Here is a 114,058-nt window from a genome sequence, read left to right on the forward strand (position 1 = left end):
CCGGCCGTTCTGACGGGAGCATTCTCGTGTCCCAGCCCCGCCTCCGCACCGTCGTCGTCCTCGCCGCCGGTGAGGGCAAGCGGATGAAGTCGGCGCTACCCAAGGTGCTCCATCCGATCCTCGGTCGTACCCTGCTCGGCCACGTCCTGGCGGCGGCCGCCCCGGTGTCGGCGGACCGCACGCTGGTGGTGGTCGGTCACGGCGCCGACCAGGTCACCGCGCACCTGGGCGAGGTCGCCCCGCACGCCGAGCCGGTGCTCCAGGCCGAGCAGCACGGCACCGGGCACGCCGTCCGGATCGCCCTGGAGAGCGCGCCGGACGCGGGCGGCACCGTGGTGGTGCTCAACGGAGACGTGCCGCTGCTGCGCCCGGAAACCGTCACCGAGCTGGTCGCCGCACACGAGGCCGCCTCGGCGGCGGCGACCGTACTCGCCGCCGAGGTGTCCGACCCGACCGGCCTCGGCCGGATCGTCCGGGGCGCCGACGGCGGGCTGGAGCGGATCGTCGAGGAGCGGGACGCCAGCCCCGCCCAGCGGGCGATCCGTGAGATCAATGCCGGGATCTACGCCTTCGACGCCGCGCTGCTGCGGGACGCGCTGGGCAAGCTCTCCACCGACAACGACCAGGGCGAGGAGTACCTGACCGACGTGTTCGGCCAGTTCGCCACCACCGGCGAGACGGTGGCGGTGCACGTGGCGGCGGACGCCACCGAGACGCTGGGCTGCAACGACCGGGTCGAGCTGGCGGCGCTGCGCCGGCTGCTGCGGGACCGGGTCAACGAGGGCTGGATGCGTACCGGGGTGACCCTGCTGGACCCGGCGACCACCTGGATCGACGTCACCGTCACGCTGGGCCGGGACGCGGTGGTCGACCAGAACACCCAGCTCTGCGGGGCCACCACGGTCGGCCCCGAGGCCGCCGTCGGCCCGGACACGACGCTGATCGACACCACCGTCGGCGCCGGGGCGACGGTGGTCCGCGCGCACGCGGTCGGCGCGGCGGTCGGCCCGGGCGCGAGCGTGGGGCCGTACGCGTACCTGCGGCCGGAGGCGACGCTGCGGGAGAAGGCGAAGGTGGGCACCTTCGTCGAGGTGAAGAAGTCGGAGATCGGCGAGGGGGCGAAGGTGCCCCACCTCAGCTACGTCGGCGACGCCACCATCGGGGCGCGGGCCAACATCGGCGCCGGGACGCTCTTCGTCAACTACGACGGGGTCGCCAAGCACCACACCGTGGTCGGTGAGGCGGCCTTCGTCGGCTGCGACACCAGCCTGGTCGCGCCGGTCGAGGTGGGCGCCGGGGCCTACGTGGCGGCGGGCAGCGCGGTGACCAGCGACGTACCGCCGGGAGCGCTCGCGGTCACCCGGGCCCAGCAGCGCAACATCGACGGCTGGGTGCTGCGCCGTCGGGCCGGCACCAGGTCGGCGGCGGCGGCGGAGCGTGCCGGACAGGGGCCCTCCGGCGCAAGCGAAGGTGAGCCACTCCACGAGGGGTCGGTAGCGGATGAAGGTCGTCCGGCCTCGGGAGATACTGCAACCGAATAGTCTCTGGCCCAACGCCGGGTGACCCACAGACAAACGGGAGCAGACGAGCCGATGGGCAGCATCGTCGCCGAAAATCGCAAGAGTCTGATGCTCTTCTCCGGGCGGGGATTTCCGGAGCTGGCAACGGAGATCGGTGAGGTGCTCGGGGTGGCGCCGACACCGTCCGACGCGTACGAGTTCGCCAACGGTGAGATCTTCGTCAGGTTCAGGGAGTCGGTGCGTGGTTCGGACGCCTTCGTGGTGCAGTCCATCACGCACGGTGTGAACAAGTGGGTCATGGAGACCCTGATCATGATCGACGCGTTGAAGCGCGGCTCGGCCAAGCGGATCACCGTCGTGCTGCCGTTCTACCCGTACTCCCGGCAGGACAAGAAGCACCGCGGCCGGGAGCCGATCTCGGCCCGGCTGGTGGCGGACCTGCTCAAGACGGCCGGTGCCAACCGGATACTCACGGTGGACCTGCACACCGCGCAGATCCAGGGGTTCTTCGACGGGCCGGTCGACCACCTCTTCGCAATGGACATCCTGGCCGAGTACGTCCAGCGCAAGTACGCCGGCCGCCCGATGACGGTGGTGGCCCCGGACTCGGGCCGGGTACGGGTGGCCGAGCGCTGGACCGACCGGCTCGGCGGCTGCCCGCTGGCGTTCATCCACAAGACCCGGGATCCCTCGAAGCCGAACCAGGTGGTGGCGAACCGGGTGGTCGGGGACGTCGAGGACCGGGTCTGCCTGATCGTCGACGACATGATCGACACGGGTGGCACCATCTGCAAGGCGGCCGAGATACTGCACGAGGCGAAGGCCGCCGACGTGGTGGTGGCGTCGACCCACGCCCTGCTCTCCGACCCGGCGACGGAGCGGCTCAAGAACGGCCGGATCAGCGAGGTGGTGGTGACCAACACCCTGCCGCTGCCGCCGGAGAAGCAGCTCGACAAGCTCACCGTGCTCTCCATCGCGCCGCTGCTGGCCCGGGCGATCCGCGAGGTCTTCGACGACGGCTCGGTGACCACCCTCTTCGGTGGACTGAGCTGACGGCACCCTGCCGCAGCGGTCGGTCCAGAGGTGGAATTGGCGGATCGCGAACGATGCCGGGCCGGCTGAGCGGGGACCGCCGCGAACCCGCATCGGGCCTCGGGTAGACTGGTGCGGTTGCCACGGCGAGGGTGCCCTGCGGGCCGCTGAAGCAAGCGCCGCACGGACGCACCGTCATCGACGCGGTGCTCCGGGCAGTGGCCACACGCAAAGCCCCCAGCGCGCCCCATCGCCCTAGCACCGCAAACCGCCAGCCGACGTAGCGCCGAAGTGACCGTATCAGGAGTCTTCCCGTGTCCGAGGTAAAGATCAGCGCCGAGCCCCGCACCGAGTTCGGCAAGGGTGGTGCCCGTCGTACCCGCCGGGCCGGCAAGGTGCCCGCCGTGCTGTACGGCCACGGCGAAAAGCCCAAGCACATTGCGCTACCCGCGCTTGAGTTCGCCGCCGCCATCCGGCGCGGCGGCGCCAACCAGTTGTTCACGATCGAGATCAGCGACGGCACCCAGGCGCTCGCGCTGCCGAAGGCCATCCAGCGGGACCCGATCAAGGACACTCTCGAACACATCGACATGCTGCTCGTGCGGCGGGGCGAGAAGGTCACCGTCGACGTGCCGGTGCACCTGACCGGCGAGCCGGCCCGGGACACCCTGGTCGTGAACGAGCAGAACACCCTGGCGGTGAGCGCGGACGCGACCCGGCTGCCGGACAGCTTCGAGGTGTCGATCGAGGGGCTCGATGTCGGTTCGCAGGTGACCGCGGCGGACGTACCGCTGCCGCAGGGTGTGGAGCTGGCCGTCGACCCGGAGCAGATCCTCGCGCTCATCACCCAGTCGCCGACCGCCGAGCAGATGGCGGCCGAGGCCGGCGAGGAGCCGACCGAGGAGGCCCAGGAGGAGGCCGGAGCCGAGGGCCCGGGTGCCGAGGCGGCCGAGGCCGAGGGCGGCAACGAGGGCGCGCCCGCGCAGGCCGCCGCCGAGGCCTGAGCGAGAGGCTGTCGGACAGGCGCTCCCGGACGTTCGGGGGCGCCTGTTTCCGTACAGTGACGCTCACGGGGCGGGAAGCAGAACTGGGGGAAGAGCGGCGTGGCGGAGGAGCTTCGTCCGTGGTTGCTGGTCGGGCTCGGCAACCCCGGCAGAGAGTACGCGCGGCACCGGCACAGCGTCGGCTTCATGGTGGCCGACCTGATCGCCGAGCGGATCGGCGCCAGGTTCGGGCGGCACCGCCGAGCGGTCGCCGAGGTGGCCGAGGGGCGGCTCGGGTTCGGCGGCCCGAAGCTGGTGCTGGCGAAGCCGATGACGTACATGAACCTCTCCGGCGGCCCGGTGTCGGCGCTGGCCCAGTTCTACAAGGTGCCGGTCGACCAGGTGATCGCCGTGCACGACGAGCTGGACATCCCGTACGGGCAGATCCGGTTGAAGCAGGGCGGTGGCGAGGGCGGACACAACGGGCTGCGGTCGATGTCCAAGTCGCTGGGGACGAAGGACTACCTGCGGGTGCGCTTCGGGATCGGGCGGCCGCCGGGCCGGCAGGACCCGGCCGACTTCGTACTCTCCGACTTCTCCTCCGTCGAACGCAAGGAGCTGGAGTTCCTGGTGGACCGGGCGGCGGACGCGGCGGAGGCGACCGTGACCCGTGGCCTGGAGTGGGCGCAGAACGCGTACCACAGCACCTGAGCCCGTGCCGGACTGAAGCGCCCGAGCCCGCGCCGGACGGACCGCGCCGGTGTGCCGGGGCCCGGCGCGGCTCCTCGCGCACACCCGACCGGTAGTCTTTCGCGGCGGGTGAGGAGGCAGACAATGATGATCTCTTGTCAGGTGGCCGGTGACGTGGCTTTCCGGGAGGTGCGCTGATGGCGGCGCCGCCGGTGATCGACGGGGAGTTCGCCCGGTGGCTGGCCGGTCGGGCCGGCCAGGCGTTGCTGGAACTCCGGACCGAAGTCGGCTTCTCCGACCCGGGCGCGCTGAAGGCGGCCGGCGACAAGGTCTCGCACGAACTCCTCCGCACCGAGCTGGCCCGGTGGCGGCCCGCCGACGCGGTGCTGTCGGAGGAGGACGAGGGCGCCCGGCTGGCCTGGGCGGCCGACGCCGAGCCGGAGATGGCGCCCCGGCTGAGCGCCGACCGGGTCTGGATCATCGACCCGTTGGACGGTACCCGGGAGTTCTCCGAGGAGGGCCGGGCCGACTGGGCGGTGCACGTGGCGCTCTGGGCCCGCCGGGCCGGCACCGCGCACGGGCTGGTCGCCGGCGCGATCGGGCTGCCCGCCCAGCACCGGGTGCTCGGCACCGACCAGCCGCCGGCATACCCGTCGACGGTGTCGGCGGCGGCGACCGGGAGTACCGCAGCGAACGGTCCGGACGGGATCGGCCGGCGGGTCAGGCTGGCGGCGAGCCGGAGCCGGCCGCCGGTCTTCCTCACCGACCTGGCCGCCGAACTCGGCGCCGAGCTGGTGCCGATGGGTTCGGCCGGCGCGAAGATCGCCGCCGTGATCAGCGGCGAGGTCGACGGCTACGTGCACGCGGGCGGCCAGTACGAGTGGGACTCGGCGGCTCCGGTCGCTGTGGCGATGGCCACCGGGCTTTTCGCTTCCCGAATCGACGGATCCGCGCTGAAATACAACCAGGCCGATCCCCGCCTGCCGGATCTCGTGGTATGCCGCGAGGATCTCGCCCCTCGGCTGCTCGCAGCGTTGCAGCGGCACATCCGGGTACCCTAGGCGGGGCCTGGCGACTCAACCGATCGGAAGGGTCTGGAATCCCATGCGAGCAGCAGGTGTGCGGGCTGGCACGAGTGGGCGCGGCGGGCACGGCGAGGTGACGCCATGACCTCGCCGGCGGCCTACCGGGTGTCCCACCTCGACGCGCTGGAAGCCGAGAGCATCTTCGTCATCCGCGAGGTGGTGGCCGAGCTGGAGCGGCCGGTGATGCTCTTCTCCGGTGGCAAGGACTCGATCGTGATGCTCCGGCTGGCCGAGAAGGCGTTCGCGCCGGCCCGGATTCCCTTCCCGGTGATGCACGTCGACACCGGGCACAACTTCCCCGAGGTGCTGGAGTACCGCGACCGGCGGGTGGCCCAGATGGGGCTGCAACTGGTGGTGGCCAGCGTGCCGGAGGCGCTGGAGTCCGGGCTGGTGCACGAGCCGGCCAACGGGGTACGCAACCGGATCCAGACCCCGGTGCTGCTCGACGCGGTGGAGAAGTACCGCTTCGACGCGCTCTTCGGCGGCGCCCGGCGCGACGAGGAGAAGGCGCGGGCCAAGGAGCGGGTGTTCAGCTTCCGCGACGACTTCGGCCAGTGGGATCCGAAGAACCAGCGCCCCGAGCTGTGGTCGCTCTACAATGGCCGGCACCATCAGGGGGAGTCGATCCGGGTCTTCCCGCTCTCCAACTGGACCGAGCTGGACGTCTGGCACTACATCGCCCAGGAGAAGATCTCACTGCCGTCGATCTACTTCGCCCACCAGCGGGAGGTCGTCGAGCGGGACGGCATGCTCTACGCGGTCAACGAGTTCATCACGCCCCGGGCCGGCGAGACACCCTTCGTCGAGCGGGTCCGCTACCGCACCGTCGGCGACGCCTCGTGCACCGCCGCCGTCCGGTCGGCGGCGGACACCGTCGAGCTGGTGATCGAGGAGGTGGCCGCGACCCGGATCACCGAACGCGGCGCCACCCGGGGCGACGACCGGGTCAGCGAGGCGGCGATGGAAGACCGCAAGCGGGAGGGGTACTTCTGATGACGGCGACCGCGGTGCCGAGCGAGACCCGTGCGATGGACCTGCTCCGGTTCGCCACCGCCGGCAGCGTCGACGACGGCAAGTCCACCCTGATCGGCCGGCTGCTCTACGACACCAAGTCGCTCTTCACCGACCAGCTCGAGGCGGTCGAGGCGGTCAGCGCGGCCCGGGGCGACGAGTACACCAACCTGGCGTTGCTCACCGACGGGCTGCGGGCCGAGCGCGAGCAGGGCATCACCATCGACGTGGCGTACCGGTACTTCGCCACCCCCCGGCGGAAGTTCATCATCGCCGACACCCCCGGGCACATCCAGTACACCCGGAACATGGTGACCGGGGCGTCAACGGCCGACCTGGCGCTGATCCTGGTCGACGCCCGCAAGGGGCTGGTCGAGCAGTCCCGCCGGCACGCGTTCCTCTGCTCGCTGCTGCGGGTGCCGCACCTGGTGCTCTGCGTCAACAAGATGGACCTGGTCGACTGGTCACAGGAGGTGTTCGAGCGGATCGCGGACGAGTTCACCGCGTTCGCGGCGAAGCTGGAGGTGCCGGACCTGTCGGTCATCCCGATCTCGGCGCTGCACGGCGACAACATCGTCACCCGCTCCGAGAACACGCCCTGGTACGAGGGCCCGTCCCTGCTGCACCACCTCGAACACGTGCACATCGCCAGCGACCGCAACATGGTCGACGTACGGTTCCCGGTGCAGTGCGTGATCCGTCCCCAGTCGACCACCGTCACCGACTACCGGGGCTACGCCGGTCAGGTCGCCTCCGGGGTGCTCAAGCCGGGCGACGAGGTGATGGTGCTGCCCTCCGGCTTCACCAGCCGGATCGCGGCGATCGAGACCGCCGACGGCCCGGTCGAGCAGGCGTTCCCGCCGATGTCGGTGACCGTCCGGCTCACCGACGAGCTCGACATCTCCCGGGGTGACCTGATCTGCCGGCCGAACAACGCCCCGGCGGTCGCCCAGGACATCGAGGCGATGATCTGCTGGATGGACGAGACCAGGCCGCTGCGGGTCGGCGGCAAGTACGCCGTCAAGCACACCACCCGGTCGGCCCGGGCCGTGGTGCGGAACCTGCACTACCGGCTGGACGTCAACTCGCTGCACCGGGACGAGTCCGTGACCGAACTGCGGCTCAACGAGATCGGCCGGGTACGGCTGCGGACCACCGTGCCGCTGCTCGCCGACGAGTACCGGCGCAACCGTACGACGGGTGGCTTCATCGTCATCGACGAGGCCACCAACCGCACCGTCGCGGCCGGCATGATCGTAGAGACTGGCTGACCCCCGTCGCACCACGGGGCGGCGGTCAGTGACGATCGTTGATCACTAGGATACCTTGGTGATCCAACGTTCCTTATCTGTCCTTATCGGACTGACCACTGTGCTCTGTCCACTCGCGGCAGTGCCGGCGCTCGCCGACGAGACCGAACCCGTCGCCGAGCCGTCCCGGGTCGAGCTGGTGCTCGACGTCAGCGGCTCCATGCGGGCCGCCGACATCGGCGGCCGGAGCCGGATCTCGGTCGCCCAGCAGGCGTTCAACGAGGTGGTCGACGCACTACCGGACGACACACAGCTCGGCATCCGGGTCCTCGGCGCGACATACAAGGGCAAGGACAAGGCAATCGCCTGCCGGGACACCCAGCAGCTCGTGCCCGTGGGCCCGGTGGACCGGGCGGCCGCCAAGGACGCGATCGCCACGCTGCGGCCCACCGGGCACACGCCGATCGGCCTCGCGCTGCGCGGTGCCGCCCAGGACCTCGGCACCGAGGGCGGCAACCGGCGGATCGTGCTGATCACCGATGGTGAGGACACCTGTGCCCCGCCGGACCCCTGTGACGTGGCCCGCGAGTTGGCCGCCCAGGGGACCAGACTGGTGGTAGACACCCTCGGCCTCGCCCCCGACGAAAAGGTACGCCGGCAGTTGCTCTGCATCGCCGCAGCGACCGGCGGGACGTACGCCGCCGCCCAGTCACCCGAGCAGCTCACCAACCGGATCAGGCAACTGGTGCGGCGGGCCGAGGCCAACACGCCCGCCCCGGCGCCGGTTGCCGGCGGTCGGGAGTGCGCCGGTGCGCCGCTGCTCGGACCCGGTGTCTACACCGACCGGGAGAAGCCCGCCGAGCACCGGTGGTACCGGGTGCCGGTGGCCGACGGGCAGGAGCTGCGGGCGGCGGTCAGCGTGGCGCCGGACCGACCGATCCACCGCGACTACGGGGTGCTGCTGCGGGCCACCGCCGCCGACGGGCGGGAACTGGTCCGGGGTACCGACGCCGGCAGCGGGCGGACCGACGTGCTCTCCACCGGGTTGCGCTGGTCGGCGGGTGAACCGGAGTCGTCGGACGGCGACGCGGAGCCGTCCCGGGGCGCGGCACGGGGCGACGAGTCCCGGCTCACCGAGGTCTGCCTGGTGGTGAGCAACTCGTTCGCACCGGTGGATCGGCAGGACGGGCAGCCCGGCATCCCGTTCGAGCTGGTCGTGGACGTGGTGGCCGGCTCGGAGCCGCCGGCCGCGCCGGGACTCGGCCGGGGCTGGCTGCTGCTGCTCGTGCTGGGCGGAGCCGGTCTGCTCACCGGCGTGTTGGCGGGCTGGCTGACCCGTTGGTGGATCGCGACCTGGAGGACGAACTGATGCGTACCCGGATTCGACCCGCCGCCGCTGCGGTGGCCGCCTTCCGGCTGGCGTGGCCGGTCTGCCGGGCCCTCGCGGTGCCGGCCATCCTGCTCGGAGTGCTGTACCCGGCCGCCGCGCTTGCCGCGCCCACCCCGTCACCCGGGGCGGCCGCGCTGGATCGGGCCGGCACGTCGTTTCTCACCGCCGTGCCGGTTACCGCCGGCCAGCCGGTACGCCTCGACGCCTCGACCGGCGACTACCTCTACTGGTCGTTCCCGGGCGCGGCCGGCGACGTGACGGAGATCGCCGCCACCCTGCGCTTCCCGGCCGGTGCCAAGCGGTCCGGTGCGTCGACGTGGAGCATCGAGGTGTTCGACGGGCTGCGACGCAGGCAGGCCTGCACGGCCGGCGCGCAGACGCCGACAGCCGCCCGGGACGCCACCGAGGTACGCCTCGGCTGCGTACTGCGCCGGGTACGGTCCTGGGCCGAGCCGTGGTCCGGAGACCCGCTCCCCGGGACGTACTACGCCAAGCTGTCGGTTGTCGAGCTGCCCGAGGCGGACCTCGGGCTGCCGGTCGAGGTCGACCTGCTGATCGGCACCACGGACGGTGGATCCAACGCCGACGACGGCGAGCTGCGGGCACCCCTGGCCCCGCCGGCCCGACCCGGCGCGGTGCTGGCCGCGACCGACGGATCCGGCGCGTCGCCGAGCCCGGCCGCTGCCGACGCTGACGCCGACGGTGGCATCTTCGACTGGGTGCCGGCGTTCTCCACGCGGTGGATCTGGACCACGGTTGGTGGGGTGCTGGCGGCGGTGGCCGGAGTCTTCGGGTTCTCGCTGACCTGGCGTCGCCGCTGACCCTCGCCGGGGCCCTTCCCAACCGGGAAGGGCCCCGGCAAGACCGTTCGCCGAGACCGGTTGACGGCCGTACCGGCTCACCAACAGCGGTTAGCGGCGGTGGCCTCGGCCCGGGCGACGGCCTCGCCCCGGCTGGAGATCACCCTCGTGACCTCGATCCGAGCGGACGCTGCGGCTGACCCAGGCCGGTCTGGTACCGCCGTCGGGCGGCGACCGGTGTGCCGAGCTGCGCGAGAAGGACATCCAGGAGCGCGGGTCCGGGCACGGTTCCCCGAGATGCCGCCGATGCCGAGCCATCCCCGGTTGGGCACCTGCTCGCCGAGGCCGGATTGCCGCTGAACTACCGGAACGGCCTACCACGCCCGCGCCGCTGGCCCGGTACGGCGCGATGGAGCTGCTAGGGGAGTTGGCGGACCTGGCTCGGGGCGGGTGCGGGGTGGCTGCCCTGTCCGATGAAAAGCCGGGGCAGCTTCCCCGGCTCGACGCCACGGTGGTGCCGGTGGCCCAACGAGTTGGTCACACTGCCGGACGCCTGGGTGGCAACCAACACCGGCATGGCCCGCCCCCAGGTGACCGCTGTACTCAGTGGGCGGCTGTACTCAGTGGGCGGCCAAGGCGTCCACCTGCACGCGGAAGCTGGGGCCGGCGAGTCCGGCGACGAAGAGGATGGTCAGGGTCGGTTCATGACGCCCGAGCCAGCGGGCGAGTTCAGCTCGCAGCCGATCCATGTCGACGTCACCGACGAGGTAGATGGTCAACTTCATCACGTCGTTGATCCGCATGTCGGCGGCGAACAGGTTCCAACGGACATTTTCGAGCACGATCGTCAGTTGTTCGATCGCGTCGTCCGGCACATGTCCGTCAGGTCGGATCCCGAGTTGGCCGGAGAGCACCACCCACCGGTGATTTTGGCCAATCTCCACCTGGTGGTGGAAGCCGGCGATCGGTGGATGGACCCGTGTTGGCGCGGGGTTTCGGAATATTCTCACCAGGACTCAGTTCGGGCCGGTCCGGGAGAGGTGGGACACCGCCTCCTTGGTGAACGCTTCGGCGAAGTCACGGAGGAAGGCGAGGACCTGATCGATCTCCCGAGTTGCGGCCCGGTTATCGATGCGGGTGGTGACGCGCAGGTTGCCATGGCGTAGCTCGTAAAGAACCTCCACTCCGGCGGCGTCGAGGTTCTCGGCGCTGGGATGCTGCTTGGGCTCGGCCGGGACTACCGTCTGGAAATAAACCCCTTCGTCCCACCAGCCGCTGACATCCTGTGTCGATATCTGTGGCTTGGATTCCGCGAACTTCCGCAGGGAGATCACCTCTGCCTCGTGGGCTTTCTCGGCATCCTCGTGGTTCGGGTACGTCCGCAGCCTGACGGTGCCGGCCGGATCAAACTCTCCGACCTCGGTACGGAACCGTTCACCGTCGTCGAAGGCCCTGATGGCGCAGCTCAGGTAGACGTCCGTACCCCGGGTGTCGAACTGCACCGTCGGATCGTACGAGGGTTTCAGCTTAAGGCCGAACCGTGCAGCGACCTCCGTCATCTTCATGCGTTCGCACATGTCCGGGCTCGCCTGCCCGTATGTCACACGTGGCTCGGGGGTCTCGGTCGGCTTCGGGCTGGAATCGCATCCGCCGACGAGAAGGCCGGCAGCGGCGACCACCACTGTCGAACCGCGAACGATCTGACAGTGGACTCGGTGCTGCGACTGCCTGCCGACAATCCCGTTCATCGAGCCCTCGGCAAGTGGAAGCTACTGCTGTCCGTGTCGCCGAGTAGCCGGGGCTGCCGGGGCACCAGTCGCCCATCCTTGCCATCCGGCGTGTCCCGGATGAATTCCATCCGCGAGAGGGCATCACTCACCAGTACATGGAGATCCTGATACTGCTCATTTGAGTTCTGGTCGATGAGCGTGATGGCATCGGTCAGGGCGTGCAGCAACTCTTCGGCGGTGCCGCCGGTCAAGGCATGCTGGTCCATCGGGTTTGGCGCTGCGGCGCCTGCTAATGCGGAGGCGCCGGCGCTGGCCATGTCGAGGCTGTTGGCCCATAGGTCCCGGCCTTTTGCCATGGGTACGAACGCGCTGACGATGATCATGGCGTGCTTGGTGGACTGCTCCTGCTGCTTCGCTGCCGCCTGCTGGGGGCGTCGGTGCAACTGTTCCAGGAGCGCTTCGCGGGTGGCGTGCAGCACGTTCATCAGGCTCTGTTGGGTGAGGTCGACGGTGGCGTGCGCGGCCTCTAGGCCGGCGACGAGTGAGGCGAGCATCCGGTGGTGGCTTGCCAGGGTCTGCTCGAAGGGGTTGTAGAAGTTCGTGGCGAAATCCTCGGCCGCGTCACCGGACCAGTTGCCGAGGGTGTGCCGCAGCTTGCCGAAGTCGTGCGGCACGAAGTCTTCCAACCGCGCCAGCGCGTCCCGCACCGGTTGGATGATGTCGTTGAGATAGACAGATCCGGTGGGGTGGGCCAGCGGCTTGACCATCGATCTGATCGATTCGATGTTGTCCGATGCCCACCCTGAGGCCTTCGCCTTGTATTCCTCGACCTGCTTCTGAATTTCTTCGTCGATCGAATCCTGCCAGATCAGACGGGGCGGGAACGGCGGCGGCACGGACCACATACGGCTGAACGAGACCGTCCCGGCGAACTCCACCTTGACCCAGGAACCGGGGGCGCTCCCGAGAGCGGCTATCTCGAGGAATATCTCCAAGGAGCTGGACTCGATGCCGTCCATGTATGCGAACACCTGGTCGATGTAGTGCAGCTCGGCCAGGTAGGTGCCGATCTCGTTGAGGTACTGGTGCATCTGGCGATAGTCGAAGGGGATCGAGGCGTCGACCATGGCGTCTCCCGTCTGGCCAGGTCAGTCAACGATGTTGCGGGGAATGTGACGTACCAGCGGCGGATCGCCGGGGGCCGGGGGATTGGGCGGAGCAAGGGCGGGTTGCTGGTAGTCCGACGCGTGGTAACCGAGAAGCCGGGTGAACTCCTTCGCCGCTGCCTCGTCCGTGGCTGCGTACCGGTCGGCGATGGTGACCAGCGCGGCGCCGACCTCCGACATCCGCAGCGAGGTCAGCCGTAACACGTCCTGTACCTCGGCGCGCAACTCCAGCAGACGCTGCTGCGCCGGGCCGATGCCTCGGTCGGGCAGGTCGAACTGTCCTTCCATCGCCCCGGCCGTCTGGTGCACGAGCACCGTCACGTCGGCATAGGTTCTGGCGATCCGGGGCAGCTCGTTACGGCCGGCCCGGTATAGGTAGTAGAGGTGCGCGCCGAGTTCCCTACCCGAGCCGACGTTGCCGACGTTGCCGTCAGCGCCGCGATACTCCGGCCGCCACCCCGGCTCGGTTGCCTCCATGATCCCGTTAACCCCCGGTTACAGGTGGAATTGCCTTGGAGGTTATAGCACGAAGCGCAACGACTCCGTCACCCTGCAGTCGGGAACCTGTGGATAACCTCATTGCTCGTATCGGCGCTCGATGCTCCGAGCAGGATCCGTCTTCCTGGACGGTGTCCCAGGCTAATTCCTCGCTGCCGATCCGGAAGGTACTAAGTAGGCTTCGAGACCCGCGGGCTGGCCATGGGGCGGTAGCGTGGACAGGCATGGGGGAAGAGGTTCGCGCCGATCCGGTGGAGATCGCCAGGGTAGCGCAGTCCTACCTGGACAATTCGACCGAACTCGCCTCGGCGCTGCGTGCGCTGCGCGCGGACGCCGTGATCTCGCCGGCCGACTTCGGGCAGGTCGGCCCAGCCGGCCAACTCAACGACGCCTACCAGACGGTGGCGGGCAGCGCCGGTACGGCCGTCGAGCGCGTCATCGGTGTGCTGGAGGTCGACAACGAGAGCCTGCTCCAGGTCGCGTTCGCCTATCGGCAGGCCGACGAGCGAGCGGCCGAGCGGCATCGCCGGGAACATCCCAACATCCCGATCTAGGAAGGACTCCTGATGGGCTTTCCACCGGAGGATCGGGAGATCCGGGTCGACGCGGCGCTCTGGGACCTCCAGGCCAACCCGGGCCGGATCGAGAGCGCCGCCTCGGCGTGGCGGCGCTTCGGCAAGGAGAGCGTCGCGGTCGGCGACGACCTGGATGCGGACAGTCGAAAGTTGCTGGGCTCGGAGTGGGCGGGAGCGGCGCGCGACTCCTTCGGTCAGCACCAGTCCAAGGTGTTCGGCAGCCTCGACACGATGGGCAGCCAGGCTGGCCGGCTCGCCTCGGCGCTGGAGGGTGCGGCTGAGCTGCTGCGGTGGTACCAGAACGCGCTCGACGGCGAGCGCGAGCAGATCATGGGCGCCGTGCCGAGCTGGCGCTCGGGCGGCGAGATCGTCTTCCGGTGGAATCAGCCCGCACAGGCTACCGAGGTCAGCAACGCGACCAACCGGGCCCGCACGCTGCGCAAGGAGCTCGACGACGCCCTGAAGGGGAAGCTGAGCGGCTTCTCCGCTGCGGTGTGGGACAGCATCTCGACGCAGTGGGACAGTGTCTCCTCCGGCGCGGCCGACCCGTTCACGCTGCCGGCGGAGGCGACCGGCGTTTCGGTGCTGATGGTCGACGGCCGGGCCGTGGTCAACACGGGTCCGGGCGACGACATCGTCAAGGTGACCCGCGACCCGGAGACCGGTCAGGTGATCGTCGAGGTCAACGGGGTCAAGTACCACTATCCGGAGGGCACGCCGGTGACGATCCGCGCCGGGGACGGCGACGACCGGGTCGAGGTGCCCAAGGGCGCCAACCTGAGCCTCACCCTGCTCGGCGGCGAGGGTGACGACAAGATTTCTGGCGGGGACGGCAACGAGCGGATCATCGGCCTGCACGGCGACGACGAGATCTACGGCGGCGCCGGCAACGACTACGCCTCGGCCGGCTCCGGCCGTGACTACACCGACGGTCAGGGCGGCGACGACCTGCTGTCCGGCGGCCGAGGCAACGACGTCGTCTACGGACTCTCCGGGAACGACAACATCTCCGGAGGCGAGGGCGAGGACTACCTCGAAGGCGCGACCGGCGACGACACCGTGCACGGCGGCGCGGGTCGGGACATCGTCTCCGGCGGCCGGGACAACGACCGGCTCGACGGTGGTTCCGGCGACGACGTGCTCTACGCCGGGCACGGCCGCGACACGATCTCGGGTGGCGGCGGAGCCGACACCGCCTACCGGCAGGACGAGGACCAGGCGTCCGGCGTACGCCAGGACGTGCGGGTCGAGGTGAGCGACGCGGCGCAGTACATCCAGATCGAGGGGTCGCCCGAGTTCCAGGAGCGGGTCCGCGCCGACCTGGACATGATGCGCGCATCCCCGATCGGGCAGCAGATGCTCGCCGAGCTCGACGACATCCACAACGACTCGGCCGCGATCGCCGCCGACTGGCCCGGGCTCGGCGGAATCTCGTACCAGGGAAACCCGCTCGTGATCGTCGAGGCCGACTCCAACACCGCCTCGTACAGAACGAACTGGCATCTGGGTGAGAACTACGAGGTCACCTACAACCCGAGCCGGCTCTCGTCGTCGGACGAGCGGCCGCCGATCGCGGGCCTGTTCCACGAGTTCGCGCACGTCTACGACTACGGGAACAACACGTCCGCTCCGGGCGAGCATGAAGGGCCGGACGATGTCGGGGTGGAGAACGACGAGCGGGAGGCTGTCGGCCTGCCGATCGACGAGGATGACGACCCGAACACGCCCGGCCGGATCGACCCGGACCACCCCTACAGTTACACCGAGAATGCTTTCCGGGACGAGATGGGCTGGCCGAGAAGGACGTCGTACTCTTGATCAAGAAGTTGCTCTTCGCCTGTGGCGCGGCGGTGCTCGCCGTCGTCACGCTGGCCGGCTGTGGCGCGGAGGCCTATGTGGATTTCGAGCCGGAGTGGAAGCCGACCGGCGTAAAGCCGACGGCGAGCTTCGACGCCGAGGTCACACCTCGGGCGGAGGCCCTAGGCGTGCGTTACACGCTGCGCAACCAGGGCGCGGAGCCGATCGTCGCCTATGTCGGGGTTGAGGGGAACGTCGCCTCGCATGCCTACGACGTCTACGTGACCGCCCGAGAGGATGGCACGGTCGAGTTGGCCAAGCGCACCTTCGCCATCCCGCCCGGGGTGGACGCCGACGCGATCGGCACCATCGAGGGCGTGGTTGTCCCACCCGGCGAGGAATTCACCGAGGAGTTCTCGGTTCCGTTGCCACTCGAAGGCCGTCGCCCCTACGTCGCCACGGTCAAGCTCCCGGAACCGGTGCGCGAAGTGGTCTTCTGTCTCGGCGCCGTACTCCAGAGCGAGGCCGCCGCGCCAAAACCCGCCGACGACGGTCGCGGGAAGTATCCGCTGAACGGGCCGCAGCATCTCCTCTGTTCGCCGCCCGCGACGCTGTGATCGGCGCCCGCCCGGCGGACGGGTGGTGTATCGGTGCGGCCGAACAGCCCGCGACAGCGAAGGCGCTCGCCGACGCGCAACGGGACCCTACGGATGACGGGCAGCTTGCGGAACTACGCGCCGCGTTGGCCGCCGCCGCGCTCAACGACAAGGTGTTTGCTACCGAGTTGCACCGCCTTTGGGAGGAGGTCAGGGGGGCGGTGGACGACCGTAACCGAGCCAGCAACACCATCTCCGGCCCCGTGCAGGGGCCGGTGGTACAGGCACCTGACATCCACGGTGGCGTCCGCTTCGGCTCCGACCGCTTGCGCAGCTGACCGCAAAGGATCCTTACGCTGCAATGTGACTTTGCCACGTCAAGCGCTGACCACCAGTGCTGTCGGGTCCGCTATATGCGGTCACTCCGGTGACCCTCCATGAGGACGCCCTGAGTGCGTCTATCGATTGGCTTCCTCTCTTGCCGATGTTCAGTGCGTCCACCCGGCCGCCAATTGCTCCGCCCGCATGGACGGGCACCGCCCGGGAACCTACCGCCCGAGGCGTCGTCTGCTGTGCGTCCGCACGCGCAACTGCCAGGCTGTCGGCGGCCGTCACTGTTAGGCCGGGTACGAACCCTCGCGAGGAAATCTCGAGGCCGTGCCCGATTCTGCTGCCTACACTCGGCCGGGTGATGCAGGGGCGCTTCGTTGACGACGGACGGTGGCTGGCCGGGTTCGCCGGTGAGTTCGTAGTGCGATGCCCGCGGTGCGGCGCGGCGGCGAAGGTCCTGCGGGAATGGTGGACAACTGCTTCGGTCTACCACTGTGGTTGCGGACCCCGTGCGCCGGTCACACGTTGTGGGCCTTCAACCCGCACCACCTCGCTTACCTCAAGGAGTTCCTGCGGGCCGGGCTTCGAGAACGGCACGGCACGGCGAACGCCTCAGTGGTGTCCCGACTGCCCGGCTGGTTCAAACAGGCCAAGCACCGAGGCGAGGCACTGCGCGCGGTGGAGCGTCTTGAACGACTGCTCCTGCCCTGACGTCCGGCGGCCGGCGGTCGCCGGCTGGTTCACCTGGAGGCACGGATCTGCCGCCGAGCGAGCGCGCCGGAAGGCGGGAACTCCTGTCACTCTCCGTGGATGTCCGGCGCAGGCGTCGGCTAGATCCCCGTGCACGCACGTGGCACCCCTCTCTGTCAAGCGCTGGTCGGGAGCGGTGTTCTAGGCTGACTGGTGGCGGGTCCGGGAAGTGACTTCTCCGAAGAGCTGGCCTGGGGATGTGAGCTGGTCACGCTGGAGTCAGTAGTCGTTCCCCGTTGTCCTCCCGGGCCCGTCACCGTGGTCGTGGCGTCGTCGATCATGGGTCGGTAGACGATGTCGGACAGGCGTCGCTTCAGCGCTCGCATCGCTTCCATCGACGTCTTGCCGGCGACTTTCTTCCGGTCGAAGTAGGCGCGACCCTCGGTCGGGTTACGCAGCTGGACGGTGGCCATGATGTGCAGTACCCGGTTGATCTGTCGGTTCCCGGCGCGGGAGAGCCGGTGGTGTACCTGCTCGCCGGAGGACGCGTCGATGGGGGCGGTGCCGTTCCAGGAGGCGAAGTGGGCCCGGTTCGGGAACCGGGTGATGCCGCCGACCTCGACCAGCAGCCGGGCAGCGCCGGACGGTCCGATGCCATGCAGGTCCATCAACGTGGTTCCAGTAGAAGCGACAAGCTCCTTCAGTTCCTTGTCGGCGTCCTTCGTGCGTCGGTAGATCCGTTCGAGGTCGCCGATTAGCTCCGCGGCGACCCGCCGTCGGGCCTTGCCGACCGTGTCTCGGGGCCGGACCGTGGCCAGCAACGCTTTGGCTTGGGCGGCGGACAGGCTCTTCTTCGCCCCACCCGGGATGAGTTCGAGGAGCAGTTGGTGCAGCTGGGACACCATCCGGGTGTGGTCCTCGCCCAAGGAGCGGCGCCGGTCGACCAGGATCCGCAGCAGGGCGAGCTGTTCGTCGTTGACGACCGGGCGAAGCCCGGCCATGCGGGTGCCGACCAGGGCGATGGAGTGGGCGTCGGTGGCGTCGGTCTTGCGGCCCTGACCGGTGGCGAACACCCGCGCCCTGGCCGACAGCTTCGGCGGAACGTCGACGACCCGCTCACCGTCGGCCAACAACCGGTTGGCGATGTGCCGTCCGATGCCCTGACAGCCCTCGATCGCCCAGACCCGGTTCGGCCATTGGTTGGCGTACTTTCTCATCGCCGTGTAGCCGTCGCGGTCGGTGTCGAACCGGCCGCCGCCGACGATGGTCTCGTCGCCGGCCATGACCTCGATCGTTGCCGAGCGCTTGTGCGGGTCCATCCCGATGAGTCCTCACGAACCGTCTCGAGGTCACGCCTGAGCTGACCGGCAATGCGCTCGCGCGGCTGCGGTCCACCGAGCTCCGACATCATGACCGGATCACAACGCAAACGGACATACGCATCGAGGTCGGCCGGCTCCACGTCACGCAGAAGCATCTCGGGAGCCTACCCAGTCCCGCAGCAACCGACCGTGTTACAGAAGCAGTCGCATATTTGCCGCGGACATTGCGCTGCATCGAGCGTGTGACGTGAGGTCGCGGCCGGAGACTTGGGCAGGCGGTGCATCATCGTTACCGCACGAAGGTGAAGATCCGGCCGCTCGCAGGTGGGCTCTCGGGTTGCCCGTGGAACAGGTGCACGCCGACCGAGAACAGCGCGCCCGGTGGCGCGTCGAAGGCCAGCTCGGTGAAGCCCACCCCGGCGAACCAGCGCCGGACCGCCGGGGTCAGGTCGGGATCCCGACGTGTCCGGGTCCAGACCACCGTGGCTCCCGGCGCGCACAGCCTCGGCAGCGAGGCGATCGTTGCTTGGACGTCCTGGTCGCTGATGTTGCCCAGTACACCGACGAGAAGAACCAGGTCGGCCGGGACAACGGTGCGATACGCGGCGAAGTCACCGGCATCGGCACACATGACGGTGATTCCGTCGAGGCCGGCTGTGGCGGTGCGCTCCCGTGCGGCTGCGACGTTGCGCGGATCCTTCTCGATCAACGTCGCATGCACCCGGTAGGCATCCAGACGTCGGGCCACGACACCGACAAGGTCATCGCCCTGGCCCGCGCAAACGCTGACGACCCGCAACCAGGACTCCGGCCGTCCGTCCAGCCAGTCTCCGATGTGGCGCTGCACGAGGCGCAGTCTCCGTGACAACGCTGAGGTGTCGTCGGCGTACGACGAATGCCACTCGTGCCAGTCCGTCATTTCGGCCACCCGACGATGCTGCCATGCTGGATCAGAACCAGGCCGGTCCCGTCCGCTTCACCGCACAGAAGCACGCCACAAAGAAGCGCTACCCTCGGCGAGCCTCGTGAACGCATCGGTACACGGACGTGCCGATGTGAGCGAGTCGGCTATGGCGCATGTCTGTGCGCGGCGAGGCATGCCGATCCGTGCTTCGAGCGAGTGAATCGCCGATTCGGGCGCGTCGAGGCAAGGGCCAAGTGCGGTCGACGTGCAATGCGAACCTCGCCCGACAGGAAGGGGCAAGCCTCGATATGCTCGGTCGCCTCCGGCGACCCCTGCTGCCAGGAGTACCACAGTCCGGCCACCGACCGCCCGACCGAGAAGATCTCCACAGCACACCAACACTTCATCACGCCACCCGGCCCACGGACTCGCCCGGCGGGCCCAATTGTTGCGGTGACCAGTCAGCCCGATTCGCCGCAGTCAGTGACGTCGGCCCGCTTCCGGATCAGGGACGAGTGAACGAGCGGGGATCCGGTGAGCGTGCTACCGGACTTGGCACCCTCCCAGATGAAGTCCGGCGTATAGCTCCCGTAGCCGTCCAACGGGAACAGGCCGTCGTTGGTCATGTGCCACAGCCGGGTGGGATCTCGGAACGCCAGCGACAGCACGAACCTGTTGCCGGGATCCTTCAGACGCCCGGCGGGGGTCGCACGGGCCAGAAGCGCTACGTCCCCTTTCTCGCATGGTCTGAGGTCCTGCTGTTGTCAGAAGAACGCTTCCCCGGATTGCGCGATGGCGAAGATCGCAGCATCTCGGAGCGGGACGGGTGACCTGTTCAGCACCGAAACCGTCGCGACGATGAAGAAGCTGGACGACTGTGGCCTCGCGGACGCGGCGGTGTCGTCGTCGGCGATCCAGAAGGCCACGCGGGAGGCGTAGCGCCGTTCGTACCGCTCGCGGACGGTCTGGTTCAACGTGATCTGGTCACGGTTGACCTGCTGCTGCGCTCGTACACGTCGATTTTGTACGCGATCAGGTCCAGGCACGCCGTGAGCCCGTCAACCTTGGCGGCCACCTGCGCCTGTTGGGCGCGGAGCACGTCGAGGCGGGCGGTTTCGTTGCCGTTGCCCTGCCGGAGCAGGCCGACATAGCGGCGGATCGTCTCCAGTGGCATGCCGGAGGCCCGCAGGTGGGTGCAGACCCGCAACCATTCGAGGTCCGAGGGGCCGTACATCCGGTACCCGGTGGCAGAGCGCCGGATCTGGCCGGGCAGCAGTCCTTCCGCTCGTAGAAGCGGAGCGTGTGCACGCTCAGGCCGGTCCGTTCGGCGACCTGGCCGATGCTCAGTTCCTGGGCGCCGTCGGGCACCCGTTCACGGTACCCGGACTTGACCTAGAGTCCGCTCCAATCTCTACGGTTCCGGGTCATAACTGATTCTCCTGTTGCCCTGATCACGGGCGGCTCCAGCGGTATCGGCGCCGCGACCGCCCGCCGGTTGCTCCGCGAGGGTTACCGGGTCACCGTGACCGGACGCGACCGGGACCGCCTGGCGCGGTTCGCCGTCGCGCTCGACGAACCGGCGGAGCTGCTGACCGTCGTCGCGGATGCCGCCGAGTACGACGCGGTCGTGGCGGCCGTCGACACCACGGTCGGCGCGTTCGGGCGGTTGGACGTCGCGATCGCCAACGCCGGTTTCGGCACGCACGACACGGTCGCCGACGGGAACCCCGCCGGCTGGCGCGACATGGTACTGACCAACGTCCTCGGCCCCGCGCTGCTGATCCGGGCCACCGTCGCCCACCCACCTCGGGCCAGCCGTGGCCGGATCATCCTGGTGGGGAGTGTCGCCGGTGTGGTGCACACCCCCGGCAACATCTACGGGGCGACGAAGTGGGCGGTGACCGGCCTGGCCGAAAACACCAGGCGGATGGTGACCGCAGACGGCGTGGGGTTGACCCTGATCGCTCCCGGTGTCGTGCACACCGACTTCTGGCAGCCGGCGAGCGGTGTCCCTGGCCGGCCGTCGCTGACGGCCGACCAGATCGCCGAGGCGATCGCCTGGACGGTCAGCCAGCCGGCCGGCGTCGACGTGAACACCGTGACCCTGCGACCGGTCGGCCAGGCCGTCCGAACCGCCCCCGCCTCGCTCGCCGTCAGGTGAGCCGGCCGGCTCCCGGTCCGGTAGTCGAGGTGAAGAGGCGAACCGTTGTTGTCGGTGCCCCTGGCTAAGCTGACGCGGTGATCGGCACGACATCCGCTAAGGTGAATCTCTGGCGCCCGCCGGCGCTTGACGACGGGGTCGCCGCCGCCTACCTGCGCCGGCTGGGTCTCGACCCAACCACCGAGCGAGCGGAGCGGCCGTCGGTGGCGCAACTGCACCGGCTGCATGCCGCGCACGTCGAGCGGGTGCCGTACGAGACCGTCTGGATCGCCCTCGGCGAGCGTCGGGAGATCGATCCGGTCGCGGCAGCGGATCACCTGGTGGCCGGGCGTGGCGGCTACTGCTTCCAGCTCAACGGGGCCTTCTCGGCGCTGCTGACCACCCTCGGCTATCCGGTGACCTGGCACCGGGCCGGCGTGCAGGGCCAGCCCGGCGACCCGGCCGGGGACAGCGGCAACCATCTCGCGTTGACCACGGTCCTCGACGGTCGGGGCTGGTGGCTGGACACCGGACTGGGCGACGGGCCGCTCGACCCGGTGCCGCTGCTGGCCGGGGCCTTCGGCCCGGACGACCGGTTCCGGCTGCGGCCGTCGGACTCGGTGCCGGGCGGCTGGCGGTTCGACCACGAGCCCGGCGGCGCGTTCGTCGGGATGGATTTTTCGGTGACCGCGACCGGGCCGACCGACCTGCTGGACAAGCACATCGAGGTCTCCACCTCGCCGACGTCCGGAATGGTGCGGGTGGTGACGGTGCAGCACCGGACCCAGGCCGGTGTCCGGATCATCCGTGGCCGGATGTTCTCCGAGCGGCCGGTGGCCGGCTCCGCGACGGTCCGGCAGCTTTCCGGGTACGCCGAATGGCGCGCCCTGCTGCGGGAGGTGTTCCGACTGCCGCTCGACGACGTACCGGAGGAGCGGTTGCGGGCGGTGTGGCAGCGGATCGAGGCGGACCATGCCGCATGGGAACGCGACCGCCAAGCCTGAAGTCGCCGTGCTGACCCCACCGCCGGGGGCGTCGCCGGGGCAGGGTTTCACACGTCAGCCGATCCGTTCGGCTCCGCCCCCCGGGGTGACGGTGAAGCTGGACGGGGCACGGAAGCCGCGCCGGGCGTACGACTCGGCCACCGTCGACGCCACCGTCTCGGCGGCAGCCGCGTCGACCAGCGCGAGTACGCAGCCACCGAACCCGCCCCCGGTCATCCGGGCCCCGTACGCCCCGGCGGTCAGGGCCGTCTCGACCGCGGTGTCCACCTCCGGGACGGTGATCTCGAAGTCGTCCCGCATCGAGGCGTGTGAGGCGGTCAGCAGTGGCCCGATCTCGGCGAGCCGGCCGGCGTGCAGCAGTTCGACCGTCTCCAGTACCCGCTGGTTCTCGGTGACGACGTGTCGCACCCGGCGGCGTACCGTCTCGTCGTCGAGCTGGGCCAGCGCGGCGTCGAGCCGGTCGACGGTGACGTCCCGCAGCGCCGGCACGCCGAGAGCGGCGGCGGCTGACTCGCAGGCGGCGCGGCGGGCCGCGTACTCGCCACCGGCGTGCCGGTGCGGCGCGTTGCTGTCGATGACCAGGATGGCGAGCCCGGCGGCGTCGAGGTCGAACGGCACCTGCTCGACGGCGAGGGTCCGGCAGTCCAGGAAGAGCGCGTGCCCCGGGCGGCAGCGCAGCGAAGCGGACTGGTCCATGATGCCGCACGGCACCCCGGCGTAGTCGTTCTCGGCCCGCTGCGCCAGCGCCGGCCGGTCGGCCAGCGGCAGGTCGAGTTCGCCGAGGTCGGCCAGGGCGGTGAGTACGGCGGACTCCAGCGCCGCCGAGGAGGAGAGTCCGGCCCCGAGCGGTACGTCGGAGGCGATCGCCAGCCGGGCCACCGGTACGTCGTGTCCGGCCTCGCGCAGCGCCCAGACGACCCCGGCGACGTACGCCCCCCAGCCGGTGACCCGGCCCGGTTCGGCGGCGTCGGCCCGGCCGAACGAGATCCGTGCACCGGCCTGCTCGGACCAGACCGTCCAGCGTCGCCCCCGCTCGGGGGCGGCGGCGACGACGGTGCGCTGCGGCAGCGCGAACGGCAGCACGAAGCCGTCGTTGTAGTCGGTGTGCTCGCCGATCAGGTTGACCCGACCGGGTGCGGCCCAGACTCCGGCGGGGCGCTCGCCGCCGTACTCGGTGGAAAAGCCGGCGGTGGCGCGTTCGGTGACCGGCCCGACCGGCCGGTCCGGGTGACTGGTCGTGGTCTGTCGATGGGTGGTGTCGGGAGTGCCGGTCACGACGCCGCTCCGCCGAGGATCTGCTCCCGGTAGAACGTCCAGGCGTCGGCGACGATCTCCGGCAGGGCCGGCTTGGCCGGGATCCAGCCGAGGTCGGCCCGGGCCCGCTCGGCGGAGGCGACCAGCGCGGCCGGGTCGCCGGGGCGGCGCGGAGCGGTCTCCACGGGTACCGGATGCCCGGTCACCTCGCGGACCGCCTCCACCACCTGGCGGTTGGAGAAGCCGCAGCCGTTGCCGAGGTTGAAGACCTGGTGCGCGCCGGGCTTGGCGGCATCGAGGGCGAGCAGATGTGCCCGGGCCAGGTCCTCGACGTGGATGTAGTCCCGGACGCAGGTGCCGTCCTCGGTCGGGTAGTCGTCGCCGAAGAGTTGCAGCTTCTCCCGACGGCCGGCGGCCACCTGGAGGGCGATCGGGATCAGGTGGGTTTCCGGCTCGTGCCGCTCGCCGAGCGCCACCCCGTCCCGCAGGTAGGCCCCGGCGACGTTGAAGTAGCGCAGCGACACCGCAGCCAGCCCGTGCGCGGTGGCCATCGAGGTGAGCGCCAGGTCGACGGCGAGCTTGGTGGCGCCGTACGTGCTGGTCGGCAGCGGGGTGCTGGTCTCCCTGATCGGCGTCTCGGTCGGGTTGCCGTAGACGGCTGCGGTGGAGGAGAAGACGAACCGGGGTACGCCGGCGATCCGGGCGGCGTCGAGCAGCGCCAGTGAGCCGACCGTGTTGACCCGCCAGTAGAGCTCCGGCCTGGCCATCGACTCCCCGGCCGCGATCAGCGCGGCGAAGTGCAGCACGCCGTCGAAGCCGGCGTCGGGGGTGAGCACTCCGGCGACGTCGGCGACGTCCGCCCGGACGAAGGCGGCCTCCGGGGCCAGCGCCTCGGCGTGCCCGGTACGCAGGTCGTCCAGGACCACCACCTGGTGCCCGGCGTCGAGCAGCAGCCGGGTGACGACGCTGCCGACGTAACCGGCACCCCCGGTGACGAGCAGTTTCACGGCTGTGCCCTTTCTGCTTCGGTACGACTTCGACGCCGAGCCCTCAGCATTCCACCATGTTCTGTCAATTCTGCACAGAGTCGAACATGACCGGTGGGATGACGCGGGCCCGAGGTGCCCACACCGGGCACCTGAAGGTGTCTACCATCCTTGGCATGCGGGACGGCGGCAGTACCGGGCCCCGGCGGCGATCGTCGGGGCGCCCAAGACGGCAACCGGGCCCACTCGCGCGGGCCCTGGCCCGGGTCATCGTACGCGCGGCGGACGGCTCGACCCGGCTGGTCACCGCGCTGCTCGGGGCCAGCCCGACGGCGGGACGGGAACAGATCAGCGAGGCCGAACTCCGGGACCTGGTCGCTGCGAACACCCGACTCGACCCGGTCGAGCGGCGGATCATCGACGAGGTACTCGTGGCCGGCGCCAGCCTGGTCCGAGAGGTGATGATGCCCCGGACCGAGGTGGTCTTCCTGGCCGCCGGGCTGCCCCTCGGGGAGGCGGCCCAACTCGTCCGGGCCGAGACCCACACCCGGTATCCGGTGGTCGACGGCACCTCCGACGACGTGGTCGGCTTCGTGCACCTGCGTGACGTGCTGCTCCGCCCGGACGACGACGCCTGCACCACGATCGGGGACCTGACCCGGGAGGTGAAGAAGATCCCCGGCAGCAAGCGGGTGCTGGCGGCGCTGACCGAGATGCGCCGCGAGCGGCACCACCTGGCGGTGGTGATCGACGAGTACGGCGGCACGGCCGGGATCGTCACCCTGGAGGACCTGATCGAGGAGCTGGTCGGCGAGATCCACGACGAGTACGACAGCGCCCCCGACCCGGTGCCGACCGGCGGCCCGACCGAGGTGGACGGCCGGCTCAACCTCGCCGACTTCGCCGAACGGGTCGGCTTCGCCCTGCCACCCGGCCCGTACGAGACGGTCGGCGGGTTCGTGATGGCCGCCCTGGGCCGGTTGCCGGTCTGCGGTGACGAGGTGCCGGTACCCGGCGCGGAGCAGCCCGGCGGGGGCGGCAACGGCGGCGGTGCGGGCCGTTCGGCGGGCGGGTTCGGCAACGGGGCCGAGCCGGAGGGCGACCCGGACGGGGACGGCTGGCTGCTCCGGGTGCTGGCGGTGGAGGGCCGCCGGGTGGCCCGGGTCGGCATCTCGGTGGTCCGGGCCCCGGAGCAGCAGCGGGCGGCGGAGCAGCAGGCCGCCGCGGAGCCGCAGCGGGCCCCGGAGCAGCAGCGGGCGGCGGAGCAGCAGGCCGCCCCGGAGCAGCAGGGAGCCCCGGAGCAGCTGCGGGCCAGCGTGCCGGCCGCGCGCACCGACGGGGAGCCCGACGAGGCACCGGTGGCCACGCCCGACTGACCCGCACCGCTGATCGATCAGATGATCTGGAGCTTGCGCCAGGTGGCGCCGTCGGCGGAGTAGGCCGCCCAGCCGGAACCGAACAGGTCGTAGGCGACATAGCCGGCGACGGTCCGCTCCAGCCGGGCGAGCGGCGGCAGGCTTCCGCCGGCCCGCTGGAAGGTGACCCCGTCGTCGGCGCTCAGGTAGAGCTGCCGATCGGTGCCGGTCACCAGCAACCGCCCGTCCAGCAGCGGCACCAGCGCACCGGAGATCCCCGCCGGCACCCCCGACGCGTCGGAGCGGCTCCGGGTGAAGGTCCGGCCACCGTCGGCGGAGTGGTAGAGGGCGAGCAGGCTCCGGTCGGTGCCGAGCACCGCCGCGTAGGCCTGACTGCCCAGGCTGGCCACCTCGACGGTACGGGCCGAGGTGCCGGTGTCGGGCAGTTCCACGGTCCGCCAGTGTGCCCCCCGGTCCCGGGTCAGCGCCACCGCGGCGTGGCCGTTGCGGAAGCCGCCGACCCACCAGGCGCCGTCGGCACCGGCAGCCGGTGCCACCCAGCAGACGTCGAGGTCGGGTGAGGTCGCCGGAGCACCGGCCCGGGGCCGGTCCGGCCGCCACACCTCCACGTCCAGGCCGCACCGCCCGCCGCCCGGCCCGGCCCGGAGCAGGTCGCCCCGGACCGCCGCGACCCGGCCGGTACCGTCGCCGGTGTCGACCTCCCGCCAGCTCCGTCCGGCGTCGGCGGAGGCGTACGCCCCACCGGGGTGGCTGACCAGCAGCCGGCCGTCGGGAAAGGCCGCCAGTTCCAGGCGGTGCTGCCCGGCGCTGCCGGCGGGCAGTTCGGTGTGTTCCCAGCTCGCGCCGCCGTCCGAGGTCCGGGCCAGGCTGGCCGGGCAGGGCTTGGCGACACCGCATCGGGCCAGCAGGTAGCCGTGGTCGGGGTCGACGAACTCGACGTCGCCGATCGTCCCCGGCACGTGCGCGACGGCGGACGCGGTGAGCCCGTTGATCGTGATGCCGGCCCCGGTGTAGACCGGTCCACCCGGCGGCGCGTCGGCCACCGGCGGGGGCGCCGGATCGGTGCCGTCGGCCGTCCACGGCTGGAGGGCCACGGTCGTCGCCACCACCAGGCTGAGCAGGGCGGCACCCCCGGCCGTGCCGGCCGCGTGCCGGCGCCGCCGGGTCGCCGCGCGGTCCCGGATCCGGGCCAGCGGCGGCTGCTCGATGTCGTCCAGCAGCGCCGCCCGGCCGCGGGCCAGCCGTACGTCGAGGTCCGGGCCGGGCCTGTCCTGGTCAAGCATCTCTCACCCCCCGTCGCACCGCCGGCCGCACCCGGGCCGGTTCTTCCACAGCCCCACCCGAACCAGCGCCGCGTGCCGTCCTGGCGACCATCGGATCCGGGTCGCCGGCCGGTGGGTCCGGCCGGCCCGGCTGTCCCGGCGCCGAGGTGGCCTCGCCGGCGCCCCGGTAGTCGCCGAGGCGGGCGGCGAGCGCCGAACGCCCCCGGGACAGCCGCGACTTCACCGTGCCGGTCGGTACCCCGAGCACGGTGCCGACCTCCTCGACCGGCAGGTCGGCGAAGTAGTGCAGCACGATCACCTCCCGGTAGCTGACCGGCAGCCCGGCCAGGGCGTCGCGCAGGTCGGTCCGCTCCGGTCCGGGAGCGGCCTCGACCAGCCGCGTCACCGGACGGTCCCGCAGCAGGATGGTGTCCAGCAGTTGGCGTCGCCGCCAGCGCCGCCGTACGACGTTGACCGCGACCGTACGCAGCCACGCCTCGGGGTTGTCGATGTCGGCAAGCCCCTGCGGCCGGGCGATCGCCCGGGCGAACGCCTCCTGCACCACGTCCTGCGCCTCAATCAGGTCCGTGGTGAACGCGTAGACCTGCGCGACCAGTCGCCGGTAGCAGGCGTGGTACAGCTCACCCATCGCCTCGTCCACCGCGTCCCGTTCGCCGCCCGCGGAGCGTCCGCCGTGCCGTACCAAACGCTGTCCCTCCCGGCCGGGCGGTGCGCCGCACTCCCGGGGTTGCGGCGGAGCCGCCCAACTCCCGGGGTTGCGGCGGAGCCGCCGACCGACTCCGGTTTCCGGGTACGAGTCTGCACCGTTGCGCAGGGTTCCCCGGTTTCCGTAGGTGAAAGGGTCGGAATGGCACGGGGGCGTGCGGGCGCGTTCCCACGGTTGCTGTCAGAATTGCCGGCATGTCCGACGCTCCTGCCCGGCCCCGGGTACTCTCCGGGATCCAGCCGACGGCCGACTCCTTCCACGTGGGCAACTACCTGGGCGCGGTGCGCAACTGGGTGGCGATGCAGGAGACGCACGACACCTTCTACAGCGTGGTCGACCTGCACGCGATCACCGCCGGGCACGACCCGGTCGCGCTGCGGCACTCCAGCCGGGTCGCGGCGGCGCAGCTCTTCGCGGTCGGGCTGGACCCGGAGCGGACCACTCTCTTCGTCCAGTCCCAGGTGCCGGAACACGCCCAGCTCGCCTGGGTGCTGAGCTGCATCACCGGGTTCGGCGAGGCGAGCCGGATGACCCAGTTCAAGGACAAGTCGATCAAGCAGGGCGCCGACCGGTCCAGCGTCGGGCTCTTCACCTATCCGATTCTGCAGGCCGCCGACATCCTGCTCTACCAGGCCGACGCGGTACCGGTCGGCGAGGACCAGCGGCAGCACCTGGAGCTGACCCGCGACCTGGCACAGCGGTTCAACACCCGGTTCGGCCAGACGTTCACGGTGCCGGCGCCGTACATCGTCCGGGACACCGCGAAGATCACCGACCTGCAGGATCCGACGGCCAAGATGTCGAAGTCGTCCTCGTCGCCGGCCGGGATCATCATGCTGCTGGACGACCCGGCGAAGTCGGCCAAGAAGATCAGGTCGGCGGTGACGGACACCGGCCGGGACATCCTCTTCGACCCGGAGCGGAAGCCGGGGGTCTCCAACCTGCTGGTCATCTACTCCGCGCTGACCGGGCGGAGCATCGACGACCTGGTCGAGGCGTACGCGGGCAAGGGCTACGGGGACCTGAAGAAGGACCTGGCCGAGGTGGTGGCGGAGTTCGTCCGGCCGATCCAGCAGCGCACCCAGGGCTACCTCGACGATCCGGCGCAGCTCGACAAGCTGCTGGCGATCGGCGCCGAGAAGGCCCGCGCGGTCGCCTCGGTCACGCTGCGCACGGCGTACGACCGGGTGGGGTTCCTGCCCGGCACCCGGAACGGCTGAGCCCGCCGGACGTCCCGGACGAGGGCTCGGACCCCGGCCGTCGGGAATGGTCGCCGGGCGGCGCGCTGCCGGTCGGCGGGTGAGTGAGTGGAGCGGAGGGTGGTTGTCACGGACGGATCACAGGATCCGGGGACTCCGATGACCCGGGTCGGGGTCGCCGTCGACGTCCCCGAGCCGTGGTGCGAGTTCCTCACCCGGCGGCGGGCGGAGGCCGGTGACCCGCAGGCCGAGTACGTGCCGGCGCATCTGACGCTGCTCGGGCCGACCGACGTACCCCTGGCGAGCCTGCCGGCGGTGGAGCGGCACCTCGCCGAAGTGGCCGCGGCGCACCGGCCGTACCTGCTGCACCTGCGGGGTACCGGCACCTTCCGGCCGATCACCCAGGTGGTCTTCGTGGTGGTGGCGGCCGGGATCAGCGAGTGCGAGCTGCTCGCGGCGGCGATCGGCCGGGCGCCGGAGCTGCGCCGGGAGAGTCGTTTTCCGTACCATCCGCACGTCACGGTCGCCCAGGACGTCGCACCGGAGGCGCTGGACCAGGTGTACGAGGACCTGGCCGACTTCTCCGCGCTCTTCAAGGTCGAGAAGTTCACCCTCTTCTCGCACAGCGGCGAGGCCCGCTGGCAGCCCCGCCGGGAGTTCCGGCTCGGCGGCTGACCTCGCCCGCCTCCACGCCGAGCGCTGAAACTCCCTGTTCGCCGCTAATTCAGAACGATGTCGACACCTTCCTGTGAAACCGGCAGGACGGCTTACCCGGCATCGGCGGGTGGGCTATGCGATGGCCGCGATGTCGCCGTCGTCGAAGTAGATGGCTTGATGCAGGCGTCCACCGAGGGCAGCGGCGTAGCGGGCGACGATGTCCTGGCCGGAGATCTTGCCTTGTTCGATCTGGGAGACGCGGCCTTTGGTGACGCCCATGCGGTCGGCGACCTCCTGTTGGGTCAGGCCGCGGGCGCGGCGTACCTCGGCGAGGCGGTGTCCGACCACGGTGGTGAGTAGTTCCTGCTTGCCCGCTTCGACGGCCTGCTCTCCGCCGGCGCGATCGACGTGCGCGTTGCGGATGTCACGCCAGCGTACGTAGTTGTTCATGACTGTCTGCCCTCCTCCTCAGCGCGTTCCTTCAGGTAGATCTCGTAGCGTTGCTCGGCCAGGGGAATCGCTTCGATGTACCACTGCTGCCAGCGTCCGGCCTTGTCTCCGGCGACGAGCAGGATGCTGGAGCGCCACGGGTCGAAGGCGAAGAGGATGCGCACGGTGCCGGGGCGTAGCTCTTTGAGGTTGGCGATCGACGAGCCGTGGATTGTGTCGACCAGCGGCCGGCCGAGCCCTGGGCCGGCTTGAGCGAGTAGGTCGATGGCTTGCACGACGCGGGCGTGGGTGGGTGGATCGAGGTTGTTGATCCACTCCTGCACCTCGTTGACGAGGTAGATCTCCCACTCCTCGGTCGCCACGAGGCGAGTATAGCGATAGGTAAACCGCGAGTGTCGAACGCGGGTCGGGGCGCCGATCGGGCGGACGGTGATGAACCTGGATCGTCGGCGTAGGGCTCTCCCGTTCCCGGCGGTCGGGCAGCGACAGCCGAGCGTGAGCAGCCGGGGGCAAAGCGACCAGAGATGTGCTCCACTCGCCCGCTCTTCCAAACCGGCATCACTGGTTTGACCTTGCTGGATACCATCGCGGTCCTGGTAAACCACGGAAGGGGAACTGTGGCACGGGTCCAGCAAGGCATACGGAGAGTTGCACAGGCGGTGGCTGAGGGCGCCGACCCGCAGGCGCTGGCACGGGCGGAACTACAGCGCCGCGGCGGTGCGGTGGCCAGCGCGATCGCCGGTGGCGGCGGCGAGCAGCGGTCGCAGTCGCAGGAGGGCGGGATGGATCCCGTCGACTTCCCGGCGGCCCGGGACCTCGGCGGCAGCGTCGACACCCTGATGGAACAGCGGACGGTGCCGCTGGACGACGCCGGAGAGGTGCTCAACCGCAGCGAGCAGCGCCGGGAGGACGGCGAGCAGATGCACGTCATCTGCCCGATGGTGATCCCCCGGGGCCGTTCCCTGGCCACCATGCTCCCGGTGTCGTTGCTGCTGGTGCTCGGCGCGATCGCCGCGGTGGTGATCTCGGCCGCCGGCGGCAGCGTGCTCACCAACCCCTTCTTCGGCCTCCACTACTGGGTGCTGGCGGTCTTCGCCGTCGGCTTCGTCTGGTGGCGGCAGGGCATGGTGATGGTGCCGGACGGCTGCGCCGCCCTGATCACCCGGTTCGGCAAGCTGGAGCAGGTCGTCGGCCCCGGCCGGGTGATCCTGCTGAACCCGTGGAAGCGGGTGTCGTACATCGTCAACACCACCCGGGAGTACCCGTTCAACGCTCCGGTCCGGGAGGCGCCCACCAAGGGCGGGGTGAAGGCGTCGATCGACCTGTTCATCCAGTTCCGGATCAGCGACCCGGTGGAGTTCGTCTACACCCTGGGTGCGGTACGCGGCTTCGAGGAGAAGCTCAGCAACGCCGTCAGCGAGACGATCCGCAGCCTGATCTACGAGCAGGAGGCCGCGGAGATCTACAACATGGTCGGCGAGGACACCGGTCGGCTGCTGGAACAGCTCAACCAGCAGTTCCGTCCGGCGGTGGAGCTGACCAACGCGAACATCACCCACGCCGAGCCCTCCGACCGCAAGTACCGGATGGACCTGGCCGCGCCGGAGATGGTGCGGGTGGCCAAGGACGCCTACACCCACGAGTACGCGTTGCAGCTGCGCAAGGAGCAGGACGAGGGTGACCTGACCAAGGAACTCGCCAGTCTCCAGGAGACCCTCTCGGCGATCCAGGCCGACATCGCGCAGTACCAGGCGCAGATGGACACCGCGGTGGAGCGGGAGACCAACCGCGCCGAGGCGCTGGCCCGCCAGCGGTACGTGCTGGCCGAGTCCGAGGCGCGGGCCAACGCCGCGCTGCTGGACGCCCAGGCCCTGGACATCCGGGCGGTCAGCGCCGCCGAGGCGCCGGAGATCCTCGAATACCGCTACCAGCGGGAGGTGCTCGACACCCTGGAGGCGGTCGCCGACCACCTGCCGCGGTTGGTCCGGATCGGCGGATCCACCGACCCGAACGCCGCCGCCGGGGTCGACCTGCTCCAGCTGGCCCGGGAGTTCGTCGGCGAGCGCGGCGCGGAACTCTTCACCGAGGCGGACATGGCGGGCATGCGTACCCGGCTGGCCGAGGTCGCGGCCCGGATCGCCGAACGGGAACCGGAGATCAACGCGTTGCGTGAGGCCAACGAGCCGACCGTGCCGGCCGTCGCGGGCGGCGCCGAAACAGCGGCCGTCGCGGGCGGCGCGGGCACGGCCGAGACAGTTCCGGGCACCGGTGCCACCGGACCGGTCGACGGGGCGGAGGGGCAGCGATGAGTACGGCACGGACGGGTCGCAGTTCGGTCATCGCGGAGGCCGTCGCCTCCTGGGGCGAGATCGCCCAACTGCTGCGTGGCGGCGAGGCCGGCACCCTGGTACCGGTCGTCATCCCCAGGCATCGCCGCCGGCTCGGCTGGATGGTCCCGCTCTGGCTGGGCCTGCTCGCCGTGCTGACCGGCGTGATGCTCGCGGTGCGGGGCGACGACGGGCTGCTCGGGTCCGCGTACGACGCGCTGGGCACGCTCGCCTACGTGGCCGGGGCGGTGCTCCTGCTGATCGGTGTGCTCTGGTGGTGGCGTTCGTCGATCGTGGAGATCGAGCAGGGCACCAACGGGGTACTTACCCGCTACGGCGCGGTGACCCGCACCCTCGAAGCGGGGCGGCATTACCTGTGGCACCCGTGGTCCCGGGTCGACTTCGTGGTCGACGTGGCCACCGAGATCCCGTACTCGGCGCCGGTGATGGCCTGCCCGACCAGGGAGAACGTGCCGCTGCGCTCGATCGAGTTCTTCATGAAGCTGCGGATCACCGATGCCGTGCTCTTCGTCCGGACCATCGGGGCCGGCAACTTCGACCTGGTGCTCTCCAGCGCGGTGCAGGACGCGATCCGGCAGCGGGCCCGGCTGGTGCAGACCGAGCGGGCGTACGACCTGCGGGGCTCGGACGTGGCCGACATGCAGGAACTGCTCAACCGCCAGCTGACCCGCTACGGGGTACGGATCACCGGCTGCAACATCCCCGACGTGCAGCTGCCCACCCAGTACCAGCAGCACCTGGCCACCCGGGAGCGGGTCGCCAAGGAGCACGCCGCGTACGAGCAGGAGTGGGGCCTGATCCGCAAGCGCCGGATCGACAGCCTGCAGATGGACATCGAGCGGGCCAAGAAGATGCGGGACGCCCGGATCGTCGAGGTGAAGGCGGCGCTGAACAAGGCCCGGGAACAGGTCGCGCAGCTGCTGGAGGAGCAGGAGACCAACGCGCAGCGGGTCCGCTTCGAGATCGAGACCAGGGGGCGCAGCGGGCTGATCGCGGCCGAGAACGAGGCGAAGGCGCAGCGCCGGTTGGCGCAGGCGTACCGGGACAACCGGGCGGTGCTGCAGTACGAGCTGGCGCTGCGCCGGCTCGAGGTCGGCGCGGAACTGGCCGAGAAGGCCCCGCAGCCGGTGGTGGTGCGTACCGACGGTGCCGGCGGCGGCGACACGTCGGCGCTCTCCACGCTGCTCACCGCCCAGTTGTTGCCGCGCAGTGTCGCGCTGCCGGCCCTGGACGGCACGAGCCGGGCTTCCGGCACCGGCCACCCGGAGTAGGATCCCGGCCCGCGAGACGGCCCGGCGACCCCGTTCGGCGCGCTGCCGAGGGACGCCGGGCCGCCGCCGCGTTCGCACGATCTGCGGATCCACCCACCACAGGTGGCCGTCGGGACGGTACCGGCGGTCACCTTCCGTTCCTACGATGATGGGCATGGCTCCCGTCGCCGCGGCCGATCTCTGGGACCTGGGTGCGTCTCCGGGCACCCTCCAGGAATACGCCGCGGCCTGGCGGCAGGCCGGGCAGGCCGCCGAGAACGCGGCCACCACCGTGGGTACCGCCGCTCGGCAGACACTGCACGAAGAGGGTTGGGCGGGTGACAGCGCGGACTCGTACGCCGCGCACCAGTCCCGGGTCACCGCCGACCTCGACGCGGTCGCCGGGGCCGCGACGTCGGTGGCCGACGCGCTGGATTATCTGGCCGGGGTGCTGGCCTTCAACCAGGAGCTGCTGCTGACCGAACGGGGCCGACTCTCCGGGATCCGCAGCACCGGTCAGGGCGCGGACCTGGCCTTCCACCCGGCGGACGAGACGCAGGCCGCGCTGGTGCGGGACTCGATCGCCAGTGCGCGGGAGATCCGGGCCCGGGTGGACGACGAGATCGCGCTCAAGAAGGCCACCTTCAGCACGGCGTACGGCACGCTGGCCGCGATCGAGCAGACCTGGCGGCCGCGCACGATCGGCATGCTCAACCTGAACATCGGCCAGGGCTACAAGAACGAGCCGTTCAACTCCGAGGGGACCGACCGCGGCGACATGGACCTGATCGCGCAGATCATCGCGGGCTCCAACGTCGAGGTGGCCACCCTGCAGGAGGTCTTCGGCAGCGACGTCGAGCGGCTCGAACGCGAGCTGCGCGAGCGTACCGGTGACGACTGGACCATCTACTTCGGCGAGGCCAGCGAGAAGCCGTACTGGAGCGACGGGATCCGCCCGGTCGGCCTGCACGAACCCTTCGGCAACGCGATCGCGGTCCGGCACGGCGACGCCATCGCCGGCTCCGCGCACACCGACACCATCAAGCTGGACGTTCCCGGCTCGGTCGTGTCGGGAGGCGGCCCGCCCACCGACACCACCACGCCGGCGCACCCGCCTCCGGGTACGATCCCCGACCCTTCCCCGCACGACCCGGTGATCACCGACGGCGAGGGACGCTCGGCCACCGAGGTGCGGATCGACTTCCGCCCCACCGGCGGGGGATAGGTCCCGGCCTACCAGCGGGGGATAGGTCCCGGCCTACCAGCGGGGGATGGTCACGTCGACCCGCTGGCCGTCGTGGTCGGACGGGCCGCCGTCGACCCGGGTGGGGTTCTCCACCGACACCCCGTCGGTCGGCATCACGTAGTCGATGCTGCGCCCCGAGTGCGAGGTGCCGCCGACCTCGCCGGCCTCCACCTCGAACCCGTGGTCGCCGTACGCCGCGACGGCCGCGGCCGACTGGTTGTCGTTGTCCAGTTCGGTGTTGAGATCGGCGCCCAGGATCGCCGGTCCGTCGATCGACTCGCGTAACCGCTCGATCTGGCCGGCCCGGACAAGGTCGTCGTCATTGCTGCCGTCGCTGTGCACGTGCGCGCTGTAGAGGCTCATGCTCTGGCCCGAGGCGGCGAACATCCGGTCGGCGGCCGCGTGATCCATCTGCCGGAACGTGGCGACCGCCTCGCCCAGCCGGACCACGTCCTCGTCCAGGACCTGGGTCAGCCCCGAGAGCGTGCTGCCGGCCAGGGCGTGCAACCGGTGAAATTCCGAAAGGCAGTCGCCGGCGGAATCGGTGTTGCCGAAGGCGGGCGCCGTGGCGAACACCGGACCGTGCCCGAACGGCAGCGGCATGGCGACGCCGATCTCCGGGGTCGCGCCGAGGCCGGCACCTCCGCCGGACAGCTCCTCGGCCGCCGCGCCCACCTGGAGCGCCAGCGCCTCGACCTGTCCATAATCCATCCAGGTCACCCTGACAAGGCTAGGTCAGGATTCGACTTATTTCCATCTTTGCTCGTCCGCCGGATCGCTGCCGGGCCCGCCCGTGCCGGGTGCCAGGAGCGGCGATGCTGGCCGCCAGGTGTCCGAGTACCGTGTCGACGGCGACCAGACCGGGCGGTGATGGGCAAGGATGGCGGCGTGAACGCCTTCGAGCGGGTGGTGCTGCGCGCCAACGCACGGCTGACGGCGTACCGCCGGCAGGCGCCGTGGTTCGACCACCTCGCCCGGGCGGTGGGTCGGTACACGGACGTGCTCGGCGCCCGGCTGGCGGCGGCGATCGCCTACTACGGCTTCTTCGCCGTCTTCGCGCTCGGCCTGGTGGCGTATGCGGTGCTGGGCGCGCTGCTCGGGAACAGCGCCGAGAGCGGTGAGGTGGTCGTCGACTTCCTCACCCGGAACCTGCCGTTCGTCGACGCCGAGCAGATCCGGGAGAGCAGTGGCCGCCCCGGGGTCATCGGGCTGATCCTGCTGGCGATCACCGGCATCGGCTGGGTCGAGTCGATCCGCTCCTCGCAGCGGTTGATCCACGGCCTGGACCAGCATCCGGGCTACGTCGTGCTGCGCCAACTCGTCGACCTGGCGGTACTACTGGTGATCTTCGTGCTGCTCGGGCTCTCGATCGGTGCCGTGGACGCGCTGGAGTCGCTGTTGAGCTGGCTGCTGGGTGCGCGTTCGATCGTGCTCACGATCTGTAGCTGGCTGCTGGGCTTCCTGGTCAACATGCTGCTGGCCTCGGCGCTGCTGCTCGCCGTACCCCGGCTGCGGATGAGTTTCCGGCGGTGGCTGCCGGCGGTGCTGCTGGTGGCGGTGGGTGTGACGCTGCTGAACTCGGTCGGCCGGTTCTATGTGGTGCGCTGGGAGCGGAATCCGGCGTACACGGTGGTGGCCGGCGCCGTCGGCCTGCTGATCTATCTCTATCTGCTCAACCAGTTGCTGCTGTTCGGTGCGGCGCTCGCGGCGACCAGCCATCAGGGGCGGGTCCGGGACCTGGCCGGGGCGCCGGAGGTGCCCGATCCGGCCCGGCCGTACCCGCCGTCGACGGAGTGAGGGCGGGTACGCCGGGTCGTTGCCGACCGGCACCGGGCGCCTGGGCCGCCGGTGTTGGCCGAGCGTGATCGGATCCGCGGAAAGGGACGGACCGATGATTCCGGCAAAAGCCACAAATAGCGCCGAGATCGCCGCGATGATGAGTCGCGTGGGCGCACTAGTGACGTTGGACCTGCCGGACGACTCTCCGATCCTCGCGCTGCCCTGGATCATCACCTTCGGGCCGCTCGACGACGACGAGGAGTGGGAACCGGTCGTCTGCGGCCCGTACGAGCGGCCCCACGCGCTGGCCCTGGCCGAGTCGGTGGTCGCCGACGAGGAGCTGATGGCGGTGGTCGAGCCGCTGCTGCCCCGGGTCTCCGCCGAGGAGATCCGGGCCGAGATCGCCGCCGCGCAGATCGCCGTCGAGGCCGAGGACGAGGCGGCGGACCTCGACGACACCAGTATCTACGGCGACTACGAGGAACTCGGCGAGGAGGAGGTGATCGGCGAGAGCACCCGGGCACCGGCGCAGCCCCGGCAACCCCCGGATCCGACCGAGGTACGCGCCGGCATCGCCCGGATCGCCGCGATGCTCGGCCGCCCCTCCTGAAGGCCTACAGCGCGGCCTGGGACATTCGTTCGGCCAGGAAGATCTCCCAGGTCCGGGTTCCGAATGTGGCGCCCTGCCGGGCAAGGTTGTCTCCGGCCCGGTAGGCGCGGCCGGCCTTGCCCGGCATCGGCACCGGCACGAACGGCCGGCGCCTGCCGTGCGCCCGGAGGTATCCGCGGATCAGCTCCGCCATCGAGTACACCTTCGGCCCGGCCAGGTCGGGCACCAGGCCGGCCGGCGCGCCGAGCGCGAGGTCGACCAGCCGGGCCGCCACCTCGCGGGAGTCCACCGGCTGGAATCGCACCGCGCCGGGGGCGGGGATCACCGGCAGCTTCGCCATCTTCTCCGCCACGGTCAGCAGCAGGTCGTGGAACTGCGCCGCGCGCAGGATCGTCCACCGCAGGCCGGATTCGGCGATCGCCCGCTCGGCACCGAGCTTGGCCCGGAAGTATCCCAGCGGCACCCGGTCGGCGCCGGTGACCGAGATGTACACCAGGTGCCGGACCCCGGCCCGCTGCGCCGCCCGGACCAGGTTGCCGGTCGCGCGGTCGTCGCCCTTGGGCCCGCCGGCCAGATGCACGACCGTCTCGACACCCTCCAGCACGCCGCCGAGGTCCCGGTCGGCGAGCAGGTCGGCGGTGACCTGCTCGACGCCGTCGCCGGCAGGTCCGCCGCGGCGGCTGAGGACGCGCACCGGGTAGTCGGCCTCGCGCAGCAGCGGGGTGACCAGTCGGCCGAGGGTGCCGGTGCCGCCGGTGACCAGGATGGGTGAGTTCATGGCGTCCTCCACAGGGGTACGGAGCGCGGGCCGGGCTGCGGTCGCCTCCGCTAGGTTCTTTCGATCGGGTGTCACCGCCTCGACCCCACGACGACCGGGAACGTGACGGCAGTGACGCAGGCCACATCGCCGTGCTGGTCGGGGCCGCGCTGTCACGTCCGCCGGGCCGGGCGGGTCGAGGGGGTGGATCCCGCGGGAAAGGACGCGACATGGGCGAGGACACCTGGCTGGCCGACCGGTTCGAGCAGAACCGGCCGCACCTACGTGCGGTCGCCTACCGGATGCTCGGGTCACTCACCGAGGCCGACGACGCCCTGCAGGAGGCGTGGTTGCGGCTGGCCCGCACCGACACCAGCGAGGTGGACAACCTCGCCGCCTGGCTGACCACGGTGGTCGCCAGGGTCTGCCTGAACACGCTGCGCGACCGCCGGCACCGCCGCGAGGAATCCCTCGACGTGCGAGTGCCCGACCCGATCGTCACACCGGCCGGTCCGGACGACCCCGAACATGCCGCGGTGCTGGCCGACTCGGTCGGGCTGGCCCTGCTGGTGGTGCTCGACACCCTGACCCCGACCGAGCGACTGGCGTTCGTGCTCCACGACATGTTCGCGGTGCCGTTCGACGAGATCGGTGCGATGGTCGACCGCACTCCGGAGGCGGCCCGGCAACTTGCCAGCCGTGCCCGTCGCCGCGTGCAGGGCCGCGCACCGGCCCCCGACCCGGACCTCGCCCGCCAGCGCCGGGTGGTCGACGCGTTCCTGGCCGCCGCCCGCGACGGCGACTTCGACGCGCTCGTCGCCGTGCTCCACCCGGACGTCGTGCTCCGCTCCGACGGCGGCACCGCGCGCCGCCGCCAGACCACGGTGATCAACGGCGCCCGCGAGGTGGCCGCCCAGGCCGCCACGTTCGGTCGGCTCTCCCCGCTCGCGCGCCCCGTCCTGGTCAACGGAGCCGCCGGAGTCGTCACCACCGCCGCCGGACGGCCGTTGTCGGTCATGGCCTTCACGGTCACCGACGGAAGGATCGCCGCCATCGACGTCATCGCCGACCCGGATCGCCTGCGCCGGCTCGACCTCGCACTGGACGACGACTGACGCAGCCGGACGACTGGCGCAGCCGGACGACTGGCGCAGCCGGACGACTGGCGCAGCCGGACGACTGGCGCCGCCGGCGCCCGGGCGGGCGGGAGACCGCCGGCAACTGCCGAACCGGAACGCCGCCAGGGCCCGGGAACAGCGCCGGGGAACGCACCGGTGCCCCGGGAGCGCGCGCTCCCGGGGCACCGGTACCACCATCCCCTCCACCACAAAGGGGTCGCCGCCCTGGCCGCCCGTCGGCGCGAAGCGCGGCGGACGACCAGGTCGATAGCGGGTTACCCGGTTACCGGCCGGATGAACCACCCCGCCGTGTCGGTCGGCAGTCCCGCCGGCTCGGCGGCCGGCTGGCTGCGCAGGATCGGCGTCCCGTAACGATCGACGTCGACCGGCTCGTCGCCGAAGTTGACCACGCAGACCAGCTCCGTCGTGCCCGCCGCAGGCCGGCTGAAGGCGAGCACGTCCGGCTCACCGTCCAGCCAGGTCACCGCGCCCGGGCCGGCCGGGGCGGCGTGCTCGCGCCGCAGCCGGAGCGCCGCCCGGTACAGCTCCAGGGTCGAGTCCGGGTCACCGGTCTGGGCAGCGACCGAGCGGGCCCGCCAGGTGGGCGGGGCCGGCAGCCAGGCCGGGGCGCCACCGGCCGGGCCGAAGCCGTACGGCGGGACGTCGCCGCTCCACGGCAGCGGTACCCGGCAGCCGTCCCGGCTCTCGCCGGTGCGCCGGAACGCGGGATCCTGGCGCAGCTCGTCCGGCAGGTCGAGCACCTCCGGCAGGCCGAGTTCCTCGCCCTGGTAGAGGTAGGCGCTGCCGGGCAGCGCGAGCATCAGCAGGGCGGCCGCCCGGGCCCGACGCAGTCCCAGCGCGCCGTCGCCGTACCGGGTGACGTGTCGCTGCTTGTCGTGGTTGGAGAGCACCCAGGTGGTCGGCGCGCCGACGATCGCCGACTCGGCCAGCGCGGTGTCGACGACCTTGCGGAACGAGTCGGCCGACCAGGTGGCGTCGAGGAAGTCGAAGTTGAACGCCTGGTGCAGCTCGTCCGGGCCGACGTAACGGGCCAACCGCTGCGGGGTCTCGGCCCACGCCTCGGCGACCGCCATCCGGCCGCCCGGGTAGCTGTCCAGGATGGGCCGCCAGGCCCGGTAGATGTCGTGCACCTCGTCCTGGTCGAAGTAGGGCAGCCGGGCCCGGCCCAGGAGTTCGACCTGGCGCTGGCCGGCCGGTACGCCGTCGCCGACGTCCGGCAGCCCGTCCGCCTTGATCATCCCGTGTGCCACGTCGATCCGGAACCCGTCCACGCCACGGTCGAGCCAGAACCGGAGTACGTCGGAGAACTCGCTGCGTACCTCGGGGTGCCGCCAGTTCAGGTCGGGCTGGGCCGGGTCGAAGAGGTGCAGGTACCACTGGCCGTCCGGGACCCGGGTCCAGGCCGGACCGCCGAAGATCGACTCCCAGTCGTTCGGCGGGAGTTCGCCGCCGGCGCCCCGGCCGTCCCGGAACAGGTAGCGGTCCCGCTCGGCCGAGCCGGGCGGACCGGCCAGGGCGGCGACGAACCACGGATGCGCGTCGGAGGTGTGGTTCGGCACGATGTCGACGATGATCCGCAGCCCGAGCGCGTGGGCGTCGGTGATCATCTGGTCGAAGTCGGCCAGCTCGCCGAAGATCGGGTCCACGTCCCGGTAGTCGGCGACGTCGTAGCCGCCGTCCACCATCGGTGAGCGATAGAACGGGGTCAGCCAGAGCGCGTCGACGCCGAGGTCGCGCAGGTACGGCAGGCGGCTGCGTACCCCGGCCAGGTCGCCGATGCCGTCGCCGTCGTGGTCGGCGAAGCTGCGGACGTAGACCTGGTAGACGACCGCGGACTTCCACCAGTCCTCGGGCCGGCTCGGTGTGAAGGAGAGAGTCATGCGGTTGTCCGTTCGTCGGGCATGGGAATGCCGGGCGGGTCAAGGCAGGATGCCCGGTCGGCTCTGCAAGAGTCAAGCAATCCTTGCGCAAGAACCTGCCGGAGCTGCTCTGCGAGCCGGCCGGATCAGACCGGCAGCGGCAGGTCGGCCGGCGGCCCGGGCCGGCCCACCGGCTTGTCCAGCACCCCCGGCACGACCGCGGTCGAGCCCCGCACCACCAGCTCCGGCCGGAAGATGTACTCCGAGTGCGGCGCGGCGTGCCCGTGGATCTCGTCGACCAGCGCGCGTACCGCCGCGACCGCCATCGCGGTGACCGGCTGCCGCATCGTGGTCAGCGGCGGATCGGTGAACGCCATCAGCGGCGAGTCGTCGTAGCCGACCACCGAGAGGTCGGCCGGCACCGACAGGCCGCGCTGCCGGGCCGCCCGGATCGCGCCCAGCGCCATCAGGTCGGAGCCGCAGACCAGCCCGGTCACGCCCCGGTCGAGCAACCGGGCGGCGGCCACCTCGCCACCCTCCACACCGAACAGTGACAGTTCGGCCAGCTCGTCCAGCTCGGCGTCGGCCAGCCCGACCAGCCGCTTCATCGCGGCCTTGAAACCGGCCACCTTCCGCTGTACCGGCACGAACCGGCCCGGCCCGGTGATCAGGCCGATCCGGCGATGTCCGAGCGCGACCAGGTGGGCCACGGCCAGCTCGCCCGCCTCCCGGTCGTCGCAGGAGACGAAGGGCGCCGGCAGGCCGGGCTGATAGCCGTTGACCAGCACGATCGGCAGCGGCCGGGCGATCAGCGTGCGGTAGCGCGCCGGATCGGCGGCGGTGTCGGCGTGCAGGCCGGAGACGAAGACGATCCCGGAGACCTGCCGGTCCAGCAGCATCTCGACGTACTCGTCCTCGGTGACCCCGCCGGGGGTCTGGGTGCAGAGCACCGAGGTGTAGCCGGCCTGGGCCAGCCCGGACTCGACGACCTGGGCGAAGGCCGGGAAGATCGGGTTCTCCAGCTCCGGCACGACCAGCCCGACCAGCCCGGCACTGCGCTTGCGGAGCCGGGCCGGGCGTTCGTAGCCGAGTACGTCGAGCGCGGTGAGTACGGCCTGTCGGGTCTCCGGCGCCACCCCGGGGCGGTCGTTGAGCACCCGCGACACCGTGGCCTCGCTCACCTCGGCCTGCTGGGCGATGTCGGCCAGTCGTGCACGCATGGCGGAACTGTAGCCCACGAGTCGATTCTTGCGAAGCCCACCGCAAGTACTTGCAGAGCCGGTCCGTGTCGCACCGGCCCCGCCTGCCGGCGCGCTGACGATGCCGGTACGGCGGGCTCTACACGGGCCGGGCGGGCACCTGCGAAAGGGATCAATTACCCCGCCAGGTGACGACTGGGCGACGGTTGTTGCAAGGAGGTTTGCAAGGGGTTTCGTAACCGGCAACTCCTTGCTACTGTCCCGCCGATACCCGGACGGCAGAACGAGGAGCGCTAGATGCGTCGCACAGCCAGAGGGATCGTCGTACTCGCCTGCACGACCCTTGCTCTGACGCTCGCCGCCTGCGGCGGCGAGGACGACAAGTCGGGGGAGTCGGGCGCCAAGACCGATCCCGCCGCCCTTAAAGCAGACCTGACCTGGTGGGACACCTCGGATCCGAAGAACGAGGGACCGGCCTTCCAGGAACTCGTCGCGAAGTTCAACCAGACGTACCCGAACGTCAAGATCAACTATCAGTCGGTGCCGTTCGGTGAGGCGCAGAACAAGTTCAAGACCGCCGCACAGGCCAAGACCGGTGCTCCGGACATCCTGCGCGCCGAGGTCGCCTGGGTGCCGGAGTTCGCCTCGCTCGGCTACCTCTACGCCCTCGACGGCTCGGAGCTGACCGCCGACGAGTCCGACTTCCTGCCCACCCCGCTCTCGGCGGACAAGTACGACGGCAAGACGTACGGCGTACCGCAGGTCACCGACTCGCTCGCCCTGCTCTACAACAAGGAACTGCTGGCCAAGGCCGGCATCAGCTCGCCACCGGCGACCTGGGCGGACCTGAAGACCGCCGCACTGGCGGTCAAGGAGAAGACCGGCGTGGACGGCGTTTACGTCAACCCGGCCGGCTACTTCATGCTGCCCTTCATGTACGGCGAGGGCGGCGACCTGGTCGACGCCGACGCCAAGAAGATCGTCGTCAACTCCGCGCAGAACGTCGCCGGCCTGAACGTCGCCAAGGACCTGATCGCCAGTGGCGCCGCGCCGAAGCCGGCCGCCAACGACGCGTACGGCACCATGATGACCCTCTTCAAGGAGAAGAAGGTCGCGATGATCATCAATGGGCCGTGGGAGGTCAACAACGTCAAGAGCGCCCCGACCTTCGGCGGGCTGGAGAACCTCGGCATCGCCCCGGTCCCGGCCGGCTCGGCCAAGGCCGGTGCGCCGGTCGGCGGGCACAACTACGTAATCTGGTCCGGCATGCCACAGGAGAAGGTCGAGGCGGCGATCGCGTTCGTCAAGTTCATGAGCTCGGCGGAGTCGCAGGGCTTCCTCGCCGACAAGCTCGGCCTGCTGCCGACCCGCAAGTCGGCGTACGAGCTGGACACGGTGAAGAACAACCCGGTCATCTCGGCGTTCCGGCCGGTCGTCGAGTCGGCGGTGCCGCGGCCGTGGATCCCGGAGGGTGGCCAGTTCTTCGGCCCGCTGGACCAGATGGCCACCCAGGTCCTGGTGCAGAACAAGGACCCGAAGGCGGCCCTGGACGAGGTCGCCGAGAAGTACAAGTCCGAGGTCGTGCCCGCGTACGGCATGTGATCCCACCATCGGCGCCGGCTCCGGCCGGCCGAACCTCCGCGCCGGCTCGGGCCGGCCGAACCTCCGCGCCGGCTCGGGCCGGCCGAATCCCTCCGGCACCCGGCGGGGCCGACGGCGCTGGCCGGCGGCCCTGCCGGGCTCCCTTCCTGGAGCGCTGCTGATGACCACCGTGACCGCCGGCCCGGCGCCGGCGCCCGCGCCGCCCGGCCGCCGCCCCGCCGGCCCGTCCCGGCTGCGCCGAAGCTGGGACCGGCACTGGTACGCCTGGGCGATGGTGCTCCCCGTCGTGCTGGTACTCGCGGTACTGATCTTCTATCCGCTGGCCCGCGGCATCTGGCTCTCGCTGACCAACCTGACCGAGGCCAACCAGGTGGCCGAGGTCTGCACCAGATCGATCACCGGGGGCGAGGTCTGCAAGGAGAACCCCAACCGGTGGGAGTTCGTCGGGCTGGACAACTACGCCCGGGTGCTCACCGGCGAGGTGGGTGAGTTCTGGCAGTGGACCGGGGTCACGCTGATCTGGACCTCCGTCTGCGTGGCGTTCCACTACGGGCTCGGGCTCGGCCTGGCCACCATGCTGAACCGGCCGATGCGGCTGCGCGGGTTCTACCGGGTCCTGCTGGTGCTGCCGTGGGCGGTGCCGGCCTTCGTCAGCGCCTTCGCCTGGAAGTTCATCTTCAACGAGCGGTTCGGGCTGGCCAACTCGCTGCTCACCGCCGTCGGCGTCGACCCGGTCGACTGGTTCGCCAACCGGTGGACCTCGCTGTTCACCGCGATCGTCACCAACATCTGGCTCGGGGTGCCGTTCATGATGGTGGCGCTGCTCGGTGGCATGCAGACCATCCCCGGCGAGCTGTACGAGGCGGCCGAGATCGACGGCGCCAGCCCGTGGCAGCGCTTCGTCAACGTCACCCTGCCCGGCCTGCGCCCGGTCAGCATGACGGTGCTGCTGCTCGGCACCATCTGGACCTTCAACATGTTCCCGATCATCTTCCTGGTCACCGAGGGCCAGCCGGCCGGGCAGACCGACATCCTGGTGACCGGGGCCTACCGGGCCGCCTTCGAGGGGATCCGGAACTACTCGCTCGCCTCGACCTACGGGGTGTTGATCCTGTCCATCCTGCTCGTCTTCTCGGTCTTCTACCGGCGGGCACTGCGCAAGCAGGGGGAGGTGTGGTGAGCATGCGCCGATCCGGTACCGGCCGGAGCCCGCTGCGGTCGGTGGGGCTGCACGGCACGCTGATCGTCGCCTCGCTGATCGCGGTCGGCCCGATCCTCTGGGTGCTGCTCTCCTCCTTCAAGCCCGGCCACGCGGTGCAGAGCAGCGAGTTGAGCCTGGTCAAGGACCCGACGCTGGCCAACTACGCGTACGTGCTGGGCGAGACGAGCTTCCTGCGCTGGTTCGGCAACTCGGTGCTGGTCGCCGCGTTCACCATGCTCTTCGGGATCTTCCTCGCCGCCACCACCGGCTACGCGGTCTCCCGGTTCAACTTCCCGGGCCGGCGGCCACTGATGACCGTCTTCCTGGTCACCCAGATGTTCCCGGTCGCCATCCTGATCGTGCCGATCTACATGATCATGGCCCGGCTGGGGTTGATCAACACGCCGACCTCGCTGATCATCGCGAACCTGACCATCGCGGTGCCGTTCTGCGCCTGGATGCTCAAGGGCTACTTCGACTCCATCCCCACCGCCCTCGACGAGGCGGCGGCGCTCGACGGCTGCGGACCGTACGGGATCTTCTGGCGGATCGTGCTGCCGCTGGCCCGGCCGGCGCTGGCGGTCACCGGCTTCTACGCCTTCCTCACCGCCTGGGGCGAGGTGGCGTACGCCTCCGCCTTCATCCAGGAGGACCGGAACTTCACCCTGGCGTACGGGCTCCAGCAGTTCGTACCGCAGTTCAACCCGCAGTGGGAGTACCTCACCTCGGCGGCGGTGCTGGTCACCATCCCGGCCGGGCTGGTCTTCCTCTACGCCCAGCGGCACCTGGTCTCCGGGCTGACCGGCGGCGGCACCAAGGGATGACCGGGCCGATGGCGACACCGGACGGACGGCCGCGGCCACACCACGACGGCTCGGTGCTGCACGTGCCGGAGCAGGCCCCGGCGCTCGGCGACACCGTCGAGGTCGGCCCTTGGGGACCAATGGCAGTGGATCCGGCGCTAAGCCGTAATCGACTGGTCGGGGGGTTGTAGTGCCCGGTACAGGGTGGAGCGGCCGACGCTGAGGTGTCTGGCGATGGTGGTGACGGATTCGCCGCGGGCCTGGCGGGCGCGGGCGATGGCGAGAATGTCGTCGGTGACGGTGGCGGGGCGTCCGCCGTGTCGGCCGGCGGCGGCTGCGGCGCGTAGTCCGTCGAGGGTGCGGTCGCGGATCAGTTCGCGTTCCATCTCGGCGGCGAGGGCGGCGACGGCGAACAGGAGCCGGTCGGCGAGGGTGGCGCCGCCGGGGCGGTGCACGCCGGCGCAGATGCCGGTGAGGATTTCCAGGGTGATGTCGCGGGCGTGGAGTTCGTCTTCGAGGAAGACGAGCAGTTCCTTCATAGAGCGGGCGACCCGGTCGGGGCGGTGGAGGACGAGGGTGTCGCCGGGGCGCAGGGCGTCCAGGGCTGCGCGCAGTTTGGGGCGGTCGCCGCGGGTGCTCGCGGTCTCGATGATGATCTCGCGGCAGTGTGCGGCGTGGAGGTCGTCGAGTTGAGAGTCGTGGTCTTGCTCGCGGGTGCTGACCCGGGCGTAGCCGACGCGGATCCGGTTGTGCGGGCGTGGCGGCGCCGCGGCGGCACGGGCGGGGACTTCGGTCATGTCGCCGATCGTCCCGGAAACGTCCCGTAATCCCGGCTTGGACACGCCGGTTCTGGGACGGGTTTCGGGACTCGCCGTCCTGGGCGAACGCCTCACAGAGTTGATCTTGATGGGTCGTCCCGGAAAGGAGCGTTTACGGGACGCGGTGTCTCCATCGTCATCAGCCGCTCGGGCTGCCGCTGGAACGCCGGATCGAGACAGCTCCCAAGAGCTTCCCGGTGTTACTCGCGCCGGAGGTCTTCGCTGCTGGTTCTGAGCAGGGTGCCGACGTAGGCGACCGCGGTGAGCAGCACGACGGCGGCTGCGGTGAGGCCAACCTGTGTGAGCAGGATCTGCCCGAACCGGCGTGTGCTGACCCCGGTGATCTCGATGGCGACGTGGACGGCACCTGCGGTCGCCGCCATTGCCAATGTCGCCGAGATGACCAGAGGGAGGGCGACTTCTGTCATGTCGGCTGCGGCTTCTGTTCGGCGGGGCACTCCGACGATCCGTAGGGCCGCAGTGAGCCGGCGGCGTTCGATCAGCCGGTCGACGGCGATGACGACGAGTGCGGCGAGGCACAGCAGGAGGGTGATGGCCATTAGCGCGCCGATGATTACCGTGACGGTGGCGCCTCCGAGACCCTGGGTGGTGCCGAGGAAGCCCTGAATGTTGGATGCGGGAGCTTGTGTGGCGAGGATCTGGCGGGCCCGTTCCAGGACGGGTGGTTCGTTGCGCAGGAGAACGGTGGTGGTCTGCGCTGCGGTGCAGTTCGCAGCGGTGGTGATGAGCAGTTGGTACGGCCGGTCGGCGTACAGCTTCGGGGTCAGCTCGAGCTTGTCGGCGGGGGCCACGACGGTCCGCGCCGCGGGACAGTTGGTTTCCGCAGCCGGCGTCAGGCGCAGGGTGGCGCCCGCCGGGAGTTGCGGCTCGCCGGCGAAGTCGGGCGAGTTGATGTGCAGCCGGTAGATGCGCTCAGGACTGCATGCTTCCGCCCCGTCGAACAGTCCGCGGACGTCGGCGCAGGAGGCGATCATGACGTCGGCCCGCTTCTCGGCGCCCAGTTCCGCCGAGGCGTATTCGTACTGGGAGGCGCCGCGTATGCCTGGGGTGGCGCGCAGAGCGTCGAGCGCGGTGGGGTTCACGGCGCCGTCGAGGGTGAGCTTGAGCTGGGTTGGCGCGGACGGTGTGGCCAACGACTCGGCGAGGCGGACGTGCTCCGCGGCGCCGAGGCCGATTCCCGCGGCGAAGAGAGTGACACCTACCGTAGCGACGAGACGGGCCGCAGCGCCGTCTGAGGCCAGGGCACGCCGCCCGGCGATACGCAGCGCGGGCGGGAGACTGGGACGCCGGTTGAGGCGCCGCCACATGGTCTGCACCAGTAGCGGCGTGACCAGCGGCAGTCCCACGGCTGTCAGGACGAGGCCGGTGGCGAAGGCCAACAGCGCCCAGAAGGCCCTCGTGGCGGGCAGTGCCGCTGCGCCGGCCAGGAGGGCGACTCCGCAGGTGATGGGCGCAGTCCGCAGCAGCGCCGGCTGTCGGCTGGTCGCGTTGCGGAAGGCGTGCAGTGGGTTGCCGCGCAGCCGGGCGAACGCGCCGGTGGCCACGGCGACGGCAAACAGTGGCAGCCCCACTGCGGTCAGCGCGACAGTGAACGGCGACAGTACGAGGTCTTCGGCGAACCAGTGCAGGTGGCCAAGACGCAGCTGTTCGGTTCCGCCGCGGGCGGACAGCCAACCGGCGGTGCCGATCGCGGCGCCGACGGCCGCCACCGCCCCGGTCTCGACGGCGTTGACAACCTGCGTCTGGCGGGTGTCAGCCCCGAGTAGGCGAAGAGCGGCCAGCCGTCGTTCCCGGGTGGCCGCCGACAACCGTGCCGATGCCGCCAGGAAGATGCCCAGAGGGATGAGAACGAACACGGCCATGCCGACCGGCACGAGCACGGCCGGTCGCAGTACCTCCTCGAAGGTCCCAGTCCAGGAGGCGCCTCGATGGCTGACCTGCGTACCGATCCGTTCGACGCACTGCGCGCCGCCCGCCCGGTCGGCTTCGGCAGCGGGCACGCCGACGTAGACCAACAGTTCGTCCGGCGCAACCAAGCCCGCAGGGTCAACGACGCCGACGACACGCTGCGGGAATCTCGCGGCAGCGCGCGCGTCGCCGCCGCCGATGAGTTCTGCGAGGGCGGGTGACACCACGATCTCACCGGCGGCTGGCCAAGCCAGCACGCCGGGCGGTCGAGGCGACTGCGCGGTGGTGTTCCACACGGCGATCCGGCGTAGCGGGCGGGAGCCGATGTTGTCCTCGACAGTCCGTAGCTTGAGACAGTCAGCCGTGCCAGCTGACGTCGCCAGGACGGGCTCTCGATCACCGATGCGGCCGTCCTGCCGCTCGGCGACACCTGGAGCGGCGAGGGTGGCCAGGAGCACGAACGCGCCGAAGGCTACCGCTGCTGCCTGCAGCACCAGGCGGACCAGTCCAGCGGCGCCGCCGCCGCGGCACAGCCGCAACCCCAACCGCACGAACGGCAGGTAACTCATGCTTGCAGTACGCCGTCTCGCATGGTCAGGACCCGGTCGGCGGTGGCGGCGACCTCGGCGGCGTGGGTGACCAGGATGAGCGCGCTGCCGCCAGCGCGAGCCAGGTCGAGCAGCGCTGACAGCGACTGTGCAGCTGAGCGGGAGTCCAGCGCGCCGGTCGGCTCGTCAGCGAAGACAACACTCGGCTGGTGCACGAGCGCCCGCGCGATGGCGGCCCGCTGGGCCTGCCCACCGGACACCCGCGACGGCGTGCGATTCCGCTCGCCGTCGAGGCCGAGGCGAGCCAGCAGTCCGTCCGCGGTCGCGCGGGCCTTGCGGGCGGATACGCCGGTCAGGCGCAACGGCAGCTCCACGTTCTCGGCCAGCGTCAGCTCCGGTATCAGGTCGCCGAACTGCATCACGAAGCCGCACTGGCGCAGCCGCAAACCGGCTCGTACGCGGTCACTGACCGCGCCGAGGTCGACGCCGTTGAGATGCACCGACCCCTTGTCCGGGCTCAACACTCCCGCGAGCAGGAACAGCAGAGTGGATTTGCCCGAGCCGGACGGGCCCGTGATCGCGATGACCTCGCCCCTTGCCACACGCACGCTGGCCTCGCGCACGGCGACCGTCTGGCCGACCGTGTAGGTCAGGCCGTCGCTCGAGATGACGTCAGCGCCCACACCGATGCCCATCCTGCAGCCCACCCCCGAAGTTGCTCACGACGCTGAGGATGCCAGCCATACGAATCTATGGCCAGCACCCTCGCCGCGCGTCGCTGTGATCGATCAGAGACAGTTGTTGGCGAGCTTGTAGCTCTCCGCCTCGTTGTCGAAGCTGCGCTCCGGTCCCATTTCCGCGACGTACTCACCGGCGTTCAGGCAGATTCGCGTGCCGGTGTAGTTGTCGTTGTCGAAAATCGTCAGCTTCTGATTGGTGCGGTTCCAGGCCGAACTGATCTCGTTGTCGCCGTCCCATCCGGGGATGTCGAACGTCGTCTGCGTGGAGTGCACGTACCGGTTACCGCCCTTGAACGGGTCCTCCCACATGCACACACGGCCATTGTCGCAGGCGGTGGTCTCGGTGAACGGCTGCACCGGAGCCGCTGCGGCGGGAGTGGCCAACGCCAGCGACATCACCACACCAGTACCAACAGAATAGAGTGATCGTCTCACTCAACTCTCCCTCGTCTTGGCATTCACTTCAGTGATTGTCAGCCGACCTCGACGACGCTACCCAGGCGGCAACGCAGCGTCAATGCCTATTCACGTCACGTGAATTCGCGGTCGGCGGCGTCGCTCAATTGATCAATGAAGCGCGGGAAATATTTGCACCTATCAGCGGACACTCCTGCATGTTCCAGGCACACAAGGCCGCAACCGAAATCAGATCCTGCAACTTCTGCCAGCCGTCATCGGTCGCCACCGAGCGATCTGCGCGCAGGTTCACCCCTGCGCGGCCTTGCGGTGGGCTTCCGCCTTAGCGCCGATCTTCGTTCCGTTTTTCCTCGCTCGCCGGGGCCGGGGCGGCTGCGTCTTCAGGCCATCTCGGCTTCGGCGAGGTCCATACCGACCCGCTTACGCAGCTCGCCGGCGGCCGGCGGCGCGGTCAAACGCGGCGCGACGGTCAGGCGCTACTCCTCGAAGGCGTCGGGGTCGCGCAGCGGCCGGCGGGCGCCGTCCAGGTCGGGCAGGGCGAACGAGTAGTGCCCGTGCACGTTGATGTGTTTGTACTGGTACGCCGAGAGGCGGGCGGCGTCGGCCTCCAGCACCGGGTACTCCTGGCTACGCAGCGCGTCCAGGGCGTGGTTCAAGTAGAGGGTGTTCCACAGCGTGATGCAGTTCAGGACCAGGCCGAGCGGACGAACTCGGGCTGACCGGGCGCAACGGCGAGGGCTCGCGTACCCCGATGCCGTGGCGGCGGCCGGAGAGCTGGGACGGAGCCACCTTCGCGCGGTACCGGGGACTGGTCGCGCTCCGCCGGTCACTGCCGGCGCTGCGGCACGGTGGCCTGCGCTGGGCGTACGCCGACGCGGACAGCCTGGTCTTCCTGCGCGAGTCGCCGGCGGAGTCGGTGCTGGTGCTGGCCCGGCGCGCCGCCGCCGAACCGGTGCGGCTGGCCGGGCCGGTCCGGCCCGGGGCGGAGGCGGTCAACCTGTACGGCGGGGCGGAGTCGCTGCGCGCGGGTCCGGACGGCGCGCTGACGCTGCCCGGAGACGGCCCGACCTTCCAGGTGTGGCGGCTGTCCTCGGCCCGCTGAGCCTCACTTCGACGCCGGGTCGAGCACCTCGCGCATCCGGTTGACCTCGACGGCCTGCGCGAAGGCGATGTTCCGGGCCAGCTCCCGGAGCTGCCGGTCGACACCGTGCACGAGTACCTCCTGGGCCATCGCGATGGCGCCCTGGTGGTGCGCGCTCATCATCTCGACGAACATCCGGTCGAAGTCCGTCCCGGTCGTGGCGGTGAGCGTGGCGATCGCCCGCGGGCTCTGCATGCCGTGCATGGTGGGGTGCTCGTGCCCGGTCCCGCCGAGCAGCGAGTCGAGGCCACGGTCGCGCAGCCAGCCCCGCAGCACCTCGACCTCGGGCCGCTGGGCGGCCCGGATCCGGTCGGCGACCGCGATCACGCCGGTGCTGCCGGCCCGGTCCGGGACCAGGGCGGCCATCCGCAGAGCCTGTTCGTGGTGCGGCACCATCATCGTGGCGAAGCGGATGTCGGCCGCGTTGTGCCCCGACCCGGGCGGCGGGGTGAGCTGGTCCGGCCGCAGCACCGGGGCCGACTCGCCCGGCCGGCCGGGCCGGATCACCGGCGCGGTGCCGATGGCCGAGGGGGGCAGGACCGACGGGGCGGGTGCCGGGGTCGTGGCGTCCGGGGCGGCGACGGGAGCGGCCGGTCGATCCTGCCCGCTGGTCGCGATCCCGGCGATGCCGAGGGCGAGCAGCACGGTCACCGTTTCGACAAGCGCGAGAAACACGATCGCCGGTCGGCGCGTGCCGCCGGTCGCGTTCCTGGCCAACACCACAGCGTGACTCCCGTCCGCCCTGCCGGCCGGTCGCGGCGTAGCCGGGGCTCTGCACCGGGGACCGGGTCGTCAGCCCGGGTCGGCCGATGGTAGCCCCACCGCCCGGACCGTGGAAGATCCAGTACGCCCTGGCCCCGGGCTGGCGCCCGGGACGGGCCCGTCCTGTTCGGACGGCTTCCGCCACCTACTCTCGCACGCCCTCGCCGGCGAGGAGGGCGCGTACGCCGTCGAGATAGGTCTTCGGATCCGGGCCCCCGGCGAGGATCCGTTGCAGCGCGAAGCCGGGGATCAGGCCGAACAGCGCGGCACCCACCGCCTCGACGTCGGCGTCGGCCGGCAGCTCGCCCGCCTGCTGGGCCCGCCTGGCCACGACGACGAAGCGGGCCCGGAAGCCGCCGTAGAGCCGGGCGACGAACTCGGCCAGCGCGGGATCGCGCAGTGACTCGGACCAGACCTGGATGGCGAGCGCCAGGACGCCGTCCGGGCCGGTCTGGGACTCGACGAAGGTCAGCGCCCGGTCCAGCGCCTCGATCAGCGGCAGGGGCGGTTCGGCCGAGGCCAGCGTCTCGAAGAGCTGGTCGGCGCCGTCGAGTACCGACTCGGCGATCGAGGTGACTAGCTCCTGCTTGCTGCCGAAGTAGCGATAGACGGCGCCCACCGAGAGGCCGGCCTCGGAGATCACGTCCTGCATCGAGGTGGCGTGGAAGCCGTTGCGCAGGAAGCAGCGCCGGGCGGCGTCGAGAATCTGCCGTCGCCGGGCCGCCAGGTGCTCGTCGGATACGCGTGGCACGGCACACAGTATAAAACGAGCGTTCGTTCGTTGACCGACGAAGGTGGGGAGAGGAGGCTGAGAAAGAGAACGAGTATTCGTTTTAGAAGGGTTCCGAGATGAGTTCTAGAAGGGTTCCGAGATGACTCGTCCACCCGCCCTCTCCGGGCCGCTCACCTCGACGCACCCGCGCCGGCCACTGGCGGTCGCCGTACTGCTGGCCGTGGCGGTGGTGCTGTTGCAGTCGCTGCTCGTACCGCTCTTCGCCGGGCCGGCGGCGAACCTGGAGCCGCGCGACCTGCCGGTGGTCGTCGCCGGTCCGGCCCCGGCCACCGACCGACTCGTCGGGCAACTCGACGCCGCCGCGCCGGGCGCCTTCGACGTGATCCGGCTGCCGGACGGTGCGGCCGCCGACCGGGCGCTGCGCGACCGCGAGGCGTACGCCGCCTTCGTGCTCGGCCCGGACGGCATGACCCTGCACACCGCGAGCGCGGCCAGTCCGGCGGTGGCGGCCCTGCTCAGCCAGGCCGCCGGGCAGTTCTCCGGAGGCCGGCCCGTCCCGGTGGTCGACGTGGTGCCGGCCGACCCGGACGACCCCCGGGGCGCCGGCTTCGCCGCCGGTTTCCTGCCGCTCGGGCTGACCGGCATGGTGATCGGGGCGCTGCTGGTGCTGCTGCTCGGCAGCCGGCTCGCCCGGCTGGCCGGGCTGGTCAGCTTCGGGCTGCTGGTCGGGGTCGCCGGGCCGCTGGTGCTGCAGGGCTGGCTCGGCCTGCTGCCCGGCGACACGCTGGCTGTCGGCGCCGCCCTCGGGCTGGTCGGGCTGGCCGTCGCGGCCACCGTCGCCGGGCTCGGCGCGCTGCTCGGCCGGGCCGGGCTCGGGCTCGGCGCGGTGCTGGTCTTCCTGGTCGGCAACCCGCTCTCGGCGGTCGGTGCGGCGCCCGAACTGCTGCCCCAGCCCTGGGGCGAGATCGGCCAGTGGCTGCCCGTCGGTGCCGGCGGGACCCTGCTCCGGTCGACGGCGTTCTTCGACGGCGCCGGAGTCGGCACCCCGCTGCTGGTCCTCGCCGGGTATGCCGCCGCCGGCCTGCTCCTGACCGCCCTGTCCCGCCCGACCCTGGCCCACCCCACCCCGACGGCCCCCGCCGCCGTCGAGGTGGATGATCGGGCTACTTCGGTGATGTAGCGGCCTCCACCTCTCGCCTCTCGGCGCGGCCACTACATCCCGGAAGGAGCGGCACGCCCCACCGTGGTCGTCCCCGGGTCCGTGTGCAGCGGGCCGGGGGCGACGTACGGTACGCGATGAGGGAGGATGGCGGCCGTGGAACCTCTCCGGCTGATACTCCTCTACGCCCACCTAATCGGTTTCGCCCTGCTGCTGGGCGGCGCCGCCGCCCAGTACGTCACCGGACGAATCCGGATTAACCCGATGATGCTCTGGGGCGCCGTCATCCAGCTGGTGACCGGGATCGGACTCTCAGCGCCCCTACGGGACGGCGACGAGCCCGCACCGGCGAAACTCGGCACCAAGCTGGTCATCGCCTTGGCGATCTTCGTGATGGTGTTCTTCTCCCGCAAGCGGGAAGAGGTCAACCGCGGCCACTTCCTGGCGATCGTCGGGCTGACCCTGGTCAACGCCGCCGTCGCGGTCTTCTGGCGCTGAGCTGGCCGGGCCCTGGTCTGGCACTGAGCCGGCCCCGCCGGCCCGCCTCGTTGGCCGGCCTGCGGAAACGGGCGGAAACGTGACGGCCACAGATCCAGGTCACGCATCGGGCTGGCCGGGAAGTGATGTCGCGCACCCTGAAGTTACGTAAGGGTAACGGGCGTTCAACAGTCAGGCACGATTGTCGGCCGGTGGACAGGCGCGGGCGTACGCTCCCGTCCGTAACGTGGGACAGCCGGCGGCAACGCGCAGGCCGGCTTAGGGCTGCCACCGCGGTGGGCGGTGTGCAATGGGAAGGAGACCGTCTTGCGCTCTGTGCGTGGGATGCGGATCGTCTCGGTATTCGCGGTGGGCGGGCTCGCGCTGGGCGCCGCCGCGTGTGGTGAGGCTCCGAGCGATAGCAACGATGGCGGCGCCGCGGCCGACAAGTACACCGCGTGCATGGTGACGGACGTCGGAGGCATCGACGACAAGTCGTTCAACACCTCCGCCTGGGCGGGCCTGGAGGCGGCCAAGGCCGCCGACAGCAAGATCGACATCAAGTACGTGGCGTCCAAGGCCGAGGCCGACTACGAGCCGAACCTGACCCAGTACGTCAACCAGGACTGCGACTTCATCCTCGCCGTCGGCGGCCTGATGGCCGAGGCGACATCGAAGATCGCCAAGGCGAACCCGGACCAGCAGTTCGGCATCGTCGACGCGAAGCTGCCGGAGAGCAACGTCTTCCCGATGCAGTTCGACACCGCGCAGGCCGCCTTCCTCGCCGGTTACCTGGCGGCCGGGATGACCAAGACCGGCAAGGTCGGCACCTACGGCGGCATGAAGATCGGTCCGGTGACCATCTTCATGGACGGCTACGTCGACGGGGTGGCCCACTACAACAAGACCAAGGGCAAGAACGTCCAGGTCCTGGGCTGGAACAAGGAGACCCAGAACGGGTCGTTCACCAACGACTTCGTCAAGCAGGACGAGGGCAAGAAGGTCTCCGACACCCTGGTCGCCCAGGGCGCGGACATCGTCATGCCGGTGGCCGGCGGCGCCGGCCTGGGCACCACGGCGGCCGCGCAGGCCTCCAACGGCAAGTACTCGGTGATCTGGGTCGACGTCGACGGCTGCGAGAGCACCCCGAACTGCCCGGCCCTGCTGACCACGGTCGTCAAGAACATCTCCGACGCCGTCCGGGACGCCGTGGTGAGCGCGGCCAAGGGCGACAAGCTGGCCCACGACCCCGGCTACCTCGGCACCCTGGCCGACAACGGTGTCTCGCTGGCGCCGTACCACGAGTTCGACAGCAAGGTGCCGGCGGAGCTGAAGGCCGAGATCGACAAGCTCAAGGCCGACATCAGCTCCGGCGCGATCACCGTCACCTCGGCCAGCCAGCCGAAGTGACCTCCGGGTCGACCGCCCGACCCGCTCGGGCGGTCGACCGGTACGGCTTGCGAAGGCCGACGATCCGGTCGCTCCGATCGGCGTGCAGACAGATCCCCACGCCGATCGGGGCGACCGCTTTTCACGCCGAGCAGCAGCTAGGCTGCACCACCATCGCCCGCACTCGCCAGGAGGTTGCGCTGAGACTCGAACTGCGCGGCATCACCAAGCGGTTCGGTGAACTGGTCGCCAACGACCACATCGACCTGACGGTGGAGCCCGGAGAGATCCACGCCCTGCTCGGTGAGAACGGCGCGGGCAAGTCCACCCTGATGAACGTGCTGTACGGCCTGCTCCAGCCCGACGAGGGCGAGATCCTGGTCGACGGCAGGCCGCTGAGGGTCAAGGATCCCGGCGACGCCATCGCGGCCGGCATCGGCATGGTGCACCAGCACTTCATGCTGGTCCCGGTCTTCACCGTGGCCGAGAACGTGATGCTCGGCGCCGAGCAGGTCCGCGGCGGCATCGTCGGCTTCCTCGACCGGCGGCGGGCCCGGCGCCAGGTGACCGAGGTCTCCACCCGGTACAACCTGCGGGTCGATCCGGACGCGGTGGTCGAGAACCTGCCGGTCGGCGTGCAGCAGCGGGTCGAGATCCTCAAGGCGCTGACCCGGGACGTCGACCTGCTCATCCTGGACGAGCCGACCGCCGTGCTGACCCCGCAGGAGACCGAGGAACTGCTCGGGATCATGCGGTCGCTCAAGGAGTCGGGCAAGTCGATCGTCTTCATCACGCACAAGCTCAAAGAGGTCAGGGCGATCGCCGACCGGATCACCGTGATCCGCCGGGGCCGGACCGTCGGCACCGCCAGCCCGAGCGCCAGCGAGGACGAACTGGCCGCGCTGATGGTCGGGCGTACGGTCAACCTGACCGTGCAGAAGTCCGTCGCCGCACCGGGTGAGCCGGTGCTGGAGGTCGAGGGGCTGGTCGTCGACGACGAGCGGTCGGTCCGGGCCGTCGACGGCGTCGACCTGACCGTACGGGCCGGTGAGGTGCTCGGCATCGCCGGTGTGCAGGGCAACGGCCAGACCGAGCTGATCGAGGCGCTGATGGGGCTGCGCCCGGTGCTGCACGGCACGGTGAGCCTGTCCGGCCAGCGCATCGACGGGTGGTCGACCAAGCGGGTGCTGCGGGCCGGCGTCGGCTACGTACCCGAGGACCGCAGCGTCGACGGGCTGGTCAAGGAGTTCAGCGTCGCCGAGAACCTGGTGCTGGACATCTACGACCGGCCGCCGTTCGGCTCCGGGCTGGCGCTCCGGCCGGACGCGATCGCCGCCTCGGCCCGGGAGCGGATCCCCGAGTTCGACGTACGCACCTCGTCGCCGGAGGCGGCCGTCGGCACGCTCTCCGGCGGCAACCAGCAGAAGGTGATCATCGCTCGGGAGATGTCCCGGCCGCTCAAGCTCTTCGTGGCCGCCCAGCCGACCCGGGGGGTGGACGTCGGCTCGATCGAGTTCATCCACCGCCGGATCATCCACGAACGGGACATCGGCGTCGCCGTACTCCTGGTCTCCAGCGAGCTGGACGAGGTGATCGGGCTGGCCGACCGGATCGCGGTGATGTACCGGGGCCGGATCATCGGCATGGTAGGGCCGGACACCCCGCGTGAGGAGATCGGCCTGCTGATGGCCGGAATCACCGATGCCGCCCCGGCCGGGACCGGTGGCGGTGCCGGGGCGGCCGGGACCGGTGGCGGTGCCGGGGCGGCCGGGACCGGTGGCGGTGCCGAGGCGGCCGCAAGCCCCGACGGGCCGGTGACTCCGGCTCCCGACGTCGCTGGTAGCGAGGAAACCCGATGACCGACGTGAACGAGCCCGGGTCGCCGTCGCCGGAGCAGACCCCGGGCGGGGCCGGCAAGGGGCCGACCGACCGGGACGGCGGTGGACGGCAGCTGCTCCAGGCGTTCGTGCACAACCTCTGGGCGGCCAACACCGCCACGGTCACCGTGCTGGCGATCGTGCTGGCCACGCTGATCGGCGCCGTGCTGATCGTCATCTCCGACCCGGACGTGCTGGCCACCTGGGGCTACTTCACCGCCCAGCCCTCCGACGCGATCAACTCCAGCTGGGCGGTTGTCAGCGATGCGTACGCAAACCTGTTCAAGGGCGCGGTCTTCGACCCGGCGGCGGTGCGGGCCTGGGCCGACGGCACCGGCGGCTGGCAGCCGGTCTTCGCGCCGATCTCGGAGACGTTGACCTACACCGCCCCGCTGGTCTTCACCGGGCTGGCGGTCTCGCTCGCCTTCCGGGGCGGGCTGTTCAACATCGGCGCCCAGGGACAGGCCACCCTCGGGGTGATCCTGGCCGCGCTGGCCGGGTTCCTGCTGCCGCTGCCCCCGGTGGTGCACCTGATCGTGGCGGTACTCGCCGGGGCCGTGGGCGGGGCGATCTGGGGATTCGTCCCCGGTTTCCTGAAGGCGCGTACCGGTGCGCACGAGGTGATCACCACGATCATGCTCAACTACGTCTCCTTCTCCTTCCTGGCCTGGATCATCGTGCAGGACGGGGTGCACGCGCCGAACCGGACGGACGCGATCAGCCGGCCGGTGGACGGCTCCGCCCAACTGCCCCGGCTGCTCGGCGGCGACCTGCGGGTGCACCTCGGCATCGCGCTCGCGATCGCCGCCACCTGGGCGGTCGGCTGGCTGCTCAACCGCTCCACCTTCGGCTTCGAACTGCGGGCGGTCGGCGCCAACCCCGACGCGGCGCGGACCGCGGGGATCAGCGTCGGCCGGACGTACGTGCTGGTCATGGTCATCGCCGGGGCGCTGTCCGGGCTGGGCGGCGCGAACATGGTCCTCGGCACCACCGCCACCGCGCTCACCCCGCTGGTGGTCGCCCAGATCGGCTTCGACGGCATCCTGGTGGCGCTGCTCGGCCGGGTGAAGCCGTGGGGGGTCGCGCTCGCCGCACTGCTCTTCGGCGCGCTCCAGGCCGGCGGCAACCGGATGCAGTCGTACGCCAGCATCTCGCTGGAGCTGGTCACCGTGCTCCAGGCGCTGATCGTCATCTTCATCGCCGCGCCCGCACTGGTGAAGGCGATCTTCGGGCTCCGGGCCGCCCGGGCCGCCAGGTTGTCCACGAGCATGGCGAAGGGCTGGTAGTCGGTGAGCGCGAGGAGTGAGCTTGCGAGCCCCGCAGTCGCGAACGGAAGGCGGCACAGGTGAGCGCGAGGAGTGAGCTTGCGAGCCCCGCAGTCGCGAACGGAAGGCGGCGCTGATGTCGACCATGACTGCCGAGGAGCTGGCCGTCACCGTACGGCCGGGCTTCTGGATCCGGGACCGCAAGGTCGGCGCCGGTGCCGTACTGCTCGGGCTGGTCGCGGCGGTGCTCTTCGGCGCGCTGGCCACCGGTGAGAAGGCGCGGTTCACCCTCAGCGAGGATGCCGCCGGCGCGGCGTTGTCCATCGACGGCACGGTCGGGGCGGTCCTGTTCGGGCTGGTCGCGGCGGCGGCCGGCGCGGCGCTGCTGGCCGGGCTGCCGAAGCGCTGGTTCGTGCCGCTGCTCGGCGTGGCGGTGGTCGGAGTGGTGCTCTCCTTTCTCTGCTGGCAGGTGTCGGCGGCGCCGACCGGGCAGAACTTCATGCCGCTGGTCAACATCGTCCGGGGTACCTTCATCCTTGCCCTGCCGCTGATCTTCGGCGCCCTGGCCGGGGTGCTCTGCGAGCGGTCCGGCGTGGTGAACGTGGCGATCGAGGGCCAGTTGCTGATGGGCGCCTTCGCCGGGGCCCTGGTCGGCACGCTCGCGGCGAGCGCCTGGATCGGGCTGGTCGCGGCGGCGCTCGGTGGCGCGCTGATCTCGCTCCTGCTGGCGATCTTCACCATCCGCTACCTGGTCGACCAGGTGGTGATGGGGATCGTGCTCAACCTCCTCGCGGTCGGGCTGACCGGGTTCCTCTACGAACGGTTGATGCAGCCGGACGCGAAGAAGTACAACCAGCCGCCGAGGTTCGAGGCGTGGCCGATCCCGGTGCTGTCGGACATTCCGGTGCTCGGGCCGGCACTGTTCCGGGGCAACATCTTCCTCTACCTGGCATTGATCCTGGTGGTGGTGATCCACGTCGGGCTGTTCCGTACCCGGTGGGGGCTGCGGACCCGCTCGGTGGGTGAGCACCCGACCGCCGCCGACACCCTCGGGGTGAAGGTGCTGGCGCTGCGCTACCGCAACGTGCTGCTGGCCGGCATGGTCGCCGGGCTGGGTGGCGCCTCCTACACGCTGGCGCTCTACACCTTCAGCAAGAACATGATCGGTGGCAAGGGCTTCATCGCGCTGGCGGCACTGATCTTCGGGCGGTGGAGCCCGACCGGTGCCCTGCTGGCGGCGCTCTTCTTCGGCTTCGCCGACCAGCTCGGGACGTACCTCGGCGCGATCGACAGCAGCATCCCGAGCGAGTTCCTGGCGATGCTGCCGTACCTCGCCACCCTGCTGGCCGTGGCCGGCCTGGTCGGCAAGGTGCGGGCGCCGGCCGCCGACGGCAAGCCCTACATCAAGGGCTGACCAGCGGCGGGGCAGGATGGGAGCGTGACGATGGAGATTGACTGGGCGCAGCTGCGGGCCGCCGCGACCGACGTGATGCGGCACGCGTACGCGCCGTACTCGAACTTCCCGGTCGGGGCGGCGGCGCTGGTCGACGACGGCCGGGTGGTGGTCGGCTGCAACGTCGAGAACGCCGGGTACGGGGTGACGCTCTGCGCCGAGTGCGGCGTGGTGTCGGCGCTGCACGCCTCGGGAGGCGGGAAACTCGTCGCGCTGTCCTGCGTCGGTGCCACCGGTGAGCCGTTGATGCCGTGCGGGCGGTGCCGGCAGCTGCTCTGGGAGAACGGCGGGCCGGACTGCCTGATCGAGGCGGAGCCGGTGCCGCTGCGGATGGCGGAGTTGCTGCCGCACGCGTTCGGGGTGGAGGACCTGGAGGCGATCGCGACGTCGGCCAAGGTCCCGACGGTGCCGGAGGAGTTGGCCGCGTGGCGTGGCCGGGGCACCGTCTTCGTGCATCCGGACGTCTCGGCCGGGCGGCAGGTCTGGACCGGATACTGGGAGCGGGCCGCCGGGGACGTCGAGGGGGTGCGGACCGGGGTACTCGAGGAGGCGCCGACCTGGGACGACCCGGCCGAGGCGGTGAGCTGGGGACAGGCCCGTACGCCCCGGGTGGTGGTGGTCGGCGCGGACGGGGCGATGTTCTGGGCGGGTGAGGGGGAGCCGCCGGCCGAGATCCCTGCCCGCTGGGGTGCCTGACAAGAAACCCGCTGGCGTGCCTGACAAGAAACCCGCTGGGGTGCCTGACGAGGAACTGGGCGCCTGACGAGGAAGAGGAAACTGTGCGTGGGTTCGCCGCGGTCGACGTGATCCGGGCCAAGAGGGACGGCGGGGCGCTGTCCGACGAGCAGATCGACTGGGTGGTCGACGCGTACACCCGGGGGCGGGTCGCCGACGAGCAGATGGCGGCGCTGGCCATGGCGATCCTGCTCCGGGGCATGACGCCGGGCGAGATCGCCCGTTGGACGGCGGCGATGATCGCCAGCGGGGACCGGCTGGACCTCTCCGGGGTGCCCCGACCGACCGTCGACAAGCACTCCACGGGCGGGGTCGGCGACAAGATCACCCTTCCGCTCACGCCGCTGGTGGCGGCGTGCGGTGCCGCCGTACCGCAGCTCTCCGGGCGGGGGCTGGGCCACACCGGCGGGACCCTGGACAAGCTGGAGTCGATTCCGGGCTGGCGGGCCGCGCTGGACAACGACGAGTTCATCGCCCAACTGGGTGAGGTCGGCGCGGTGATCTGCGCGGCGGGTGAGCGGCTGGCGCCGGCCGACCGCAAGCTCTACGCGTTGCGTGACGTGACCGGCACGGTGGAGGCGATTCCGCTGATCGCCAGCTCGATCATGAGCAAGAAGATCGCCGAGGGTACCGGCGCGCTCGTCCTGGACGTGAAGGTCGGCTCGGGCGCGTTCATGAAGTCGGAGGCGGAGGCCCGGGAACTGGCCAGGACCATGGTGGAGCTGGGCGGGGCGCACGGGGTCCGGACGGTCGCCCTGCTGACCGACATGTCGACGCCGTTGGGGCTGGCCGTGGGGAACGCGGTCGAGGTGGCCGAGTCGGTCGAGGTGCTGGCCGGCGGTGGGCCGACCGACGTGGTGGAGCTGACCGTGCGGTTGGCCCGGGAGATGCTGGGCGCCGCCGGACTGCCGGACGCCGACCCGGAGCGGGCGCTGCGGGACGGCCGGGCGATGGACACCTGGCGGGCGATGATCCGGGCCCAGGACGGCGATCCGGACGCCCCGTTGCCGGTCGCCCCGGAGGTGGAGGTAGTCCGGGCCGACCGGGACGGTTACGTCGCCGCCGTTGACGCGTACGGGATCGGCATCGCGGCGTGGCGACTCGGCGCGGGACGTGCCCGCAAGGAGGACCCGGTCAGCGCCGGGGCCGGGGTGGTGCTGCACCGCAGGCCGGGAGATCCGGTCCGCGCCGGCGAACCCCTCTACGAGCTGCGGGCCGACGATCCGGGGCGGATCCCGGCGGCCCGCGCGGTCGCCGCCGGGGCGGTGTCGGTCTCGGCCGAACCGCCGATCCTGCCGGACCTCGTCATCGACCGGATCGGCTGATTCCCGGATCTGCCGGCCCTGGTCACGGGCCGGGTGGTCGGGGCCGCGAGCCGCCGGCGGGCCGGGCGCGCCGCTCGATTTCCGGTTGTCCGGCCGCCGCGCGAGGCGCCCATGGTGTACCCGCTGTGGACCGGCTATCCTCCGTCGCCGAGGGGTGGCACGGGGTATTGAGTCGACGTGACGACCGGTCCACCCGGATCCGGTGCCGTGGGTGCCGTGTACCCCCGAGGCGACTCCGACGTGACAGGAAACCAGGCTGTGACCGTAACCGCTCCTGACCCGCAGGCGGTCCGGGCCGCCAACGTGGCCGAGGTGCAGCGGCTGGGGCTGCCCGTGCCGCCGGCACAGTTCCCGCTGGTCTGGGAGCTGGGCGACGCGGTCGAGCTGCGGCCCACCGCCGAGATCGAGGCCCGTACGGCCGTACTGCACCTGGTGCTGGCGCGCTGCTTCGGGATGTCGCCGGAGGCGGGGATGAGCTGGCTTCTCGGCTCGCACCTGGTGGAGCACGTGACACCGCCGGAGTGGCAGTTCGTGATGGGCAGCCGGGGCGACCACCGGTCGTTCGTACTGCACCACGACGCGATCTTCGCCCTCGCCTGGGTACTCGGGCTGAGCCGGCACCTCGACCCGACGGAACCCAGCGACGAGCGGCTGATGGAGCAGTTGCCCAACCTGGTGGCGGGGGAGAGCTTCGGCCAGTGGCGCTCCCGTACCCTGGCGGCGCCCCGGGACGCGGCGGAGGTGGCCGCCGTGCTCGACTTCTACTACTGCCTGGACTGGGGTTATCTGGAGGCCGAGCAGGAGGGGCTGCGACTGCCCGGGATGATCGACAGCAACGCCATCGGTCAGCGGCGGTGGGCGCTGGAGTGGGCGGTGGTGTTCCGGGGGCCGTTCCACGACCCGCCCGCCGGCTGGGAGGAGGTCGACCTCTCCACCTGACCGGGCGGTGGTCAGCGGGGGCGGTGGGCGGTGACCTGGACGGCGACGGTCACCGTAATCGGTTCCGGGAGTTCGGCGAGCCGCCGGTCGAGCCGGGCGGGATCGGCGTGCCAGGCGCTCGGACCCATCCCGACCAGGGTGCGGATCCCGGCCCGGTCGAGCCGGAGCGCGGCCCGGTGCACCGCGGACATGCCGGGGGTGAAGTGCTCGGCCAGGCTACCGGCGAGCCGGGCCTCCTTGGCCGGGTCGACCCGGAGCAGGCCGAGCCGGTCGACCAGCTCGCCGAGGTGCTCGGCGGTCGGCGTGACCACCAGCAGCGCGCCGTCGGCCCGGAGCACCCGGCGGAACTCCGGGCCGTTGCGCGGGGCGAAGACGTTCAGTAGCAGCCCGGCGGCGGCGTCGGCCAGCGGCAGCCCGCGCCAGGTGTCGCAGAGCGCGGCGCCGGCCCTGGGGTGGGCCCGGGCGGCGCGGCGCAGCGCCGGCTTGGAGACGTCCAGGGCCAGCCCCACGGCGGCGGGCAGCGCGTCGAGCACCGCGCCGAGGTGCCGGCCGGTGCCGGCGCCGGCATCCACCACCAGTTCCGGGTACGTCCGCGCCGCCGGCCCGGCGACCGCCCCGGCGAGGTCGGCGAGCGCGTTCGAGATCAGGTCGTAGTGGCCGGCGCCGAGGAACTCCTCCCGGGCGGCCACCATCGCCGGGCTGTCCCCGGAGTGCGTGGTCCGGCCGGCGGTCAGGTTGACGTACCCCTGGCGGGCCAGGTCGAAGCTGTGTCCCGCCGGGCAGCGCAGCGCGGCCACGGCGGCGGCCGGTACGGCGGCGAGCGGCCGGGCGCAGACCGGGCAGCGGAGCCGCCGCAGGACCTCGGGTGGCACCCCGTCACGATAGTGCGGGACCACCGTGGGGTGCCGGCGGTGGTCGGTCCCAGGGCCGTCCGTGGTGCCGACGCTGGGCGGCGTCCGGCGTCCGTGGTGCCGCCGCTGGGCGGCGTCCCCGGGCTACTAGGGTCGGGGCATGGCGGCAATCGGCTACGAAGACATCGTCCGGGTTCCCAAGGCGCTGCTGCACGACCACCTGGACGGTGGGCTGCGTCCGGCGACGGTGGTGGAGTTGGCCGAGGCGGTGGACCATCCGTTGCCCACCACCGACCCGGAGGAACTCGGCCGGTGGTTCGTGGAGGCGGCCGACTCGGGGTCGCTGGAGCGCTACCTGGAGACCTTCGCCCACACCGTCGCGGTGATGCAGACGGCCGAGGGGCTGCGCCGGGTGGCCGCCGAGTGCGCCCTCGACCTGGCCGCGGACGGCGTGGTCTACGCGGAGGTCCGGTTCGCCCCGGAGCAGCACCTGGAGCGGGGGCTCGACCTCGACGGCGTGGTGGAGGCGGTGCTGGCCGGCTTCGTCGAGGGCGCCGCCGAGGCGGCGGCGAATGGACACCCGATCCGAGTCGGCACCCTGCTGACCGCGATGCGGCACGCCGCCCGGTCGCAGGAGATCGCCGAGCTGGCCGTCCGGTACCGGGACACCGGGGTGGTGGGCTTCGACATCGCCGGTGCCGAGGCGGGCTTCCCGCCCACCCGGCACCTGGACGCCTTCGAATACCTGCAACGGGAGAACTTCCACTTCACCATCCACGCGGGTGAGGCGTTCGGGCTGCCCTCGATCTGGCAGGCGATCCAGTGGTGCGGCGCCGACCGGCTGGGGCACGGGGTGCGGATCGTCGACGACATCACCCCGGGGGACACCCGGCCGGTGCTGGGCCGACTGGCCGCGTACGTCCGGGACAAGCGGATCCCGCTGGAGCTCTGCCCGTCGTCGAACGTGCAGACCGGTGCCGCGCCGTCGATCGCCGAGCATCCGATCGGGTTGCTGCGCGACCTGCGGTTCCGGGCCACGGTCAACACCGACAACCGGCTGATGAGCGGCACCTCGATGTCCCGGGAGATGGCGCTGCTGGTCGAGGCGTTCGGCTACGGCTACCCGGAGTTGCAGTGGTTCACCATCAACGCGATGAAGAGCGCCTTCATCCCGTTCGACGAGCGGCTCGCCATCATCAACGACGTGATCAAGCCAGCCTACGCCAAACTGCTGTCCTGACCGTGGCGCCGGTGCGGCCGGGGTCGGGTCGGCCGCCGAGTCGAGGCGTTGTCGCACGATTTCCGGTCTGCTATCTCTTTTGGCCGGGAAAACTGCCGGGCCGGTCAGCCGGCCCGTCCGGGCGGCCATTCGACGGTCCGCACGGAGCGCGTAATCCGGCACTTCGACCTTGCCGTACCGGACCGGTCGGGCAATGGTTCTCTGCGCTGTGCGAGTGCCAGGCTCCCGGTGACACCGGAGCCGAACGCGACCACCCCACGCGGGGCGTAGGGTTTCCCGTGCCGGTAACGTTCGATACGTTGCGATACGGTTTCCCGCTGCGGGGCGAGCAGCGGCCATCCGGTTGCGGACGGTCGATGGCAATAGAGCATAGACAGGATGCGTGACTACCCTGGGTGACGCCAGAAGGACAGACTGCTGTCAAAGCGCGGGGACATTCCGATGCGCTTCCAGCCGGTGACAACCTGGGCTTTCTTCTTGAGTTGCGGCGTGATGGAATCTCGGAGGTCCGACCCGCCCGGGTCGGTCGATCAGCGGTGCCCTGGGCCATTGGCCGGGTGCTGGATGGGAAGGCGGTGACGTGAGCAAGCGGCCGAAGACAGCAAGCCCGTTCCTGTCGCGTCTCCGCTGGCCGGTCGCCGGCCGGCTGCGCGACATGCCGATCTGGTCGAAGCTGGGTCTGATCATGATCGCGCCGACCATCGCGGTCGTCGTGGTCGGTACGACCAGCATCGTCGACCACATGGAGACGCTGGACGACGCGAACCGGGCGCACACCCTCGCCACGCTCTCCCAGGCCTCCGGCGAACTGGTGCACGACCTGCAGGACGAGCGGGCCGCCGCCGTACTGCTGCTCGGCTCCCGCAACGACACCGCCCGGAAGGCCGCCCGCGACGTCTACAACAAGGTGCACCCCGAGGTCGACAAGGCCAAGGGGCCCTACTCGGAGCGCCGGGCGCAGCTCGACGAGCTGCCGGGTAACTTCGACGCGCTGCTGACCCAGATCGACCAGGGCCTGGGTGACCTGCCGGGCATCCGCAGCCAGGTCATCAACTCGAAGCTCAAGCTGACCGACGCGGCGCAGTCGTACGAGGGTCTGATCAACGACCTGCTGAACATCCGGGACCTGGCCTCGCAGCTCGCCGGCGACTCCTCGCTGAGCGACCGGATGCGGGCCGCCGCCGCCAACGCGCGCGGCAAGGAGTTCCTGTCGATGCGGCGGGTCGTGGTGCACCGCGCCCTGATCGACGGCCGGCTGACCTCGGCGTTGCAGACCGACTACATCGCCACCGAGACCGGTCAGCAGCAGGCGCTGCAGACCTTCAAGACGATCGCCACCGGTCCCGAGTCCGCCTTCTACGACGAGACGGTCACCGGCGCCGACGTGCGCGAGGTCGACAGCTACGGCGGCTGGATCCGGGGCCGGACGGACGGGAGCATGGCCGCCGCCCCGTTCGACGCCGAAGACTGGGACTCGGCGATGGTCGGCAACGCCCAGCTGATCCGCGCGGTCGAGGGTCGGCTCGACGCCGACGTGCTCGCCGAGGCGAGCGCGCTCCGTGACGACGTGCAGCGGCAGGTGTTCCTGGAGACGGGGCTGCTGCTCAGCATGCTGCTGCTCGCGGTGCTCTTCGCCTATCTGGTCGCCCGCTCGATGGCCCGCTCGCTGCGGGAGCTGCGGCACGGCGCGCTCTCCATCGCCCAGCACGGCCTGCCACACGCGGTGTCCCGACTGCGTGACCCGCAGATGACCGCGCAGATGTCGCCGGTACAGGTGGCCAACCAGATCGCCGAGCCACTACCGGTGCGGAGCAAGGACGAGTTCGGCCAGGTGACCGAGGCGTTCAACGCCGTCCACCTGGAGGCCGTCCGGACCGCCGCCGAGCAGGCCGCACTGCGCTCCTCGGTCGCGACGATGTTCGTCAACCTCGCCCGCCGCTCGCAGATCCTGGTGGACCGGCTCATCGGTCACCTGGACCGGCTGGAGCGGGGCGAGGAGGACCCCGACCGGCTGGCCGAACTCTTCCAGCTCGACCACCTGGCCACCCGGATGCGCCGTAACGACGAGAACCTGCTGGTGCTCGCGGGCGCCGACTCGACCCGGGTGCAGCGCGAACCGGCGGCACTGATCGACGTGCTCCGGGCCGCGCAGTCCGAGGTCGAGCACTACACCCGGATCGAGTTCGGCATGGTCGACCGGGACATCGAGGTCCAGGCCGCCGCCGTCAACGACCTGGTGCACCTGGTCGCCGAGCTCTTCGACAACGCCACGGCCTTCTCCCCGCCGGACTCCCACGTGATGGTGGAGGCCCGCCGGGTGGGTGACCGGGCGACCCTCTTCGTGGAGGACCGGGGCATCGGCATCAGCGCCGAGCAGCTACAGGACCTCAACGAACGGCTCGCCACGCCGCCCGCCGTCGACGTGACGGTCTCCCGGATGATGGGCCTGGTCGTGGTCGCCCGGCTGGCGTCACGGCACGGCGTAAAGGTCGAGCTGCGCCCCGGACACGACCGGGGCACGGTCGCCGACGTCACGCTGCCCACCTCGATGCTGATCCCCCGGGCACTCTCCGGCCGGACGCAACAGCCGGGTGGTTTCCCGGCCGCGCCGGAGCCGACCGCCCGTCCGGCGCTCGGCGCCCCGCTCGCCCTGGAGAGCGGACCGGCAGCGCCGCCGGCACCGGCCTTCGGCGGCGGCGACCGTGGTCCGAGCTTCGGCGGCGACCGTGGCCCGGCCTTCGGTGGGGACCGTGGCCCGGCCTTCGGTGGGGACCGTGGCCCGGCCTTCGGTGGGGACCGCAACCGCGACGGCGCCCCGACCGGCCGGCCGTACGAGCCGGCGATGAACGGTGGCGGACAGTCCGGCCCGCCGAGCCAGCCGAGGGACATGCCGGCCTGGTCCGACCTGACCGGCGCCCGGGTGGGACGCAACGGCGGCGACCCGTTCACGCCACGGATCCCCAACGGGCACGAGATCGAGCCGCTGCCGCAGCGGCGGGCCACCGAGCAGGACCCGTCCGGTCTCTCCGCGAACGAGACGATGTCCGGGTTCATCCCCCGGCAGCGTCCGGCCACGCCGGAGCCGCAGCCGCACGGGCTGACCGCGCTGCCGCCGGTCTCCGCGCCGCCGGGTCCGCCGGTCTCGGGCCCGCCGGCAGGGCAACCGCCGGTCTCCGCACCGCCGTTCGGTCTGACTCCGCCGCCGGCCGCGCAGCCGCCCGCACCGGTTCCGGTGCCGCCGCCGGCCGCGCAGCCACCGGCTCCGGTGCCACCCGCCGCGCAGCCACCAGCTCCGGCGGTCAGCGCGCCGCCGGCCTGGCCGCCGGTGAACACGCCGGACCGGGAGACCACCGCGCCGCCCGTACCGGAGCGCCTGGCCGCGGCCCTGGACATGACCGCCGAGCTGCCCCGGATGGCTCGGCCCCCGGCGACGGAGACCGCGGCCAACGTGGAGGCCCGGCCGAAGTTCGCCGACGAGACCATGGAACTGCCGATCTTCCGCGAGCTGGAGTCGGCCTGGTTCCGGACCCGCCGGAAGCCCGAGGAGACCGGTGGGCAGCCACAGGGAGCCGGTACGGCTTCCCAGCCGACCGGCCAGGCCGTCGCGGTGGACAACGTTGTTCCCGGCGCGGCTCAGGCCGGATCGGCACCGACCGGCAACCCGGCGCCGGTGAACAGCCCCAGGCCCGGCGGCCAGCAGCCGGGGAGCGGGTCGGCCACCAACGGCACCGGCCGGCCGGGTGACAGCGGCTGGCAAACGGCTGCCGACGACGGTTGGCGGGCAGCCATGGCGGCTACGGCGGCCGCCACATCCGGTACCCAGACCACCCAGACCGGACTGCCCAAGCGGGTACCGATGGCCCAGCTGGTACCCGGAGCCGTGGAGAAGCCGACCACCTCGGTGCAGCGTCGTACGCCGGAGGCGGTGCGCGGCTTGCTGTCCGCGTACCACCGTGGGGTGCAGCGTGGCCGCACGCACCCGACGGACGGCCAGTCGACCAACCCGGAGGCAACTCCGGCAGGGCAGCAGTCCTCGCAGGCCGAGGTGGGCCCCGCGACCGCAAGCGGCCAGAAGGAGCATGAAGGATGACATCTACGCAGGATCTCGGTTGGCTGCTGGCCAACTTCGCCGATCGTGTGCCCGGCGTCGCCCACGCGATCGCCGTCTCCGCGGACGGCCTGCTCCTGGCGTCGTCACGGGATCTTCCGCGCGACCGGGCGGATCAGCTCGCCGCGATCGCGTCCGGCCTGGTCAGCCTCACACAAGGGGCGGCTCGCTGCTTCGAGGGTGGGGCGGTGTTGCAGACAGTGGTCGAGATGGACAATGGTTTCCTGTTCCTGATGTCCATCTCGGACGGCTCGTCCTTCGCGGTTCTCGCCGCCCGGAGCTGTGACGTCGGGCAGGTGGGATATGAGATGGCACTGCTCGTCGACCGGGTGGGTGACGCGTTGACGCCGCCGACCCGGGCCGCCGCGGGGATGCTGAGCTAGGCGGTACCCGGCCGGTATGGTTCGCTGGCCGGTGCGACGACAATGGAACAATGACGAACTCCAGGCTTTGAGTCTCGGGTACGACGAGAAGGGGGTGAACGGCGATGATGGCCGAACGCGACGAGCCGACGGGCGCGCTGGTGAGGCCATATGCCGTCACTCGTGGTCGCACCAGGCCGAGGCTCGACATCGCGCTGGAGGCGCTCGTCGAGACGACGGTGCGCGGTCGGTCCGCCGGCAACGGCAATGGCGGCCAGGGCCGGGAGCATCAATACATCGCCGCGCTGTGTGATGGTCGGCTGCAGTCGCTCGCGGAGATCGCGGCGCGGATGCAGTTACCGCTCGGAGTGGCTCGGGTCCTGATCGCCGACATGGCCGCCGATGGCCTGGTGGCGGTGCACGAACCGACAATCCTGGACGACTCAAACGACGCGGTGGGCACTGAACTGCTGGAGAGGGTGCTGAGTGGACTTCGCAGGCTCTGACATGTCGCACCGCCCAACGGCCGGGCGCGTGACATCGGCGAAGATCGTCATCGCCGGTGGCTTTGGCGTCGGCAAGACAACACTGGTCGGTTCGGTCTCGGAGATCACGCCGCTGACCACCGAGGCGATCATGACGTCGGCTGGTGTGGGTGTCGATGACACCCGCCAGGTGCCGGGCAAGACGACCACCACGGTCGCCATGGATTTCGGTCGGATCTCGATAGACCGAGATCTCATCCTTTACCTGTTCGGCACGCCGGGCCAGACGCGGTTCTGGTTCATGTGGGACGAACTGGTGCGGGGAGCGATCGGTGCGGTCGTCCTGGTCGACACCCGCCGGTTGGCCGACTGCTTCGCGGCCATCGACTTCTTCGAGCACCGGCGGCTGCCGTACCTCGTGGCGATCAACTGCTTCGACGGGATGCAGTACCACGACCCGCAGGACGTGCGGGACGCGCTGGCGATCTCGAACGAGGTGCCGGTCGTCGCGTGTGACGCCCGGAACCGGGAGTCGACCAAGCACGTGCTGATCTCCCTGGTCGAGTACGTGCTCACCATGCGGCGCTCGCGTGCCGTAGCACCGGCCTGACCGCCGCGCCACGTGCCGGCAAGGTGGCCCGGTCGTAGGCGCCGGTACGCCCCACGGGGTCGTCCGGCCCCCGCCGGGTGTCCGGCTGCCCGCGTACCCGGGAAGTCGTGCTGACCGCCAACCTCGGCGTGCCGCGCCGCTTCGCGCCGTGCCGGCGTCGATGATCCGGGCACCTCTCCTGTGGTGGCGACCCGGTGGCGACGGACAGAGGTCGGCGCCCGGGGTCCGGCGCGCGTCGTCGACCCGGCCGAGACGAGGAACGGCCGCGGTCCGCGGGATGACGGACGGTCGAGCGGGGCGGACCGGGTGACGGCCCGAGCACGGCGTGCGGGAGCGACCGGCGGCGGGATGGGTCGGGAGACCGGATCCTTCCGGGTCAGGAGACCCGACTCCAGGAGCCGGAGACCACGCTGAAGACGCCGAGCGAGTCCGCCTCCATTCCGCCGTGCCGGATAGGCGCGAACGAGTACGCCCCGGCGATCCCCTCGGTGATCTGGTTGCCCAGGTAGGCGCGGAGCCGACCCCGGTCGACGCTCTTGCCCAGCCGGGCGGCGTTGACGATCAGTCGCAGGGCGTCTGCCCCGTACGGGGCGAAGCCGCTGAACGAGCCGTGCAGGTGGATGTAGCGGTAGACGAAGTCCCGCCGGTCCAGCCCGGCCGGGGTGGTGTTGGTCAGCGACGAGCTGCCCAACGAGCTGGGGTGCACGGCGTACGCCCCCTCGACCGCAGGCGCGTTCTCCTCCGAGAGGGTGTCCTCGGCGACCGCGCCGGCGTCGAAGAAGATCCGTCCCTGGTAGCCGGTCTGGCGCAGTGTCCGGGCCGCCGCGCCGGAGAACGGGGCGGTGCCCCAGACGACCACCGCCTCGGGATCGGGGTCGGTGGCCTTCCGGACCGCCGGGCGGTAGTCGGCGTTCTCACCTCCGGGCAGCCGGACCGCCTTGACGAGCTCGACCTCCACGGACTTCAGGGCTGCTGTGAGGGCCCGTACGCCCGAATCTCCGTGTGCCCCTGGTGCCGCTAGCAGTCCGACCCGTTCGATGCCCTGTGAGCGAATCAGCGGGGCCAGCGTCCGCGCCACGTCACGGGCGTCCGGCGTGAGTTTGAAAATGTACGTCCGCTGAGCCAGCGGCACCGTGATGTTGTCGGCGGCGGCCAGCGAGATGAACGGCACCTGTAGCCGCTGCGCGACCGGGATGATCGCCAGGGAGGTCTCGGCGAGGCAGCCACCGGTCAGCGCGTGCACGTTCTCCTGGTTGGTCAGCTCGGTCGCGTGCTGAGCGGCGAGCCGCGGTTCGCCGGCATTGTCCCGGATCACCAGCCGGACGTTGCGCCGCAGGTTGCCGACCGGCACCCCCTGCTCGTTGAACTTGTCAGCGGTGATCTTCAGGGCCCGTTCCTGGAGCACTCCGAGTGCCTGGCCGGGTCCGGTGAGTTCGAGGCTGACACCGACGACGAGTTCCCGCGAATCGGCCCGACCGGGTCCGCCCCGCTCCTCGTCGTCGCGTCCGCAGGCGGCGACCAGGGTGGTGGCGGCTGCCGCCAGGAGGCCGCGCCGGCTCAGCGTCCACGCGTCGACTGCCGGTCCGGCCATCGTCGCCCCCTCCCTGCGCTGGTCGTAGGTGTCGCCTACGGTCCCGGGGTATGTTCTCGGCCGCTCAGCAGCGCCGTCAACTCCGCACGATGTGGTAAGAAACACCAGGTCGACATAGGTCTGATGCTGATTGGCCAGTCAGTCCACGGGTCCTGACCGGACGGTCCGGCCGGGCTTGTCGAGCGGCCGGGCTTGTCGAGCCGCCGGGCTTGTTCTGCGGCCGGGCTTGTTCTGCGGCCGGGCGCAGCGGTCCGACCCGGCAGACGCATCCCGGCAGACGGAGTCCGGCAGACGCGGAAAACCCACACCGGCTGCCGATGGCGACGCCGGTGTGGGTTCCAGGTGAACAGGGGATCCGGTCGGTCAGGAGCGGTAGCCGGCGGAGCGGTACTCGTAGTCGACGTTGTCGGCCCGCTCGTCCGGGTCACGGCTGAAGTCCCAGCCTCCGGCGGCCTCCCGGCCCGGCCGGCCGCCGACGGCGTAGCCGCCGATCTCCTGACCACGACGCCAGCCCCGGAAGTAGCCGGTGGTGTGCTCGGCGATCCGGGCCGCGTCGCGGACGATCCGCAGCGGCCGCTCGTCGCGCAGCGGCGACCCGGGCACCAGATTGGCCTGCGGCACCCGCTTCGGCAGGCCGGCGTTGGTGGAGGCGCCGACCGAGGGGCGTGCCGCCTGCTGGGCGGCCTGCCAACCGCTGTCGGCCGTCGACGACCACTCCACCTCCGTCTCCTCTGAATGGCCGGTGAACCAGGCGGACCTGGCCGCCGCGAAGATCAGCAGGTCGCCGTCACCCTCGTCGGAGACCGGCGGCGCGCTCGGCTCCGCGCTGCGGCGGGGCAGGCTCGACCCGGCCTGGGCCGGGTCACCCCGGTCCACCAGCCGCAGCGGTGGGTTTTCGGCGGAAAGCCTGTTGTGCGAGGGCTGGTCGGCCAGCGGCGGCTCGACGAGACGCAGCGTGGGCGGCTCCGGGGGCAGGTCGTCCGCCTGCCACGGTGGGGTGACCCGCCCGTCTGCGGGCGCCGGGCTGACCGGCGCGTCCCGCTCGTCGGGGTAGCCCGGGTATCCCGATCCGCTCGCCCGGTCGTCCTGCTCCTCGCCCGAGTTCATCAGCGGCCAGTTGGCCCGGGAACCGGGCGGTGCCGGCGGCTCGGGCCGGGTCGCCGGCACCGAGACGGTCAGGCCGGCGGCAGAGATGCTGCCCGCACGTGCGGCGCTGTCTCCGTTGGTCTTCGGCCGGGGGGTGATCGGCGTCGGCCGCCGCTCGTTGCGGGCGCTGTTGATGGCGGCGGTGGTCAGGGTGGCCCGGAACGGTTCGCCGGCCTCGGCGGGTGGGATCGACCCGCGCTGTGCCGGTGGCATCGGCGTCATCCCGGGCGGCGGGGGCGGCGGCGCGGAGACCGGCCGGTTCGCCATCGTGTCGGCCTGGTAGGCCGGCGGCGCGGAGGAGGGCGTGGCCGAGCGGGATTCGCGGGGCGGCCCGGAGACCGGGACGACCGGCATGGCGAGCGTGGCGGCCGGCGACAGCGGCGGTGCGGAGGAGGGGGTGACCGGTGGCGGTGCCATCGGTGGCGGCGAGACGGGTGCCGGAGCGACCGGCGGCGGCCCCAGCGGCTGGGGACTGGCGGGGGAGTTGCCGGCCGCCGTCGGCTGGTGCCGGCTGCGCCGGCCCGAACTGGGCACCGGCTCCCGGGCCGGACCGGACAGTCCGGCGCCTGTCGGCACCGGTGCCTCGGCTGCGCTGCGCCGCCCGGCCCGCCGGCTCGGGGCGGCCGGCGTCGTGACAACCCGGGCCGCCAGGGTGGCGATCAGCGCGTCACAGCCGGCGTCGCAGGCGCGTACGGCCGCCACGGCCTGTCGTACCGTCTCCGCTGCCGCAGAGGTGAGAGCCTTGTTGGCGGTGCCCCGCCGGGGGGTTTCCGCGATGGCGACCCGCAGCGCGGTGACCGCCTCGGTGATGACGTCGGCCTCGGCGACGCCGTCCGCGGCGAGGTGGGCGGCGATGGCGTCGGTGGCCACCGACGTCTCCCTGCCGCGTCCGCCGGTGCCGCCGAGCATCCCCGGCTCGGGCAACGCGTCCAGTACGGCCAGGGAGACCGGCTCGGCCGGATCCGGGTACGCCCGCAGCGCTGCCGGGTAGAGCTCACGCAGCACCTCGCGCAGGGCCACGGCGGCGGCGTGCCGGCCGTTGGCGAGCGCGGCGTGCGCGGCGAGGACCGGCTTGAAGCTGACGAGTTCGCGCGGCGGCGGGAGGCTGGCCGCCGAGAGGGCGCCGGCCTGTAACGCCCGGGCGAGCCCGACGGCGCGTCGCTCGGCCGGGGCAGACTCCCGCTCCTCGACCGACTCGTCGTCGGCGAACCGTTCGGCGAAGTCGTCGACGGAGTCGTCGTCGGCGACGACCAGTGGACGTCCCGCCGCGCTCAGCAGCGAGGTCACCATGTGGTCGTCGCTGTCGGCCGCGACGGCCGCGCCGCTCGGTCCGCTGCCACGCTCCACGAGCACCGCGCCGAGCTGGGCGTACCCAGCCGGGTCGTCGGTGATCTCGCAGACATGGAGCAGTCTGCCTGCGTCGTCGACCACCGCGGAGGTCAGCGTCGTACCGGCCGAAGTCGACCGGCTCGTCGCATCCGCAGAGGCCAGACCGCAGTACACCCGCACGAGCGCCACGGCGTCGTCCTCCTCCCGAGACACAAGTGGTGTGCCAAAGACTGATGCTCCCTGGTGAGGGGTCAGTCGCGCCAGTCCACGGCGGCAGAGATCTTGCCGATAATCGTGCGCCACCCGAGACTTGCGGTTTGTGCCCCGATTTTCTTCAGCCGCCGCCGGCCTCGGAATCCGCCGAGACCGCCGGCCACGGTAGCCCGGAGCGCCTCGTCGAGGTCATCCAGGCTGGAGCCGGGAGAGAGCATATCGAGAACCGCGGGCAGCCGAAGTGCGTAGGCCAGGTCACGGGCCACCTCACCAGCCTTGATGAGCAGCGTCGAGTCCCAGACGTCGTGCCCGCCGCGGAGATTCTCCACCACGAGGTCGAGCTCGTAGGAGTCCTCGTCGAGCGGTGCGACATCGGCCGGGGTGATCCGTTCGACGAGCTGCTCCCAGGTGTCCAGTTCGGCCAGGTCGTGCGGTGCGCCGGACCTGACGAATGTGACAAGTGCCTCAGGAGTCTTGAACAGGAGCAACCTGCCCCGGTGGGTGAGGAAGGCCGGCACCTCCTCGTCATCCTCCTCGGCCTCTTCGGCGGCCGCATCGGAGTCGGAGTCGGCCTCGGAGTCGTCGGCCTTGGCCTTCCCGTCCCGCTCCGCGTCCTCCTTGTCGGCCTCGGCGAACTGGTCGGCGATCTCCTCGTCGAGGATCACCACCGCCTCGTCGCCGTCCTCCTCCTCGACCTCGGCCTGCCGGGACCGGTTGGCGAAGAGGTCGTCCTGCTCGCGGTCCTCGATGTCGGTCGGGGTCAGCTCGCTCGCCGGGCGGTACGTCCGCAGGGTGAAACCGGAGCCGGAGGGGAGAGCGATCTCGACCGGGTCGATCCGGACCTCTTCCCACAGCGACCGGTCCGGAGTGCCGGACGTCACCGGGTCATCGGCGGTGTCATCGCTGCTCTCCGACGAGCCGGCGTCGATCTGCCCGGGGTCGGCAGCCCCGTCGCTTCCGGCGGGCTCGTTGCCGGGCTCGTCGGTGTCGGGCCGGTGGGACGACTGGCGGGCCACGCTGACCTCCGTGTGCGCTCGATATGGGCACCCGACCCGGCGAGGTGCCGGCGGATCGGTGACTCTGCGCACACACCCTAGTAGGCCGACGGCGGACGTGGATGCCGGCACCCCGTTGGACTTTGCCGCACATATTAGTAGTCTTGCTACCTATGAACGCCCAGGCGCTGCACGGCCATCTCGATGCGCTGCTGCTCGCGGTGCTTGAGCAGGGCGCACTGCACGGGTACGCCATCATCGAGGCGCTCCGGGCCCGCAGCGGCGGTGTGCTCGATCTGCCTACCGGGACGATTTACCCGGCGCTGCGCCGGCTGGAGCGGGCCGGATACGTCAGCAGCGCCTGGAGCACCGTCAACGGCCGGGAACGCCGGACCTACGAACTGACCGGCGCCGGGCGGCGCGCCCTGGCGGGCGAGCGGACCAGCTGGCAGGAGTTCAGCTCGACGGTGGGGCAGTTCCTCGGCGGGGCGGACGCCCCCGGCGCCCCGGCCTGAGCCAGCGAGGACGGACGGCCGGTCGCCAGCCGGTGCCGGCCCAGCCCGTGATCGCGGGGCCCAGCCGGTGATCGCGAGGGCTCAGCCGGTGATCGCCAGATAATCGCGTTCGGCGCCGGTCTGGCGCAGCCACTGGTCGCGGTACCAGCCCGGTCGGCCGACCAGTTCGGCGTGGCTGCCCCGGTCGGCGATTCGCCCCTGGTCGAGTACGACCACCTCGTCGTACCGGTCCAAACCGGCTAGTCGGTGCGTGACGAGTACGACCGTGCGGTCCGGCCCGGCGTGTGCGGTCGCCGAGGCGAGTACCGCGTCGGCAGCGCCGGGATCCAGCCCTTCGGTCGGCTCGTCCAGCACCAGGATGCCGGCCGGTTCCGCGAGCAGGACCCGGGCCAGCAGCAGCCGCTGGCGTTGCCCGCCGGAGAGCTGACCGCCCTCCTCGCCCGCCATCGTGTCCCAGCCGGCCGGCTGCTGGCGTACCCAGTCGAGCAGGCCGGCCGCCCCGGCCGCGCCGGCCAGATCGTCGTCGTTCGCTCCGGCGCGGCCGAGCAGGAGGTTCTCCCGGGCCGTGGCGTGGAAGACGTGTGCCTCGGCGAGCAGCCCGCCGACGATCCGGGGCAGTTGGTCGACGGGCAGGTCGGACAGGTCGACGTTGTCGTACACGACCCGGCCCCGGTCCGGCCGGACCATCCCGGTCAGTACGGCGAGCAGGCTGCTCTTGCCGGCACCGCTCGGACCGACGACGGCGATTCGGCGTCCCGCAGGCAGGTCCAGGCTCACCCCGTCGAGCGCGGGCGGGCCCGACCGGCGGTACCGGAGGCTCACCTCCTCGATCCGGCAGTGCCACCGTGGCGCGATTCCACCCGCCGGCGAGCCGTCCCCCGGCTCGGCCCCCGGCGTGGACGCCGGCCCGTCGGTCGGCGTCCCCGGGTCGGCCGCCAAGAAGTCGGCCGCCGACGAATCGGCCGCCGACGAATCGGAGGCCGACGGGTCGGCCGCCGACGAATCGGAGGCCGACGGGTCGGCCGCCGACGAATCGGAGGCCGACGGGTCGGCAGCCGACGGGGTGGACGCCGACGGATTGGACCCCGACAGGTCGGACGCCAACAGGTCGGCCACCCGGGTCAGGCCGGTGCGCAGCCGGGTCCAGTGCCGGGCCGCGCCGACCAGCGCCAGCGCCGCCTCGACGGCGGCGAGCGTGCCGACCGCGAGGACCCCGACGAGTATGCCGGACACGCCCGTCCGCAGCGCCACGGTCAGCACGGCGGCGCTGGTCGCACCGGCCACCAGTACCCCGAGGCCGTCCACGGCCCAGCCCAGGGCCGCGGTCCGGCGCTCCAGGGCCGCGAGTTCCCGGGCCCGGGCGTCCGCCCCGGCCAGGGCCGACTCGGTCGCGCCGAACGCGGCCAGGTCGGCGGCGCCGGTGGTCAGGTCGACCGCGTCCGCGGCGAGCGCGCCGCGCAACGGCGCCACCCGGTCGGCGGTACGCCGGGTGAGCAGCGCCGCCAGCACCGGTAGCGCGACTCCGGCCAGCAGCAGGCCGCCGGCCAGGGCCAGTCCGGCGAGCGGGGTGACGGCGGACGCGCCGGCCACCGCGAGCAGGCCGACGAGCGTGGCGGCCGCCCCGGGGACCAGCACCCGCAGCAGCAGGTCCTGTACCGCCTCGACGTCCGAGACGAGCCGGCTGAGCAGGTCTCCGGAGCGCCGGGCTGCGGTGGTGCGCCGGGCAGCCAGCGCGGCGAAGACCCGGGCCCGGACCTCGGTGACGACCCGCAGCGCGGCGTCATGCCCGGCCAGCCGCTCGGTGTAGCGCAGCACGCCCCGGCTGATCGCCAGGGCCCGGACCACGACGATCGCCACGGTGAGGGTGTCGAGCGGCGGTCGGCCGGCGGCGCTGACCAGCAGCCAGGTCGCGGTCGCCAGCAGGGCTAGCCCGGCGAGTTCGGTGCCGGCGGCGAGCAGGCCGGCGCCGAGCAGCCGACCGAGGTACGGGCGGGCCAGCCGCCAGACGGTACGTTCGGGTCGCAGCCTCACCCCACCACCTCCCGGGGTGGTGTCGTGATCTCCACCGCTGCGGATTGTTGCTCGGTCACCCGGCCGTCTTCGACCCGGAGTACCCGGTCCGCCTCGGCCAGCAGCGTCGGGCGGTGCGCCACCAGCAGCGCCGTACGTCCGGCGACCAGTCGCCGGGTGGCCGCGAGTACGGCCGCCTCGGAGCCGGCGTCGAGCCGGGCGGTGGGCTCGTCGAGCAGCACGATCGGGGCGCCCCGGAGGAAGGCCCGGGCCAGCGCGATCCGCTGCCGCTGCCCGCTGGAGAGCCCGTGGCCGCGCTCGCCGAGCCGGGTGTCGAGGCCGTCCGGGAGGTCGGCGACCACCTCGGTCAGGTCGGCGGCCCGGACCGCTTCCCGGACCGCCGCCAGGGGCGCGTTCGGTGCGCCGAGCCGGATGTTGTCGGCGACGGAGGTGCCGAACAGGTGGGCCCGCTGCGGTACCCAGGCCAGTTGCCGCCGCCACCGGGCCAGGTCCAGCGCCGCGAGGTCCGTACCGTCCACGGTGATCCGCCCGCTGCTGGGGGTGACGAAGCCGAGCAGCAGGTGCAGCAGGGTGCTCTTGCCGGCGCCGCTGGGCCCGACGACGGCGATCCGCTCACCGGGTCGGATGGTGAGGGTGACGTCCCGCAGTGCGGTGGTGCGCGGGTACTCGACCGTCACGGACTCGAATCTGATCTCGTCGTGCCGCCCCGACCAGGGCTGGAGGTCGCACTCCCGGTCGACCAGCGCAACGGCGGTGCGGGCGGTCGGCCGTGCGGCGGTGGAGGCGGTCGGAGGTGCGGCGGTGGAGGCGGTCGGCGGTGCGGCGGTAGGGGCGGGTGGCTCGGGTTCGAGCAGGGTCAGCGCCTCGTCCAGCGCGGTCAGACCCTCCTGACTGGCGTGGAACTGGCTGCCGGCGGCGCGCAGCGGCAGGAACGCCTCGGGGGTGAGCAGCAGCACCAGCAGCGCCGTCTCCAGGGCCAGGCCGCCGCCCAGCAGCCGGAGTCCGACCGGCACCGCGACCAGTGCGACGGAGAGAGTGGCGACCAGTTCGAGTACCAGCGCGGAGAGGAACGCGATCCGCAGCGTCTTCATGGTCGCCTGGCGGTGCCGGTCCGCCATCCGGCGTACCACGGTCACCTGGGCGGAGGCCCGGCCGAACAGGTGCAGGGTGGGCAGCCCGCGCAGCATGTCCAGGAAGTGGCCGCCGAGCAGCGCCAACCGGCGCCACTGGCGTTCGGTGGCGGCCTGGGCCTGCCAGCCGAGCAGGGCTCCGAAGATCGGGACCAGCGGCAGGGTCACCGCGATGACCAGGGCGGAGCTCCAGTCGGCGAAGAACAACCGGACCAGTACGGCCAGCGGCACGGTGACGCTGAGCACCAGCTGCGGCAGATAGCCGGTGAAGTACGCGTCGAGGGCGTCGAGCCCGCGCCCGGCCAGGGTGGCGAGTTGCCCCGTACGCTGCCCGGACAGCCAGCCCGGTCCGCGCCGGCCGACGGCGTCGAGCAGGTCGGCCCGGAGCGTGGCCTTGGCCGTCGCGGCGGCCCGGGCCGCCACCGTGCCCTGTGCCCAGAGCAGGGCTGCCCGGCCGGCCACACTGCCCAGGAAGCCGGCCAGCGCGGCCCGGTCGAGGTGTCCGCCGGCCGCCTCGGCGAGCACGGTGGCGAGCGTGGTGGCCTGGGCGATCACCAGTACGGCGGCGGTGACGCCGAGCATGCCGAGCAGTCCGAGCTGGCGCCGCGTGCCGGGTACCCGGCGCAGCAGGCGAGGGTCGAACGGGCGGCGGCTCACGGGCGTCCCAGCAGCTCGCCGGAGCGCCGGTCCGGGCGGGCGTCCGCCTCGCCCGGCCGGCGTGACCGGCGACCGTCCATGACCCATATCCCACGCATCTTTTCGGGCAGCTTCCGTGACAGGGCCAGTTTACTACGAGATGTAGTAGTTGCCCGGTGGCTCAGTGCAGGAACAGCGACACCGGCAGGGCGACCAGGGCCGTCGCCAGGACCAGCGCGGTCGCGCCCGGCAGCCGCCCCGGCCGGCGGGTCGCCAGCAGCCGCTGCAACCGGGCGTCGAGATCACCGTCGGCGACCCCGAGTGCACCGACCGGGGTGACCCGGGCGCCGGCGCTGGCGAACCGCAGCAGCGCGGTCGCCAGGGGGCCGTCGGCGTGCAGGCGTCGGGCCTTGTCGTCGGCCCGCATCTCGACCAGCAGGGCGACGGCGTCGTGCGCCGCGCGCACCCAGCGGACGCCGGGGAGGGCCCGGCAGAGCGCGGTGAAGGGGAGCAGCACCAGGTCGTGCCGCTCGTCGGCATGTGCCCGCTCGTGGCTGAGCACGGCGGCGAGCTGCGCCCGGTCGAGCAGGCTCAGGGTGCCGGCGCTGACCACCACCTGCGGGCGTACCCCGGGCAGGCAGTAGGCGGCCGCGCTGGGGTGGTCGAGTACCAGCGCGCCGGGTGCCGCCGGGTCGTCCCGGGCCACCAGGGCCAGCACGTCCCGGTGCCGGCGCTGGGCGCGCAGCGCGCCGAGCAGGCTGCGTACCGTCGAGCCGAGCAGCACCACCGTGACGCCCACGCCGACACCGACCAGCCCGAGATGGGTCACGCCCAGGCCGGGCGGCAGGTCACCGCCGCCGAGCAGGTCACCGGCGAGGGACCGCAGCGCGGACCCGGTGCCCTGACCGTACGGGGCGAGCCCGAGCGAGATCGGCAGGCCGATCGCGGAGAGCCCGAGAGCCAGCCCGACGAACTGCCAGCAGACGATCGCGACTCGGGGACTGTGCCAGGCCCACCCCGCGCCCAGCCGGCCGGAACGGGCCAGCACCTGCGCGGCGAGATAACAGGCCAGCACGGCGAGCGCGAAGCACGCGGCGTAGCGCATCGGTTCAGACCTGCCGCTCCGCGGCCGACGGGCGGTCGGTCGCCGGCGAGGTGTCGTCGGCCTCCCCGGCGAGCGCCGCGCGCAGCACCTCCGCCTCGGTCCCGGTCACCGACCGGGCGAACCGGACCAGCGCGGCGTCCCGGCTGCCGGCCAGGTCCAGGGCGTCGAGCATCAACCCGGCGATGTGCGCCTCGCGGCTGGCCGCCGGCCGGTAGCGCCAGGCCCGGCCCTCCCGCTCGCGCTCGACCATGCCCTTGCCGGCCAGCCGGTCGAGCACCGTCATCACCGTGGTGTACGCCAGCTCACGGCCCCGCAGCGCCTCGGCCACCTCGCGTACGGTCGCCCCGGCACCGGTGCCCCGGTCCCAGAGCACGTCCATCACCGCACGTTCGAGATCACCGAGTCGCGTCACGCGGCGAGTCTACTACCCTCCGTCGTACGTCAGCTCGCCGCCACAGCAGGTGTTGGCAAGGGGCGCTTCTACGCGACAGCAGACGATTCGCGGGGGCCCTTCCTTACCCGCCCTTGGGGTGCCAGACCGTCTTGGTCTCCAGCAGGGCGGTCATGCGGGCGATCCCCGGATCGGCGGTCCAGTCGACCGGGGCGGCAGGTGGCCGGAGTACCCGCTTGAGGTTGCCGGCCGCGGCCCGTTCGAGTTCGGTGCCGAACTCCGGGTCGGTGACGCCGGTCAGGTCGAGCGCGTTCACATCCATGTGCCCGGCCAGCCAGGGCGCGGTCTCGGTCGGCCGGCCGGTCAGCAGGTTCACCACCCCGCCGGGCAGATCCGAGGTGGCCAGCACCTCGGAGAGGGTGATCGCCGGCAGCGGACTCGCGTCGGCGACCAGCACCACCACGGTGTTGCCGGTGACGATCGCCGGGGCCACCACGCTGACCAGCCCGAGCAGTGCCGGCTCGGCCGGGGCGAGCACCCCGACCACCCCGGTCGGCTCCGGGGCGGAGAGGTTGAAGTACGGGCCGGCGACCGGGTTGGCGTTGCCGTACACCTGGGTGATCTTGTCGGACCAACCGGCGTACCAGACCCAGCGGTCGATCGCCTCGTCCACCTCGGCGACCGGCACGCCGAGCCCGACGAACTGGTCCCGCCGCCCCTCCAGCATCTCGGCGACCCGGTAGAGGACCTGACCCCGGTTGTACGCGGTCGTGCCCGACCAGCCCCTGACCGCCGCCCGCGCCGCCAGGACGGCGTCCCGGACGTCCTTGCGGGAGGCGAGTGCCACGTTGGAGTTCTGCACCGGATACGACCGCCCCGACTCGCTGCGCGGGAACTTCCCGCCGATGAAGAGCTTGTACGTCTTGCGTACCGCCACCCGTTCAGACATCGAGGTACGCCTCCAGCCCCTGCCGGCCACCCTCCCGGCCGTAGCCCGACTCCTTGTAGCCGCCGAACGGCGAGGTCGGGTCGAACTTGTTGAACGTGTTGGCCCAGACCACTCCGGCGCGCAGCCGATCGGCCATCCAGAGGATCCGGGAGCCCTTGTCGGTCCAGATCCCGGCCGAGAGCCCGTACGGGGTGTTGTTCGCCTTCTCCACCGCCTCGGCCGGGGTGCGGAAGGTCAGCACCGAGAGCACCGGCCCGAAGATCTCCTCCCGGGCGATCCGGTGTGCCTGGCTGACCCCGGTGAAGATGGTCGGGGCGAACCAGAAGCCCCGGTCCGGCAACTCGCACGGCGGCGACCAGCGCTCGGCCCCCTCGGACGACCCGATCTCGCTCAGCGTCCGGATCCGGTCCAGCTGAGCCGACGAGTTGATCGCGCCGATGTCGGTGTTCTTGTCCAGCGGGTCGCCGACCCGCAGCCGGGCCATCCGGCGCTTGAGCGAGGCGAGTACCTCGTCGTACACCGATTCCTGGACCAACAGCCGGGAGCCGGCGCAGCAGACGTGCCCCTGGTTGAAGAAGATGCCGTTGACGATGCCCTCGACGGCCTGGTCGACCGGGGCGTCGTCGAAGACGATGTTCGCCGCCTTGCCACCGAGTTCCAGGGTGAGCTTCTTGCGGCTGCCCGCCACGGAGCGGGCGATCTGCCGGCCGACCTCGGTGGAGCCGGTGAAGGCGACCTTGTCGATCCCGTCGTGTTCGACCAGCGCCCGGCCGGTCTCGCCGGCTCCGGTGACGATGTTGACCACGCCGGGTGGCAGGTCGGCCTGCTGGCAGATCTCCGCGAAGAGCAGCGCGCTCAGTGGGGTGGTCTCGGCCGGCTTGAGTACCACGGTGTTGCCGGCGGCCAGCGCGGGGGCGATCTTCCAGGCCAGCATCAGCAGCGGGAAGTTCCACGGGATGACCTGGCCGGCCACCCCCAGCGGGCGGGGGGCGGGACCGAAGCCGGCGTACCCGAGCTTGTCGGCCCAGCCGGCGTAGTAGAAGAAGTGCGCGGCGACCAGCGGGATGTCGACGTCCCGGGACTCCCGGATCGGCTTGCCGTTGTCCAGCGACTCCAACACCGCCAGCTCGCGGGCCCGCTCCTGGACGATCCGGGCGATCCGGAACAGGTACTTTGCCCGGTCCCGGCCCGGCATCTTCGCCCAGACCTCGTCGTACGCCCGGCGGGCCGCCCGGACCGCCCGGTCCACGTCGGCCGGGCTGGCCGTGGTCACCTCGGCCAGCACCTCCTCGGTGGACGGATTGATCGACTTGATCTGGCCGCCGTCGCCGGACTCGACGTCGAGACCCTCGCCATCGACGAACTCGCCGCCGATGAACAGCCCGTACGACGGCTTGAGGTCCACCACGGCGCGCGACTCTGGCGCGGGGGCGTATTCGAACATGTTCAGTCCAGGGTGAAGTAGTCGGGACCGGAGTAGACGCCGGTGCTCAGCTTGGTGCGCTGCATGAGCAGATCGTTGAGCAGGCTGGAGGCGCCGAACCGGAACCGGTCCGGGTGCAGCCAGTCCGGGCCCGCGGTCTCGTTCACCAGTACCAGGTACTTGATGGCGTCCTTGCTGGTCCGGATCCCGCCGGCCGGCTTGACCCCGACCTGCCGCCCGGTGGCGTCCCGGAAGTCCCGGACCGCCTCCAGCATCACCAGGGTGACCGGCAGGGTCGCGGCCACCGGCACCTTGCCGGTCGAGGTCTTGATGAAGTCGGCGCCGGCCAGCATCGCCAGCCAGGAGGCCCGCCGGACGTTGTCGTAGGTGACCAGCTCGCCGGTCTCCAGGATGACCTTGAGGTGGGCGTCCCCGCAGGCCGCCTTCACCGCGACGATCTCGTCGTAGACCTCCTGGTAGCGGCCGGAGAGGAAGGCACCCCGGTTGATCACCATGTCGATCTCGTCCGCCCCGCCGGCCACCGCCGAGCGGGTGTCCGCGAGCCGGACCTCCAGCGGCGCCTGCCCGGACGGGAACGCCGTGGCAACGCTCGCCAGGTGCACCCGGGGCGCGTCCCCGGCGGGTCGGTGCACCCCGGGCGCGTCACCGGCCGGTGGGACGGTCCCGCCCCAGAGCGCCTCGGCGGCCACCGGGACCATCGTCGGGTAGACGCAGAGGGCGGCGACCGGCGGGCAGGACGGGTCGGCCGGGTCCGGGCGGAGCGCCTTGGCGGCCAGCGCGCGTACCTTGCCGGGGGTGTCGGCGCCCTCCAGCGTGGTCAGGTCGACCATCCGGATCGCCAGGTCGATCGCCCACGCCTTGCTGGTGGTCTTGATCGAACGGGTACCGAGCATCGCCGCCCGCTGCTCCGCGCCCACCTGGTCCACCCCGGGCAGGCCGTGCAGGAAGGTCCGTAGGGCCCTCTCGGAGCGCCCCACCTCGGTCAGGTCGGATCGCGCCGACGTCGCTGTCGCCGTCATGCGGGCAAGTCTACGCACCGATCCGCACCTGTGATCTTGGCCATAGCCACCCGCTGGCCGTCGCCCGCTGCCCGCCGACGTCCGGCATCCGGTGCGCTCCGGACCCGGCGACCAGGGGCCCGGAAGCCGGTGACCAGGGGAGGGTCCGGCCCGGGGTTGGCGGTAGGTTGAGCGACCGTGGACGTACTCGTGGTTGACCATCCCGTGGCCCAGACGCGGCTGACCGTGATGCGCGACGCCCGGACCGACTCGGCGTCGTTCCGTGCCGCGCTGCACGAACTCACCACCATGCTGGTGTACGAGGCCGCGCGCTCGCTGCCGGTCGAACAGTTCCCGATCGACACCCCGGTGGCAGCCACCCAGGGCATCCGGCTGGCCAACCCGCCACTGCTGGTACCGGTACTCCGGGCCGGGCTCGGCATGGCCGACTCGGCGCTCGGGCTGCTGCCCGAGTCGTCGATGGGCTTCGTCGGGCTGGCCCGGGACGAGCACACCTACGAGCCGCGTGCCTACATGGAGTCGCTGCCGACCGACCTGACCGGCCGACCGGTACTGGTACTCGACCCGATGCTGGCCACCGGCGGTTCGCTGGAGCACTGCTGCCGGCTGCTCGCCGACCGGGGCTGCACCGACATCACCGTGCTCTGCGTCCTCGCCGCGCCGGCCGGCATCGAGCGGCTGGACCGCTCCGGTCTGCCGCTGCGGCTGGTCACCGCCGCGATCGACGAGCGGCTCAACGACCGGATGTTCATCGTCCCCGGCCTCGGTGACGCCGGAGACCGGCAGTTCGGCGGCATGCCCCGGTTCTGACCGCCGGGGGTTGGCTCTGACCGTCCGGGGGCCGGTTCTGACCGCCCGTCCCGGGGCCGGTTCTGACCGTCCGGGGCCGGCGCTGATTCCGTGTCGGTCGGTCCGGTGTCGCGCCGATCGGTATCGATTTCGGCGCGGCCGGCCCCGGTCCGGCCGGGACGCATGCGCGGCTGGCCCGGAACGGCTACCGTTCCGGGCCATGACAGGTGTTGGGTTGGCCGAGGAGTTGCTGCTGCTCGGCTACGACGATGAGTCCGGCAAGGCGACCGGGTCCCGGATCGGCCTCGACCTCGGCATGGCCGCCGCCGTGCTGGTCGACCTCGCGCTCGCCGGCCGGGTCGCCTTCTCCGACGGTTCGATCGTGGCCACCGATCCCACGCCGACCGGCGACCCGGTCGCCGACGACGTGCTCGCCCGGATCGCCGCCGACACCCCGCACACGCCGGCCTCCTGGGTGCAGCGGCTCCGGCACGGGCTGCGCGACCGGATCCTGGCCGGCCTCTGCGCCCGCGGCGTGATCAGCGACGTCGACGAGACCGAACTCGGCCACATCCACATCCACCGCTATCCGGTGCGGGACCCGTCCGTGGAGGCGGAGATCCGGCGCCGGCTGATGGACGCGTTGACCGGGGAGGCCGTACCGGACGAGCGGACCGCCGCGCTCGCCGCGGTGATGGCGGCGATCCGGGTACAGCCCAGCCTCGGGCTGACGGGCCCGGCGGCCGAGGATGCCCGGAAGCGGCTGACCGAGATCGCCCGGGGCGCGGGCTTCACCGACGGGGGGAGCCTGGAGGAGTCGACCATCCGCCCCTCGGTGGCACTGGTGATCGCCGCTCTCTCCCGGGCCATCGACGCCGCGCTGGGCAGCCGGACCTGAGCGCCGGCCGCCGCCGGCCGGCGGGGATCGGCGGCTGACGGCCTACCAGATGCCGAGGGCGGCGGCGGTCTCGGTGCGCAGCGCGCGGACCGAGGCGGCGGCACGCTCCCGGGCCGCCGGTACGTCGCCGTCGACCACCGGCTCCACCACCTCCAGGTACGCCTTCAGCTTCGGCTCGGTCCCGGACGGCCGGACCACCACCCGGGCCGAGTCGGTACGCAGGATCAGCACGTCCGCCTCCGGGTTCAGGTCCCGCACCGAGGTCACCGGCTCGTCGAGCAGGGTCTTCGGGGTCCTGGTCCGGATGTAGGTCATCGTGGTCCCGATCTCGCTCAGGTCGTCCACCCGGACCGAGAGCTGGTCGGTCAGGTGCACCCCGAACTCGCCGGCCAACTCGTCCAGCCGGTCGGCCACGGTCCGCCCCTGCTCCTTGAGTGTCGCCGCAAGCTCGGCGAAGGTGAGCGCGGCGCTGATCCCGTCCTTGTCGCGCACCTGGTCCGGGGCGACGCAGTAGCCGAGCGCCTCCTCGTAGCCGTACACCAGTTCGGCGTCGCCGTTCTCCGCCCGGACGATCCACTTGAACCCGGTCAGCGTCTCGCCGTACGGCAGGCCGCGCGCCGCGCACAACGCGCCGAGCAGGGACGACGAGACGATCGTGCTGGCGTACAGGCCGGTGCGGCCCTGCCGGGCCAGATGGTCGGCGAGGAGTACGCCCACCTCGTCGCCGTGCAGCATCCGCCAGCCGCGTACCCGGTCGGGGATGGCCACCGCGCACCGGTCGGCGTCCGGGTCGTTCGCGAGCGCGATGTCCGCCCCGATCTTCTCGGCCAGCGCGATCAGCCGGTCGATCGCGCCCGGTTCCTCCGGGTTGGGACATGCGACGGTGGGAAAGTCGGGATCCGGCTCGGCCTGCTCGGCCACGATTCCCGGCATCGCGAACCCGGCCCGGGCGAAGACCGAGGTGAAGACGGCGGCACCCACCCCGTGCAGCGGGGTGTATGCCACGGTCAGCCCGCGCGGCCCGTCCGGCGCGACCACCCCGGCGGTGGCCCGGACGTACCGGGCCACCACGTCGTCCCCGAGTACCTCTCCGGGCTGGCCGAGCGGTACCGCGGCGAGCGGCCCGACGGCCTGGATCGCCGCGGAGATCTCGGCGTCGACCGGGGGCACGATCTGCGCCCCGGCGCCCCGGGGACCGCCGGTCGAGGCGCCCAGATAGACCTTGTAACCGTTGTCCTGCGGCGGGTTGTGGCTGGCGGTGACCATCACCCCGGCGACCGCGCCGAGGGCCCGGACCGCGTACGCCAGCACCGGGGTGGGCAGTGGCCGGGGCAGCAGCAGGGCCGGCCGCCCCGCGCCGGTGGCCACCCGGGCGGTCCGCTCGGCGAACTCCTTCGAGCCGTGCCGGGCGTCGTACCCGATCACCAGCGGCCCGGGTGCGCCACGGCCGGCGAGCCAGCCGACCAGACCGGCCGCGGCCGCGGTGACCACGGCCAGGTTCATCCCGTTCGGGCCGGCCCGCAGCGGGCCTCGCAGCCCGGCGGTGCCGAAGGTGAGCGGTCCGGCGAACCGGTCGGCCAGTTCGGCCCCGCTCGCCGGCAACCGGTCGAGCACTCTCCGCAGTTCCTCCCGGGTCGCCGGGTCGGGGTCGTCGTCGAGCCATGCCTGGGCCCGGGCTCGTAGCCCGGCCAGTTCGTCGGGGGACCCGTCCGGGGTTACGTGGTCCGGGGATACGTCCGGCTGGTTCGGTTTCGCCGCCATCGGACTGTGATAGCACGTCGACCGTCCCCGGACGCAGTCCGGCCCCGTCTCCGGCGTGGTGTGCGCCGGGGCGGGACCGGGTCGGAACGGGTCAGCCGGCGCCGGTGAGCCGGAACGACTCGACCATCTCGTCGAAGATCGGCCTGCTCTCCTCGAACCGCTCGTCCGGGGTGGTCAGATAGAACGAGTACACCTTGCCGCCCTGGACGGCCCCACGCCATATGCCGTGCCGTTGCTCGCTGCCGCTGCCGCAGGTGTACTCCAACTGCGCGGCGGGCTTACCGCCGAGTTCCTCATCCGTCAGGTCCACCTGGCGATAGGGCTTGGCGCAACTCCTGCTGTTCTTCAGGCCGTTTGCGGCGATCTCGGCCCAGCGGCGCGAGCTGTCGCCCTTGAACTCCTCGACCAGGACCCGGACCCGTCGTCCGCTGTCGTCCGGGTCGGTGTAGTCGATGTAGACGGCCTTCTTCGGAGCCGCCTTCTTCCAGTCCTTCGGCACGTTGACCGAGACACCGCGTTCGGCGTGCGATTTGGTGGGAAAGGCCGCTGGCACCTTCACCTCGGGCGAGTTTCCGGCCTGCGGGGGAGGGGTGACGACCGGCTCCTCGCCGCCGCCGAGGGAGAGCGCGACGATGCCGATCAGCAGCACCGCGGCCACCCCGCCGGCCACGGCGACCTGCGTCCGTCGGTTCCAGCCCCGGACGGTCCGCAGCGCCGAGTCGCCGGCCTGGCGGGCGCCGGTCAGGCCGCGCCCCAGCCGGCCGCCGCTGGCCGTGTGCACCGTGCCGCCCCGGCCGCCGGGGCCGGGCATCGCCCCGGTCGGCGTACCGAGTGGACCACCGCGCCGGCCGGTCGAGCCGGGCATCGCCCCGGTCGGGGTGTTCAGCGGGTTGGCGCCGGCCGCCGGGGGCCGGTTGGCGGCGGCCTCGTGGGCGTTCCGGGCGATCCGGTCGGCCGGGGACTCACCGGGGGCGAGCATTGCCGAGCCGCCGATCTCACCGCTGCTCGGCGGCCGGGTGAACTGGCCCGGCCCGGCTCCGGCCGGCGCCGGTGACTGGGAGCCGGAAGCCGGCTGCTGCCACGGCGAGCGCTGGGACGGCACCACCGCGTACGGGTCGGTGACCATGTGCCCGGCGGCGTTGCTGGCCAGCGGGCCGGCCAGCAGTTCGCGGAGCATGGTGCGGGAGGCGGTGACGTCGAGCCGGCGGGCCGGGTCCTTCTCCAGCAGGCCGAGTAGCACCCGGGTCAGTGGACCGGACCGGACCGGCGGCGCCGGCGGGTCCTCCACCACGGCGTGCATGGTCTCGATCGGGTCGCCCTTGTCGAACGGCGGCCGCCCCTCCACCGCCGTGTAGAGGGTGACGCCGAGCGAGAAGAGGTCGCTGGGTGGGCCGAAGTCCTGGCCCATGGCCCGCTCAGGCGAGATGAAGTGCGGGGAGCCGAGCACCATGCCCGGGGTGGTGAGCTGGACGTCGGTCGGCATCCGGGCCACCCCGAAGTCGGTGAGCACGCACCGGCCGTCGGAGCAGATCAGCACGTTGGCCGGCTTGACGTCGCGGTGCAGCACCCCGATCGCGTGCGCCACCTCCAGCGCGCCGAGCAGGGCGATGCCGATCTTGGAGACCGCGCGCGGCGCGAGCGGGCCGTCCTCGATCACCATGTCGGCGAGGCTGCGCGCGTCGAGCAGCTCCATCACGATCCACGGTCGCCCGCCCTCGGTGACCACGTCATAGACCTGCACCACCGCCGGGTGCTGGAGGGCCGCCGCGGCCCGCGCCTCGCGGAGGGTGCGTTCGTACATCGCGTCGCGGTCGCTGGGTGCCAGCCCCGGCGGGAGCACGACCTCCTTGACCGCCACGTCGCGGCGCAGCAGGGTGTCGGCCGCGCGCCACACGGTGCCCATGCCGCCGTGGCCGACCGCCGCCCGCAACGAGTACCGACCACCGATGGTGATGCCGGGTGCCGCACGTCCGTTGGTGGGATTGGCCGGTCCGCCACTCCACGTCGGGATCTGAGTCACAGAAAAGCCACCGGAGAGAATCGAGGGGGCACAGGACAGAACCCCCCTATATTGCGGGTTCCGACCGCAGAAGGGAAAGACAACCGCCGGACTTGCCGAGAACTCGACCGTACGTGTCGTTATCCTCACTCAGGGTTCGTCTTTGTCGACGGTGAGTGCCGGTCCGCTCACCCGGCCCGACGGCCGGGCCGAGCCGGCCGAACCCTTTCGGGCGCACCATCCGGCCCAGCCGGGTCGGCCCAGCTCAGACGCGTCGCCAGATCGGGCCTACCATGCGGTTCATGAGTGAAGGCCGGTCGAGCGAGTCGGGTTTCCCGATCAAGACGATCTACGACGCCGCCGACGTACCGGAGGGTTTGGACGCCCGGCTCGGTGCGCCCGGCGAATTCCCCTACGCCCGGGGCGTCTACCCGACGATGTACACGTCGCGGCCGTGGACCATGCGCCAGTACGCCGGCTTCGGCACCGCCACCGAGTCGAACGCCCGCTACCACCAGCTGCTCGCCGCCGGCACGATGGGGCTCTCGGTCGCCTTCGACCTGCCCACCCAGATGGGCTACGACTCCGACCAGCCGATCGCGCAGGGCGAGGTCGGCAAGGTCGGCGTGGCGATCGACTCGATCGACGACATGCGGGCCCTCTTCGCCGGCATCCCGCTGGACCGGGTCTCCACCTCGATGACCATCAACGCCCCCGGCTCGGTGCTGCTGCTCCTCTACCAACTGGTGGCGGAGGAGTCCGGGGTGTCCGGCTCGGCGCTGAACGGAACGATCCAGAACGACATCCTGAAGGAGTACATCGCCCGGGGCACGTACATCTTCCCGCCCAAGCCGTCGCTGCGGCTGGTCGCCGACACCTTCGGCTACTGCCGCAAGGAGGTGCCGAGGTGGAACACCATCTCGATCTCCGGCTACCACATGGCGGAGGCCGGGGCGACCCCGGTGCAGGAGATCGCCTTCACCCTGGCCAACGGCCTCGAGTACGTCCGCGCCGCGATCGCCGCCGGCCTCGCCGTGGACGACTTCGCGCCCCGGCTGTCGTTCTTCTTCGTGGCCCGGACCACCCTGCTGGAGGAGGTGGCGAAGTTCCGGGCCGCCCGGCGGATCTGGGCCCACCTGATGCGGGACGAGTTCGGCGCGCAGAACCCGAAGTCGCTGATGCTGCGTTTCCACACCCAGACCGCCGGGGTGCAGCTCACCGCACAGCAGCCGGAGGTGAACCTGGTGCGGGTCGCCGTGCAGGGCCTGGCGGCGGTGCTCGGCGGCACCCAGTCGTTGCACACCAACAGCTTCGACGAGGCGATCGCGCTGCCCACCGAGAAGGCGGCCCGGCTGGCGCTGCGTACCCAGCAGGTGCTGGCGTACGAGACCGACCTGACCGCCACGGTGGACCCGTTCGCCGGCTCCTACGTGGTGGAGTCGATGACGGACGAGATCGAGGCCGGGGTACGCGAGCTGATGGGCCGGGTCGCCGAGTACGGCTCGGCGGTGGAGGCGATCGAGGCGGGCTTCCAGAAGCGCGAGATCGAGGCGTCGGCGTACCGGGTGGCGCAGGAGATCGAGTCCGGTGACCGGGTGGTGGTCGGGGTCAACCGGTTCACCGTCGACGACGAGGAGCCGTACCAGCCGCTCCGGGTCGACCCGGCGATCGAGGCGGCCCAGCGCGAACGGCTGGCCCGGCTGCGGGCCGACCGGGACGCCACCGCCGTCGAGCGCGCCCTCGCCGACCTGCGCACGGTCGCCTCGGGTACCGAGAACGTGCTCTATCCGATGAAGGAGGCGCTGCGGGCCCGGGCCACCATCGGCGAGGTCTGCGGCGTGCTGCGCGAGGTGTGGGGGACGTACCGGCCGAGCGACCGGTTCTGACCCGCCCGCCACCGCCCCGGGACGTCTCCGGCCTGGGCCGCTCGGCCGGGGCAGGTCGGGGCTCCCCGAGGAGTGATCGGCGGTCCGTGGAGTGTCAGGGCGGTTTTTCGGGTAACGGGAGGTTGCCCGGCCCCGCCGGTGGATGACGGACAGCCTGTGCGCGGTCCGTTTGACACCAACTGTCACCCTGGGACGCCCGCCATCCCACCCGGTGGTGCCGCACCGTCACCTGCGCGCAGGACCGTCGGACAACTCGACAAATCGGACGGGCGGCGCTGCTGCCGAGCTTGATCGTGACCGGTGAAACCGTCACGCGTTGTAGGAGGTGTGGCACAGATGGCGGGGTCTGACGGCGGGATAGGCAGCGTTCCGCACGTCGCTCGACGCTCCTACCAGGGATTTCGTGACGCTGTGCTGTCTGATCACTACCAGAACGAGGTTGCGCAGCGTCACCGTCGGCGGTCTAGGCTGTCCGAGTCCCATCCCATCCACAGTGATCGAGAATTCGACGTGACGAGTGCGTTGCAACTGCCCACCGGCAGCCAGCCGGCGTCGTCGGAATCCGAGACGCCGCCCGGGGCCGGGCCCCTGCCCTTCGGGCTCGACCGGATGCTCGACGCCCGGCTGTCCGATCTGATCGCGACCCGCCGGTTCCTGCACGCCCACCCGGAACTCTCCGGCCAGGAGTTCGACACCGCCGCGCTGATCGCCCGGGAACTGGCGTTGGCCGGCCTGGAGCCGCGCCTGCTGCCGAAGGGCAACGGGGTGATCTGCGACATCGACGGGCGGCCCTCCGGGCCGGTGGTCGCACTCCGGGCCGATCTCGACGCACTGCCGCTGACCGACGTCAAGGACGTACCCTATCGGTCCACGGTGGACGGAGCCTGCCACGCCTGCGGGCACGACGTGCACACCACCGTGCTGCTCGGGGTCGGACTGCTGCTGGCTCAGCTCGCCCGGCGGGGCAAGCTGGACGGGCGGGTCCGGCTGATCTTCCAGCCGGCCGAGGAGATCCTGCCCTGCGGCTCGCTGGAGGTCATCGAGGCCGGCGGACTGACCGACGTGACCCAGATCTTCGCCCTGCACTGCGACCCGAACCTGCCGGTCGGCCGGGTCGGCCTCCGGGTCGGCCCGATCACCGCGGCGGCGGACAACATCACCGTCCGGCTCGGCGGACCCGGCGGACACACCGCCCGGCCGCACCTGACCGTGGACCTGGTCGACGCGCTGGGCCGGCTGGTCACCGAGGTACCGGCGCTGGTCAACCGCCGGGTTCCGGCGAACAGTGGACTGCTGCTGGTCTTCGGACAGGCCTCCGCCGGTACCCAGTACAACGTCATCCCGAACGAGGCGATGGCGGCCGGCACGCTGCGGGTGCTGGACCGGGACACCTGGGACCAGGCGCCGAAGATCGTCGCGCAGGTGGTCCGGGACGTGATCGCCCCGACCGGCGCCACCGTGGACGTCGAGTACCTGCGCGGACGCCCTCCGGTGGTAAACGACGCCGGGGCGATCCGGGTGCTGACCGCCGCGACGGCCGCCTCGGCCGGCCCGGCCGCTGTCGCCGAGACCCCGCAGAGCATGGGGGGCGAGGACTTCTCCTGGTATCTGGAGCATGTACCGGGGGCGCTGGCCCGGCTCGGCGTCGGGCGGACGGCCGCCAACGTCGACCTGCACCGGGCGACGTTCGACGTGGACGAGCGGGCGATCGGGGTCGGCGTACGGCTGCTGGTGCAGACCGCGCTCAAGGCGCTGGCGGACTGATCCACCGGCACCGTACGCCGCCCGAACGAAAGGCCCGGACCCGCAACGGCAAGGACTCAGCCGGGCGGGGCCGGCGCCTGGGTCGGGACCGTGGGCGTGCCCCGGGGCGGAGTCGGCGGAGCCGGTGGAGTCGGCCGGGAGCGGCCCCGGAACCGGCGGACCAGCCAGACCACGCCGAACGCCGGCAGGCCCAGCGCGACGGCCCACGGCAGCAGCGCACCCAGCACGGTCAGCAGGATCCGCAGCGACACGACGAACGCCTTCCAGCCGCCCTTCAGCCCGGCCAGGAACCCGGTCGCCGGCTCGTCGTCCTCCGGCGCCTGCGCGTTCGGGCCGAGCAGTACGGCGGTGACCGTGGAGAGCGCGGTCAGGTCAGCCAGCCGGCGCTTCTTCGCCTCCAGCGAGGCGAGGTCCGCCTCCCGCTTGGCCAGCTCGCTCTCCAGCATCACCAGGTCCGACAGGGTCTTCGCCTGGGCCAGCAGCCGCCGGCCGCTCTCCACCCTCGCCTTCTGGGTGGCGATCCGGGCGTCCAGGTCGAGGGTCTCCTCGGTGACGTCGTCGGTCTTCACCTCCCGGCGCAACTGCTCGCCGAGCCGGGCGACCTCGTCCACCACCGCGGCGAACCGGTCGGCCGGGACCCGCAGTTGCAGGGTCGCCTCGGAACGGGACGCGTTACTGGTCCGGTTGTCGCCGCCGACGAAGCCGCCGGCCCCGGTCACGATGCCCACCGCTTGGGCCGCCGCCGCGTCCACGTCGTCCACCCGTACCGTGACGGAGCCGGTGTAGACGATCGCCCGCTGGCCGACTCCCAGTTCCGTCGGGGGTTCCTTCGCCGGCTGGCCGGCCCGGGGTTTACCGTCACCGGCCAGCGGCACCTCGGCCACGCCGGGCTGTCCCTGCTCGGCGCCGCCCGCGGCCGGTGCGTCCGCGACCGAGCTGCCGGAGCTGCTGTCCCGGCCTTCGGCACCGCAGCCGGCCAGCACCAGGGTGGCAGCCAGTGCCACCGCACCCAGCAGTCCAGCCCGGCGGCGACGAGCCGCTCCGGGCATGGTATCGCTCTGTCTGGTCATGTTCCCTCCCGTTCGTCCGCCCCCGTGGAGGCGTTCCGTCAGACGCGCCGCGAAGTCGCTCCGGTTCCGGCAGACTGCGCTGGGGACATCACGATTCGGTGACCGGGGAGTCTCGATGCGACGGTCCAGCTACGGCCACGTGTGCGTACGAGTGGCGGACGGCACCGAGCGCTGTCCACACCGGACCGGTCGGCCCCTGCGAACCGCTGGCGACTGAACCCGGAGGATCGAGAGAATGCCCGGCCTGTCCCGTGACCTCGTCGAGCGGCTCTACGCCGCTCCGCCGGACGGCTTCGTCGCCGCCCGCTCCGAGGCGGTCGCCGCGGCCCGGGCCGCCGGTGACCCGACCACCGCTCGGGAGATCGCCAGGCTGCGCAAGCCGACCGTGGCCGCCTGGCTGGTGAACCTGCTCGCCCTGCGCCGCCCGGAGCTGATGGCCGAACTGGTCGAACTCTCCGCCGCGCTCCGCGGCGCCCAGCGGGAACTGCGCGGCGACCGCCTACGGGAACTCTCCGCCCGGCGGCGGGGCGTGGTCGGCGCGCTGGTCGGCCAGGCCCGGGCGCTCGCCGAGGAGGCGGATTCCCGGCTGGCCGCCGGAAAGCTGCCGCTGGCCGAGGTGGAGGCGACGTTGAACGCGGCGCTGGCCGACGTCGAGGTCGCCGAGCAGGCCCGGTCCGGCCGGCTGGTCCGGGCGACGAGCTACGCCGGCTTCGGCGAGGTACCCCGGCCGCAGCTTCGGCTGATCGTCGGCGGCCCGGACACCGACGAGCTGACCGGGGACGTCGTCGACGTACCGGTCGAGGATGCCGCCGAGGAATCGGCCCGGGCCACCGGCGACGGGTCCCGGGCGGCGGGTGGTCGGCGTGCCGGGGGAGGGGTGGCCCGACCCGGTGGTGCGGGTGGGCAGCGGGCTACCTCCACGGCCGACCGGGCGGCCGCCCGGACAGCCCGGGCCGAGGAGTCCGCCCGGGCCGCCCGGCGCCGTACCCTGGACCGGGCGCTGGCCGAGGCGCGTAACCGGCAGGAACAGGCAGAGGCGGAGCTGGCGGCGGCGGTGGCGGCCGAGCGGGACGCCGCTGCGGCGCTGGCCGCGATCGAGTCCGAACTCGCCGAACTGGAACGACGCAGGGCCGCAGCCGAACAGGACTCCGGGCGGCGCAAACTCGCGCGACGGGCGGCCGAGCGGACGGCGGTTGCCGCCCGCCGCCGGACCGGCGAGGTGCAGGCGGCGGTCGAGGCGATGGCGGAGGACGGCGACGACACGCCCTGACCCGGCACCGGTTCGCGGGCCGACCGGGGCGTGCCCGGCGAGTCGTCCGGCGCGGCTGAGGGCCGGGGCTGCCGAAATCGCGGTCCGCGGGGCAGACTCAACCGGGTGACGCGGGCGGAACCCGGAACTCAGACCGGAAGGCAGTGTCGTTGACCCCCGAGCAGGCCGCCGGCGCGGCCAGGCCGATCGTGCAGAAGTTGGGCACCGCCTTCATCGAGTGTCCCCGCACGTTGCGCCGGGCGCGCCAGATGGGCATCTCCGGGTGGGCCTTCCTGGTGACCGGTCGGGGCGCGGTCCTCGGCGACGTACGGACCGAGACCGTGGCAGCCGCGATCGGCATCCTCTCCCCGGAGGCGGTCGCCGACGGCTGGGAGGCCGCCGTCCGGGTGACCACCCCGAGCGCCGTGGCCGAGGTCAGCCGGGCCGAATGCTGCCGCTGGGGGATCGACTACCTGGCCGGCTTCCCGCCGATCGGGCGGCTGATCGAGTTGGTCGAGCCGGTCGTGGTGGCGGCCGACGCCACCGGGATGCCCCTCTTCGCGGCCTGGCGCGGCATGCCGGTACCGGCCGACGCCGCACCGGCGGCCCGGGCGGCGGTACTGCTGCACCTGCTCTTCGAGTACTACTCCGGTGCCAACCTGATGGCGGTACGCGCGGCCGGTATGACGGCGATGGAGATCATCCTTGCCGGCCCGGAGGGCGAGTCCGGCGCGGTGGCCTACGGCTGGTCACCGCCGTACCCGCCGGTCGGGCCGCTGGTCCGGCGGCGGCTCTGGTCCGAGTCGGTGGCCGACCGCATCGTGGCCCAGGCCTACGGGGTGCTCGACCCGGCGGAGCGGGTGGAGTTGGTCAGCCTGCTCGGCGCCGCGCTGGCCGGGGCCCGGATGTCACCGCCCAACCTGGACTGACCCGCGGATCCCGGCCCGCGGGCGATCAGGACCAGCGAAACAGCTTCGCGGCCAGCCCACCGAAGAGCGCGATGCAGCCCACCAGCACCGCCAGGTGCAGCGGCTGCGGCCAGTCGCCGGCCCAGCTGTCCTGGAGCGCCTGGGAGGCGGCGCCGAGCGGGGTGAAGTCGGCGACCCGGCGTACCGCCTCCGGCATCAGCGGGCCGGGGGTCCAGACTCCGGCGGCGAAGAGCATCGGGTAGTAGATCAGACTGCCGATGCCCATCGCCGCCCGGCTCGTCGGGGTGAAGGCGGCGACCAGCAGGGCCAGCGCCACCATCGAGGCCGAGCCGAGCACGAAGGCGGTGAGCAGTCCGGCCACGTTCGGCCGGGCCTCGATCCCGAAGACCAGCCGACCGGCGAGCAGGGCCAGCGCGGAGCCGACCAACAGCGCGACCACGGTGACCGTCAACTGCGCCACCAGCAGCCGGACCGGCGAGACCGGCGTGGTGGAGAGCCGGCGCAGTACGCCCTTCTCACGGTCGGCGGCGAGCGTGTTCAGCAGGTTGACCAGGGCGACGGTACCGATCGCCAGGGCCAGGGTGATCGGTAGGAAGAACTCGATCGGCTTCCGGCCGCCGATGTCAGCGCTCGGCTCGTTGAAGCCCGGCATGGCGCTGCCCAGGACCAGGATCAGGGTGGCGGGGAAGATCACCGCGAAGAAGGAGCCCAGCGGGTCCCGGACGAAGAGCTTCGCCTCGGTGACGACCAGCTTGGCGGTGCTCCGGCCGGCGGTACGGCCTCTGCGGGTCCGGCCGCCGGTGGCGCCGGACGGGGCGGTTTCGGGCACGGCGGTGGTGTTCATCAGAGTTCCTCGATTCTTGGGGTCGGGTGGTACCGGCTCAGTTCGGGCTGCTGGCGGTCGGACCGGTCAGGGCGAGGACGGCGTCCTCCAGGGTGGGCCGCTCGACGCCGGGCACGTCGGCCCGGGCCACCAGCGCGGCCGGGGTGTCGATCGCGACCACCTCACCGGCCCGGATCACCGCCAGCCGGTCGCAGAGCCGCTCGGCCTCGTCCATGAAGTGGGTGACCAGGACGACCGTGACGCCCCGGTCCCGGACCTCCCGGACCAGCTGCCAGGTGTCCCGACGGGCCTGCGGATCCAGCCCGGTGGTCAGCTCGTCGAGTACCGCGATCCGGGGGTTGCCGACCAGGGCGAGCGCGACGGAGAGCCGCTGCTTCTGCCCGCCGGAGAGCTTGCTGAACACCGTGTTCCGCTTCGCGGTCAGCCCCAGCTCGTCCATCAGCGCCCGCCAGTCGGCCGGCTCGGCGTAGAACGAGCTGTACAGGTCGAGTGCCTCCCAGACCTTCAGCCGGTCCGGCAGGTGGCTCTCCTGGAGCTGGATGCCGACCTGACGGCGCAGCGCGGTGCGGTCCCGGGCCGGGTCCAGTCCGAGTATCCGGAGCGTTCCGCCGTCGGCCCGGCGCAGCCCGGTGAGGCATTCGACCGTGGTGGTCTTGCCGGAGCCGTTGGGACCGACGATCCCGAAGATCTCACCGGCCCGTACCTCGAAGGAGACATCGCGGACCGCGACCTGGTCGCCGTACCGCTTCTGCAGGTTGCTGATCTCGATGACTGTCATGGGAGAAACGCTAGGAATTCCGGCGGTCGACCGTAATGCGTCCAGCTGCCCGGCCCGGGTGCAGGTAACTACACCCCGGCCGGGTCCCTGGCCACAGTCCGTCGTGCACGACCGGGGACGAGACTGGACGCATGCTGCGCCGGTACGGTCTCGCATTCGTCCGTAACCTCGCCCTGGCCGGGTTGGGGCTGCTCGGCATGCTGATGTCGGTACTGCTGGTGGCGGCGGCCACCCTGGTCGTGCCGTACCTGCCGGCGGCCCGGGCCGGCAAGCGGCTAACCGACCTCGGGCGGCGGCTGGCCGGGCGCTGGGGCGGCGTCCCGGTGCCGGTCGAGCACCGCCCGGGACCGCCGGTGCCGCAGCGCCGGGCCGACGGCTGGTACGTGCACGAGAAAGAGCTGTACCGCTCGCCCCGGCTGCCGGCGTACCTGATGGAACTCACCTGGCGCGGCGAGGACCCGGCGCTGCTCCGCGAGTGGGTCTGGCTGCACCTGACGCCGTTCGTCGGCGGTCTCGGCACGCTGGTCCCGCCGGTGCTGGCCGGTGCCGGGATCGGGCTCGGCGCCCTCGGGCTGACCGGCGGCACAGCCCCGGTCGTCGGCTCGCCGCCGCCGGTGCTGGCGCTGCCGCTCGGGCTGGCGCTGGTCGTGCTCGGTGTGACGGTCGCGCCGCTGGCGCTGCGGCTGCACGCCCGGTGGACCCGGCTGCTGCTCCAGCCGCCGGAGCGGTCCTGGTGGCACCGGTCGGGGCTGGCCGGCTGGACGCGCCGGCGGTCGAGCGCCGCCTGGCACGCTGCCGGGCTGGCCGGCCTCGGCTTCGCGGCGTTCGGCGGCTTCCTGTTGAACCTGGTGACCCTGATGGTCGGCTTGGGTTGGCTGGCGCCGCAGGTGTCGAGGGTGACCCGCCCGCTGGTCAGCCGCTACCGCCGGTACGGACACCGATGGGCCGGGGTGACGATCCCGGAGCCCTACCGGCCGTATCCCGAGCCGCCACGACCGGAGGAGGACGGCCGCTACCGGGTCGGCCGTACCCTCTACGACGACCGGGCGGCGGCGATCCGGGGCCAGGCGTACGGCTGGCTCCTCACCGATCCGGCATTCTGGCGCGACCAGCTCTGGATGGCCACCAACCCGCTGGTCGGGCTCCTCGGACTGGTCCCCGCCGCGCTGGTCTCGGTGGGGCTGTTCGGGCTGGTCGGGCAGCCACTGTGGTGGTGGCCGTGGGCGGTGCCGCTGGGACTGGTCACCGGCGAGTGGGTCACCCCCTGGTACATCTGGTACGGCGTCACGTACGCCGTGCCGGACCTCGCCGGGATCCCCGGCTGGACCAGCGCGCTGCTCGGGCTGGCGATGGCCTGCCTCGGTGTGCTGCTCGCCCCGGCCCTGCTCCGGCTGCGTCTCCGGTACGACCGGCTGCTGCTCGTACCGACCCGCTCGGCCGAACTGACGTCGCGGGTACGGCAGCTGACCGAGACCCGGGCCGACGCCGTCGACACCCAGGCGGCCGAACTGCGCCGGATCGAACGTGACCTGCACGACGGGGCGCAGGCCCGGCTGATCGCGGTCGGGCTCAGCCTGGCCGGGCTGGAGCGGCTGATCGAGGAGGATCCATCCGCCGCGCAGGCGATGGTGGCCCAGGCCCGGCTGGCCTCGGCGACCGCGTTGACCGAACTGCGGGACCTGGTCCGGGGCATCCATCCACCGGTACTGGCCGAGCGGGGACTGCCGGACGCGCTCCGCGCGGTGGCGCTGGACAGCCCCGTCCCGGTACGGGTGACCGGAGAGCTGCCCGGCCGGCTCGACCCGCCGGTGGAGTCGGCGGGGTACTTCTGCGCGCTGGAGGCGCTGGCGAACGCCACCCGGCACGGCGGAGCGAGCAAGGTGGAGATCGACATCACGCACACCGGTACGGTGCTGCGGGTCACGATCACCGACGACGGCCGGGGCGGCGCCGATCCGGACCGGGGCACCGGGCTGCGCGGCGTGCAGCGCCGGCTGGGCGCGTTCGACGGGGTACTGAAGGTGCACAGCCCGGCCGGCGGGCCGACCACGGTGACCGTGGAGATCCCCTGCCCACTCCCGGAGTAGCGGACCGGCGCGGGTCAGCCGGACGCGGCGCGGATCAGGTGGAGGCGGTGCCGGTGGGCCGGGAGCGCAGTTCGGCCACGTAGTCGTCGGGCGCGCCGGCCTTCTCCGCCGCGTTGGCGATCTCCGACAGGTACCACGCGGTGGGCAGCCCGCCCTCGTAGCCGGCGAAGACGTAGACCCAGGCGGTGATCTCGCCGTCCAGGGTGACCACCCGGACGTGCAGCTTCCGGTACGTGCCGGAGGACACCCCCTCGACCTCGTCGAGCTGGGCGGCGTCCCAGGAGTGCACGTCGTAGAGTGCGACGAAGACCCGATCGCCGGGCGACTCGACGATGGTGGTGACGGCACCCTCCCAGCCGATGACCCCCTCACCGGCGAAGGTGAGCCGCCAGCCTTCCAGCCAGCCGGTGCCCACCATCGGTGAGTGCGGGCAGTAGGCACGCATCCGGGCGGGATCGAGGTTTGAGCCGTACGCGGCGTAATGACGCACGGCGATGACGATAGCCCGGTGAAGGGGTGGGGGAGAATACGACGGTGCGTGTCGGACGGGTTCTGGACAAGATTGTCACTGGGAGCAGCGACGGAGGGCGAGCACTGTGAGCCGGATTGTGATCATCGGCGGAGGGCCGGCCGGCTACGAGGCGGCGCTGGTCGCCGCCCAGTTGGACGCCGACGTGACGGTGGTCGAGACCGACGGGGCGGGCGGAGCCTGCGTACTGCACGACTGCGTACCGTCGAAGACCTTCATCGCCAGCTCCGAGGTGGTGACCGGCTATCGGGACACCGAGGAGTTCGGGGTGCACTCGGACGGGCTGGACGCGATCACCGTCGACGCACCGACCGTGCACGGTCGGGTCAAGCGGCTCGCGCTCGCCCAGTCCGCCGACATCCAGGCAAAACTGATCAAGGCGGGTGTGACCTTTGTCTCCGGTCGGGCCCGGCTCGGCGAGGACACCCTCGGTCACACCCACCGGGTGCTGGTGACCCCGTCGGGCGGTGACTCCGCGTATTCGATGGACGCCTCGACCGTGCTGATCGCCACCGGTGCCACCCCGAGGGTGCTGCCCACCGCGGTACCGGACGGCGAGCGGATCCTGACCTGGCGCCAGGTGTACGACCTGCCCCAACTGCCGGAACGGCTGATCGTGATCGGCTCCGGCGTCACCGGTGCCGAGTTCGCCAGCGCGTACCTGGCGATGGGCGTCGAGGTGACCCTGGTCTCCAGTCGGGACCGGGTGATGCCGCACGAGGACCCCGACGCCGCGATGGCGATAGAGCAGGTCTTCCGGTCCCGGGGGATGGAGATCCTCAACAACAGCCGGGCGAACGCGGTGCGGCGTGCCGGCGACGGGGTGGAGGTCGAGCTCGCCGACGGCCGTGTGGTGTCGGGCTCGCACGCGCTGATGGCGGTCGGCTCGGTCCCCAACACCGCCGACCTCGGCCTGACCGAGTACGGCGTCACGGTGGCACCCGGCGGCTACGTCAGCACCGACCGGGTCTCCCGGACCAACGTGCCCGGCATCTACGCCGCCGGTGACTGCACCGGGGTACTGCCGCTGGCCAGCGTCGCCGCCATGCAGGGCCGGATCGCCATGTGGCACGCGCTCGGCGACGCGGTCTCACCGCTACGACTGCGTACCGTCGCCGCGAACGTCTTCACCGACCCGGAACTGGCCACGGTCGGGGTGTCGCAGAACGAGGTGGACTCCGGTCGGATCCCGGCCCGCCAGGTGATGCTGCCGCTGGCCGGCAACGCCCGGGCCAAGATGGCCGACGTGCGGGACGGGTTCGTGAAGCTGTTCTGCCGGCCGGCCAGCGGGCAGGTCGTCGGCGGGGTGGTGGTGGCGCCGAACGCCAGCGAGCTGATCCTGCCGATCACGATGGCGGTGGAGAACAACCTCACCGTCGACCAGTTGGCGATGACCTTCACCATCTATCCCTCGCTGTCCGGGTCGATCACCGAGGCGGCCCGGCAGTTGATGCTGCACGAGCTGGAGTAACGGTTCCGGTGCACACCCGTCTGGGCGGCTCCGGACGGGTGGTACGGATAGCGTCGCGGGGCGGTGCCGGCGCGGCTGGCGGCGTACCGTTGTCCGCGCGCGAACCGCCTCCCGCCGGGTCCCCCGTTTCCGGTGGTCGAAGCGGTTCGCCACCGGGCCGCCGGCGGGTCCCGCGCCGGCGGCCCTCTCAACGGGCGATCCCTTCGTTCGTTGATCATGATTACGGGTAGCGGCGGCTGGCAGCCGGACCGTCGACGGACTCCGCGTCGGCGGCCCGGCTGGAAGCTGTCCCCGTCTAGCAGCCGGTCCAGCGCACCGCCCGCACCCCACCGGGCAGGTGAGGGTTGTGGAAGCCGGCCACCGTCCCGTTGTCGGCGAGAGCACGACCGCCGACCCCGTCACCGGGTTCGGGCGAGGGAAGCGTCAGCACGGTGTTCCCACGCTGCAGCAGGGCGCCGCCCAGGACGGTGCCGTACGCGTTGACGTCGGCCTGCTCGTAGGCGAGCTGCGGGTCGAGCACCGTGTACCGGCCGGTCCGCAGGTCCCAGCGCAGCGCGGCCGGCGCACCTTCCTGCGAAGCGTGGCCAACCGCCCAGCGTCCGCTCGCGGCCTCGACAGTCACCGACGTCTCGCCGTCGGGGCCGGTCAGTGGACGCAGCACGCCGGATGGCGTCCGCAGCCACGAGGTGACCTGCATGGTTTCCGTGGTGCCGACGATGGTGCCGTCGTCGGTGAAGCCGGTGATGACGGAGTACGGCGAGGGAGTGTCGATCACCCGGACGGTGCCCGGAGCGCTTGCCGGCCACAGCAGCCCGTACCGCTGGTTCGTCGGGGTGAGGGCCATCCCCACGATGTCGCCACGGGAGTTGATGGCCACCACGGTGGTGTGATCCGCCGGATCGGCCACCGGCAGCAGCTCTCCCCGGCCGTCGCGGTACCGCCACGGCGGCGACGGCACCCCTGTCGGACCGTTGCCGATGGCGACGCCGTACCGGTTGACGTCGATCGGAGCTCCGCCCGACGCCGGAGGGTCGAAGCTGGTGAGCTGGCCCTGATCCCAGAGCAGCACCGTGTAGGTGTCGGTGTCCTGGCGCACGATCGCCGAGCCGAGGATGTACCGGCCCGAGGGATCGATCGCCACGACGTCGCTGCGGTAGGTGTCCACCGGCGCCGGCAGGGTCTGCATGGTGCAGGGGGTGGGCGGGGGGAGAGACGCGGCGGAGGCCGCGAGGGCGGACCCGGACATCAGGGCGGCGGCTGCGGTGGTGACGGTCACTCCACGCAGGACAGCCCGTCGTGAGATTTTGATCATCGGTACCCCTCTTCAGGTGATCGAACAGTCGAAACACGTTGCGGAGTCGGAGAGGGTTGCGGTCGTGGATCCGACAGCGGCCGGCTGCAACCGATCGATACATCGATGGCAATCGTTCGATGGGTGGCGGCTCGGCCGGAGGGCCCGGAAATGGGCTGCGGCGGTGCCTCGGGCCGGAGTACCGTGGCCGCCATGCGCAGCGTGATGCGGGAGACGACGACGCCGGGAGACCCCGGCGTGCCGCGCTGACGCATACCAACTCGTCGACTGGCCCCGGGGCGATCCGCTCCGGGGCTTCGTCGTGCACACCAGATCGGCGCCGTTCCCGGGCCGGAGTCGCCGCCGGGTCCGTACCGATCCGGGAGAGAAGATGCACGACCACCGCAGGCTCGGTCGCGAGCTCGAGCTGTTCCACGCCGATCCGCTGTCCGGGGCCGGGCTGCCGGTCTGGCTGCCGGCCGGCGCCGCCGCCCGGCACGCCGTCGAGGAGTACGTCCGCGAGCTGGAGCGCCGGGCCGGCTACCAGCACGTGTACTCGCCCCCGCTGGGCAAACGCGAACTGTTCGAGCTGTCCGGGCATCTCGGCTACTTCGCCGCCGACATGTTCCCGGTGCTGCGGCTCTCGGCCGACGACGAGTTCGTACTCCGTCCGGCGCTCTGCCCGCACCACGCCCTCGTCTACCGGGCCCGGGGAAGGTCCTACCGGGAACTGCCGCTGCGCATCGCCGAGTTGGGCGGGATGTACCGGCCGGAGCGGTCCGGGGTGCTCGGCGGACTCAGCCGGGTACGCGCGATCTCGCTCAACGACGCGCACAATTTCTGCGCCCCCGAGCAGGTCGGCGCCGAGGTCGTCGAGGTGCTGGACCTGATCCGCGCCGCACACGCCGCGCTCGGGGTACGCCCGGCGGGATTCCGGCTGTCGCTGCGCGGACCGGGCGGGAAGTACGTCGGTGACGACGAGGAGTGGCAGCGGGCCGAGGACCTGCTCCGGGCGGCGCTGGTCGGCCTCCCCTACGTCGAGGCGCCGGGGGAGGCGGCGTTCTACGGGCCGAAGATCGACATTCAGGTGCGGGACGTGGCCGGCCGGGAGTCGACCCTCTCCACCATCCAGCTCGACTTCGACAAGCCGGCCCGGTTCGACCTCTGCTACACCGACGCCCGGGGGCGGCGGGCGCGGCCGGTGATGGTGCACCGGAGCCTGGTCGGCAGCATGGAGCGACTCTTCGCGTACCTGATCGAGGTGCACGCCGGAGCCTTCCCGGCCTGGTACGCCCCGGTCCAGGTGCAGGTCCTGCCGGTCGGGCCGGAGCAGGTGGCGGCGGCGGAGGCGTTCCGGCGGGACTGCGTACTCGCCGGGCTGCGGGCCGAGCTGGTCGTCGACGGATCGCTCGGCGCCCGGGTCCGGGCGGCCGCCCAGCGCCGGGTTCCGTACGCGGCGGTGCTCGGTGCCCGGGAGGTGTCGGCCGGGCAGGTGGCGCTGCGGCTGCGGGACGGTCGGTCGGTGGAGCCGATGTCCGCGCCGGACGCGCTGCGGCTGGTCACCGGGATCGTGCTCGGCCGCTCGGCGGAGCTGCTGCCCTGAATCGCGCCGGAGCTCCCGGCCCCCGGACCAGGGGTGGTTCGGTCGGGCCGGAGTTCGGTGCGGCCCCCGGTCAGTGGGGGAGAAGGAGCACGAGCAGGGCGACGCCGACGTAGAGCACCTGTTGGGCCGTGCGGATGCCGAGCGGGGTGACCGGTCGGCCGGCCAGGGTCAGCTTGCGGCGGGCGGCGGAGACGTTGGCCGGGAACATCGCGATCATCAGTAGTGCCAACCCACCCGCGACCCAGCGGGAGCTGGCCGGAACGAGTAGCCCGACCACGCCGGCCAGCTCCAGTACGCCGGTCACGGTGACCAGCAGGGCGGGCCTGGGCAGTGCCGGCGGCACCATCGCGATCAGGTCGCGGCGGTGGCTCGGTGCGAAGTGCGCAGCCCCGGTGAGCAGCAACATCAGTGCCAGCCCGATCCGGAGTGCGGGCTGCCAGCCGTCGAGCGCGTCGACGCCGAGGAGTCCGGCGAGTCGAGCGACGAGCGAGCCGGCGAGGAGGGCGATCAGCGGCGCCATGGTGGGTCGTCCATCCGACGTCGGGAACTTGTCACTATCAAGATTGCCTGACGGGCGGCATCTTGTCAATAGAAAGATATGCTGTCGGGTATGACCGAGGAGGATGCCGCAGGGCGGCCCTACCATCACGGAAACCTGCGCCGCGCGCTGCTGACCGCGGCGGCGACCGCGATCGAGGACTCCGGTCCCGCCGGGCTCAGCCTGCGCGACCTGGCCCGCCGGGCGGGCGTCTCGCACGCCGCACCGGCGCACCACTTCGGCGACAAGGCCGGGCTGCTGACGGCGTTCGCCACCGAGGGATTCGAGATGCTGGCCGACACGTTGGCCCGGGTCGGAGAGGAGTCCGGCGGCAGTCTGCTCGAACTCGGCGTCGGCTACGTCATGTTCGCGGTGCGCCATCGCGCCCACTTCGAGGTGATGTTCCGGCCGGAGCTCTTCCACCGCGACGACGCCGGGCTCACCGCCGCCCAACAACGGACCCGGGCGGCCCTCCGGGCCGGGGTTGCCGGGCTCCCGGCGGCGCCGGTCGGCCCGGCGGCCGCACACTCCGAGCTGGCCGCCTGGTCGATCGCGCACGGCTTCGCCACCCTGTGGCTCGGCAGGGCGCTCCGAACCGACCAGATCGGCGACGATCCGGAAGCCGCCGCCAGGCTCGTGCTCAGCCGACTCTTCGCGCCCCTCGGCTGAGCGGCCGGGACCGGTGCCACCTCACCGGTGAGTGGCCGCGCCCACCGGGTGCTGGGCGGCGTTCACCAGTTGGTGGGCAGCGGCATCCCCTCGGTGTAGCCGGCGGCGCTCTGTACCCCGACCACCGCGTTGGCGTGGAACTCCGCGAGATCGGCCGCCCCGGCGTACGTGCACGCGCTGCGTACCCCGGCGACGATCTCGTCGATCAGGTCCTCCACGCCCGGCCGGTTCGGGTCGAGATACATCCGGGCGCTGGAGATCCCCTCCTCGAAGACCGCCTTCCGAGCCTGGTCGTACGGGCTGTCCTCGGCGGTGCGCGCGCTGACCGCCCGGGACGACGCCATGCCGAAGCTCTCCTTGTAACGCCGTCCGTCGGCATCGGTGTAGAGGTCACCGGGGGACTCGTAGGTGCCGGCGAACCAGGTGCCGATCATCACGTTCGACGCCCCGGCGGCCAGAGCCAGGGCGACATCGCGCGGGTGGCGCACCCCGCCGTCGGCCCAGACGTGCCGGCCCAGTTCGCGGGCGGCGGCGGCGCAGTCGAGTACCGCGGAGAACTGTGGCCGGCCGACCCCGGTCATCATCCGGGTGGTGCACATCGCCCCCGGCCCCACGCCGACCTTGACGATGTCCGCCCCCGCCTCGACCAGGTCGCGTACCCCGTCGGCGGTGACCACGTTGCCGGCGGCCACCGGCACCGGCGGATCGAGGCTGCGTACCGCCCGCAGTGCCCGGAGCATCCGTTCCTGGTGGCCGTGCGCGGTGTCCACCACCAGGGTGTCCACCCCGGCCTCGAAGAGCGCGGCGGCCCTGCCGGCGACGTCGCCGTTGATGCCGATCGCGGCCGCGATCCGCAGCCGGCCCCTGCCGTCCAGCGCCGGCCGGTACAGCGTGGCCCGCAGCGCGCCCCGCCGGGTCAGCACCCCGACCAGCCGGCCGTCGACGTCGACCACCGGAGCGAGCCGGCGGCGACCCCGGGACAGCCGGTCGAACCCGGTGCGCGGATCGGACTCGGCGGGCACGGTGTGCAGTTCGGTGGACATGACATGCCGCAACTGCGCGAACCGGTCCACCCCGACCGTGTCGGCCTCGGTCACCACGCCGACCGGCCGCCCATCCGGATCGACCACGATCACCGCTCCGTGCGACCGCTTCGGCAGCAGGTGGATGGCATCCCCGACGGTGTCGGTGGGGCCGAGCGCGATCGCCGTGTCGTGCACCAGGTGCCGCTGCTTGACCCACCTGATCACCTCGGCGACCACGTCGATCGGGATGTCCTGCGGCAGCACGGTGAGTGCCCCGCGCCGGGCCACCGTCTCGGCCATCCGCCGGCCGGCCACCGCCGTCATGTTGGAGACCACGATCGGGATCGTCGTGCCGGTCCCGTCACTGCTGGCGAGGTCGACGTCGAGCCGGGACTCGACGGCCGACCGGACCGGGGCCAGGAAGACGTCGTTGTAGGTCAGGTCCTGGCTGGGCTTCCCACCGGTGATGAACCGCACCTCGCCATCATGCCGGAGGGCGATCCACCCGGCCGGTCACTCCCGCTGGTCGAGTGACCGACCTCTCCGGTCAGCGGAGAGCACCGGCCCGCGGCCGACCGTCCAGCCCAGCCGGGCCGGCCTGCGGTTCGTACTCAGTTGATGAGGCAGACGACGCCGCCAGCGGTGAGGACCGCGCCGACCTCGGCGGCGAGTTCGCGCACCACACCGGCCTTGTGCGCGTGCAACGGCTGCTCCATCTTCATCGCCTCCATCACGACGATCAGGTCACCCTCGGCGACCGTGTCGCCGTCGGCAACCGCGATCTTGACGATGGTGCCCTGCATCGGGGAGGTCAGCGCGTCGCCTCCGGCGGCGGCTCCGCCGGACGCGGCGGACCGGCCAGCCCGCCGGGATGGTCGCCGGGTGGTCCCGCCGGAGGTACCCGGGCCGGCGGCCAGGGCGGTACCCGTGCCGTAGCCGGCCGGCAGACTGACCTCCAGCCGCTTGCCGCCGACCTCGACCACGACGGTCTCCCGGGCCCCGGCCGGCTCGTCGGCCGGCACGGCGGCGGCGAACGCCGGCAGGGTGTTGTCGAACTCGGTCTCGATCCACCTGGTGTGCACGGCGAACGGCGCGGAGGTGAAGGCCGGGTCCCGGACGACGAGCCGGTGGAACGGCAGTGCGGTGGCCATCCCGTCCACCACCATCTCGTCGAGAGCCCGACGGGCGCGCTCCAGCGCCTCTGTACGGGTCTCGCCGGTGACGATCACCTTGGCGAGCAGCGAGTCGAAGTTGCCGCCGACCACGTCCCCGGCCACGATGCCGGTGTCCACCCGTACGCCGGGTCCGGTGGGCAGCCGCAGCGCGGTCACCGCACCGGGGGCCGGCAGGAAGTTCCGGCCCGGGTCCTCGCCGTTGATCCGAAACTCGAACGAGTGCCCGCGCGGGACGGGATCGGCGTCGAAGCGGAGCTTCTCGCCAGACGCGATCCGGAACTGCTCCCGGACCAGATCGATGCCGGCGGTCTCCTCGGTCACCGGGTGTTCGACCTGGAGGCGCGTGTTCACCTCCAGGAAGGAAACGGTGCCGTCCGCGCCGACCAGGTACTCCACGGTGCCGGCGCCGTGGTAGTCGGCCTCCCGGCAGATCGCCTTCGCGCTGGCGTGGATCTTCGAGCGCTGCTCGTCGGTCAGGAACGGCGCCGGCGCCTCCTCGACGAGTTTCTGGTGGCGGCGCTGCAGCGAGCAGTCCCGGGTGCCGACGACCACGACGTTGCCGTGCTGGTCGGCGAGGACCTGCGCCTCGACGTGCCGGGGCCGGTCCAGGTAGCGCTCGACGAAGCACTCGCCCCGGCCGAACGCGGCCAGCGCCTCCCGGGTGGCCGACTCGAAGAGCGCCGGAATCTCCTCCACCGTCCGGGCCACCTTGAGGCCCCGGCCGCCGCCCCCGAAGGCTGCCTTGATCGCCACCGGCAGACCGTGCTCGGCCGCGAAGGCCAGCACCTCGTCCGGCCCGCTCACCGGCTCGGAGGTGCCGGGTACCAGGGGAGCACCGGCCCGCCGCGCGAGATGTCGGGCGGTGACCTTGTCACCGAGGTCGCGGATCGCCTGCGGGCTCGGCCCGATCCAGGTCAGGCCGGCGTCGATCACCGCCGCCGCGAAGTCCGCGTTCTCCGAGAGAAACCCGTAACCCGGGTGTACGGCGTCAGCGCCGGACCGGGCGGCCACGTCGAGCAGCTTGTCGATCCGCAGGTACGTCTCGGTCGCGGTCTCGCCACCGAGCGCGTACGCCTCGTCGGCGAGGGTGACGTGCAGCGCGTCCCGGTCGGAGTCGGCGTAGACGGCGACGCTGGCGAGTCCGGCGTCCCGGCAGCCGCGGACGACCCGGACCGCGATCTCGCCTCGGTTGGCGATCAGTACCTTGCGCACGCGGCTGTTCCTCCTCGAATCGCTCCCCACCGTCGCCGGCCGCCGAGGACGGCTGTCAGGGACGTGGCCAGGGATCTTGCCAGGGACGCTGCCAGGGACATTGTCAACGACCTCGGCCGTCCGGCCACCGGGTGGGGCGGCCGGGGCCACCTGGCCCCCCGCCCGGCCGCTCGGCCGGTGCCCGGGCCAGCGGTGGCAACTATTCAATTTTGGCTATTACGCTTCTGGGTGTGTCAGCTACCCGAATGATGATTCTCGGCCTGGTCCGGTGGATGCAACCGGTGCACGGCTATGACGTACGTCGCGAACTGCTGAGCTGGAGCGCGGACAAGTGGGCGAACGTCCAGCCCGGGTCGATCTACCACGCGCTGCGCAAGCTGACCGAGGAGGGACTGTTGCGCGAGGTGGCCACCGAGCAGGTCGGCGCCCGCCCGGCCCGGGTCACGTACGGGATCACGCCGAAGGGCGAGGATGAGTTCCAGGGCCTGCTCAGAGGAAACTGGTGGAACCTCGGCGAGGTGGTCGACCCGTTCTTCGCGGCCTTCTCCTTCCTGCCGGCGTTGCCCCGGGAGGAGGCGTCCGCAGCGCTGCGTAACCGGGCCCGGCTGCTGCGGGCGATGAACGACAGCCTGCGGGCGGCGATGGAGTCCGGTTGGATGAAGACGGACAAGCCGGTCCATGTCTCCTGGATGTGGCAGCTGTCCATCGCCCGGGCGGAGGGTGAGATCAGCTGGTGTGAGCGGATAGCCGACCTGATCGACGCCGGGGTGACGTACCTGCCGGAGGAACACGCGAAGAACTTCGACTGGCCGCACCTCGACTGGGCGCAGCACGCCCCGATGGCCGGCGATCAGGACGACGAGGAATCGCCGGGTGACGCGTAATAATCAATGTTGACTAGATGAGCTATATCGCGTTAGCCTCCGAGAGCGTTGCGGTGGGGCGCCTTCTGGCGTGCCCCGGGGGAAGGGGCCGGTGGGATGCCGGTCCGGCTGACCAGGAGCAGGCATGATCGAGACGAAAGGGTTGCGGAAGTCGTTCCGCTCCCGACAGGGCAGAGAGAAGAAGTCGGTCGACGCGGTCCGCGGTGTCGACCTTGTGGTGGCCGAGGGCGAGATCTTCGGCTTCCTCGGCCCGAACGGCGCGGGCAAGACCACCACGCTGCGGATGCTCGCCACGCTCATCGAACCGGACGGTGGCGAAGCCCACATCGCCGGTGTCGACCTGCGGACCAACCCGGGTGAGGTGCGGCGACGGATCGGCTACGTGGCCCAGGGCGGCAGCACCTGGGACGAGTCGACCGCCCGGGAGGAGCTGGTGCTGCACGCCCGGATGTACGGACTGAGCAAAGCCGAGGCGCACCGGCGCGCGGTACGCGCCCTGGAGGCGTTCCAGCTCACGGAGTACGCCGACCGCAAGTGCAAGACGTACTCCGGCGGTCAGCGCCGCCGGGTCGACATCGCCCTCGGCATCATCCACGAACCCAGGATCGTCTTCCTGGACGAGCCGACCACCGGCCTCGACCCGCAGAGCCGGGCGCACATGTGGGACGAGATCCGCCGGCTGCGGGCCCAGGGCATGACCGTCTTCATCACCACGCACTACCTGGACGAGGCGGACGCGCTCTGCGACCGGATCGCCATCATGGACCACGGCGAGGTGGTCGCCGAGGGGACACCGGCCGAGCTGAAGCGGGAGATCTCCGGCGACGTCGTGCAGGTCGCCATCGAGGGGTCGGCCCAGGACGCCGCCAAGGTGCTGGAAACCGAGCCGTACGTGACGAGGCTGGAGAGCTCCGACGACGGCGGGCTCCGGCTCTATGTCAACGACGGGGCCCGGGAGATGCCCCAGATCCTCCGCGTGCTCGACGCCGCCGGCGTCGCGCTCAGCTCGATCGAGTTGCACCGCCCCAGCCTCGACGACGTGTTCCTCACCAAGACCGGCCGCTCGCTGCGCGAGTCCTGACCTCTCGCCGCGCGAGTCCTCAGTGCTCGCCGTGCACGCCCAACAGGAGAACTGTGATGAAACTCGCCCGCGACACATGGTTGATCTTTCAGCGGCAGTTCCTGCTGCTGGTCCGCCAGCCCGTCTGGCTCTTCGTCGGCATCTTCCAGCCGGTGATGTACCTGCTGCTCTTCGCCCCACTGCTCAAACCCGCGTTGCAGGCGTCAAGCGACGCCGAGGCGTACCGGATCTTCGTGCCCGGCCTGCTGGTGCTGCTCGCCATCTTCGGCGGGCTGTTCCAGGGCTTCGGCCTGATCGCCGAGCTACGGGCCGGGGTGATCGAACGGTCCCGGGTCACCCCGGTCAGCCGGCTCGCCCTGCTGCTCGGCCGATCGCTGCGCGACGTGGTGTCGCTGATCGCCCAGGCGATCATCATCACCCTGCTGGCGCTCGCCTTCGGGCTCTCCGTCTTC

General features: G+C 71.7%; 102 protein-coding genes and 3 pseudogenes (2 of these 105 running past the window's edge). 57 read left to right on the plus strand and 48 right to left on the minus strand.

Going from position 1 to position 114,058, the window contains the following annotated elements:
• The 9 genes from glmU to ABNF97_RS06675 form a co-directional block, all read left to right on the plus strand.
• Positions 1-1,541: the 3' portion of a bifunctional UDP-N-acetylglucosamine diphosphorylase/glucosamine-1-phosphate N-acetyltransferase GlmU gene (glmU, locus tag ABNF97_RS06635; protein WP_130465055.1), read on the plus strand. 16 nt of this gene lie to the left of the window's left edge; the window shows 1,541 of its 1,557 coding nt (coding positions 17-1,557); its start codon lies beyond the left edge, outside the window; the stop codon is at positions 1,539-1,541.
• Positions 1,542-1,592: 51 nt separating this feature from the next.
• Entirely contained in the window at positions 1,593-2,573 is a 981-nt protein-coding gene (locus ABNF97_RS06640; protein ID WP_349337963.1) for a ribose-phosphate diphosphokinase, read from the plus strand.
• Between the two features lie 293 nt (positions 2,574-2,866).
• Entirely contained in the window at positions 2,867-3,556 is a 690-nt protein-coding gene (locus ABNF97_RS06645; RefSeq protein ID WP_130465053.1) for a 50S ribosomal protein L25/general stress protein Ctc, read from the plus strand.
• Between the two features lie 99 nt (positions 3,557-3,655).
• On the plus strand, positions 3,656-4,246 hold the full coding sequence (pth, locus tag ABNF97_RS06650; RefSeq protein ID WP_130465052.1) for an aminoacyl-tRNA hydrolase: 591 nt from the start codon (positions 3,656-3,658) through the stop codon (positions 4,244-4,246).
• A gap of 176 nt (positions 4,247-4,422) precedes the next feature.
• Positions 4,423-5,286 (plus strand): inositol monophosphatase family protein, encoded by an 864-nt coding sequence (locus ABNF97_RS06655; RefSeq protein WP_130465051.1) that lies wholly within the window; start codon positions 4,423-4,425, stop codon positions 5,284-5,286.
• 105 nt (positions 5,287-5,391) lie between these two features.
• On the plus strand, positions 5,392-6,303 hold the full coding sequence (gene cysD, locus ABNF97_RS06660; protein WP_130465050.1) for a sulfate adenylyltransferase subunit CysD: 912 nt from the start codon (positions 5,392-5,394) through the stop codon (positions 6,301-6,303).
• Positions 6,303-7,592 (plus strand): GTP-binding protein, encoded by a 1,290-nt coding sequence (locus ABNF97_RS06665; RefSeq protein ID WP_130465049.1) that lies wholly within the window; start codon positions 6,303-6,305, stop codon positions 7,590-7,592. The genes cysD and ABNF97_RS06665 overlap by 1 nt, the downstream gene beginning before the upstream one ends.
• 58 nt (positions 7,593-7,650) lie before the next feature.
• The gene (locus tag ABNF97_RS06670; protein WP_502930458.1) at positions 7,651-8,940 is read left to right on the plus strand and encodes a VWA domain-containing protein; all 1,290 of its coding nucleotides are present in this window, start codon (positions 7,651-7,653) and stop codon (positions 8,938-8,940) included.
• Complete coding sequence (locus ABNF97_RS06675; RefSeq protein WP_349337964.1) at positions 8,940-9,782, plus strand: peptidase; 843 nt, start codon at positions 8,940-8,942, stop codon at positions 9,780-9,782. The genes ABNF97_RS06670 and ABNF97_RS06675 overlap by 1 nt, the downstream gene beginning before the upstream one ends.
• 599 nt (positions 9,783-10,381) lie before the next feature.
• Here ABNF97_RS06675 and ABNF97_RS06680 read toward each other — a convergent pair.
• From ABNF97_RS06680 to ABNF97_RS06695, 4 genes are read right to left on the minus strand one after another with little or no spacing between them, the layout of a single operon-like run.
• Positions 10,382-10,771: a RidA family protein gene (locus tag ABNF97_RS06680; protein WP_349337965.1), complete on the minus strand. Its 390-nt coding sequence runs from the start codon at positions 10,769-10,771 to the stop codon at positions 10,382-10,384.
• Positions 10,772-10,777: 6 nt separating this feature from the next.
• Positions 10,778-11,509: a hypothetical protein gene (locus ABNF97_RS06685; RefSeq protein ID WP_130465047.1), complete on the minus strand. Its 732-nt coding sequence runs from the start codon at positions 11,507-11,509 to the stop codon at positions 10,778-10,780.
• On the minus strand, positions 11,506-12,618 hold the full coding sequence (locus ABNF97_RS06690) for a hypothetical protein (protein WP_349337966.1): 1,113 nt from the start codon (positions 12,616-12,618) through the stop codon (positions 11,506-11,508). Before ABNF97_RS06690 ends, ABNF97_RS06685 begins: the two co-directional genes overlap by 4 nt.
• A 21-nt stretch (positions 12,619-12,639) precedes the next feature.
• A complete protein-coding gene (locus ABNF97_RS06695; protein ID WP_349337967.1) occupies positions 12,640-13,134 on the minus strand; it encodes a hypothetical protein in 495 nt (164 codons plus the stop codon).
• Positions 13,135-13,379: 245 nt separating this feature from the next.
• Here ABNF97_RS06695 and ABNF97_RS06700 point away from each other — a divergent pair, with 245 nt between their 5' ends.
• The 5 genes from ABNF97_RS06700 (at position 13,380) to ABNF97_RS06720 (ending at position 17,164) form a co-directional block, all read left to right on the plus strand.
• Positions 13,380-13,709 (plus strand): WXG100 family type VII secretion target, encoded by a 330-nt coding sequence (locus ABNF97_RS06700; RefSeq protein ID WP_349337968.1) that lies wholly within the window; start codon positions 13,380-13,382, stop codon positions 13,707-13,709.
• A gap of 12 nt (positions 13,710-13,721) precedes the next feature.
• Entirely contained in the window at positions 13,722-15,548 is a 1,827-nt protein-coding gene (locus tag ABNF97_RS06705) for a M91 family zinc metallopeptidase (protein WP_349337969.1), read from the plus strand.
• Positions 15,545-16,144 carry a hypothetical protein gene (locus ABNF97_RS06710; protein ID WP_349337970.1) on the plus strand — a complete coding sequence of 200 codons (600 nt, stop codon included), beginning with the start codon at positions 15,545-15,547 and terminating at the stop codon, positions 16,142-16,144. Before ABNF97_RS06705 ends, ABNF97_RS06710 begins: the two co-directional genes overlap by 4 nt.
• On the plus strand, positions 16,141-16,461 hold the full coding sequence (locus tag ABNF97_RS06715) for a hypothetical protein (protein ID WP_349337971.1): 321 nt from the start codon (positions 16,141-16,143) through the stop codon (positions 16,459-16,461). Before ABNF97_RS06710 ends, ABNF97_RS06715 begins: the two co-directional genes overlap by 4 nt.
• 457 nt (positions 16,462-16,918) lie before the next feature.
• Positions 16,919-17,164, plus strand: coding sequence for a hypothetical protein (locus ABNF97_RS06720; protein ID WP_349337972.1), 246 nt, complete (start codon positions 16,919-16,921; stop codon positions 17,162-17,164).
• A gap of 155 nt (positions 17,165-17,319) precedes the next feature.
• Here ABNF97_RS06720 and ABNF97_RS06725 read toward each other — a convergent pair whose 3' ends face one another.
• The 5 genes and pseudogenes from ABNF97_RS06725 to ABNF97_RS06745 form a co-directional block, all read right to left on the minus strand.
• Entirely contained in the window at positions 17,320-18,462 is a 1,143-nt protein-coding gene (locus tag ABNF97_RS06725; protein ID WP_349337973.1) for an IS110 family RNA-guided transposase, read from the minus strand.
• Positions 18,463-18,754: 292 nt separating this feature from the next.
• The gene (locus ABNF97_RS06730) at positions 18,755-19,264 is read right to left on the minus strand and encodes a methyltransferase domain-containing protein (protein ID WP_349337974.1); all 510 of its coding nucleotides are present in this window, start codon (positions 19,262-19,264) and stop codon (positions 18,755-18,757) included.
• A gap of 566 nt (positions 19,265-19,830) precedes the next feature.
• The gene (locus tag ABNF97_RS06735; protein ID WP_349337975.1) at positions 19,831-19,995 is read right to left on the minus strand and encodes a hypothetical protein; all 165 of its coding nucleotides are present in this window, start codon (positions 19,993-19,995) and stop codon (positions 19,831-19,833) included.
• 138 nt (positions 19,996-20,133) lie between these two features.
• The gene (locus tag ABNF97_RS06740; RefSeq protein ID WP_349337976.1) at positions 20,134-20,343 is read right to left on the minus strand and encodes a dynein light chain family protein; all 210 of its coding nucleotides are present in this window, start codon (positions 20,341-20,343) and stop codon (positions 20,134-20,136) included.
• Positions 20,340-20,737: pseudogene (locus ABNF97_RS06745) on the minus strand (MerR family transcriptional regulator). The gene ABNF97_RS06740 and the pseudogene ABNF97_RS06745 overlap by 4 nt, the downstream one beginning before the upstream one ends.
• A gap of 82 nt (positions 20,738-20,819) precedes the next feature.
• Between ABNF97_RS06745 and ABNF97_RS06750 the strand changes: the two are divergent.
• Entirely contained in the window at positions 20,820-21,530 is a 711-nt protein-coding gene (locus ABNF97_RS06750; RefSeq protein WP_349338059.1) for an SDR family oxidoreductase, read from the plus strand.
• A 101-nt stretch (positions 21,531-21,631) separates the two neighbouring features.
• Positions 21,632-22,513, plus strand: coding sequence for an arylamine N-acetyltransferase family protein (locus tag ABNF97_RS06755; RefSeq protein WP_349337977.1), 882 nt, complete (start codon positions 21,632-21,634; stop codon positions 22,511-22,513).
• A 54-nt stretch (positions 22,514-22,567) separates the two neighbouring features.
• Here ABNF97_RS06755 and galK read toward each other — a convergent pair whose 3' ends face one another.
• Positions 22,568-23,788 (minus strand): galactokinase, encoded by a 1,221-nt coding sequence (gene galK, locus ABNF97_RS06760; protein ID WP_349337978.1) that lies wholly within the window; start codon positions 23,786-23,788, stop codon positions 22,568-22,570.
• Positions 23,785-24,774, minus strand: a complete 990-nt coding sequence (gene galE / locus ABNF97_RS06765) for a UDP-glucose 4-epimerase GalE (protein WP_349337979.1) — start codon at positions 24,772-24,774, stop codon at positions 23,785-23,787. Before galE ends, galK begins: the two co-directional genes overlap by 4 nt.
• 155 nt (positions 24,775-24,929) lie before the next feature.
• On the opposite strand from galE, the pseudogene ABNF97_RS06770 reads away from it, so the two are divergent.
• Positions 24,930-25,955: pseudogene (locus tag ABNF97_RS06770) on the plus strand (hemolysin family protein); the annotation flags it as partial.
• 191 nt (positions 25,956-26,146) lie between these two features.
• Here ABNF97_RS06770 and ABNF97_RS06775 read toward each other — a convergent pair.
• Together ABNF97_RS06775 and ABNF97_RS06780 are read right to left on the minus strand one after the other, a co-directional pair.
• Positions 26,147-27,412 carry a WD40/YVTN/BNR-like repeat-containing protein gene (locus tag ABNF97_RS06775; protein ID WP_349337980.1) on the minus strand — a complete coding sequence of 422 codons (1,266 nt, stop codon included), beginning with the start codon at positions 27,410-27,412 and terminating at the stop codon, positions 26,147-26,149.
• Positions 27,405-28,097, minus strand: a complete 693-nt coding sequence (locus tag ABNF97_RS06780; protein WP_349337981.1) for an RNA polymerase sigma factor — start codon at positions 28,095-28,097, stop codon at positions 27,405-27,407. Before ABNF97_RS06780 ends, ABNF97_RS06775 begins: the two co-directional genes overlap by 8 nt.
• A gap of 215 nt (positions 28,098-28,312) precedes the next feature.
• Between ABNF97_RS06780 and trpS the strand changes: the two genes are divergently transcribed.
• Together trpS and ABNF97_RS06790 are read left to right on the plus strand one after the other, a co-directional pair.
• Positions 28,313-29,338 carry a tryptophan--tRNA ligase gene (gene trpS / locus ABNF97_RS06785; RefSeq protein WP_349337982.1) on the plus strand — a complete coding sequence of 342 codons (1,026 nt, stop codon included), beginning with the start codon at positions 28,313-28,315 and terminating at the stop codon, positions 29,336-29,338.
• A 138-nt stretch (positions 29,339-29,476) separates the two neighbouring features.
• A complete protein-coding gene (locus ABNF97_RS06790; protein WP_349337983.1) occupies positions 29,477-29,992 on the plus strand; it encodes a 2'-5' RNA ligase family protein in 516 nt (171 codons plus the stop codon).
• Positions 29,993-30,106: 114 nt separating this feature from the next.
• Here the strand turns inward: ABNF97_RS06790 and ABNF97_RS06795 are convergent, their stop codons facing one another.
• Both ABNF97_RS06795 and ABNF97_RS06800 read right to left on the minus strand, forming a co-directional pair.
• A complete protein-coding gene (locus tag ABNF97_RS06795; protein WP_349337984.1) occupies positions 30,107-30,424 on the minus strand; it encodes a helix-turn-helix domain-containing protein in 318 nt (105 codons plus the stop codon).
• Positions 30,421-30,786 (minus strand): type II toxin-antitoxin system RelE/ParE family toxin, encoded by a 366-nt coding sequence (locus tag ABNF97_RS06800; RefSeq protein WP_349337985.1) that lies wholly within the window; start codon positions 30,784-30,786, stop codon positions 30,421-30,423. Before ABNF97_RS06800 ends, ABNF97_RS06795 begins: the two co-directional genes overlap by 4 nt.
• Before the next feature lie 297 nt (positions 30,787-31,083).
• Here ABNF97_RS06800 and ABNF97_RS06805 point away from each other — a divergent pair, with 297 nt between their 5' ends.
• The 3 genes from ABNF97_RS06805 to ABNF97_RS06815 all read left to right on the plus strand — a co-directional run bounded on the left by ABNF97_RS06805 (position 31,084) and on the right by ABNF97_RS06815 (position 35,247).
• On the plus strand, positions 31,084-32,733 hold the full coding sequence (locus ABNF97_RS06805; RefSeq protein WP_349337986.1) for an SPFH domain-containing protein: 1,650 nt from the start codon (positions 31,084-31,086) through the stop codon (positions 32,731-32,733).
• Positions 32,730-34,043 (plus strand): SPFH domain-containing protein, encoded by a 1,314-nt coding sequence (locus ABNF97_RS06810; protein WP_130465026.1) that lies wholly within the window; start codon positions 32,730-32,732, stop codon positions 34,041-34,043. The genes ABNF97_RS06805 and ABNF97_RS06810 overlap by 4 nt, the downstream gene beginning before the upstream one ends.
• Positions 34,044-34,197: 154 nt before the next feature.
• Entirely contained in the window at positions 34,198-35,247 is a 1,050-nt protein-coding gene (locus tag ABNF97_RS06815) for a WXG100 family type VII secretion target (protein WP_349337987.1), read from the plus strand.
• A gap of 33 nt (positions 35,248-35,280) precedes the next feature.
• On the opposite strand, the gene ABNF97_RS06820 is transcribed toward ABNF97_RS06815, so the two are convergent.
• Positions 35,281-35,979: an exonuclease/endonuclease/phosphatase family protein gene (locus tag ABNF97_RS06820; RefSeq protein WP_349337988.1), complete on the minus strand. Its 699-nt coding sequence runs from the start codon at positions 35,977-35,979 to the stop codon at positions 35,281-35,283.
• Between the two features lie 177 nt (positions 35,980-36,156).
• Between ABNF97_RS06820 and ABNF97_RS06825 the strand changes: the two genes are divergently transcribed.
• Complete coding sequence (locus ABNF97_RS06825) at positions 36,157-37,065, plus strand: YihY/virulence factor BrkB family protein (protein WP_349337989.1); 909 nt, start codon at positions 36,157-36,159, stop codon at positions 37,063-37,065.
• 148 nt (positions 37,066-37,213) lie between these two features.
• A complete protein-coding gene (locus tag ABNF97_RS06830; protein WP_130465022.1) occupies positions 37,214-37,657 on the plus strand; it encodes a hypothetical protein in 444 nt (147 codons plus the stop codon).
• Between the two features lie 4 nt (positions 37,658-37,661).
• Here ABNF97_RS06830 and ABNF97_RS06835 read toward each other — a convergent pair whose 3' ends face one another.
• On the minus strand, positions 37,662-38,435 hold the full coding sequence (locus tag ABNF97_RS06835; RefSeq protein ID WP_130465021.1) for an NAD(P)H-binding protein: 774 nt from the start codon (positions 38,433-38,435) through the stop codon (positions 37,662-37,664).
• Between the two features lie 209 nt (positions 38,436-38,644).
• Here ABNF97_RS06835 and sigJ point away from each other — a divergent pair, with 209 nt between their 5' ends.
• Entirely contained in the window at positions 38,645-39,529 is an 885-nt protein-coding gene (gene sigJ / locus ABNF97_RS06840) for an RNA polymerase sigma factor SigJ (RefSeq protein WP_130465020.1), read from the plus strand.
• A gap of 278 nt (positions 39,530-39,807) precedes the next feature.
• Here sigJ and ABNF97_RS06845 read toward each other — a convergent pair whose 3' ends face one another.
• Positions 39,808-41,433, minus strand: coding sequence for a glycoside hydrolase family 13 protein (locus tag ABNF97_RS06845; protein WP_349337990.1), 1,626 nt, complete (start codon positions 41,431-41,433; stop codon positions 39,808-39,810).
• Between the two features lie 125 nt (positions 41,434-41,558).
• Complete coding sequence (locus ABNF97_RS06850; protein ID WP_207230645.1) at positions 41,559-42,632, minus strand: substrate-binding domain-containing protein; 1,074 nt, start codon at positions 42,630-42,632, stop codon at positions 41,559-41,561.
• A gap of 276 nt (positions 42,633-42,908) precedes the next feature.
• Here ABNF97_RS06850 and ABNF97_RS06855 point away from each other — a divergent pair, with 276 nt between their 5' ends.
• The 3 genes from ABNF97_RS06855 (at position 42,909) to ABNF97_RS06865 (ending at position 46,238) form a co-directional block, all read left to right on the plus strand.
• Positions 42,909-44,213 carry an extracellular solute-binding protein gene (locus tag ABNF97_RS06855; RefSeq protein ID WP_349337991.1) on the plus strand — a complete coding sequence of 435 codons (1,305 nt, stop codon included), beginning with the start codon at positions 42,909-42,911 and terminating at the stop codon, positions 44,211-44,213.
• Between the two features lie 160 nt (positions 44,214-44,373).
• Complete coding sequence (locus ABNF97_RS06860; RefSeq protein ID WP_349337992.1) at positions 44,374-45,393, plus strand: carbohydrate ABC transporter permease; 1,020 nt, start codon at positions 44,374-44,376, stop codon at positions 45,391-45,393.
• 2 nt (positions 45,394-45,395) lie between these two features.
• Complete coding sequence (locus tag ABNF97_RS06865) at positions 45,396-46,238, plus strand: sugar ABC transporter permease (RefSeq protein WP_349337993.1); 843 nt, start codon at positions 45,396-45,398, stop codon at positions 46,236-46,238.
• Positions 46,239-46,375: 137 nt separating this feature from the next.
• Here the strand turns inward: ABNF97_RS06865 and ABNF97_RS06870 are convergent, their stop codons facing one another.
• The 6 genes from ABNF97_RS06870 to ABNF97_RS06895 all read right to left on the minus strand — a co-directional run bounded on the left by ABNF97_RS06870 (position 46,376) and on the right by ABNF97_RS06895 (position 51,499).
• Positions 46,376-47,014, minus strand: coding sequence for a recombinase family protein (locus ABNF97_RS06870; RefSeq protein ID WP_349337994.1), 639 nt, complete (start codon positions 47,012-47,014; stop codon positions 46,376-46,378).
• A gap of 221 nt (positions 47,015-47,235) precedes the next feature.
• The gene (locus tag ABNF97_RS06875) at positions 47,236-49,533 is read right to left on the minus strand and encodes an FtsX-like permease family protein (RefSeq protein WP_349337995.1); all 2,298 of its coding nucleotides are present in this window, start codon (positions 49,531-49,533) and stop codon (positions 47,236-47,238) included.
• The gene (locus tag ABNF97_RS06880) at positions 49,530-50,207 is read right to left on the minus strand and encodes an ABC transporter ATP-binding protein (RefSeq protein ID WP_349337996.1); all 678 of its coding nucleotides are present in this window, start codon (positions 50,205-50,207) and stop codon (positions 49,530-49,532) included. Before ABNF97_RS06880 ends, ABNF97_RS06875 begins: the two co-directional genes overlap by 4 nt.
• Positions 50,208-50,300: 93 nt before the next feature.
• Positions 50,301-50,687 carry a peptidase inhibitor family I36 protein gene (locus ABNF97_RS06885; protein ID WP_349337997.1) on the minus strand — a complete coding sequence of 129 codons (387 nt, stop codon included), beginning with the start codon at positions 50,685-50,687 and terminating at the stop codon, positions 50,301-50,303.
• A gap of 124 nt (positions 50,688-50,811) precedes the next feature.
• A complete protein-coding gene (locus tag ABNF97_RS06890; protein WP_349337998.1) occupies positions 50,812-50,961 on the minus strand; it encodes a hypothetical protein in 150 nt (49 codons plus the stop codon).
• 184 nt (positions 50,962-51,145) lie between these two features.
• Entirely contained in the window at positions 51,146-51,499 is a 354-nt protein-coding gene (locus ABNF97_RS06895) for a Tn3 family transposase (RefSeq protein ID WP_349337999.1), read from the minus strand.
• Here ABNF97_RS06895 and ABNF97_RS06900 point away from each other — a divergent pair.
• Complete coding sequence (locus ABNF97_RS06900) at positions 51,421-51,771, plus strand: hypothetical protein (protein ID WP_349338061.1); 351 nt, start codon at positions 51,421-51,423, stop codon at positions 51,769-51,771. The genes ABNF97_RS06895 and ABNF97_RS06900 overlap by 79 nt on opposite strands.
• A gap of 3 nt (positions 51,772-51,774) precedes the next feature.
• Here the strand turns inward: ABNF97_RS06900 and ABNF97_RS06905 are convergent, their stop codons facing one another.
• Together ABNF97_RS06905 and ABNF97_RS06910 are read right to left on the minus strand one after the other, a co-directional pair.
• Positions 51,775-52,527, minus strand: a complete 753-nt coding sequence (locus tag ABNF97_RS06905) for a DUF305 domain-containing protein (protein WP_349338000.1) — start codon at positions 52,525-52,527, stop codon at positions 51,775-51,777.
• Positions 52,528-52,717: 190 nt separating this feature from the next.
• Entirely contained in the window at positions 52,718-53,323 is a 606-nt protein-coding gene (locus ABNF97_RS06910; RefSeq protein ID WP_349338001.1) for a TetR/AcrR family transcriptional regulator, read from the minus strand.
• Between the two features lie 121 nt (positions 53,324-53,444).
• Here ABNF97_RS06910 and ABNF97_RS06915 point away from each other — a divergent pair, with 121 nt between their 5' ends.
• From ABNF97_RS06915 to ABNF97_RS06955, 9 genes are all read left to right on the plus strand, one after another.
• The gene (locus ABNF97_RS06915; RefSeq protein ID WP_349338002.1) at positions 53,445-54,485 is read left to right on the plus strand and encodes a hypothetical protein; all 1,041 of its coding nucleotides are present in this window, start codon (positions 53,445-53,447) and stop codon (positions 54,483-54,485) included.
• Between the two features lie 135 nt (positions 54,486-54,620).
• Positions 54,621-54,962 (plus strand): hypothetical protein, encoded by a 342-nt coding sequence (locus ABNF97_RS06920; RefSeq protein WP_130465013.1) that lies wholly within the window; start codon positions 54,621-54,623, stop codon positions 54,960-54,962.
• A 324-nt stretch (positions 54,963-55,286) separates the two neighbouring features.
• Positions 55,287-56,351 (plus strand): BMP family lipoprotein, encoded by a 1,065-nt coding sequence (locus tag ABNF97_RS06925; protein WP_349338060.1) that lies wholly within the window; start codon positions 55,287-55,289, stop codon positions 56,349-56,351.
• 47 nt (positions 56,352-56,398) lie between these two features.
• Positions 56,399-58,189, plus strand: coding sequence for an ABC transporter ATP-binding protein (locus tag ABNF97_RS06930; RefSeq protein ID WP_349338003.1), 1,791 nt, complete (start codon positions 56,399-56,401; stop codon positions 58,187-58,189).
• Complete coding sequence (locus tag ABNF97_RS06935; protein ID WP_349338004.1) at positions 58,186-59,493, plus strand: ABC transporter permease; 1,308 nt, start codon at positions 58,186-58,188, stop codon at positions 59,491-59,493. Before ABNF97_RS06930 ends, ABNF97_RS06935 begins: the two co-directional genes overlap by 4 nt.
• 115 nt (positions 59,494-59,608) lie before the next feature.
• Positions 59,609-60,886: an ABC transporter permease subunit gene (locus ABNF97_RS06940; RefSeq protein WP_130465010.1), complete on the plus strand. Its 1,278-nt coding sequence runs from the start codon at positions 59,609-59,611 to the stop codon at positions 60,884-60,886.
• A gap of 30 nt (positions 60,887-60,916) precedes the next feature.
• On the plus strand, positions 60,917-61,621 hold the full coding sequence (locus ABNF97_RS06945) for a cytidine deaminase (protein ID WP_130466319.1): 705 nt from the start codon (positions 60,917-60,919) through the stop codon (positions 61,619-61,621).
• 83 nt (positions 61,622-61,704) lie between these two features.
• Complete coding sequence (locus ABNF97_RS06950; protein ID WP_130466318.1) at positions 61,705-62,985, plus strand: thymidine phosphorylase; 1,281 nt, start codon at positions 61,705-61,707, stop codon at positions 62,983-62,985.
• A gap of 258 nt (positions 62,986-63,243) precedes the next feature.
• Positions 63,244-63,924, plus strand: a complete 681-nt coding sequence (locus ABNF97_RS06955; protein ID WP_130465009.1) for a DUF4272 domain-containing protein — start codon at positions 63,244-63,246, stop codon at positions 63,922-63,924.
• Between the two features lie 11 nt (positions 63,925-63,935).
• Here ABNF97_RS06955 and ABNF97_RS06960 read toward each other — a convergent pair whose 3' ends face one another.
• The gene (locus ABNF97_RS06960) at positions 63,936-64,796 is read right to left on the minus strand and encodes a putative RNA methyltransferase (RefSeq protein ID WP_349338005.1); all 861 of its coding nucleotides are present in this window, start codon (positions 64,794-64,796) and stop codon (positions 63,936-63,938) included.
• 139 nt (positions 64,797-64,935) lie between these two features.
• Between ABNF97_RS06960 and ABNF97_RS06965 the strand changes: the two genes are divergently transcribed.
• From ABNF97_RS06965 to ABNF97_RS06985, 5 genes are all read left to right on the plus strand, one after another.
• Positions 64,936-66,015 (plus strand): adenosine deaminase, encoded by a 1,080-nt coding sequence (locus ABNF97_RS06965; RefSeq protein WP_349338006.1) that lies wholly within the window; start codon positions 64,936-64,938, stop codon positions 66,013-66,015.
• Between the two features lie 580 nt (positions 66,016-66,595).
• Complete coding sequence (locus ABNF97_RS06970; protein ID WP_349338007.1) at positions 66,596-70,105, plus strand: sensor histidine kinase; 3,510 nt, start codon at positions 66,596-66,598, stop codon at positions 70,103-70,105.
• Positions 70,102-70,506 (plus strand): roadblock/LC7 domain-containing protein, encoded by a 405-nt coding sequence (locus ABNF97_RS06975; protein WP_130465005.1) that lies wholly within the window; start codon positions 70,102-70,104, stop codon positions 70,504-70,506. The genes ABNF97_RS06970 and ABNF97_RS06975 overlap by 4 nt, the downstream gene beginning before the upstream one ends.
• Positions 70,507-70,613: 107 nt before the next feature.
• Positions 70,614-70,991, plus strand: coding sequence for a DUF742 domain-containing protein (locus ABNF97_RS06980; RefSeq protein WP_101371820.1), 378 nt, complete (start codon positions 70,614-70,616; stop codon positions 70,989-70,991).
• 1 nt (position 70,992) lies between these two features.
• Complete coding sequence (locus ABNF97_RS06985) at positions 70,993-71,580, plus strand: GTP-binding protein (protein WP_101369592.1); 588 nt, start codon at positions 70,993-70,995, stop codon at positions 71,578-71,580.
• A gap of 376 nt (positions 71,581-71,956) precedes the next feature.
• Here ABNF97_RS06985 and ABNF97_RS06990 read toward each other — a convergent pair whose 3' ends face one another.
• From ABNF97_RS06990 to ABNF97_RS07000, 3 genes are all read right to left on the minus strand, one after another.
• On the minus strand, positions 71,957-73,171 hold the full coding sequence (locus ABNF97_RS06990; RefSeq protein WP_130465004.1) for an ABC transporter substrate-binding protein: 1,215 nt from the start codon (positions 73,169-73,171) through the stop codon (positions 71,957-71,959).
• A gap of 363 nt (positions 73,172-73,534) precedes the next feature.
• The gene (locus tag ABNF97_RS06995; protein WP_349338008.1) at positions 73,535-75,859 is read right to left on the minus strand and encodes a serine/threonine-protein kinase; all 2,325 of its coding nucleotides are present in this window, start codon (positions 75,857-75,859) and stop codon (positions 73,535-73,537) included.
• Between the two features lie 38 nt (positions 75,860-75,897).
• Entirely contained in the window at positions 75,898-76,875 is a 978-nt protein-coding gene (locus tag ABNF97_RS07000; protein WP_349338009.1) for a SatS C-terminal domain-containing protein, read from the minus strand.
• A 152-nt stretch (positions 76,876-77,027) separates the two neighbouring features.
• Here ABNF97_RS07000 and ABNF97_RS07005 point away from each other — a divergent pair, with 152 nt between their 5' ends.
• Positions 77,028-77,369, plus strand: coding sequence for a helix-turn-helix transcriptional regulator (locus ABNF97_RS07005; RefSeq protein WP_130465001.1), 342 nt, complete (start codon positions 77,028-77,030; stop codon positions 77,367-77,369).
• A gap of 81 nt (positions 77,370-77,450) precedes the next feature.
• Here the strand turns inward: ABNF97_RS07005 and ABNF97_RS07010 are convergent, their stop codons facing one another.
• The 7 genes from ABNF97_RS07010 to deoC all read right to left on the minus strand — a co-directional run bounded on the left by ABNF97_RS07010 (position 77,451) and on the right by deoC (position 86,074).
• A complete protein-coding gene (locus ABNF97_RS07010; protein ID WP_502930463.1) occupies positions 77,451-79,445 on the minus strand; it encodes an amino acid ABC transporter ATP-binding/permease protein in 1,995 nt (664 codons plus the stop codon).
• On the minus strand, positions 79,397-81,187 hold the full coding sequence (gene cydD / locus ABNF97_RS07015) for a thiol reductant ABC exporter subunit CydD (protein WP_349338010.1): 1,791 nt from the start codon (positions 81,185-81,187) through the stop codon (positions 79,397-79,399). Before cydD ends, ABNF97_RS07010 begins: the two co-directional genes overlap by 49 nt.
• A gap of 160 nt (positions 81,188-81,347) precedes the next feature.
• Positions 81,348-82,271, minus strand: a complete 924-nt coding sequence (locus ABNF97_RS07020; RefSeq protein ID WP_349338011.1) for a M56 family metallopeptidase — start codon at positions 82,269-82,271, stop codon at positions 81,348-81,350.
• Positions 82,272-82,275: 4 nt separating this feature from the next.
• Positions 82,276-82,683, minus strand: coding sequence for a BlaI/MecI/CopY family transcriptional regulator (locus tag ABNF97_RS07025; RefSeq protein WP_130464998.1), 408 nt, complete (start codon positions 82,681-82,683; stop codon positions 82,276-82,278).
• A gap of 103 nt (positions 82,684-82,786) precedes the next feature.
• Positions 82,787-83,611 (minus strand): aldehyde dehydrogenase family protein, encoded by an 825-nt coding sequence (locus ABNF97_RS07030; RefSeq protein WP_349338012.1) that lies wholly within the window; start codon positions 83,609-83,611, stop codon positions 82,787-82,789.
• Positions 83,604-85,055 (minus strand): aldehyde dehydrogenase family protein, encoded by a 1,452-nt coding sequence (locus tag ABNF97_RS07035; protein ID WP_130466316.1) that lies wholly within the window; start codon positions 85,053-85,055, stop codon positions 83,604-83,606. The genes ABNF97_RS07030 and ABNF97_RS07035 overlap by 8 nt, the downstream gene beginning before the upstream one ends.
• Positions 85,056-85,057: 2 nt before the next feature.
• The gene (gene deoC / locus ABNF97_RS07040; RefSeq protein WP_130464996.1) at positions 85,058-86,074 is read right to left on the minus strand and encodes a deoxyribose-phosphate aldolase; all 1,017 of its coding nucleotides are present in this window, start codon (positions 86,072-86,074) and stop codon (positions 85,058-85,060) included.
• Between the two features lie 177 nt (positions 86,075-86,251).
• Here deoC and upp point away from each other — a divergent pair, with 177 nt between their 5' ends.
• Positions 86,252-86,884 carry a uracil phosphoribosyltransferase gene (gene upp, locus ABNF97_RS07045; RefSeq protein WP_130464995.1) on the plus strand — a complete coding sequence of 211 codons (633 nt, stop codon included), beginning with the start codon at positions 86,252-86,254 and terminating at the stop codon, positions 86,882-86,884.
• A 199-nt stretch (positions 86,885-87,083) separates the two neighbouring features.
• A complete protein-coding gene (locus tag ABNF97_RS07050; RefSeq protein WP_130464994.1) occupies positions 87,084-87,761 on the plus strand; it encodes a GPP34 family phosphoprotein in 678 nt (225 codons plus the stop codon).
• Between the two features lie 42 nt (positions 87,762-87,803).
• On the opposite strand, the gene ABNF97_RS07055 is transcribed toward ABNF97_RS07050, so the two are convergent.
• Both ABNF97_RS07055 and ABNF97_RS07060 read right to left on the minus strand, forming a co-directional pair.
• Positions 87,804-89,522 (minus strand): phospho-sugar mutase, encoded by a 1,719-nt coding sequence (locus ABNF97_RS07055; RefSeq protein ID WP_349338013.1) that lies wholly within the window; start codon positions 89,520-89,522, stop codon positions 87,804-87,806.
• A 91-nt stretch (positions 89,523-89,613) separates the two neighbouring features.
• Positions 89,614-91,542: a protein kinase domain-containing protein gene (locus ABNF97_RS07060; protein ID WP_130464992.1), complete on the minus strand. Its 1,929-nt coding sequence runs from the start codon at positions 91,540-91,542 to the stop codon at positions 89,614-89,616.
• 281 nt (positions 91,543-91,823) lie between these two features.
• Here ABNF97_RS07060 and ABNF97_RS07065 point away from each other — a divergent pair, with 281 nt between their 5' ends.
• Both ABNF97_RS07065 and ABNF97_RS07070 read left to right on the plus strand, forming a co-directional pair.
• Entirely contained in the window at positions 91,824-93,407 is a 1,584-nt protein-coding gene (locus ABNF97_RS07065; RefSeq protein WP_130464991.1) for a methylmalonyl-CoA mutase family protein, read from the plus strand.
• Between the two features lie 510 nt (positions 93,408-93,917).
• On the plus strand, positions 93,918-95,171 hold the full coding sequence (locus tag ABNF97_RS07070) for an amidohydrolase (RefSeq protein WP_349338014.1): 1,254 nt from the start codon (positions 93,918-93,920) through the stop codon (positions 95,169-95,171).
• 56 nt (positions 95,172-95,227) lie between these two features.
• Here ABNF97_RS07070 and ABNF97_RS07075 read toward each other — a convergent pair whose 3' ends face one another.
• Positions 95,228-96,241 carry a DUF4349 domain-containing protein gene (locus ABNF97_RS07075; RefSeq protein WP_349338015.1) on the minus strand — a complete coding sequence of 338 codons (1,014 nt, stop codon included), beginning with the start codon at positions 96,239-96,241 and terminating at the stop codon, positions 95,228-95,230.
• 235 nt (positions 96,242-96,476) lie between these two features.
• Between ABNF97_RS07075 and ABNF97_RS07080 the strand changes: the two genes are divergently transcribed.
• Both ABNF97_RS07080 and ABNF97_RS07085 read left to right on the plus strand, forming a co-directional pair.
• Positions 96,477-97,511 carry a hypothetical protein gene (locus ABNF97_RS07080; protein ID WP_349338016.1) on the plus strand — a complete coding sequence of 345 codons (1,035 nt, stop codon included), beginning with the start codon at positions 96,477-96,479 and terminating at the stop codon, positions 97,509-97,511.
• 149 nt (positions 97,512-97,660) lie between these two features.
• The gene (locus ABNF97_RS07085) at positions 97,661-98,419 is read left to right on the plus strand and encodes an SCO6745 family protein (RefSeq protein WP_130464988.1); all 759 of its coding nucleotides are present in this window, start codon (positions 97,661-97,663) and stop codon (positions 98,417-98,419) included.
• A 25-nt stretch (positions 98,420-98,444) separates the two neighbouring features.
• Here ABNF97_RS07085 and ABNF97_RS07090 read toward each other — a convergent pair whose 3' ends face one another.
• Positions 98,445-99,263, minus strand: a complete 819-nt coding sequence (locus ABNF97_RS07090; protein ID WP_349338017.1) for an ABC transporter permease — start codon at positions 99,261-99,263, stop codon at positions 98,445-98,447.
• Positions 99,264-99,384: 121 nt separating this feature from the next.
• Positions 99,385-100,041: pseudogene (locus ABNF97_RS07095) on the minus strand (ABC transporter ATP-binding protein); the annotation flags it as partial.
• 131 nt (positions 100,042-100,172) lie between these two features.
• On the opposite strand from ABNF97_RS07095, the gene ABNF97_RS07100 reads away from it, so the two are divergent.
• Positions 100,173-102,128: a sensor histidine kinase gene (locus tag ABNF97_RS07100; RefSeq protein WP_349338018.1), complete on the plus strand. Its 1,956-nt coding sequence runs from the start codon at positions 100,173-100,175 to the stop codon at positions 102,126-102,128.
• A gap of 34 nt (positions 102,129-102,162) precedes the next feature.
• On the opposite strand, the gene ABNF97_RS07105 is transcribed toward ABNF97_RS07100, so the two are convergent.
• Entirely contained in the window at positions 102,163-102,618 is a 456-nt protein-coding gene (locus tag ABNF97_RS07105) for a gamma-glutamylcyclotransferase (protein ID WP_130464984.1), read from the minus strand.
• A gap of 106 nt (positions 102,619-102,724) precedes the next feature.
• On the opposite strand from ABNF97_RS07105, the gene ABNF97_RS07110 reads away from it, so the two are divergent.
• Complete coding sequence (locus ABNF97_RS07110; RefSeq protein ID WP_130464983.1) at positions 102,725-104,128, plus strand: NAD(P)H-quinone dehydrogenase; 1,404 nt, start codon at positions 102,725-102,727, stop codon at positions 104,126-104,128.
• 295 nt (positions 104,129-104,423) lie between these two features.
• Here the strand turns inward: ABNF97_RS07110 and ABNF97_RS07115 are convergent, their stop codons facing one another.
• Positions 104,424-105,404, minus strand: a complete 981-nt coding sequence (locus ABNF97_RS07115) for a hypothetical protein (RefSeq protein WP_349338019.1) — start codon at positions 105,402-105,404, stop codon at positions 104,424-104,426.
• Positions 105,405-105,810: 406 nt separating this feature from the next.
• Between ABNF97_RS07115 and thrS the strand changes: the two genes are divergently transcribed.
• Entirely contained in the window at positions 105,811-107,022 is a 1,212-nt protein-coding gene (gene thrS, locus ABNF97_RS07120; protein ID WP_349338020.1) for a threonine--tRNA ligase, read from the plus strand.
• 70 nt (positions 107,023-107,092) lie between these two features.
• Here the strand turns inward: thrS and ABNF97_RS07125 are convergent, their stop codons facing one another.
• A complete protein-coding gene (locus ABNF97_RS07125) occupies positions 107,093-107,542 on the minus strand; it encodes a DoxX family protein (protein ID WP_349338021.1) in 450 nt (149 codons plus the stop codon).
• 90 nt (positions 107,543-107,632) lie between these two features.
• Here ABNF97_RS07125 and ABNF97_RS07130 point away from each other — a divergent pair, with 90 nt between their 5' ends.
• Complete coding sequence (locus tag ABNF97_RS07130; RefSeq protein ID WP_349338022.1) at positions 107,633-108,229, plus strand: TetR/AcrR family transcriptional regulator; 597 nt, start codon at positions 107,633-107,635, stop codon at positions 108,227-108,229.
• Positions 108,230-108,291: 62 nt separating this feature from the next.
• Here ABNF97_RS07130 and ABNF97_RS07135 read toward each other — a convergent pair whose 3' ends face one another.
• A complete protein-coding gene (locus tag ABNF97_RS07135) occupies positions 108,292-109,731 on the minus strand; it encodes a GuaB1 family IMP dehydrogenase-related protein (protein WP_130464975.1) in 1,440 nt (479 codons plus the stop codon).
• 134 nt (positions 109,732-109,865) lie between these two features.
• On the minus strand, positions 109,866-111,641 hold the full coding sequence (locus ABNF97_RS07140) for an acetyl/propionyl/methylcrotonyl-CoA carboxylase subunit alpha (RefSeq protein ID WP_349338023.1): 1,776 nt from the start codon (positions 111,639-111,641) through the stop codon (positions 109,866-109,868).
• 245 nt (positions 111,642-111,886) lie between these two features.
• Here ABNF97_RS07140 and ABNF97_RS07145 point away from each other — a divergent pair, with 245 nt between their 5' ends.
• The 3 genes from ABNF97_RS07145 to ABNF97_RS07155 form a co-directional block, all read left to right on the plus strand.
• Complete coding sequence (locus tag ABNF97_RS07145) at positions 111,887-112,525, plus strand: helix-turn-helix transcriptional regulator (protein WP_130466314.1); 639 nt, start codon at positions 111,887-111,889, stop codon at positions 112,523-112,525.
• A gap of 124 nt (positions 112,526-112,649) precedes the next feature.
• Complete coding sequence (locus ABNF97_RS07150) at positions 112,650-113,606, plus strand: ATP-binding cassette domain-containing protein (RefSeq protein ID WP_130464973.1); 957 nt, start codon at positions 112,650-112,652, stop codon at positions 113,604-113,606.
• A 56-nt stretch (positions 113,607-113,662) separates the two neighbouring features.
• On the plus strand, positions 113,663-114,058 hold the 5' portion of the coding sequence (locus ABNF97_RS07155) for an ABC transporter permease (protein ID WP_130464972.1). The gene runs 360 nt beyond the window's last position; the window shows 396 of its 756 coding nt (coding positions 1-396); the start codon lies at positions 113,663-113,665; the stop codon falls past the right edge of the window.

It is taken from the genome of Plantactinospora sp. B6F1, assembly GCF_040120695.1.
GTDB lineage: Bacteria > Actinomycetota > Actinomycetes > Mycobacteriales > Micromonosporaceae > Plantactinospora.

What these genes read in the sequence shown, in the direction of transcription:
- ABNF97_RS06990 (WP_130465004.1), bottom strand. Translation starts at nt 73,171, where the DNA reads ATGGCCGGACCGGCAGTCGACGCGTGGACGCTGAGCCGGCGCGGCCTC.
- ABNF97_RS07005 (WP_130465001.1), top strand. Translation starts at nt 77,028, where the DNA reads ATGAACGCCCAGGCGCTGCACGGCCATCTCGATGCGCTGCTGCTCGCG.
- ABNF97_RS06775 (WP_349337980.1), bottom strand. Translation starts at nt 27,412, where the DNA reads ATGCTTGACCAGGACAGGCCCGGCCCGGACCTCGACGTACGGCTGGCC.
- ABNF97_RS06900 (WP_349338061.1), top strand. Translation starts at nt 51,421, where the DNA reads ATGCCGTGGCGGCGGCCGGAGAGCTGGGACGGAGCCACCTTCGCGCGG.
- ABNF97_RS06865 (WP_349337993.1), top strand. Translation starts at nt 45,396, where the DNA reads ATGCGCCGATCCGGTACCGGCCGGAGCCCGCTGCGGTCGGTGGGGCTG.
- deoC (WP_130464996.1), bottom strand. Translation starts at nt 86,074, where the DNA reads ATGACGGCGACAGCGACGTCGGCGCGATCCGACCTGACCGAGGTGGGG.
- ABNF97_RS06810 (WP_130465026.1), top strand. Translation starts at nt 32,730, where the DNA reads ATGAGTACGGCACGGACGGGTCGCAGTTCGGTCATCGCGGAGGCCGTC.
- ABNF97_RS07065 (WP_130464991.1), top strand. Translation starts at nt 91,824, where the DNA reads ATGAGTGAAGGCCGGTCGAGCGAGTCGGGTTTCCCGATCAAGACGATC.
- ABNF97_RS06985 (WP_101369592.1), top strand. Translation starts at nt 70,993, where the DNA reads ATGTCGCACCGCCCAACGGCCGGGCGCGTGACATCGGCGAAGATCGTC.
- ABNF97_RS07030 (WP_349338012.1), bottom strand. Translation starts at nt 83,611, where the DNA reads ATGTCTGAACGGGTGGCGGTACGCAAGACGTACAAGCTCTTCATCGGC.
- ABNF97_RS07130 (WP_349338022.1), top strand. Translation starts at nt 107,633, where the DNA reads ATGACCGAGGAGGATGCCGCAGGGCGGCCCTACCATCACGGAAACCTG.
- ABNF97_RS06695 (WP_349337967.1), bottom strand. Translation starts at nt 13,134, where the DNA reads ATGGAGGCAACCGAGCCGGGGTGGCGGCCGGAGTATCGCGGCGCTGAC.
- ABNF97_RS07090 (WP_349338017.1), bottom strand. Translation starts at nt 99,263, where the DNA reads ATGAACACCACCGCCGTGCCCGAAACCGCCCCGTCCGGCGCCACCGGC.
- ABNF97_RS07050 (WP_130464994.1), top strand. Translation starts at nt 87,084, where the DNA reads ATGACAGGTGTTGGGTTGGCCGAGGAGTTGCTGCTGCTCGGCTACGAC.
- trpS (WP_349337982.1), top strand. Translation starts at nt 28,313, where the DNA reads ATGTCCGACGCTCCTGCCCGGCCCCGGGTACTCTCCGGGATCCAGCCG.
- ABNF97_RS06655 (WP_130465051.1), top strand. Translation starts at nt 4,423, where the DNA reads ATGGCGGCGCCGCCGGTGATCGACGGGGAGTTCGCCCGGTGGCTGGCC.
- ABNF97_RS06795 (WP_349337984.1), bottom strand. Translation starts at nt 30,424, where the DNA reads ATGAACAACTACGTACGCTGGCGTGACATCCGCAACGCGCACGTCGAT.
- ABNF97_RS06945 (WP_130466319.1), top strand. Translation starts at nt 60,917, where the DNA reads ATGGAGATTGACTGGGCGCAGCTGCGGGCCGCCGCGACCGACGTGATG.
- ABNF97_RS07080 (WP_349338016.1), top strand. Translation starts at nt 96,477, where the DNA reads ATGCCCGGCCTGTCCCGTGACCTCGTCGAGCGGCTCTACGCCGCTCCG.
- ABNF97_RS06965 (WP_349338006.1), top strand. Translation starts at nt 64,936, where the DNA reads ATGGCGGCAATCGGCTACGAAGACATCGTCCGGGTTCCCAAGGCGCTG.
- ABNF97_RS06940 (WP_130465010.1), top strand. Translation starts at nt 59,609, where the DNA reads ATGTCGACCATGACTGCCGAGGAGCTGGCCGTCACCGTACGGCCGGGC.
- ABNF97_RS06835 (WP_130465021.1), bottom strand. Translation starts at nt 38,435, where the DNA reads ATGAACTCACCCATCCTGGTCACCGGCGGCACCGGCACCCTCGGCCGA.
- ABNF97_RS06705 (WP_349337969.1), top strand. Translation starts at nt 13,722, where the DNA reads ATGGGCTTTCCACCGGAGGATCGGGAGATCCGGGTCGACGCGGCGCTC.
- ABNF97_RS06850 (WP_207230645.1), bottom strand. Translation starts at nt 42,632, where the DNA reads ATGCGTGCACGACTGGCCGACATCGCCCAGCAGGCCGAGGTGAGCGAG.
- ABNF97_RS06870 (WP_349337994.1), bottom strand. Translation starts at nt 47,014, where the DNA reads ATGACCGAAGTCCCCGCCCGTGCCGCCGCGGCGCCGCCACGCCCGCAC.
- ABNF97_RS06815 (WP_349337987.1), top strand. Translation starts at nt 34,198, where the DNA reads ATGGCTCCCGTCGCCGCGGCCGATCTCTGGGACCTGGGTGCGTCTCCG.
- cysD (WP_130465050.1), top strand. Translation starts at nt 5,392, where the DNA reads ATGACCTCGCCGGCGGCCTACCGGGTGTCCCACCTCGACGCGCTGGAA.
- ABNF97_RS06640 (WP_349337963.1), top strand. Translation starts at nt 1,593, where the DNA reads ATGGGCAGCATCGTCGCCGAAAATCGCAAGAGTCTGATGCTCTTCTCC.
- ABNF97_RS06820 (WP_349337988.1), bottom strand. Translation starts at nt 35,979, where the DNA reads ATGGATTATGGACAGGTCGAGGCGCTGGCGCTCCAGGTGGGCGCGGCG.
- ABNF97_RS06915 (WP_349338002.1), top strand. Translation starts at nt 53,445, where the DNA reads ATGACTCGTCCACCCGCCCTCTCCGGGCCGCTCACCTCGACGCACCCG.
- ABNF97_RS06875 (WP_349337995.1), bottom strand. Translation starts at nt 49,533, where the DNA reads ATGAGTTACCTGCCGTTCGTGCGGTTGGGGTTGCGGCTGTGCCGCGGC.
- ABNF97_RS06975 (WP_130465005.1), top strand. Translation starts at nt 70,102, where the DNA reads ATGACATCTACGCAGGATCTCGGTTGGCTGCTGGCCAACTTCGCCGAT.
- ABNF97_RS06685 (WP_130465047.1), bottom strand. Translation starts at nt 11,509, where the DNA reads ATGAACGGGATTGTCGGCAGGCAGTCGCAGCACCGAGTCCACTGTCAG.
- ABNF97_RS06925 (WP_349338060.1), top strand. Translation starts at nt 55,287, where the DNA reads ATGCGGATCGTCTCGGTATTCGCGGTGGGCGGGCTCGCGCTGGGCGCC.
- ABNF97_RS06860 (WP_349337992.1), top strand. Translation starts at nt 44,374, where the DNA reads ATGACCACCGTGACCGCCGGCCCGGCGCCGGCGCCCGCGCCGCCCGGC.
- ABNF97_RS06935 (WP_349338004.1), top strand. Translation starts at nt 58,186, where the DNA reads ATGACCGACGTGAACGAGCCCGGGTCGCCGTCGCCGGAGCAGACCCCG.
- ABNF97_RS07075 (WP_349338015.1), bottom strand. Translation starts at nt 96,241, where the DNA reads ATGACCAGACAGAGCGATACCATGCCCGGAGCGGCTCGTCGCCGCCGG.
- ABNF97_RS06720 (WP_349337972.1), top strand. Translation starts at nt 16,919, where the DNA reads ATGGTGGACAACTGCTTCGGTCTACCACTGTGGTTGCGGACCCCGTGC.
- ABNF97_RS06880 (WP_349337996.1), bottom strand. Translation starts at nt 50,207, where the DNA reads ATGGGCATCGGTGTGGGCGCTGACGTCATCTCGAGCGACGGCCTGACC.
- ABNF97_RS06855 (WP_349337991.1), top strand. Translation starts at nt 42,909, where the DNA reads ATGCGTCGCACAGCCAGAGGGATCGTCGTACTCGCCTGCACGACCCTT.
- ABNF97_RS06700 (WP_349337968.1), top strand. Translation starts at nt 13,380, where the DNA reads ATGGGGGAAGAGGTTCGCGCCGATCCGGTGGAGATCGCCAGGGTAGCG.
- ABNF97_RS06725 (WP_349337973.1), bottom strand. Translation starts at nt 18,462, where the DNA reads ATGGACCCGCACAAGCGCTCGGCAACGATCGAGGTCATGGCCGGCGAC.
- ABNF97_RS07055 (WP_349338013.1), bottom strand. Translation starts at nt 89,522, where the DNA reads ATGGCGGCGAAACCGAACCAGCCGGACGTATCCCCGGACCACGTAACC.
- ABNF97_RS07100 (WP_349338018.1), top strand. Translation starts at nt 100,173, where the DNA reads ATGCTGCGCCGGTACGGTCTCGCATTCGTCCGTAACCTCGCCCTGGCC.
- ABNF97_RS06675 (WP_349337964.1), top strand. Translation starts at nt 8,940, where the DNA reads ATGCGTACCCGGATTCGACCCGCCGCCGCTGCGGTGGCCGCCTTCCGG.
- ABNF97_RS06690 (WP_349337966.1), bottom strand. Translation starts at nt 12,618, where the DNA reads ATGGTCGACGCCTCGATCCCCTTCGACTATCGCCAGATGCACCAGTAC.
- thrS (WP_349338020.1), top strand. Translation starts at nt 105,811, where the DNA reads ATGCACGACCACCGCAGGCTCGGTCGCGAGCTCGAGCTGTTCCACGCC.
- ABNF97_RS07150 (WP_130464973.1), top strand. Translation starts at nt 112,650, where the DNA reads ATGATCGAGACGAAAGGGTTGCGGAAGTCGTTCCGCTCCCGACAGGGC.
- ABNF97_RS06845 (WP_349337990.1), bottom strand. Translation starts at nt 41,433, where the DNA reads ATGACTCTCTCCTTCACACCGAGCCGGCCCGAGGACTGGTGGAAGTCC.
- ABNF97_RS06735 (WP_349337975.1), bottom strand. Translation starts at nt 19,995, where the DNA reads ATGACCAACGACGGCCTGTTCCCGTTGGACGGCTACGGGAGCTATACG.
- ABNF97_RS06980 (WP_101371820.1), top strand. Translation starts at nt 70,614, where the DNA reads ATGGCCGAACGCGACGAGCCGACGGGCGCGCTGGTGAGGCCATATGCC.
- ABNF97_RS07125 (WP_349338021.1), bottom strand. Translation starts at nt 107,542, where the DNA reads ATGGCGCCGCTGATCGCCCTCCTCGCCGGCTCGCTCGTCGCTCGACTC.
- ABNF97_RS07035 (WP_130466316.1), bottom strand. Translation starts at nt 85,055, where the DNA reads ATGTTCGAATACGCCCCCGCGCCAGAGTCGCGCGCCGTGGTGGACCTC.
- ABNF97_RS06790 (WP_349337983.1), top strand. Translation starts at nt 29,477, where the DNA reads ATGACCCGGGTCGGGGTCGCCGTCGACGTCCCCGAGCCGTGGTGCGAG.
- ABNF97_RS06665 (WP_130465049.1), top strand. Translation starts at nt 6,303, where the DNA reads ATGACGGCGACCGCGGTGCCGAGCGAGACCCGTGCGATGGACCTGCTC.
- ABNF97_RS07145 (WP_130466314.1), top strand. Translation starts at nt 111,887, where the DNA reads ATGATGATTCTCGGCCTGGTCCGGTGGATGCAACCGGTGCACGGCTAT.
- sigJ (WP_130465020.1), top strand. Translation starts at nt 38,645, where the DNA reads ATGGGCGAGGACACCTGGCTGGCCGACCGGTTCGAGCAGAACCGGCCG.
- ABNF97_RS07020 (WP_349338011.1), bottom strand. Translation starts at nt 82,271, where the DNA reads ATGCGCTACGCCGCGTGCTTCGCGCTCGCCGTGCTGGCCTGTTATCTC.